This is a genomic window from Pedobacter sp. ok626, from assembly GCF_900100435.1.
In the GTDB taxonomy this organism is placed as follows: domain Bacteria; phylum Bacteroidota; class Bacteroidia; order Sphingobacteriales; family Sphingobacteriaceae; genus Pedobacter.
This window is the reverse complement of the sequence record NZ_FNEX01000008.1, coordinates 1-115,343: the sequence shown is the minus strand read 5'-3', so window position 1 is coordinate 115,343 and position 115,343 is coordinate 1. Positions and strand designations below refer to the sequence as shown.

Sequence of the window (115,343 nt, the reverse complement as noted above, 5' to 3'; positions counted from 1 at the left end):
TCTGGTTGCTGATGCGAACTGTGCCGAAATACCTTTGGCAATGGGTGGTCCCCAAGGACAAATTCAAATGGCTCCATGGGTATATTATCCGCTTTTGATGCCGGATACTGCCAATTCCCTGGTGAAAAATATCGACAACATTAGAAGTGAATTTATTAGTACAGTTGATACAATCGGTGTAAAAGGAGTAAGTAAGAAGGTGATTCTGCATACTTCGGCTTTTAACAAAGTGTTTAACGCACCTAAGATGCTTTCTTTACAGATGGTGGCCGAACAACCTGATCCGAGAGATTTTGCCAGTGTACCACAGTCGGTAGGGGTATTGCTGGAAGGCACTTTCTCTTCTGTGTTTTTGAATAGAGCTGTCCCTGCCGGGATTGAAGAGTCTTATGCTGCACCGGCATCCAGTAAACCAACTAAAATGATTGTGATTGGCGACGGGGATATTTTTAAAAATCAGGTGAGTAGCAAAGACGGATCTACTTTTCCGCTGGGCTTTGACCGATATACCCAGAGAAATTTTGGCAACAAGGCTTTGCTATTAAATATCGCTGATTACCTAGCTAATGATGATAATTTAATCGCCCTGCGCAATAAGGAGGTTAAAATAAGGTTATTAGATAAGGCGAAGTTACGTGCCGAAAAGTTGCAATGGCAGCTGATCAATGTGCTTGTGCCTCTATTATTGTTAATATCATTTGCAATTTTTCAACATTATTGCCGCAAACACAAGTATGCGAGGTAATTTTTATATTTTTGAGAACTGACTAGATCATAACTATGAGATTTATTGTATCCACATCAACGCTTTTAAAACATTTGCAAACAGTTAATGGTGCTTCGAGCAGCAGCACTGTGTTGCCTATATTGGAAAATTTCCTGTTTGAGATTAAGGACGGAAATTTAACAATATCTGCTACGGATTTGCAAACCAGCATGACGACTTCTTTACCTGTAGAATCTAAAGAGGGTGGGAAAGTTGCTGTGCCGGCAAGAATACTATTAGACACTTTAAAAACATTACCAGATCAACCAATTTCTTTCAATATTGATGACAGTACTTTCTCTATTGAGATTAGTGCAGGTGACGGTAAGTATAAATTAAGTGGTGAAAACGGTGACGATTTTCCGAAAATACCAGTTGTAGAAAATGCGTCTTCGGTAAATTTACCAGCTTCTGTTTTAACTGAAGCGATTACCAAAACTATTTTTGCCGTAAGTAATGATGAGCTTCGCCCGGCTATGACAGGTGTTTATTGTCAACTTTCTGATCAGCATATCACTTTTGTTGCTACTGATGCACATAAGTTGGTAAGATACAGACGTATGGATAGCAAAGCGGATAAGAGTTCTTCTTTTATCTTGCCTAAAAAAGCCTTAACTTTATTAAAAGCTGCTTTACCATCTACAGACATCAATGTATCTGTTGACTACAATGCAACTAGTGCGTTTTTTAAATTCGAAAATATCAACTTGGTTTGTCGTTTAATTGACGAGCGTTACCCTGATTACGAAGCTGTTATTCCTGCTAATAACCCAAATAAATTGGTTATCGACAGAGCTTTATTTTTAAATACATTACGTAGGGTAGTTATTTTTGCTAATAAAACTACGCATCAGGTAAGATTAAAAATCAATGGGAGTGAGTTAAACATCTCTTCTGAGGATCTTGATTTTGCAAATGAAGCACATGAGCGTTTAAGCTGCCAATATGAAGGTGAAGACCTTGAAATTGGTTTTAATGCACGGTTTTTGATTGAGATGTTAAATAACTTAAGCGGTGAAGAAGTAACATTAGAACTTTCTACACCAAATAGAGCTGGCTTATTAATTCCTCAAACTAACGATGAGAACGAAGACGTGTTGATGTTGGTAATGCCGGTGATGTTAAATAATTACAATTAGTACTTAAAAGAACACAGACAATGAAAAGATCTTCTTTATTATCATCAAAGACCAGGATGGCTTTCATGATTGCTTGTTCGAGCATTATGTTGTTCGCTTCATGTAGCAAGAAAAATGATATTCAACCAGAACCGGTTGGAGAGGCAAAAGTAAGGTATATAAATGCTTCTTACGGTGCATTAGCGCAAGACTTTTATATAAACGGAGTGAAAAAGAGCATAACTCCACTTGCCTACGGAAATACTTCTGAGTATTTTACCATTCTTTCGGGTGCAAATTCGTTTAATGTAAATGATGCGGGTACCACAACAGCGAATGCAAGTACTCAGGTACAAATTTCTATCGCAGATAAACTTTCGATTTTTTATTACAAAAATACGGATGGCAATCTTACTTTCGCATTTTTACCCGATGCGGCTAGTACACCTCCTGCTGGTAAGGCAAATGTGAGGTTTATTAATTTTAACAGCACTTTAAATGGTAATATGTCAATTACTAATGCTACGCTAGCTACTCAATTGATTCCTTCACTAGCCTATTTTGGGGTTTCGACTTTTTTCTCGGTTGATGCAGGTACCAAGTTTACTTTTTCTGCAAGTGGTTGGAATACTTCTGCTGCTTATGATGGTGCGCTCGTTGCCGGTAAAACTTATACCATATGGATTGATGGAAATACTAATCCGGCTAATAAAGATTTGTTAGGACATATCTTTGAGCAATTATAGTTTAGTTCAATTATGACATTTCTATTCTTAAAAATATCATGGTTATTGCCATGATATTTTTATTTTTGGACTTAATTTACAAGATTTGGAATTTTTCAGCTTTTTAATAGACTTCCTCCTGCACATCGATAAGCACCTGGAAGAGATCATCAGAGATTACAGTACCTGGACTTACGCTATCCTTTTTCTCATCATTTTTGCTGAAACTGGTTTTGTCGTTACACCATTCTTACCTGGGGATTCATTGCTTTTTGCAATGGGAGCCTTGATTGCTGGTGGTAACACTGGTTTAAGTATTTTGGTAATGATGCTATTGTTAATGGTAGCCGCAATTGCAGGAAATTCGTTAAATTATAAATTGGGTAGCTTCTTCGGAGTAAAGGTATTTAAGCCCGGAAACAAGATACTTAAACTCGAATATTATAACCAGTCGCATGAGTTTTTTGAAAAGCATGGTGGTAAAGCAATCATATTTAGTAGATTCTTGCCTATTTTTAGGACTATTGCTCCCTTTGTAGCTGGTGTGGCAAAAATGCCTTTTGGGAGATTCACCATATTTAATGTCATTGGTGGAGTCGCATGGATCGGCAGTTTGCTGCTAGCCGGATATCTCTTGGGACAAATTCCTGTCGTTAAAAGGAACTTTGATCTTGTCATCATTGTGATTGCGGTTGTTACTTTCTTCCCTGCGGTATTTGCGGCTTTAAAATCGAAATTTCAGAAGAAGAATGTAATTGAAGTGGTTGATGAGGCCCTTACAGAAGAAGAACAAAAGCTGAGCTAAGGCTTGCTTTCGTTTTAGAAATTTAAAGCTGGCTGCCCGGCATCAATCCAGGCAGAATACCAGAAAGATCCTATATATAATATGGCAGAGCGCATTTGTCGCTCTACCATATTTTCCATTCCATCATGATATGCCTTTGAATAGGCTAAAGAATACTGTTTAGTTACCTGATCCTTCCTTTCCGAAAAACTGTATTTTCTATGTGCGGGAAATCGAGCACTTAACTTCGCTTCGAAAGTGAGTACCGTGTCTACCATGGTATGCGTGTTTTTTACAATTTTCCAGGCTTCCTTTAAAGGGCTTTCTATGTACTTCGCAGTACCTACCACATAGTTGTACCGTTTCGCAAATAACTCAGGTAACCGGCTTTCCCAAAATGCATGGATCCCTACTTGGTTGGTTAGTTGTCCGTTGTGGTTCTGTGTTGTATGAAGGGGGACATGGGCATCGGCAATATAATGTCCGATGTAGGCCGAATAGATCAGTATTTTTCGCTCATTGCTCTCTTTAAAAGCATTTACGAGTTGGAAATAAGTTTTTTGGATTTGCCAGGGGAGAATACCATTTTGGTTTAATTTAACCAATCCGTATTTTTTTGCGGCATCTTCCCATTTGTATGGAATGCTGTCTATATGGTCTTCATACAATTCTACATCTAGATAATGTCTTGCTGCTTCGGCAGTGTCAGCATACCTTCTTTTATCAGGATCTACAGCGTGATCTGTAATGTATTTGATGTTATGCTTATAAAATCGATTGATGTTAGCAGGAAGCGTAAAAACTGCCAATCGATTGATTTGCATATGTGCGTAGAAGCCCCATGAGCTGCATAGGATAACAACAAAAAAAAGGCTTACAGTAAGAAATGTTCGTTTCATTACTGTAAACCTATATCAACAAGCCTATTGCCTGGTTATTTATTCGATACTTTTTCCCTTCATAGCCGAAGAAACAGCTACATCCATTACTCTTTCAGCAAAAGGGCGGGTAAATTCATTTAATTCGTCAGCCTTTTTAAGGATTTCGTCTTTCTCCGGTTTGGTTAAGGCGGTTCTTAAGGCTTCGATATATGTTTTTGTTTCTGTAATCTCGGTTTCCGTAAGGTATACGGCATGTTTTTCAATAAAACGTTCTGCTGTATAAACGAGCTGCTCGCCTTCACTGCGGGCTTCAATTAGCATACGCTGTTCAACATCACTTTTAGCATGGGTAATGCTGTCAACCAACATTTTTTCAACGGTATCATCGGTCAAGCCGTAACTTGGTTTGATGTCTATCTCTTGTTTTACACCAGAGCGTAATTCAATGGCTTGAACGGTAAGTATGCCGTCTGCATTTAGGATAAAGTTGATGTCGACCTTAGGCAAGCCTGCAGGCATAGCAGGGATTCCTTTTAGATCAAACTCTGCTAGTTTCCTGTTTTCTTGTACCAAGTCGCGCTCTCCCTGAAAAACAGAGATCTTCATATTTACTTGTCCATCGATAGAAGTGGTGTACTGGCGACCAGCTTTGGTTGGAACTTTAGCATTTCTTGGAATGATAACATCCATTAACCCACCCATCGTTTCGATGCCCAATGAAAGCGGGGTTACATCTAATAATAGGATGTCTGAACGGTTTCCAGCAAGGATATCAGCTTGTATAGCGGCACCAAGGGCCACTACCTCATCCGGGTTAATTTGATCATGAGGCTGACGGCCGAAGAAATCTTCTACTTGTTTTTTAACGTATGGTGTGCGGGTAGATCCACCAACCAATACCACTTCGTCAATTTCTGCTATCGTTAATTTTGCATCACTCAATGCTTGTTTGCAAGAGTTGATGGTTTCCGCAACTTTAGGCGCAATTAGTTGCTCGAATGTTTGTTTATCAATAGTACACCAGATGTCACCCATTTGTTCATTGAACAGGTTTTGGGTACTTAATGCTTTCTTTGCAGCCTCGGCTTTTAGCCTTAAAGTTTGCATTAAAGCAGGGTTTTCCGCCAGTTGAGCGGTGTCTATTTTATTTTTTTCTATCCAGTAATGTACAATGGCGCGGTCAAAATCATCGCCACCTAAAAAGGTGTTTCCATTGGTGGCCAGAACTTCGAATATGCCATTTTGAATGGATAGGATGGATACATCAAATGTTCCACCACCTAAATCGTATACGGCAATGGTTTTTTGCTGGGTAGGATCGAGGCCTATGCCATAAGCTAAACTAGCGGCAGTAGGTTCGTTAACTATTCTTAATACGTCTAAACCGGCTAAGCGACCCGCATCACGAGTAGCTTGACGCTGACTGTCATTGAAATACGCAGGAACTGTAATTACCGCACGATTTACTGGTGTTTTTAAAGCATGTTCAGCACGGGCTTTTAGTTCCTTTAAAATCTCGGCCGATAATTCAATTGGGGTATAGAATTTATCTGCGGCTTTGATTTTTACCAGCGAATCGTTTTCATCATCGATGATTTTGTAAGAAAATGTATCCTGATGACCGGCTACATCTTTATATGAACGGCCTAGTAGTCGTTTTACAGAAAAGATCGTGTTCTCTGGATCTGTTGTCAGAAATTCTTTGGCTTCATTACCTACAAGTGTATCGCCCGTTTTGTTGAAATGTACTATTGAAGGTACTAACAGACCTTTTCCAGTATCATTAATTACTTGTGGGTTTTTATCAGGATTGATGAAGGCGACTAAACTATTGGTTGTGCCTAAGTCAATTCCAACGATGATCTCTTCTTTTTGCAGTGAACCTGTCGCCAGGTTAATGGATATCTTTGCCATAGTCTGGCAAATTTAGGAATGTTTCGGGTTTATTTTGTTTTAAGGTTGTAATGTTTTGCTGTTCTACATAATTTAAAGCTGTTCCGATAAGAGCCTGCGCTTTTAAATGAGGTCGGTATTATATTTTGTGTCATGGTATTTGTGGGCAGGGAAAACGTCTTTTATTTTGCAAGCGTTAGTTGAAACTGCGTATTACGCTGAGTTTTGTTTAAGTGATGTTTGTGTATGATGATCATAGTATTTTTGCTAAGAAGTTAATTAACAATAGATGCGGGAAGAGACAAGCGTGATTGTGCAGCCAAAACCAAAACAAAAAGCTATGCGAAAGCCTGCCAGAAGAGATGATGAACTTTGGAAGGGGATTTTAGCAGATGTTTTTGAAGATTTTCTGAGGTTTTTCTTTCCTGATGCAGATGACCTGTTTGATTTTAAAAAGAAATTCGTTTTTCTTGACAAGGAGTTTAACAGACTATTTCCACCAGAAGAGGGATCTGCTGGAGTAAGATTTGTGGATAAACTGGTAAAAGTTTATTTGAAAGATGGAGGCTCTAAATTCATATTGATACATGTCGAAATACAGGGTAGTAAAGGTCACGAAGAGCTAAGCTCAAGGATGTTCCGCTATTTTTATAGAGCCAAGGATAAGCATAATGTCTCCATTACGGCGTTCGCTATTTTAATTGATGATGTGAAAAGTTATCATCCCAAAGTATACAATGAGGAGTATTTGGGGACCAAGCTAAATTATGAATTTAACACCTATAAGCTTTTAGACCAGGATGAAGAAAAACTACGGGCAAATCCTAATCCATTTGCTGTAGTAGCGCTTACTGTTTTAATGGCATTGAAAAATAAGAAAATTAACGATGAAGGTCTGAAGAACATAAAGATGGACCTAACACGTGAATTAATTAAAAGAAAGCTGACTAAAGTGAAACATGAAAAGATAATGGCTTTTCTTGCTTATTATGTGAATTTTGAAAACCCGGAAATGATGATTAAATTTGAAGAAGAAGTTCGAAAATTAACTGGAAAGACTGCACCTATGGGAGTCAAGGAGATATTACTGGAAAGGCGATTGAAGGAAGGGATTGAAAAAGGCCGCCAGTTAGAACGTGCTAAAGCTTTAGAGGAAAAAAAGGAAGAGAAAAAGGCTGTAGCCCGCAATTGCAAGAATGAAGGTGTTGATTTTAATGCTATCGTTAAAATCACTGGTCTCTCTTTAGAGGAAATCAAATCACTGTAGCCTAATTGTATTATTTATTGAGTTCTTTTTTGTGGATATTATACAGCCACAATACAATATCCTGATAACTATCGGTGCCTTTGGGCTGACTATTAAGCTTTAAAAACCTGTCGAAAGCCACATCCATATAAGCAAACATATCACTGTTGTACTTTTGCCAGAAATCTCTGTCGGCTTTTAAATCTCTTATAGTTACTGCGTTTAAGGTTTTATAAAGACGTTCGTAATCATCTGTTGATTTCATTCTGATTTCGAACAGGATATTTTTAAATACTTCATATACTGCTGAATATTGGAAATAAGGATCACTACTATTGGAAGCTACCAGATAACCAATTAGGTTGGCCTCATCCTCTCTTGCCACACCCAACTGATGAGCGATCTCATGGCAGGTTACAAATGGGAGAGAAGTAAGCGGTAAACGCATGTTTACATTGGCTTCGCCGGAGAGCGGACTGTAATACCCCTCAATGCCGATCTTAGTAATTACCCAACTGTTTAAAACGGGTTTTACTGCTGGCGATCTGTAAGTAAATAAGGCGTTTTTCTGTCGCATACCATCGTAAGCCAGCTTGGCTTTTTCTTGTAATTGAGGTATGGTATAACTTTGCTTTTTTACGTGTTGAAGGCTATTTAATCGTTCAATGAAATACTCGCCCAGAGAAACCAATTGTGGGGTAGTATATTTTTCATCGCTGATGGCGAGTTGTTTGGCAATTGGTAAACGCGAGTAATTAAGCCCCCATAATATTTTGAAGGCAAGGTACAGGATCAAGAAGAAGCTAAGGACCGGCAATGTAATGTTGAGCAAGTCGCTTCGCTTTACTCTCTTTTGTATTAGTTTTTTATAAAATAGGTATAGGCATCTGATGACATAAAGAATCAGAAACAGATAAAGAAAATCGCCCAGTGCAAAAGGAAGAAAACTACTAATGTAGCGTTGTACAACCGATATGACTTGGTAAGTCCCGCGAGCATACAAATGTTCTACCCATTGTTCTTTGAAACCAAAAGTATATACCACCGCCGAAAAGATAAACAGCAAGATGAATTGCTTCAATTTTGGCGGGTAGGTAGTGTTCATCAGCGATTAAAGCTCAGACGTTTTCCCGTTTCCTGGGTAGTGAATCTGCCTTTCTGATAAGCGAGGTTTCCTGACACAAAAGTGTGGGTAACTTCGGCCTGGAAAGTTTGCCCTTCAAATGGCGACCAACCACATTTGTACAGCACATTTGCTCTGGTTACTTTAAAAGGATCGTTTAGGTTTACCAATACTAAATCGGCCCAGTAGCCTTCTCTAATAAAACCTCTTTTATCGATATCAAAGCATATCGCTACATTGTGCGCGGTTTTTTCAGCTATTTGCGTTAAAGATATTTTATGCTGATGGTACATTTCGAAAAGTGCAGGCAAGGCATGTTGTACCAGTGGCCCACCTGATGGAGCCTGTAAATAAGGTTGCTCCTTTTCTGCAATCGTATGCGGGGCATGGTCGGTAGCGATAATGTCGATATAACCATCCAGTAAACCTTTTAAGATGCCCGCTTTATCTGCGGCAGTTTTAACAGCAGGGTTCCATTTTATCCAATTGCCTTTGGTTGCATAATCCTGATCGTCAAACCACAGGTGATGTACACAAGCTTCAGCCGTTATTCTTTTTTCTGCAAGCGGTGTTTTATTGTCAAATAAGCTTACTTCTTTTGCCGTAGAAATATGTAAAATATGCAGACGTGTCTGGTATCTTTTCGCCAATTCTACTGCCATTGACGATGATTTGTAACAAGCCTCTGCACTACGGATGAGCGGGTGCATATCGATTGTAATGTTCTCACCGTATTTTTCTTTGTATTCCGCAAGGTTACGTTGTATGGTCTGCTCGTCTTCACAATGTGTAGCCACCAACATTGGCGCTTCTTTAAAGATATTCTCTAATACTTTTTCATTGTCAACCAGCATATTTCCAGTAGATGAACCCATAAATACCTTGATGCCGCAGACGTTTTTAGGATCTGTTTTTAGTACGTCTTCCAGGTTGTTGTTGGAAGCTCCCATAAAAAAGGAGTAGTTGGCCAGCGACATTTCTGATGCAATAGCGTACTTGTCGGCCAGCAATTCTTGGGTTAGCGTATTGGGTACAGTGTTGGGCATCTCCATAAAAGAGGTGATACCTCCGGCTACTGCAGCCATGCTTTCCGAAAAGATATCAGCCTTGTGTGTTAAACCCGGTTCTCTGAAATGCACCTGATCATCAATCATTCCAGGGAAAAGGTGTAGGCCTTCTGCATTGATCTCCTGATCGGCAGGAACATCGATGTTTGGGGCGATCTTTTCTATAAGTCCGTTTTTGATGAGTAGGTCGGCAACAATAATTTGCCCTTCATTTACAATTGAAGCTGCTTTTATCAGAATGGTGTTCATATTGCCAAAATTAGAAAAAGTTAGGCAATTTAATCTATAATAGGATAAAAGGAATGAAATTGATTGTTCAGAATATAATAGGGATGAACTCAACAGAGCGTCCTGCCGCTACATTTAGAAAAGACTAGTAAATAAATTTTGTCTATTTTTGCAAAATGGCCAAGAAATTCGAGGATTTTAACCTCAACAGGCAAATACTAAACGCTGTAGCGGATGCAGGGTTTACTACTGCTACCCCAATACAGGAAAAAGCAATTGCACCAGTGTTATCCGGACAGGATATTTTTGGAATTGCTGAAACAGGAACCGGAAAAACAGCGGCTTATCTGTTACCTATTTTAATGCAGTTGAAGTATGCCCAAGGCGATTCAGCACGTGCATTGATTTTGGCACCAACCAGGGAACTGGCTATGCAAATCGCAGAACACGCAAAAATGTTTTCTACCTATACAGATTTACGTTCTGTTGTGGTATTTGGCGGTATCGGACCTAAAACTCAAATTGAACAAATCAAAGCTGGAGTAGATATTATCATCGCTACCCCAGGTAGGTTCCTTGATATTTATTTAGCTGGCCACATCAACACACAATACTTAAAATTCTTAGTATTGGATGAAGCGGATAAAATGATGGATATGGGCTTTATTGGCTCTATACATAGAATTTTGGAAATCGTTCCACGTCGTAGACAGAACTTATTGTTCTCTGCAACAATGAGTGATCTGGTACAGAAAATAGCTGGTGATTTCTTAAAAAATCCTACCATTATTGAGGTTGGTGCACAGGCTACACCTGCGGCTACGGTTACACAGGTATTGTTTGAAGTACCCAATTTTAAAACAAAAATCAATTTACTGCAACACTTATTGAAAAATGACGAGGAGTTTAAACGACTGATCATTTTCTGTAAAACCAAAACTGTTGCTGATAACATATTTAGTTTTATTACCCGTCGCTTTGGTGAAGAGGTCGTAAGAGTTATTCATGCTAACAAGGGGCAAAATACCAGGATCAACTCCATTAATGCTTTTAAAGAAGGTAATATAAGGGTATTGGTAGCCACGGATGTGGCTTCGAGAGGTATTGATGTAAGTGAAGTTAGTCATGTGATCAATTTTGATGTGCCCATCATTATTGAAGATTATGTACATCGGATTGGCAGAACGGGCAGAGCCTATGCCAAAGGTGATGCCTTGACTTTCTGTACTCCGGCGGAGAAATATTACATTGAGAAAATACAGAAATTGATCAGACAAGAGATTCCTGTTGTACCTTTGCCTGCCGAAGTTTTTGTGGAGGAAACTCCGTATGAAGAGAAACAGGCGATTGCGCGTGCTATTGATGACCAGAAAAGAAGGGATGATCCTGACTTTAAAGGTGCTTTCCATGAGAAAAAACATGCAGCGGCGATAGCCAATGCGGCAAGGAATAAGACCAATAAGCAGCCAAATTGGAAGAAAAAGAAGTTTAAAAGTAAGAAGTAAAAAAGATTGAAAGTAAAACTTACCCCGCTTAATATTGTTTCGGCTTTATGTCTGGTAATTGCTGTAATGGTGCTACTGAGTAAACAAGATAAGGGGCCTCAACATGTGGATGTTACCTGGCTACTTTCGGGGTTTTGCTTTTTAACTGCTATTATTGCTTTTGTATCTGATCAGATCTTCAGGAAATTTATTCCCAGCCTTAAAAAGCTATGGGTAATCGAAGGCGTGTTAATCGTCTTCATCGTCATTTTAATATTTATAATAAAAGTTAGTATAGTATAATGAAACAAGCAGAGATCAAAATCACAGTTCAACTGGATGACAATAATGTGCCGGATAATATCCTTTGGGAATCTACAGATGCCGAGACTAAAGAACAAGTACCCGTAAAATCTATGATGCTTGCACTTTGGGATCACAACTATAAAAACTCAATGCGTATTGATTTGTGGACTAAAGATATGCCTGTTGATGAGATGAAACGTTTTTTTTATGAGACGTTGCAAACTATGGGCGATAGCTTCTTAAAAGCTACTGGTGAGAATTTAATCGTAGAAGATTTGCGTGACTATTGTGCGCATTTTGCCGATAAAATGGGAATCAATACAAAAGGGTAATGATAAAAATTCAGGGGATTATAGGTGCCATAATTATGGCCATTGGTGGCATGTGTCCACTGGTACGCGTGCCTATTCTAGGAAACTGGAATTATTTTCAGGTAGACCAAACTTTGGCCATAACATTTTATGTTTTGGTTGTAATTGGCTTGATCGGTGCATTTAAAGAAAAAGCAGGTATAGTGAGATTTGCAGGCTGGGCAGTTATTGCTTTGGTGGTACTTTCTCTTGCCGGTATTCAATTTAAAACAATGGACGCATTTGGCTTCCTTCATTTCAAAAAGCTGGTTAGTTTTGCCGCGGGTTTAGTGAAATTTAAATGGGGCTGGTTTGTAATATTGGCTGGAGCTACGGTTATGATTACGGTTAGAAAAACAAAACTAGTTGGTTCGGAACAGATTAGTTTGGACAAAGTTAATTTAAATCGCTAAGCGATTTATGTCTTCTTTTCCGTTTATATTGAGTTTGTTTTAAGTTCTCGTTGCCACTAATGATGCTGATGTTTCCGTCGGCTTCCATAATGGCTAGCTTTACATCCTTATATTTTTCTATACCATGTTCTCTGATGGCTTCCCGAAGTTCTTCATTGGTGATCCCAAGCTTGCTCAGTTTTGCAAAATCGAGATTGCCATTATGAATTAGAATTTCAGGCTTTTCGGTGATCAGGTTTCTGAATCTTTCGTTCTTAAACATCAGCTTTTTTAGCAGATAATTTAAGGTAAATAATACTGCAGCAGCAACCAGTCCACCTAAAAGACTGGTGTTGCTGCCTACCATTGCATTTTGCACCGCATTACTGATGAGCAGGATTAAAACTACATCGGTAGTGTTTAACTGGGAAAGTTCTTTTTTGCCAGTTAAGCGAATCGCCACAAGCATAAAAACATATACTGCCAGACTTCTTAGTATAATGTCGAGATATTCGTTCATTTGTCTACAAATTAGCTATTAAAATCTTAAAGTCATTTGGCCTTGTTGACTGACCTCACGTTCATGATCCAGTAGCCATTTTTTCCGCCATAACTCCCCGGCATAGCCAACAAGTTTGCCGTTACTGCCAATTACACGGTGGCAAGGGATGATAATTGCCAAATCATTTTTTCCATTTGCGGCTGCTATAGCCCTTATGGCAAGCACATTGTTTAATTGGATAGAGAATTGCAGATAGGAAATCGTTGTTCCATATTTTATTGTAGTCAGCTCCTTCCATACCGATTGTTGAAAATCTGTTCCACTTTGGTTAATAGGTAGGTTGAAGGACTGACGCTTCCCCTCGAAATATTCGGCTAATTGTAAACCGGCAAGCTTAGTCACTTTGTTTTCCGTCAAACCTGAAGGATCCATCTTTTTAAAAGTGATCTTGTTTATAAAATCATCATCTGCAAAAATGCTGAGTTGGCCTATTGGGCTATCTACGATTGTACAATATTGATTTGCCATTATGATACAATAATATGAATATTTAGCTGACTATATATAAACTAAGAAAAGCTAACTTGATCAAATATTCGAATAATCAAATTATGAGACCAACCATTACAAAACAATTGAAAAAGCAGCTTTTTGGCGCTTGTACCTTTCTGCTAATTTTAATGTTAAGCAATCCTGCGGCCAGCTTTGCGAAGACGATTACTGTTGCTTCGTTAGCTGAATTACAAAAAGCAATTGATAATGCTGCCGCTGGAGATGTAATCTTATTGAACAACGGAGTTTATACTGCTACAGATAACATTGTTGTGAAAAGTAAAGGGACAGCCGCTAAGCCAATTACGATTGCTGCTGAAACAATTGGCGGGGCAGAAATAAATGGAACAGGTGGATTGAGTATTCAAAAACCAGCAACTTATGTGATTATACGTGGGTTTAAGTTTACAAATGCGTCTAATAAAAATGAGATAGCAGCTGGAAGCAGTTTTTGTCAATGGACGAGGAATATTTTTGAAACGGTAGGTGAGGGTAATTATCTATCAATCATTGGAAATGATCATCAGGTTGATTACAATACTTTTCAGAATAAAAATGCTTTAGGAAAGTTTATTGGGGTTAGGGGTGTAGGTAAACAGATTGCCGAGCGCTTGTGGATTCATCATAATTATTTCCATAATTTTTCTAAGCAAACTGGAAATGGTGCAGAGGCTGTACAGTTCGGTTTAAGTGGTTTTAGCCTTTCTTCGAGCAATAGTATTTTTGAGTATAACTTGTTTGAGAACTGTGAAGGGGAAAATGAACTGCTGTCTGTTAAATCCTGTGCAGTAACAATTAGGTACAATACGGTTCGTGATTGCAAGGCGCAAATGACTTTGAGACATGGTAATTTTGATAAAGTGTATGGCAACTATTTCACTAAAACACCTGGACTAAGGGTTTTTGGAGATGATCATATCATTTACAGCAATTATTTCGAGGATTGTGATGTCGCCATTAACATTGGTAATGGTGGTGCCGAAGTGGCTGATGGTGCTCCACTTACTTCTCACGATCGTCCGGATAGGATTTTAATTGCCTTTAACACGCTGGTAAATAATAAAAATAACATCACTTTAAATCCTAGAACACCAGTTGGTCTGGGTGCAACGGATGTTACCATTGCTTATAATTTAATTCAGGGCGGTGGAGATGCTGTTTCCATAAATGGTCCATTTGCCAATGCTAAATGGGAAGGCAATGTTATTTATAAGGTTAAAGGCCCGGGAAGTATTCCTGAAGGCGCTTATAAGATTTTGGATCCTAAATTGGTACGCAATGCAACGGGAACATTCCATCTGCAAGGAGCTAACCCTGCTTTAAATGTTTCAGGTGATTATCCCTTAATTACTGTTGATATGGATGGACAGGCTCGGAAACAGCCGCTACAAGTTGGTGCTGATCAGGTTTCTGCAGCTCCTGTTGTTGCGAGGATTTTGACACCGGAGTTAGTTGGATATAAAGCTAAATAGTATCTTTGCGGCTGAATGAATTTAGCAAGCCAGGTAAAACACTTAATTAAAAAAGAATTGCTACTGGAGTGGCGCTCAAAGTATACCCTAAACGGTGTGCTTTTGTATGTGGTTTCTACCGTATTTGTATGTTTTTTATCCTTCGTAAGTGTTGATAAAATTACCTGGAATGCGCTGTTCTGGATCATTATGCTTTTTGCATCTATAAATGCAGTTTCTAAAAGCTTTTTACAGGAAAGTAAAGGTCGACAGCTTTATATTTATACGATCGCTAGTCCAATAGCCTTGATTATTAGTAAAACGATCTATAATGTTTTGCTGATGACATTGCTTACCCTCATTGCGCTGGGTTTTTATATGCTTGTATTTGACCGTACTCCCGAAGATCTGCCGATGTATATCCTGGCTACCATTTTAGGCAGTTTAAGTTTCTCCACCATTTTTACTATGGTATCTGCGATTGCCTCTAAGGCTGGAAACGGCGGGATGCTGATGGCGATTCTTAGTTTTCCAATTATTATTCCGGTATTGATTGTGCTGATAAAGCTCACAAAAAATGCAATTGACGGGCTAGATCGAAGTGTAAGCTGGGATGAAGTAGGCATACTCCTGGTGATCAATGTCCTCGTTATGGCTGTGTCCTTATTACTTTTTCCTTATTTGTGGAGGGATTAAATGAACGAATATCTTTTCTCTTACGGTACGTTACAAAAAGATAAAGTCCAACTGGAGACCTTTGGTAGATTATTGAAAGGCTCCAAAGATACCCTCATTGGCTACAAGCTTTCGACAATCGTAATCGTGGACCAAGATGTACTTGCTAAAAGCGAACAGGAGATTCATCTTTTGGCAATACCATCTGAAATAGCAACTGATCATATTGATGGCGTTATTTTCGAAATTACACATGAAGAACTGCTGGCGGCAGATGGGTATGAGACTGATGCTTATCAAAGAGTCAAACTACAGTTCGAATCCGGGCGGGAAGCCTGGATTTATATTGCATCCTAATTTTATCTGGATAGTCTCTTGTAATGCGCTTAAAAAAATCACTTTTAAAAGATTTGAAATTTTAGAAATGCTGATTTAAATATGTAATATTGATGTTACTTTCTGATCATAATTAATGTCGCATAAGTTGCCCGAAAATGAAAATGAATTACTTGCCAAAGTTGCAAGTGGGGATACGCATGCCTTCGCCATTATTTATAACACCTATAGAAAACGAGTATATACAATTGCACTTCAGTATCTTCATGCTGAGATGCAAGCTGAAGATGCGGTACAGGAAATTTTCCTGAAGCTATGGCGTTTAGAGGACAATCTAACAAATATAAGGAATCTCGAAGCCTATCTGCTTCAGCTTACCAAGCACAAATGTTTGAATATGATGCGCCGACAGAATTTGGAGAATTTACATATTGAACCCTTGCATGAAGGATTTGAATACGCTGATTCTGATACAGAAGATCAGATTTTATTAAATGATACCAGAAAAATTGTAAATGAGGGTATTGCCATGCTGCCCCCTAAACAAAAACTTGTTTATCAACTTTGCCGCATGCAGGATCTTAAATATGAAAAAGTGGGAGAAAAGCTAAATATATCACCCGAAACCGTGCGCTCTCACCTCAAATTAGCACTCAAATCTTTGCGCGCACATGTCAGCATGCATACAGATTTGACCATTTTATTTATTTTATTCAAAATAATTTAGTTTTTCATTGCCCGCTTTACACATTTCAAGTGTCTCTATTATTAGAGGGCTGTTATTTTGATAACAGAAGGCTAAATAAATATATAGGGAATGAATCAAAATCGAATAAATTATCTGCACGACCGATACATTGCTGGCAAATTAAATGTCGGGGAAAGTGTCGAATGGCAGCAATTCGTCAACGATCCTGATTCTGAGGAACAAATACTTTTGCTGATAGAGGATTCATGGAAAAAGATCCCTGTCGATCTGCTGGATGATCTGGAGCCAGTGCGTTCAGATGAATTGCTGAATAGAATTGTTAAAGCGCCACAGTTGAGGAAGATGCATAGAAAATTGTGGTTAAGAATTTCGGGTGCTGCAGCAATTTTGCTTTTTGCGACTGCTGTAGTGTTTTGGTTTATTTCTACTAAAAAACTTCAACCGGCGGTTGCATTTAAAACAGATATCCATGCCGGAAAAATTGGTGCGACGCTCACTTTGGCAGATGGAAGACAAATTAAGTTGGATAATGCTGAAAATGGTAAGCTTGCTGAAGATGCAGGGCTGAAGATTTCTAAAACTAAGGCGGGAGAGCTGATCTATGAGGTCAAAGATAATCAGCATTCAGCAAATCAAATGAATACATTGGCTACCTCTCGTGGCGAGACTTATCAGGTTCGGTTGCCCGATGGTTCGCAAATTTGGTTAAATGCAGCTTCAAGTTTGACCTACTCAGCAAACCTGAAACAAGCAGGCAAGCGAAAAGTTTATTTGGACGGAGAAGCCTATTTTGAAGTCGCAAAAGATAAATCTGCTCCGTTTATAGTAGAAACCAACAACCAGTCGGTAGAGGTGCTGGGTACACATTTCAATATCAATAGCTATTTAAATGAACGCTCCTCAAATACAACATTGTTGGAAGGAAGTGTGAAGATCTCCACAAAAAGTGGTGTTAATGCAATCCTGAATCCGGGGGAACAAGGCGTAATTACAAGCGGAAAACTAAGTGTTGAAGCGGTTGACAGCCGGTTTTCTATCGCATGGAAAAATAATAAGTTTATGTTCGAGAGTGCATCTATACAGGAGGTAATGCGAATGATAGAGCGCTGGTATAATGTAGAAGTAATTTACGAAGGGGAAATTCCTGAAAATAAATTTGGAGGCTCAGTGTCGCGCTTTGATAACGTTTCAAAAGTGTTGCAGATATTGGCATCCACTAAAAAAGTCAACTTTAGAATCGAGGAAAGGAGGATTTACGTGACAAAATAATTATCCATAATTATCCAAACCCCGTGTATCACAGATCGCAGCCTGTGACACATCCGGAGCCGGAAATATTTGGCTTATGAAATTGAACTAAACAACTAACATGCAAAAACCTAACCGTCTGCAAAACATAAGGTTTCTTGCCCTAAACCAAACAAGTAAATGTATAAAAAATATACGAATAAACTTATCGTGCCCAATAGGCACGTCTCGAAAATACTGCTGATTATGCGATTAACCACCGTAATTTTGATAGCAACCTGTATGCAGGTTAGTGCTGTCGGATTTGCACAAAAGATAAATCTGACCAGATCAAATGTTTCATTAAAAACGGTCATTCGGGAACTGAGGATCCAGAGTGGGTACGATTTTGTGTATACCGACGACCAGCTGGCGAAGGCAAAATCTGTGACCATAGATGCGAACAATATGGCAATTGAAGAGGTGCTCAAACAGATCTTTAAAAATCAACCCTTAACGTATATCCTGGATACTAAAACAGTGATCATCAACGAAAAGAGAAACTCCCTGATAGAAAATATTATCAGCTCCTTTTTAAAATTTGATGTTCGGGGAACAGTGGAAGATGAGAGCGGACAGCCACTACCGGGTGCAAGCGTTCGTGTAAAAGGTACAGATAGATATGTGATGACCGATAAAAACGGGGTATTTAGTCTGGCAGGAGTAGATGAAAACGCTATACTACAAATCTCATACGTGGGCTATAAAATGATGGAGGTAAAAGCAGCCCGCAATATGGGCGTTATCCGCCTGGAACCTTTAACAGCGGGCCTGGATGAAGTTTTGGTTGTAGCTTTCGGTAAAACGACTAAAGAAGCTTTTACCGGCTCGGCTGGTGTTTTAAAATCGGAAGATCTGCAAAAAACGCAGGGCACGAACCCGCTTGGTGCTTTAGCAGGACGTGTGGCCGGGGTGCAGCTGAGCAGTGCTTCTGCGCAACCGGGTAGTTCACCTTCTATTACCATCAGGGGTTTGGGCTCCATTTCGTCGGATACCGAACCATTGATCGTTTTAGACGGTATGCCCTTTGAAGGTGATCTTAACCTGATTAATTCAGCAGACATTGAATCAATGACCGTATTAAAGGATGCAGCATCTAATGCTTTGTATGGTGCCCGTGGTGCAAATGGTGTAATCATGATCACCACCAAAAGAGGGAAAAGTGGTGAAGCACAAATTAATGTTGATGCCAAATTGGGGGCCAATTCTAACGGATTGGAGAACTATAAGGTGATGAATGCTCAGCAGTTCTATGAAACATATTATAAGATGCTGGCTAATTTTTACGTAACTGACAGGGGCGGGGCTATGACGCCAGGCGCTGCGCATACGCTGGCCAACCAGCACCTCAGCAATGCATCTAGCGGTGTGGGACCGGGTTATATGGTTTATACTGTTCCTGCAGGGCAGGAATTTATCCAGAGTGGCGGTAAAATGAATCCAAATGCAACCATGGGTACGCTTTATAGCTACAACAACAATCAATATTGGCTGCAAGCTGATGATTGGGAAAAAGAAGGCTTACAAACGGGCTTACGCCAGGAGTATAACGCCTCCATCTCCGGAGCATCCGATAAAATAAATTACTATACCTCATTGGGCTATCTGGATCAGGAAGGTATCCAGCTTGGATCTGGTCAGGACCGGCTAACTGCACGTCTTAAACTGGATTATCAGGCGAAAAAATGGCTAAAGGTTGGCGGAAATGCGAATTATAGCAAATACAACTATATGCAGACAGAGGAGGGGACCATCGGAACAGGAACCATCTGGAGTACGATAAAGTCGATTGCACCTATTTATCCGGTTTACTATCGTGACGCAAATAAGAACATCATGATCGATAAATGGGGCGAGCAGATGTATGACTTCGCAGACAACTATGATCTGAGTCGTGCCGGAGGTATTGGCGGAAATTCCATTTTCTCGAATAAATATAGAAGCGCAAAAACTACAGGTAATTCATTTACCATGAGTGGTTATGCTGATTTTGACTTAACCAAAGACTTGAAATTGACGGTTAACGGGAATGCCTATGATTATGATCGTAGGTTTACTTATGTCAATAGCCCCTTTGTTGATAATTATACAAACTCATCTGATAACGGCTATTTATCAAAAAGTGCTTCAAGGACCTTTACCTACAACAGTCAGCAATTGCTGAATTATACAAAAGGCTTTGGCAAACATAATGTGAGTGCTTTGTTAGGACATGAATATTACAATTATAGATTTGAATACCTGGATGCTTCAGGGAAGAATTTCGGCATTGATAACACGACTGAGCTTGCTACGGTATTGACTTTGAATGGCAATCCTAATTCCTATGCCAATGAGTATAACAATGAAGGTTATTTTTTTAGGGGAATGTATGATTATGATACCAAATATTTCGCTTCGGTCTCCTATCGCCGCGATGCTTCTTCGCGTTTTGCAACAGAAAACCGTTGGGGTAATTTCTGGTCAGTTGGTGGGGCATGGTTGATTTCAAAAGAAAACTTCTTTAAAGCACCATGGGTTAATTCATTAAAAATCAAAGCATCTGTAGGTTCTCAGGGGAATGACAATATTGGTAATTACCTGTTTGCAGATTCTTACAAAGTGGTGAACAACAACAACGAGGTTGCGTATCAATGGCGCCAAAAGGGATCTAATGACATTACCTGGGAAACCAATACCAATTGGAACTTAGGTACAGAATTCAATTTGTTTAATGGACGACTGAGCGGTAGTGCAGAGTATTTTTACCGCAAAACCAGTGATATGTTGTTTTCATTGAATACGCCACCGTCTGTTGGTTACACCAGCTATTATGTAAACCTGGGCGATATGCAGAATAAAGGCTTTGAACTGGTTTTAAATGCAAACCTGATCAATAAGAAAGCGCTTAAATGGGATGTTAATTTTAACATTTCCCATGTAAAAAATAAAGTGCTGAGTTTGCCTGATGATATCAAGAAAACAAAAGTTGAAGGGAATATCGGTTACGTGAACCTGGATAAGTCTTTTGTATCTAAATATAAATATTTCGTAGCAGAGGGGCTGCCGCTTTATACCTGGTACTTACCAAAATTTGCGGGGCTAGATCAGGAAACTGGTGAATCACTGTTTTACAAGGATACCGTGAAGGATGGAGAGGTAACGGGGCAAACCACTACGAAAGATCCAAGTCAGGCAACAGATTACCTGATCGGTGATGCACTTCCTGATTTTTACGGAGGTTTTGGTACAACGGTTAATTTCCACGGAATAGACCTTTCTGTGAACCTGAACTATCAGATTGGCGGTAAAGCATACGATTATAACTATCAGACTTTAATGCATACCGGTGGAACGACTGCTACAAACTGGCATGTTGACATGTTGAACGCATGGAGTCCCGAGAATAAAAACTCAGCTGTACCACGTCTTTTATTTTCTGAAATTAATTCGCAAAATGCACGTTCAGATCGTTTTATTACCAGTGCGAGCTATTTAAATATTCAGAATATCAATCTGGGTTATACACTGCCTGCTAAGTTGCTTGGAAAATTTAATGTTCAGAGACTGCGGGTTTATATGGCTGTCGAAAATCCATTCTATATATCGGCCCGTCAGGGATTTGATCCCCGCTATTCATTACAAGGATTTACCAATTCCGAAGTTTATTCTCCAATGCGTACATTTTCAGGAGGTCTTTCATTGACATTCTAAATATAATTAAGGAAAACATCATGAAAAAAAATCATATACTTTTCATTGCTACCGCTCTGCTGGGGCTGAGTGGCTGTATTAAAGAAACATTACCTACAGAGTTTGTACTGGATAAACAAATCCAGAATTCTCCTACAGCTTTAAAAGGATTGGTCAATTCTATTTATACCTCGATGGCGGGGTATGAGAATACCGATGGTGGAATCGAAATGATTTCATATAGCAGTATGCGCGGAATGCTGGAGCATGGAACTACGCAACTGGTATGTTCTGGAGCAAACGGCTTTAACACCATGGGTGCCTATGCAAATGGCTCCGTTAGCGCTACGGGATCCAACCGTGGGCTATACCCATCTTATGTGTATTATGCGTATATCAAAAGCGTAAACGATGTCATCAAACTGATCGATGCCAATAACCTGGATGAGGAGAAAAAAGCTTATCTGGGGATTAGCTATGCTTACCGTGCATTGTATTACATGGAATTGGTGCAGATTATGGAATACAAAAAACCTACGGATGCCAGATACGATTATGTACCGTCTGAAAATAATTTGGTAAACTTAGGTGTACCCATTGTTACTGAAAAAACAACATCTGAACAGGCCTCAAATAATCCCAGAGCAACTGTTGATGAGGTGTATAACCTGATTTTAAGCGATCTGAAAGCGGCAGAACTGTATCTGAATGGTTATGTGCGTACAGATAAGGTACAACCCAATCTTTCTGTAGTATATGGACTGTATGCACGCGCATATACCAATCTTGCTTCTCGTGTAAACACTTCGGCTACCTATAAAGATGAGGCTGCTTACTGGCAAAAAGTTGCTGAATATGCAGACAAAGCAATTTCCAGCTCCGGGGCGGCACCCTTGTCAGAGTCAGAGTGGACAGATCCTTCAAACGGTTTTAATAACCGCAATTCTCAGAATTCATGGATGTTGGCCACTTCTATTTCTGCAGGTAATATCAAAGCAGCATCTACAGGATCATTTGTTTTTTCTATGATCTTCGGAACAGAAGCAGATTTTTCAGTTTATGGATGGCGTGTAGGTCGTTCATTAGATCGTAAATGGTATGAGCGACTTTCCGACAAAGACTTTCGTAAGAAGTCCTGGTTAGCTCCAAACTTCTTTTATGAGTCAACCAACCAACAGGCAGGAGCGCCTTATCTGGTTGAAAGAGATTCCAAAGGTGCCCTAATTAACAATAAATGGTTAAATGGTAATAATGATCAGAGCACGCAACAGGAAGACTGGAAAAATGATTACTCAGGTTTTAATGCCGATAAGGAACAATATAAGCTGAACAGCAATCCTTCCTGGATACGTTCGCGCATCAATAAAGGAAACGGCTTTCAATCCTGGCCATGGCTTTATGTAAACATTAAGTTCCGGCCGGCCGGCGGTGATTACAGAACTTTCGAAGTTGGTGGTGCTACAGATTATCCGGCCATGCGTGTAGAGGAGATGCATTTCCTGAAAGCAGAAGCCGCACTGCATACCTCGGGGGTAGCTGCAGCAGCTACTGCATTGGAAAGTATTGTAAAAACACGTAACAGCACCTATACCTGCAGCGCATCTACTAAAGCCGCTTTTCTTGATGAATATGTGTTTCAGAAGGGTGTTGAGTTTTGGGGAGAAGGTATTAACTATTTTGATGCTAAACGTTTGGAAGTAGGTATTCATCGTGCATACCTAGGAAATAATAACGAGCGTTACCAGTATTGTATCAATATGGATGGGGTATTTGCAGGCTGGACTCCAGGTTGGAATCAGGCTGAATTGAATGCAAACCGTGCAATCTTCCATTATAACAATCCATACACCGCACCAGCAACTTATTACACTTACAAATCTAATGACGAATTCAGGCCATTTTATGGTACTAAAATTCAATAGTTTTTACCTTACTGTAAATGGAGAGGGCATCTAAAGATGCCCTCTTTTTTTATACAGCAAACCAGCAGTCCTTTGGTTTTCTATGGAATATTGGAAAGTATTTAGCGATAAGTGATCTTGCATGATGAAGTTTAAACGCTTTATTAAAAAAAATGCTGCCAACTAAGGGGTATGCACTGCTGCATCGTCTTGTATCAAAGGGGCATACTTTCCTAACCGGGAATGCCCCATAAACCAAATGGAGCAAAACCGACTCAAATATTTGCTGGAGCATTATTCCCTTGGGCAATGCGTATCTGCATACTCATTATTATTTGTAAAATAAAGTTTATTTTGGCACTCAAAACCAAGCTTAAATCGAGCACTTTCGTAAGTACTTTCATTTTTTTGCGTTAATTTAAGTTGAAGTTTCTTTATCAATCTATTCAAAACATGTCGTAATACCTAACATGTGGAAACCAGCATATTTAAAGATGGACTACTCTAGTCTTACCGAATTTGGAATCATTATGTTAGGAGCTCTAATCAATTACACTTTTGACTTTCTGAATAATGAAACAATAAGTCCGAAAGCAATGATCACATCTATGATATTCTAAATTTCTCTTCCTAATGCTATCTTAAAAAAGGCTGGAATAAAATAGCTAGAATAGCGAAAATCATTGTTTTATATTTAAATCCCTGTAAATTTGCTTGATAAGCTAGAGATACAAATACAATTAATGCCGTGAAGCTAACAATTTGATAATATTCATATGGCATTTTTAATAAACAAACTAGTAATAATACCGAAAGACCTATTTTAATAATTTTCTCCATTATCTAGATATTGATCTTCCACCAGATCCTAAGCCACCTAAACCTATAATAAACCCTATCCAATAAAATAATCCACTGTTATTGCTGGCGTATAAGTCATAATCCATTCCGAAAATCTTTGCTAAAATTGCAAAGGGAAAGAAAACAAAACCATGCATTATTCCGGAGAAAAAACCCGATTCTGAACTGGTGTATCCCGATGATGCGCAGGAACTAAAGAAGGCTATTACAATAAGTAATATTGTGAAATTTATTATTTTTTGATGTTTCATCGTTAATTTAAATTTATAAGTCGATTTATTACTTCAGTGAACTTACCTGCATGGCTGTATATTTCATCAACCTCTGTAATTTCGTGCTTAACCTCTTTCTTATTCTCATCAAGAATTACCAGGTACTTCTTATTGCCTAAATATAGCCTACAGATTGTTTTACGGTTATTGTCATCTAATAATATGGCGAAGTATGATTGCGCATCCCTATAGGTAATTCTTTTATGATCGATAGATTCACGAAGAATTGATTTTACAATAAAGAAGCCTTCAATCTCTTCATCGGTAGTTACGATGTTGCTCTCGGCCATTACAGGCTCCGCAGTCACCTTACCTTCCGTTTGATTGCTGTTCGCTTCTTCTTTACCTAAAGCTGTCTTTAAACGATCTGTAATAGCGTCATTTAAGACCTGGTTTGAAGAGCGTTTTACCAATTCAGTGAATTGCGTCAATATCTTTTCTGTTAGTTTACCATGGTATACCTGGTTTGCAAAGTGTTTTACGAAAACAGAGGAGGGGTTTCTTAGTTCGGAAGTGATCAGTGCTTTTATTTCATTGGTATATTTAAGATCTGAAGCGGTGTTTGATATGTTCTCTACATCAAAATAAGACTTATGGAACTTTTTAAGCTCTTCAATTTGTGCATCCTTTATCTCAGTGATATTGAATTCAAAGAAAGGCTTTTCGTCCATTTTATTTACATCATTCAGATCGGTGTAGAAACGGTAAATCAGTCCATTGGTTAACAGTCCGAATTTAGCAGAGCAAACATGGAAATATCTAAACAGTTGTGAGTTGTGTGGGTCAAGCTTTTCTAAATGATGTTTGCATTCTACTATGATAATAGGATCGCCATCTTTCATGATCGCATAGTCCACTTTTTCACCTTTTTTAATTCCGATATCAGCAACGAATTCAGGATTCACTTCAAAAGGATTAAATACATCATAGCCCAATATTTGTATAAAAGGCATCACGAGCGCATTTTTGGTAGCTTCCTCTGTTTGAATCTGTGGTGTCATTTTTTCAACACGCGCTGCTAGTTGAGCAATTTGATCTTTAAAGTCCATACGTTTTGGTTTAAATGGTTGGTAGTGGTAGCGTTATTACTGGAGTCCTTATATAGGATTCGAAAAGATTTTCATGATTGAGTAGCGTTTTATTTATCTGGTTATCTCAAAGTTTAAAATTTAAATCCATAATAACAATAGTTAATTTAAAATACTGATAATAAACTCATTTAGATGGTTTCGTTCATGAAATGTTTGTTTAGAGGATTTCTTTATCAATGGTAGCTTTAGATTTTCTGAATAATGAAACAATAAGTCCAAAAGCAACGACCACATCTATGATATTCCAAATTTCTCTTCCTAATGCAATCTTAAAGAAGGGCTGGAATAAAATAGCCAGGATAGTGAAAATGATTGTTTCGTATTTAAACCCTTGTAAATTTGCTTGATAAGCTAAGTATGCAAATCCAATTAATGCCACTAACCTTACAAACTGATAGTATCCATACGGCATTTTTAATAAACAAAGTAGTAACAATACTGAAAGTCCTATTTTAATAATTTTTTCCATTATTTTTTATATTTCATGATCTCGTTTAGGTTTGGTTTAAATGATTGAAATCCCTTTTAGGATGGAGTAGCATTAGGTTACCGTTCAATTTCACATAAAGTTTTTTCGCGCTCCTTTGCGCTAGCGATAGTTGTTGAAATAATTTCGCTTTTACAGTTGTTTAAACCATGACATTTATTACTCAGATGATATTTTTTTGCAAGCTTACTGGTACAGATGTAGGCAGTGGTATTTTTTTCAATATTAGCGTTGCGCATAGATAAGCCTACTCCTCCAATAATGGTGATTAACAAAACGATGATGTCAATTCCATACTTGGTTAACGGTACTCTTTTGGAAGTGTTTCCAAAAATTAGACTTGTAACCTCAGTTATTTCGTTTTCGAGTTTATCTTGTTCCAGCTTTTCTTTTACATCCTCAATTTTTTCTATATCAACGTGGCCCGTAGTAGATGAATAGTCTATCCTATAATCATATGGTCTTGGATTAAAACCTATAAGCCAGGCTAAAATTTCCACATTTCTCTCGTCCCTGACATCTGTTTCACCTGAAATAAAATTGTCTAATGGCTTGAATTTATCACGCTCAAATTTTCTTATGCAACTAGAATAGTCATTTGACTCATTACAATTATTGAAAAAATCTCTGATAATTTTCTCGTCCTTTTTAAGTGTTCTTGATTGTAAAGCGACAAGACATTCTTCTTTCAACCTTTTGCAGGTCGGACGTGACAAATTCGAAGAAAGTTGATCATTATCTTTCTTTTTATGGTAATCTGAAATCACCGCTTTTTTATAATCATCGAGCATTATCCTATGAATTGATAAGTAAATGTAACCGGAATTTTCGGAATCTTTTACGGTTTCCCGGAATTCCGGTGGATTTATCGGAATGATCGGAACCGCATGGTGCTCAGCGCTTTTGGTCGCCATACATTTGTTTTCGAAATCGGTTGGAGCTTCGATTAGCTATTGCGGCTCATGTACAGACAGATTTTAAACGAGAGGAAATTGCGGTAGGTAATGACCGGTTTGGGAAGCAGTTATTGCTGCCCGCAATGGAATCTCAATTCTTCCCAAAAATTTCAGAAGCGCTTCTGGAATGCCAATGTAGCAACCTCCGCGATAGGATTCGCGGAGGCCTACCAAGTATTTCAATTCTAAAATTTTTGAATCATGTATAGTATTATTTTCTATCTTTTAATGGGATTTATTTGTCCTTCGCATTCAACTACGCCATCAACTAATAACGATCAGGTTGTAACCACTAATGATATACCAGATTCGCCTGATGGTCCAGGCGGTGAAATGGGCAACAACCCACCCAGGTAATAATAAAGAATACGGGCATTTTTTGCCCGTATTTTTTTTACTTTAGGGAAATAATAAAAATCTTGAAAAGATATACAACGCCTCTTCTTTTATTTCTTTTATATTCTTGTCATCAGGATCGGATTACAGAGAAGGTTTCTAAGGAAAATCCATATTATGATCGGGCCTGGTATTTTTCTGATCATCATCTTCCAGATAGTAGTTTCCTATACTTTAATAAAGCTAAAGAGAAAGCCTTAAAAGACAACGATAGTGTTAAAGTTGCAAAATCGTTGATCAATATGGCTATCATTAGCGGTGACCGGGGTGATTTTTTTGGAAGTCAGGAAATTTCGCTCTCCGCGATAAAGTATCTGGATCCCAAGGTTGACGCTGAAAGGGAAATCTTGTCTTCCAATTATAACAATCTGGGAAAAATGGCCAGTCGGTTAAAACATGATCAGGAGTCTGCTGAGTTTCTGCTCAAGGCAATTGAGTTCTCGAATAAAGAAGCTTCCAGGAATATTTATCTAAATAATCTGGCTGCTAATTTAACTGACCAGCATAAGTACGATGAAGCACTTCAATATTTTAACAAGCTGATCGCAACCAAAAGTATACAAGATGATCCGATCACATTTTCGAGGATATTATCCAATATTTCAAAAACGAAATGGTTGCAAAACCCTCTATATAATCCGGTTCCCGATTTTTTAAAAGCTTTGCACATTCGCCAGAAAGAAAATGACCTATTTGGGCTGAACGCAAGTTTAGCTCACCTTACCGATTTTTATATGGCTAAAAAGCCAGATTCTGCAATTGTTTATGCACATAGGATGTATCTTTTGGCACAGCAGATAAAAAGCGCGGACGATCAGTTGTATGCGCTGGAAAGACTGATTAAACTAAGCCCGCATCAGCAATCAAAACAATATTTTGAAACGTACAAAAAATTACAAGATAGTCTAGAAACTGACCGCAATGCTGCTAAGAACCAGTTTGCTGTGATCCGGTATGAAACGGAGAAGAGTAAAGCGGATAACCTCAATTTGCAGAAGGACAATGTGGAAAAGAAGTATCAAATTACTAAACAGAAATTTTTACTGGCTGGGACGTTTGTGCTGATTGTAGCCAGCGTTGTTATTTTTGCGCTCTGGTATAAGAAAAGAAAGCAAAAGTTAGCTTTGGAGTCTAAAGCTGCCATTCGCGAGAATCAACTGAAAATTCATAAAAAGGTACATGATGTTGTTGCAAACGGGTTGTACAGGATGATGTCTGAAATTGAAAATCGGGAAGAGGTGGATAAAGAAAGTATTTTGGATGACATAGAAGTGCTTTATGAGAAGTCGCGTGACATTACCTATGAAGAGCACCCTGTTGCTGAGCATAATTTCCAGGAAAAAATTAATAGTTTAATGGCTTCATTTGGTGCCAACGACAGGAGAATCTCTTTTGTAGGCAATGATGACGCATTGTGGAACCAGGTGAGTCCAAAAGCAAAACATGAAATAGAGTATATCCTGCAGGAACTGATGGTGAATATGAAAAAGCATAGCGGCGCAAATAATGTGGTCGTTAGGTTTGAGCGAAGTGGGAACCAGGTAAATATTTATTATATGGATGATGGGGTAGGGATCAAAGGGAAGCCAAATTTTAAAAATGGGCTGACTAATACGGGAAACCGTATCTGCAGTATTGGTGGGGCAATTACTTTTGATACAGAAAAAGATAGGGGATTGAGTATTCACATTTCCTTTACAACTACCTAAAGATATATGATGTTCGAACGCGTATTAATTGCAGAGGATCAGGAAAGCACCAGTATTTCTGTCCGCAAAACTATAGAGGACCTGAAAATTGTAGCTTCGGATTATGTGTTTTACTGCGACGATGCTTTTGCCCGAATCCAAAAGGCAATCAAAACAGGTCAGCCTTTTGATCTGCTGATCACCGATCTTTCATTTGAGGAAGATCATCATGTTCAGAAAATTGTTGACGGAGCAGCGCTGATTAAGGCGGCTAAAGATGAGCAACCCGGGCTTAAAGTATTAGTATTTTCGGCAGAGGGGAAGTCTGCCGTGATTGACGTGCTGATTAAAGACCTGGGAATTGACGGCTATGTGCGTAAAGCCCGGCATGATGCGAAGGAGCTCAAATTGGCCCTTGAAGCGATTGCCGAAGGAAAGAAGTATTTTCCTGCTCAAATGAAGGTGCTCATGAAAGAAAGAAACACCTATGATTTTACAAGCTACGATACCACTATTATTGCTTTGCTTGCTGGTGGTGTAAAGCAAAAAGAGATCCCTAAACATCTGGACGACCAGAATATCAAGCCTTCTGGTTTGAGCAGCATTGAAAAACGCCTCAATCTGATTAGAGAGGTGATGAGTTTTTCGACCAATGAACAGCTGATTGCCTATTGTAAAGATTTCAAAATTATCTGATACTTTAATTTCTCGCTTTACGGTTTCCCGTAAGGAAAGCTTTGTTTGCATACCTACTTTCGAATCATAATTAGGAACTAAAATTTTAAATTATGAGAAAGTATTACGTAAACAAAAATGCACAACCAAATGGTGATCATGAAGTCCATAATGAAACTTGCCCGCGTTTACCCGAGGTAATTAATAGATTGCATTTGGGAGAGTTTACTTCATGCGCAAGCGCAGTTATAGTGGCAAAAAAAAGCTACTCAAAAGCCGATGGTTGTTATTACTGTTCGCCAACTTGTCATCATAGTTAATTGATTTGGGTTTTATCTGACTCTAAATCTGAAATAGAAAAGACGACCCCTGAATTTTTAGAATCACTTGCGCTCAATATGTATACCGTAAGATCTCTCAGGAGAATCTTAGTGAGGGCCTTCGGGTCCTCAGGTATCACAAACTTATTTGACATGGAAATATTAGATCAAGAACTGGAACAAGAAGTGCTCCACAACAACAGGGATATTTTTGCCCGTATTGTAAAGGAAATAGAAGGGGCAGAATTTGAAATCCTTGTTGCCAGCTCCTGGTTCACGGATGATGAATTATTTGAAATTATTGAGCGGAAATTATCTGCTGGTGTAATTGTACAACTTATCATTGGTGATAATCAGGAAAATAAAAAACTAAACTTTGAAGATTTAGTTACTAAAGGGGCTGTTGTTACAAAGGTTAAGAATATAGGTTATGGAATGATGCATCAGAAATTTTGCATCATCGATAAAAAAACTGCGCTACATGGATCCTATAACTGGTCATTAAATGCCAGGAAGAATAATCATGAAAGTATAATTGTAACCAATCATCCGGGAACTGTAGAGAGCTTAATGAATAACTTCCGGGATATACAGGAAAAAGCGCTATCGCTAAAAGGTGAATCGCTACCTGCTGATGATATAAAGGAGGAGGTTAATGCTGAGCGAAAAATTGAAAGTCATTCTGCTAAAAATCATGCGATTAATGATTTTACAAATGTATTAGATTCAATGATAGCTGCGGAAATCGGCAACTTTGATCGCGTATTGCTACGCCGTCAAGGGTACGACAGATCTAAATTCAATAATGGAGACCATCAGGTATTAATTAAAGCACTTGATACCGTGTATTCTGTTTTTATAAATGACATCGATGTAGTTGAAGATAAAAAGCGCAGGCTCCTGACAAAAATAGATGAGCAGGAGATAAAAAGTATAAATGCATTTGAAGAAAACCTAACCTTACAGTTAAATACTGCTGAGCTAGAGTCAGATCATGAAACGGCAAATGCAAAGGCTAAACTGATTTCTTTAAAATCCGATATTGATAAAAATAAATTAGAAATTGATGGGATAAAAAACATCAAAATAAAATCGGTTGAGGATGCTATTGTCACAATTGGTGAAAAAATAAAAACAGCACAGCGGGAATTTGTGGTCCCCAAATTTAAATGGTTTGAGTTCATCCCTGTTGTAGTTGCTAACATACTTTTGTTTTCTTACATCGTCATGTTCTATTCATCTGCTGCTTATATTTTGCTTTTTAGTGTCGCGGATGCGAAAGAAGCAATGAGAAATGGTGCCAGTGCTTTAGAACCGGAGATATTTAATGCGGATGCTTTGAAGTTGACCCTATCTAAAACAGGTTCGGGCATCTTATTTATTTTTCTTTTTGTTAGTATTCCGGTCTGCTGCTCATTGATTAAATTATTTACGACCAAAAATTGGATAATCATACTAATGTTTGTGATAGGTGTAATCTTTGTTGATGGTGCAATAGCTTACAAAGTTGCGGCTTCCATATATCAAATGAAATACCTTAGTGGAGACGAAACTAAATTATGGGAGTTTACTATGGCTTTCAAAGACCCCAATTTTTATCTGGTATTCTTGCTTGGTGGTTTCGGACTGTTTATGTTAAAATTTGCTTTTGAAAAACTCATTTCCATATTCGCAGAGAGAAATCCGGATGTAGCCAGATTAAAAAATGATTTATTAATCAAACATCTGCAGGAGGATATTCAGGCAGAAGAAATAAAAGTGCAGGGTTTAAGGGTGGAGGTTCAGTCGATTGAGAATTTAAACATTGAGCTTTCGTCCCAGTTTGCAATCACTGAAGCGCTGTTGTCATCTTTACCTTCAAAACTGAATCGCCTGCAAGAAATTAAAAAAACTGATTTAATATCTGGAAAGCAACATATACGGGATGCCGCCGCTATTTATAAAAGCCATGTTCAAAATGATCGCCTGCCGATCTCCGTCGATTCACTAAATGATAGAATCAATATATTTCTTGAAGGCTGGAATGACTATCTACATGAAGAATATGCGATAGTTAAGGCAACTGAGAAATCAAAAAATGCATTTGAGACAGCTGTAACATGGCAAATGGAAAAATTAAAATTAAGTCAAATTGATAAAAGGGTTAAATTATGATTCAGAGATATATTTTAGTTATTCTGTTGCTTTCAGGCAATTTTGCTCAGGCACAACGTCAGCAGGTGACACACTATAATATAATTTTCGCCCCGGACCTTTCTAATCGCTTAAATACTAAGCTTTACCCGAAACCTGTGTCAGATGCAAAGATTGTATCTAGCGTTTTAAGCAAGATATATCCGGATATACTTAGGATAAAAAGGTTAGACCGGCAGATGGATAAATTCTCAGTGGATTTTATAAACAGGGGATTGATAGGCATATATAAAATTAATACTGAGGTTTTGAATATAGATTTCGGACCCTTTCAAGATCGTCAACTTGAGAGGATTGACTATATCATGGGTAGGTCCAAAAGAAAATTGAGCAGTGATGTAACTTTATTTAACGCGGAATACGCCAGAATTAATGCTAAGGCTAGTTTAGCCAATCACGGGGCTGATATATGGACGTATTTTAATTCAGGAATCGATGGCAGCATTGTGAAGCCCGCATTTAAAAGGGGGAACAGTATTCAGGCCTATAGGAATATTCTTATCTTGATGACAGATGGTTATATCGAAGCGGGAATATATGGTAAAGGATATGATTTAAGTAAACAAAAAGTAGATGCCTTTAGAAAGGCTTATTTAAAATCCAGGGCATCTAATCTGGAGCATTTCCTTGGTTTAAATCCCCAATTTAAAATCAATCCTGTTAATAATCAATATCTAAAAAATCTCGAAGTACTTGTACTGGAAATGTATGACAGGTCGCTTTCAAAATCCGGAGCAGCGACTATTCATCCGACTGATATGGAGATTATGAAGGTGATTTGGTCAGACTGGCTACGGGAATCCGGCATTAAACACTTCGAACTTAAATCTATAATGGCCAATCAAACCGAAATTGACCATACTACTATTGGTTTTATTAAACAAACTACAACTCAATAATTTATTATGGGATTACTATACCGAAAATCATTAAAATTGGGGTTGCTGCGTATTAATTTTTCTAGGGGAGGTATCAGCTATTCTGCAGGAGTGAGAGGCGCGCGTATCAATACTGGCCCCAAAGGTACCTATGTTACGATCGGGACTAATGGTATTTATTACAGGCAGAAGATTGGAGGGGTTGTACAAAGTCCGGCATCGCCTATCATCGTGCAGAATCCTGGAATTCATACAATTACATCGGCACCCATTGATCAATTGACCGATGTGGATTCGAAAGATTTTGTAAATGAACTTAACGAAAAGACAGCGAAGATTTCATTGGTCAACTGGTTTGGTATATTTCCGTTGATCGCTTTTGTGTTTATTCTTTCTCAGTATTCACTAAGTAGCAGCGAAATTATTAAGCAGGAGGGTGGTTCAAGAAATATTGCCATTATTGATTCCCATGTCGGCTCGTACATACGTTCACTACCGAACGGTAATTCAAAAATACTTGGCGTTGCCAAAGATGATGAGGAATTTATACTACTGGATGCAACAAACAAAAAGTGGCTTAAAATTCATTTCAATGACACAGTAGGATATGTTGCTAAAAAACTGGCGCGACTTAGTGTTGTTGATATTTCTAAACAGAGCTCATCAGAGATCTATATAAATAACCCCTATTATCTTTGGATACTTGGAGGGGGAGTATGTTTTTTTGTAGTATTAATTCATTTTTTATTAAAGTTGGATAGGAAAAGATGTGAAATGGAACTTCATTATGAAATGGACGACCAGATGGCGGTAATATATAATAGGTTTGTTACACACTTTTCTGATTTTATTTCCACAAAGCGGAAATGGCAGTATTTGCATGGCCAGCAAAATAATGATTGGAAGCGTACCGGCGGTGCAGGAAGGTTGATCAATAGGGTGGCTATTTCTCAGGTTTATGCAAATAATGCACCCAGTAAGTACTTGAAAACAAATGTAAATATACCCCATATCAAGCTCAGGAACACCGAACTTTTCTTTTTGCCAGAACGGTTGCTAGTTAAGCGAGGCGGTAAATTTGCAGCGATTTTTTACAAGAACCTACATATTGAGAGTAGCACAACCCGGTTTATTGAGGATGAAAGCGTACCCGGTGATGCCAGAGTAGTTGATCATACATGGAGATACGTTAACCGGAACGGTGGGCCGGATAGACGGTTTAATAATAACCGGAAGCTTCCCATCTGCTTATATTCACAATATACATTTACTTCCGGAACAGGTATTTATGAAATTATCAGTACTTCAAGGATTGGGGCATTTGATGGGTTTAGTAATTATCTGGCAAAGATTGGTATTCTGCAGTCAAAGATGAATATTGGAAATCAGATTAATTGATCTTCTTTGATCGGGTTTTTAGAGACAGCTACTATCATTATTACTCTTCAAAGCTTGTTAATTATAATAGAAATTGTATTCTTTCGTCCTCTTTTCCAACTCTAGCTTCGGTCAATACGCTGAAACGGTAAGAAAAGCAGTAACCACTATGCTTAAAGCCAAAGAACAAAATGACTACTATGCATATGTCGACAATTTTTATCCAAGCGATATTAAGATGAGAAGAGGTAAAGCAGCATTTATCAAACAACTCCGGTCAATGAAAAAGAAGCAAAAATAATATAGTACTGGAGTATGGGGGCGGGGCTGTGGGAGCACAGTGTTTTCTGAAAGAGGGTGATTGAAATACTTTGAAAATGACATATATATCCTATCTTTAATAGTATGCGCCAACATTACAAATTTCCCCTCTTAGTGTGGTTGACAAGTGTGCTTGTCGGTCCTAAGCTTACGCTGATCCTGTTTAAATTTTCGGCAACGGGTGAATTCAGTGTCTCAACAGGCTATTGGAAATTGTATCTCCCCGCGGTATTGGTAGGAGGCGTTTTATCCGCGCCTTGCTTTTTTGTACTGTGGTTTTGTTATGATGTTTTGTTAAAGCGGAATGAGCCTGTTTGGTTGATAAGATTGGTGCTCTTATTGGTTAGTCTGCTTTGTTGTGTTAGCCTTTTTACACTGATGTCTTTGGCTGGCCTTACAAAATTCTGGTCTGGGGATACTTTTAGTCTAATTGGTGCATATTCCTTACCGCTGTTTGTTGGAGCGTTGTTGTTTAAAGTTGAGGAACAGCAGGTAATAATCTAAATGAGTTACGTTATTCTCTTTATACTTACAGGTCTCTATATGATCTATGGTGTTGGTCAAGTGGTAAGGAACAAGGCTTTGAATCCGATGACTAAATGTGCCTGGATCATTTTTGTGATTGCATTGCCTGTTTTGGGCACTGCAGGGTATTTGAGAACAAATTTTAAGGAAAGGCATGGGAGGTGGTGATACAAGAATTTGATATTGAAGATCCACTGTCAGAGATGAGGACACTGGGGAGTAGGATACTATAGGTTCTAACAAATGACAAGTTTACCAAGCTCGTTCCATTGATAGCCTGTGTCCGGAAAATCTACAGGTTCATTATTGTCTTTTTTCCTATTCCATTTCAAAACTAGTTCACCCCAACCAATAAGATAGGCCAAGAGGTTGTTGATACTCATCAACGAGCTATACGAAACTACTTGGTACGAAAAATGGACAATGGGCAGGATGATACAGTTCAATACAGCGTCCCCTTTTAATAATGCTCGTGGGAGAATACGTAGGTTTATTTTATCCGGCATTGACCATTGGGATTACTTTTGTACCGATCAGTTCTATCGCACTGAGCAGTTGCTGATGGGTCAGGCCGGCATTGTCCATCTGAAAGGTAAACCTATCGATTCCTCCAAGCGACCTACTATGTCTTAATAATTTTTCGGCAACCTCTTCCGGGCCTCCCACTACAAGTACACCTTTAGCACTGATCGCATGATTAAAACTGCCCCGGGTAACAGGAGGCCACCCACGTTGCTTTCCGGCTTCGGTCCAAAGTTTGGCATAGCCAGGATAATATTCTTCTATCGCATCAGCTGTACTTGCCGAAACATAACCTGGGGAATGGAGCCCGACCTTCAGCTGATCTGGTTCAAAGCCGGCATCTGCACCTGCCGAGCGATAGAGATCTACCAAAGGGCGGAATCGTTCGGTGTCGCCACCAATAACAGCAACCATCAGTGGTAGGCCAAGTGCGCCCGCCCTGACAAACGACTCTGGAGTACCGCCAACACCAAGCCAGATCGGCAGGTTCTGTTGTAATGCCCTTGGATACACGGCTAGGTTGTCCAATGGAGGCCTGAACTTTCCTGACCAGGTTACAAATTCCTGATCCCGGATTTTTAGAAGAAGATCCAGCTTCTCCCTAAAAAGGGCATCATAATCCTGTAGGTCAAAGCCAAAAAGGGGATAGGCATCTATTGCTGATCCTCTTCCGACCACCAGCTCCGTACGACCTTTTGAAATAAGGTCTAAAGTTGCAAACGATTGGTACACGCGTACCGGATCGGAGGTGCTAAGTACCGTGACCGCACTGGTGAGTCGTATCCGTTTGGTCATTGCCGCCGCCGCTGCAAGTATTACCGCCGGAGCCGAATCCAGGAATTCTTTTTTATGGTGTTCCCCAATTCCAAAAATATCCAGGCCTGCCTGATCGGCTACCCTGATTCTTTCCAACAACTGCTCCATGGCATCAACACTGCTCAACGCATTGGTGCCGTACATTGCCGAAGCGAAACTGTCAATTCCTATTTCCATGCTGTGTATAAATAATTGTTAAGTGAAGCTACAACAATTTGGTTTGTGCAACTATTAATTCTCTAAGAATGGATAGTCGGTGTATCCTTTTTCGCCACCACCATACATGGTTGCTAGGTCTGGTTGGTTCAATGCTGCATTCAGCTCAAATCTTTTTGGAAGATCGGGATTGGCAACAAATGGCGATCCATAGGATATTATTTTGGCAATACCCTTTTCCAGTTCTGCTTCGCCAGTTTCCCTGGTATACCCTGCATTTGCAATGACAAGGTGCCTGCTTACCTTACCGAAGGTTTCCATAGCGTCCTTAGGATAATGTGGCAGGTGATCCAACGGGAACATTCCATTCATCAAATGAAGATAGGCCAATGGCAACTCATTCAATGCTTCGATCAATGGCTTGAATTGTGCCTCAGGGTCACTGTTTTCGATATTGTTATAGTAGATCGTTGGCGAGATCTTGATTCCCACCTTATCGCTGCCAGCTGCATTGACCAATTCCTGCATCACCTCCAGTACAAAACGGTTTCGGTTTTCTACGCTTCCCCCATATTCGTCAGTTCTCTTGTTTGCACTTTCTGATAAAAATTGGTTAGGTAGGTAACCAAAAGCGGCATGAAGTTCAACGCCATCGAAGCCCGCCGCTACGGCATTTTTCGCTGCTTGACCGTAATCTTTTACAATCTTCTTGATTTCTTCGATAGATAGCTCCTGCGGCGTTTCATAATCTTGCATTCCCTGTGCGGTGTAATGCTGCTGTCCCTGTATGCCGATTGCAGAAGGGGCTACAGGTAGGTTTCCGTTTTTATCAATAGAATGACCAACCCTGCCGGTATGCCAAAGTTGGGCATAAATTACATCCCCGTCATCGTGAACGGACCTAGTTACCTTTTTCCAGGCTTCAATTTGCTCCTGGTTATAGATGCCCGGCGTGTACGGACTGCCGATTGCCTGCTCAGATATATTGATGCCCTCGGTAATGATCAGGCCTGCACTTGCCCGTTGTTTGTAGTACAATACGGTCAGTTCTTGTACGATGCCATCGGCGGTTGCACGGCTGCGTGTCATTGGTGCCATGGCAATGGCATTTTTTAAGGTCTGCTTTCCTAATGTTACTTTTTCTAATAATTTCATGTTTGTATATTTTATGAAAGGTGCTAAACACCAATTAAATTGATTCTATATTATAATTCAAAGCTTAGCTTTAGATCAGGCCACGATCATGACAGTAGTGTCTTACACTTTCCTCTACAGTTGGTAGTTCTCCGAAAAGTTCTTTCTGTCGTTGGGGGTTTTTGCTGATATAGATTCCGGTATCGATCCACTTGATCATTTCATACATGTCTTTTACGCTTTCATTGAACATTGCGATGAGGGGAATGATCGATTTTAAAATAATTGGAGGGATAATAGGCTTAACCTTGATCGGTTTTTTCAAAACGGTGGCAAAGGCTTGTGCCAGGATTTCTGCATTTACAGGCTTATCCCAACCGATATCAATTGGCTTGTTCAGTTCGGAGTCTGGCAGGACAACTGCAGCCATTGCAACATATTTTGCCAGTTCGGAGGTGTAGACCATTCCGAATGTTCCTGTTAGAAAGCTTGGGAATATTCCTTTTTCTATTTTCTTAGGGATATAGTCAGGAACCTGATCAAGGAATGCGCCTGGTCTTAAGGCGATGAAAGGCTGCTGCTTTTCTTCCAGGTATTTTTCTATCAGGTATTTATTGTAAAAATGTGGCACCGACTTGGCCTTGTCGGATTCAAGAATCGATATGACAACAAACCGGGGAATCCCAGCTGCTTTGGTTGCATCCACCAGATTTTGATAACCAACTGTATCTGTGATCGGGCTGTCGCCTTTTTTTCTTTTGGTATACCCAGCGGCACTTGCCACTATGGCATCAAACTCATGTTTGGGTGAAATGGCTTCGGTTAAAGAAGCTTTGTCCATCATGTCGCCCACAACGAAATGTTTCACGCCCATATCAATCAGCTGAGTTCTATCGCTGCTTGCCCTTACCATCGCTGTAACGTCGGCGTTGAGCTTTAGGAGTTCAGCTACGATTTTGTTTCCCAGGTATCCGGTAGCTCCGGCAACCAATATTTTTTTATTAGACATTGCTATATGTTTTAATTGTGATCTTAATCTTCATTTACAGTAAGGATAACCTTGCCATTAACACCTCCGGCAGTTAAAAAGTCCTGAGCCGCAGCAGCTTCTTTGAGTGCGAATACCCTGGATACCACTGGTTTTAATTTTCCAGTTTTTAAGAGTTCGATTCCATTCTTTAAGGTTTCCGAAGTAATGTTTGAGGCTACGAAAGCCGCGGTAACCTTATATTGTTCTGCCAAGGCTTGAGATGGAGGGATAACGATACTCAATAGCTTGCCTCCCGGTTTCAACACCGGAAATAAATTTTGCTGTGTTTCGCCGCCAGCGTTATCTGCCACCAGATCTATGTCCTTTACCAGACTGGTTACCTTCTGCAATTTGTAATCAATAACTTCATCTGCACCAAAGCTTTTTGCCAATTCCACACCTTGACCCGAAGCAGTTGCGATGACGTATGCCCCAGCAGCTTTTGCCATCTGGACCATGGCTCCACCAACTGCGCCAGCTCCACCCTGGATCAATACCCTTTGACCTTTTTCCAGTTTGCCTGCCGTGAATAATACCGATTGGGCTGTGCCAATATTTACAAAAACTGATGCAGCCTCCTCAAAAGTCAATCCTTGTGGTTTCAATAATACCGAGTTTTCGTCTGCGGTTACATACGCTGCATAGGCACTTGTCTTGGTGAGGGCAAGGACTTCATCGCCCACTTTAAATGTTGATACCCCATCTCCAACAGCAACAACTATTCCCGAGGCCTCACCACCGGGGATAAAGGGCATTTCTACAGGGCGGGCTGCCTTCATGAAACCCTTCCTGATCTTTATATCTATTGGATTTATACCTGCCGCCTTAACCTCGATCAAAACATCATTTTTATTTTGGATGGATGGAACTGGTACTTCGACCAGTTCGATGACATCTGAGCTTCCATAATCTTTGTATTGTATAGCTTTCATAATCTTCTAATGATAACAATACAAAGGTATTGGCTGTCTAATGGGTAAAATAACCCAAAAAGACATAAAAATAGTCGTATCCGACAGAAGGGGGGCGGCCAGCTAGGCTGTATAGGAGAATTTTTTTGGCGTGATGCCGTATTGTTTTTCAAATAGCCTGCTGAAGTGGCTGAGGTTGGAGAACCCCAGTTCATAGCCAACCTGGGAAACGGAATGCTTAGCCTGCTTCAGCAGGAAGGCAGCTTCTTCCATTCTCGCCCTTTGGTAATAGTTATAGATGGTATCACCAAATGTTTGTTTAAAAAGCTGCTTCAACTTGGTCTCGCTCATCGAGGCGATAGTTGCCAGCTCGCCAATAACCGGAGGGGTACTAAGATCACTCAATATTTCATTACGGATGACCAAAAGTCTTTCTGCATCATTACTGTTTATATTTTTAAAAGTAGTATTCTCCCTGAGTGAGAGCTTACTGAAAAGCAGGTACATCAATTCCTGAACCTTGATCTGGACATAGAAATTATTCATGGAATTGTTCATGTCAACAGATACTATATTTTTCAGCAGCAATTGCATTTCGGAATCCAAGCTTTCGAAAAAAAGAAACGAAGCGTTTTCGCCTGTGATCGTTTTGATGGTACTATTGGGGTTTTCTATCGAAAGAATAGCGCGTAGTCTATCAGCAGCAATTGCAACTACTACATACTGTATATTACTGCCAGCAGGAAAACGGATTTCGGTCTTCAGGTCATTGGTAGATAAAAGTATAGAAGCATCATTTTTTTTTGAGAATGGTATATGCTCTTCATTTTCATATTTAACTTCAAGATCCTGATTGGTATTATAAAAGAAAAAGGTTCTTACGCTACTGGTCTCTGGGGAAGGATTTCGCTTAATAATTAAATCATCCTTTAGTGTGTAATGATGGATGGTTAATTTAAAATCGTTCCCAAAGCCGACTTTACGCACATAACCTTCCCCCATCGTACTCGGGATTTCCATGAAATTATCTATAACAGTTGCATTGATATGCTTTGCGAAAAATTTAATAAAGTCGAATCCGGGTGCTGTTGTAAATTCAAAAATCATTGCTACAATAATTAGTAATGTGAGGTTACAATAAACTTTCTAAAGTTACATCTCTTTCTTCTAAACTGTCTTCCTCGACATTAGAAATGTAAATTAAATAGGTGAGGATCAATATTCGTTGAGCAATATCCTGGGCAGATCTAATCTCAGATTCCTGCTCTTTTTCAATCAAAGAGACACGGTCATAAAAAGGGATACCTAGAGACGTCAATAATATTTCAGTTTGGGTTTTTGATTTTAATGCACTCATCAATATCGATGGTTTGATCATGTTTGCTTTCAGGTACAATATACTATCTTTAATGCTAAAATCTTTTCAATTGAGAAAGTACATCATCTTATTGTTTTACTATTTGGTCATTTTGTCTTGTACAAATAGGGAAACCCCGGTAGAGAAATCTGTTAAGCAAAATCATCCCGGAAATGGAACCGGTAAATTAATTCCTATCAATTTTTATGATCGGAAGTATGAAGATGTTGATTTTAATGCTCATGATATAATAACTGCAGACGGTTGGAAAATTGAGTATCTGGTTAAAGATGATACCACAAGATATGACGATATCTATATTAAATGGTCGAAAGGTAGGACAGAAGGGGTTTACTGTGGCGGAAAGATGCTTGAATTTAGACGCCATTTTATACCCAGATTTAAGGGTGAAAACAAAACTCATTTATTTTTTACGCATGCCTGTGCTACGAGTTGTACCGCGTTGTTGACGTTATCCAAATCTGACAAACCAGTGGAAAGAACCTTTGTAAAAGTTACAGGTTTTGATATTAATCTGGGACAAGTGCTCCAAATTGGGGATTATGACAATATGCTAGAACGTTTTAATTTCGCATTAATTGATTTATCAAGGGGAATTGAGAAAGGTTTTTATTTTAAAAACAAGTGCTTCTCTACTGATGACACAGGCTGCATTGATAGTGTGCAGTTTAACGGTAACTCAGTTGAAGTATTTGCTACTTTAACTGATCGTAAAGATGAACAAAGGTCGGTTCAGGAAGTTTATACTGTTAAGCTGGAGAAATGAGGTTGTAATCTTGTTATAGGTTAGGATTATTCAATTCGGTGATCTTTGGCTAAATAGATTATTATATCTAATTGACTATTTTTAAGATAAATTCGGATTTGTGACTGACATACCTGAGCTGCTGAATCAACTCGCCACACCTCTTAAAAATGAGGATTCAGATTATTAGCGACCTTTTGCCAACCACATTTTAAATGGTTCAGCCTTGGGCGAGGGGATAGATTGGATTAAACGTAGTAATTGTTCCGTATCGGCAACTTCTGTTTCGCGCATCTTGCCATGTTCAGCTTTCATTTTCAACTGTACGATTTCTTCGTACCCTTCAACTTCTCTCAGCATGAAGTTTCTTTTTTAAATCACTCCAATATCGTCTTGGAACTGAGCTCCCCTCGAAACCTCAATTACATCAACGATAGAAAAATATCATAAGGTAGGTAGTGGGAAACTTAGAAATAAAGATAGAACTTTGGATGACTTTATGATTTTTGAAAACATCTCAAACCCTTTTAACATGATACAAAAAGTAAGTAGAACAGCTGAAATCTATGAAAGATTGGAACGTGAGGGAAAGGTTTCATATCTTGACCAACCTGAGCATATTGCAGCTATTGATGCAATGAGCGATCAAATGGAAGAAGTGAGACGAGAATATCAGGTAAAAGATCGAAACTCTCAAGTAGCTGCTGCATCTGTGATATTAATTGCATAGATTCTTGTAAAATTTTTCTAAAGTCAATGCCTTAAAAAATTATTATCTGATTGATGGTGTGGTTATTCCTAGGGATAATTCGTATTTTTGTAGCATGTCAGAAAAAGAAAGAAAGGAATTTTCCACAGCAATTAAGAAATATACCGAGAGGCTTTCTAAGAGTAAGAAAGAATCTAAGGAATTTTTGGTGCGTTCTGGTATTATCACGGAAAAAGGTAATTTTCGCGAACCTTACAAACATTTATGTATTCAACAAGACCAGGATTAATCCTCGGTTTTCACGGTTGTGATGAAAGTTTGGTTACTGATGTAGTCAGGGGGAAAGCCTCACTCCGTAACAGTACAAATAAATACGACTGGTTAGGCCATGGAGTTTACATGTGGGATAATAGTCCTTCCCGAGCCTTGGAATTTGCTAAATGGCTAAAATTAAACCCAGGAAAATCAAAAACTCCAATTAAAAATCCTGCTGTAATAGGCGCCGTTATCAACTTAGGCTTCTGTCTTGATTTACTGGATTATCAGAACTTATTCTTTTTAAAAGAAGCGCATACTTTGCTTGTTGCTACTTCAAACGCATTAGGAAAAGATATGCCTGTGAATAAAACGGTTGGCAGCAGTAGAGATCTTATATTACGTGAATTAGATTGTGCCGTAATTGAAACCCTTCATCAATTCAGAGAAGATAGTAGCATGCAAGCTTTTGATTCTGTTAGAGGTGTTTTCTCTGAAGGTGATGACTTATATACTAATGCCGGATTTAAAGAGAAAGATCACATACAAATATGCATTATGAACCCTAATTGTATAAAAGGGTACTTTCTTCCTAAAACGGAAAACAAGAAATTCAAAAAGGTATAAATAGGCGCGCAAAACGAAAATGAGCAACTGGATTTTATTTAATATCCTTGTTTTTTTTCTATTCCATTTCAATATATTGACCCGTATGGCAGTTCCAGTAAGTAAGCATGAGTTACAAATCGCAATCCAGACAAATTACAATACTCTTCTTAAAGAGATTATTTCTATTTCATCTGATAGCGCTATGCAAAAAGAATTAGAAGGCCATTCTAAAGGTACCATGATGAGTATCAACAACCTCTTGGCCTATCTTATTGGTTGGGGTGAACTAGTTTTGAAATGGAATAGGAAAAAAGACAATAATGAACCTGTAGATTTTCCGGACACAGGCTATAAATGGAACGAGCTTGGTAAACTTGCTATGAAGTTTTATAAAGATTATGAGCAAGATGATTTTATGACTTTACAAGAAAAGCTAGATAAAACAGTTCGTGAAATCTTAACCGTGATTGACAAAAAATCCAACAACGAGCTATACGAAACTACTTGGTACGAAAAATGGACAATGGGCAGGATGATACAGTTCAATACAGCTTCCCCTTATAATAATGCTCGCGGGAGAATACGTAAATGGAAGAAGCAAAAAGAATAAAACTAATTATATACACATCATTAAATATATCTCAGGATTTTCAAGAACATTGCATTGAAATCTTTAAAAGTAACTCGCCAATTTTTTTTGATCCTGAAGAGTTACAACTATTTGAATATTATTTGATTAGTGATGTTGAAAAACATCGCAACATACTGCTAGATCATATGAAAAGTTAGGATTTACCACGAACATATTATTACTGATGGTTTTGGAAAAGGCATTGACAAGTATTCAATGAAATTGGAAAATTAAAATGCGAGGCTTGTATCTGTGGTAGCAGAAATAACCCTCGGTCGCAAGTAGGTGGTGATTGTAACATTCGGTATTTTAAGTTATCTCATCTATACTTTAAATGTAATTAACGATAACGCTATATGTCAGCTTCTTTTAAAATAATGTTGCTCATTTTCATCTGCCTGTCCTTTAGTGTGTATTGCTTTGGACAATCGCTAGAAAGATATCGGACATTGAAAGACAGTTCTTTTGTTTCTAAAAATCTGGGATATAAAAAGCATGTTCAAATTACAGTACCTATAGAGTATCAGGAAACACTGCAACAAAGCTTTCCCCTAGTTGTAATTTTTGATATGCAAAATCAAAGGCAATATCAATACCTGTTAAAATCTATTGATTTCCTGACGGCTAACGAACAAATGCCATCGGCCGTTATTGTCGGCGTTGAATCGGGTGGTGGGGGTAACCGCTATCGTGAAACACAATTAAAGGTAAGTGATACGTTGGGCATAGGTGAAAAGAATGATGCATACATTTTTAAAGAATTGATTCCTTTATTAAGAAGCCGGTTTAAAGTCAGTGATTTCACGATGTTGATCGGGCATTCTCGGTATGGATTTTTTACAACGTATCTAATGGCTAAGCATCCAAAGGAATTGAATGCGGTAGTGTCTATTAGTCCATTTTTGCAACAACGTCAGTTTAATTTGACGACGATGCTTAAGCAGGAGATTAAAAAGAATAAACCAAAGCATATGGTTTACTATCGGTACGCTATGGGGAATGATAATCCTGAGGATTATAAAAGACTTACAAAGGCAATTAAAGGCGCGGATTTTAGAAGCAAGAATTTCAATGTTGAGGGGTGGTGGTTTCCTGAAGCTGATCACAATACCACGCCGGCGTTAACCATAATCAGGTCTTTGTACGAGGTATTTGAGTATTGGCATAGCTGCCAAAGTCAGTACCTTGTTGAAGGGAATAATGATCTTGGGGTTGTTGATGAACTCAAACAAAAAATAAAGCAGCATTACGGGACTTCGGTGCCTTTTTCTTTAGGTATACTAAATGGTAAAGGTTATGCTTTTTACAATAAAGCGGACTACGCTAATGCAATAGTAGCATGGCGGCAATTGGTGGCCCTGTATCCCAATTTTGCGCAGGGCTATCTCAACATTGCCAAATGTGAAAAGGCCTTAATGCAGCCAACAGATCAAACTATTCGTGAATTTAAAGTTAGTCTCTCCGAATCTTCGATATTTAATGCAGATCAGAGAGCTGATTTGTTAAAGGAAGCTGAAGGATTTTGAGTGGGTCTTTCGCCAGATTCGCCGAAATGCACAACTATGGTCTATTAGTAATTGTTTAGGTTAATAAAGGGCAATTTCCTAATCCTCATTCTATGCTAGCTGCTTGTTTTAAGGATATATATTTTAATACCAGCTTTTAAGTTTACCCGTCATTTTATCCTGTTCAGGTAATTCTATTTTACCGCATATCAGTTCATCACCCGCTAGGATTGTTATCCTCTTTTATATCCATTTTCCGTCCTGAAAATCGTTGTTAATCAGGTTATAGTCCATTGATTTCCATTATCAAGTCTTGCAAGGAAATCTATAAATGACGTTCCTACTTCAATATTACACGACTTATCTAGATCAATGAATGGAGAAAGCACAACTCGGTATTCCTGTAAATCAGTTAGCTCAATCGCTATGAATTCGCTTCCTCCATTGCTACCTATGCCTATTGTACTTGACAGGGCGGTAAGCCCATAAAAAGTATTCATTTCAACAATCTCATCAACGCCCCATAATTTGATATACTCATTACCAACGTGACTCTCGAAGCCCGCGTAATTATTCAAGAATAAAGTGTAATCAATAGGTAAAATAAAACCTACCATCGATTCAATATCTTTGATGAGTGTACTGGAGTCTCCATGTTGAACTGGCCAGTTGTACCTTTTAAGTATGTTTATAAGAACTTCCATTAAAGTTGATTATTACATATTGCGTTTTTCCGTTGGTCTGGAACATTGGCCAATTTAGTATTAATCTTTTCAAACATAGATGTATGGCATTTTCGAACAAATCGTTAATAGATTCATCTATGCTGCTGCTTGTTTTAAAGATATGATTTTGTAATCACTATCTGTATGCACATCATGTCCAAATAAGAATTGCCAGAAAGCGTATTCTTCCTTTTGGGTGACGAATAGCTGAAGTGCTATGTGGATTGAATAACGTTTTAATGTAAGCTACCTTGTGGCTATCTTTGCCCGGAGATGAAAAAGCAACACATTCAGGACATTTTTGGAAATATTGACATTTACTTATTTGACCAGATCCTTAAAGGCACTTACGACGATTGTGACATGATCTTAGATGCTGGTTGCGGAACAGGCAGAAACCTGCTGTACCTGTTGAAAAGCGGAGCAAATGTTTTTGGTGTAGATCAAAACCCGGAAGCTATTGCGCAGCTAAGAGCCCTTGCGGGCTCATTTTCGCAAGTTGATCCGCAAGAAAATTTTAAGGTAGCTTCAGTAGAGCAGCTACCGTTTGAAAATGAAACTTTTGATCTGATCATCAGTAGTGCTGTTTTACATTTTGCAGAAAACCTCAGTCATTTCGAAGCTATGCTGAATTCCATGTGGGACGTGCTTAAACCCGGAGGGTATTTTTTCTGCCGGCTCGCCTCAGAAATAGGGATCGAATCATTAGTCAGGTTTATTGGAAATGGTAGGTACATCCTTCCCGATGGATCGGAGCGCTTTCTGGTGAACCAGGAGATGCTGCTCAGACTCACCAAAAAAATCGGTGGAGAATTGCATGAGCCCATCAAAACCACTAATGTTCAAAACCTGAGAAGTATGACTACCTGGTGCGTGCGTAAAATGATATCATCCTGATTTGCTTGTATTCATTATTACTTAAATGGATGCGATTATGGAATTACTCATTCTGCATGTTGAAGTAGGCTACTGCCAACAGCATGGCAGGAACAACTCTGCCTCGGTCATATGGTCGCGAAGGTTTTGCCTTTCCAAGCCTTTTATATCTTTATGCGTCTTTACCGTTACACCAGCCCATTCCTGATGAATGATATTTGTTAACAAAGCAAACTCATCTCCTTTTTGTACTCCATGCTCCTGCCAGTAATCAGTTAACTTATTCCGGGTCTCTTGTCCAGACATACGCTGCTGAATCCACTTTTCACTTCGTCCAGCCTTCTGCCAATTTTCTCTAGCCCTATCCAGGCTCTGTTCCGGATCGGACATTTCCTGCATACGTTCATAGCCAACTTTTGCCAACCACATTTTAAATGGTTCAGCCTTGGGCGAGGGGATAGATTGGATTAAACGTAGTAATTGTTCAGTATCGGCAACATCTGTTTCGCGCATCTTGCCATCTTCAGCTTTCATTTTCAACTGTCCCAAGAATTGGGACAGTTCACTTCCTTCATCTCTCAACTTGGTTTTTAAGGCATTCCAGTACTTTCTTGGTCTAGGGCTCTCCGTCAAAATCTCAACTACATCAATGATAGAAAAATACCATTTCTGATCTGTTTCGCTCCATTCTGAACGAATTCGCTTGCTTTCAAACAATTTGATATCCATTTTATAAAGATTAAGAGCTAAGTTAATCAACTTTAAGTCCTATATCCACAGGTAATACATTATTCTTCTAATTTGGATCTCTCGATGTATATGTACCCCGGACTTGTGGCTATCTTTGCCAGAAGATGAAAAAGCAGCACATTCAGGACACTTTTGGAATATTGATATTTATCTGAACAGATGCTTAAAGATACTTATGATGAATGTCACATTTTCGCAAGTTGATCCGCAAGAAATTTTAAGGTAGCACTAAAACGGCTGAATCTGCGACTTTGTTCGTCACAGGCCATCCTTTAGCTAGGGAAAATAAGTTTTATTTAAAAGTTATAAAATTTTTATAAATTGGAATCTTAAATTAATTGCTATCAATATGATATTAATGTATGGTTTCGGAGGCATTGAACTTGTTGTTATATTATTGATTATAATAATTACAGCTTTAATTGGTTACAGAGCAGGATCAGAAAGAAAGATAGGAGGTCCTTTAGGGTTGTTGTTAACGTTATTCTTAAACTTTATTGGGCTAATTATTATTTGGTGTTCACCTAGGATTGATGAGGAAATGTATGTTGATGTACCAGACCAATTGAAAAAATTTAAAGACTTATTGGACAGTGGTGCAATTACAGAAGATGAATATAAATCTCAGAAGGATAGACTTCTGAAATTAAATCTACCCTAAAAACCGGCTAAGGTTTCTTCTGTAGGTAATGCCGACCGGGATTTTCTCGTTGTTCAAAATGATGTTATCCCGCTCAACCTGCGCTATTTTTCCAACTGCTACAATATATGATTTATGAACCCTGACAAAATGATCTTGTGGTAGCATGTTCTCCAGCTGATTGGTGGTGATGGAAGCAAGAAGGGATTTATCAGCCGTAAATATTTTTACATAATTCCCGTAACTCTGTGCGTATAGAATATCATTTACAGGAAGATCGATAACTACACTGTCTACCTTTACAGCAATACTCTTCCCGGCAGTTGTCTCTAGCTTTTCAACCGTATCCATAGCCAGAAAACGTTCTATTGATTTGACGAATCTTGGGTAATATATTGGTTTTAGTAAGTAATCTATAACTCCATACTCATAGCTCTCCAGTGCGAATTCAGAATAAGCAGTTGTAAGGATTGTTCGGGGGATATTTTTTAAAGTCTGCAATAATTCCAGCCCTGATATTTCCGGCATATCAATATCCAGAAACATGAGGTCTATTGTATTGCTACGGAGTATATTTAGTGCCTCAATAGCATTGTAACACTGATACGTAAGTTCCAGAAGCGGGTTTTGATTAATGTAATTAACCAGCACATAATGGGCCGCAGGTTCATCATCTACAATGATACATTTCTTTGGTATACTCATGAGGCCAGTTCAATTTTTAGGTTTACAACATATTCTTCTCCATTCGCAAAGCTTTCCAGCTGGTGTTTATGGGGATAGATAATTTTTAAACTTTCAATGGTATTTTTTAATCCGATTTTGGTAGAGACAACCTTTTTCTTTTTTGCAGGTATAGAATTGCGGATATGCATATGTAATGTCCCTTGAACTACATTGATATCAATATCAACGAAACATTTTTCAATTGAACATGCGCCGTGTTTAAACGCATTTTCAATAAAGGTGATCAGTAGCATAGGAGCTACTCTATAATTACCGTTGTCAGTATGATGAGTGTAATTAATTTCAGACCGGTAACCCACCCGCTCTTTCTCCAGTTCCACATAGCTCGAGATGAAATCAATCTCATCTTCTACAGGAATGAATTCTTTTGTGCTGTTTTCTACCTGGTAGCGCATGAGCTTGGAAACCTGCATAATCAGCTCAGATGATCGTTCGGGATATTGTAAGCTGACTCCATAAAGTGTATTGAAGGTATTGAACAGAAAATGGGGGTTGAGCTGTGCTCTTAAAACATTGAGTTGTGCCTGGTTGTGTAACAGTTCCTTATTGGTTTTCATTTTCTGCTCTCGGTAATGCTCCAGGATTTGGATGGAACCGAGGATACAGATCAGCGTTCCCGCTAGCGTTCCCAGCTGAAAGTGATAGGTTTTTTGATAGGAAGATTTATATAGGAAACAATTCTTGTACAGTAACTCGGTAGATACCTCGAATAAAAGAATGGAAAATACAAAAAGCAATGTCGTTGTCAACAGAAAATAGAGGTAAGGTTTATGTTCTTTCAGCAGGATGGGCAATATAAAAAAACGATTGATCTGCGCATGACTATAAAGAATGAAAAAGTAGACTGTACCTGTGAAAAAGCTCCTCCAGCTCGTGATAAAGATCCAGTCGTTTACGGTAAATAGTAGGAAAGAGAAAATCAATATGAAAATCTCCTGTAACCATTTGCTCTCTAATATACTTTTTGGACCCATCTCAACCTTAAAGGATACAAAGTAAGGATATAATCGTGTAACATAATTATATAAATGACGAATTCAATTGGTCATTTATAAGGTTCATTCATCATTTAAAGCAATTTATCCCCATTTTTCGACTTAGTTTTGGTCTAAACTAAAGAATCAGATGTTTAAAAACTGGCTTATTTTTCTCCTTTTATTATTTTCTTTTCACAGTTATTCGCAAACACTTACTTTAAAAGATGCTATTGAGCAGGGTATTTCCAATTACGGGACGATTAAAGCAAAAAGTAAATACCTGGCAGCTTCAAAAGAAGCGGTTAAACAGACTAAAACAGATTATCTTCCTAATGTAACGCTTTCTGCCCAGCAGGACTATGGAACGGTAAACGGACAAAATGGCCCCCTGTATGGCTTTGGCGGATATGGGGTGGCTTCATCAGGCTTGCCGCTGCCACAGCAAAACTGGAATGCGGCTTTTGGTGCGCTATATCTGGTGAATGTGAACTGGGAGGTGTTTTCTTTCGGCAGGATCAGAGAAAGAGTAAACCTTTCAAAGGCGGAATCGGAACGTTCCGCCAGAGATCTGGATCAGGAGACCTTCCAGCAAAAGATAAAAATTGCAGCAGCTTATCTGAACCTGCTGGCCAGTCAGCGATTAATTGTGTCACAGCAAAAAAATCTCGAACGGGCAACTGTGTTCCACAACATAGCAGCGACAAGGGTGAAAAACGGATTATTGGCCGGTGTAGATTCTACCCTGTCCTATGCGGAGGTTTCAAGGGCAGTGATTGCACTCAACCAGTTAAAGGACCGTGCCAAAGAGGAAAATAACAAGCTTGTTGCTTTGATGGGCGTAGGTATTGAAGATTTTGTACTAGACAGTGGCTTTGTAAGACGTGTCCCGAAAGCCATCTTATCTAATGCCCTTACCCTGAACCCGGTGCTTCAATATTATAAAAGCCGTGTGGATGCCGGAAAACAGTCGCTAAAATTATATAAAAAGGATTATTATCCAACAGTTAACCTGATCGGGATTTACCAGACCCGGGGTTCAGGCTTTAGTCCGGAGTATGCAACCAACCAACATGCCTTTTCGCAGAACTATTGGGATGGCATTAATCCCGACAGGCAGAATTACCTTTTTGGCATTGGCCTGACCTGGAATTTAACTTCAATCGCAAGAACAGGGAAGAGGGTAAGCGCTCAGCGGTATACGGTATCAGGATTGCAGGATGAATACGATGTAGTTGATCAGCAACTGAAGACACAACTGGATGCGGCAGAAGCTAAGATCAGATTTGCACTGGAAAACTATAATGAAGCACCAAAACAGGTGCGTGCCGCCCGTCAGGCTTATCTTCAGAAAACCACTTTATACAAAAATGGCTTGACAAACCTGGTGGATGTTACCCAAGCCTTGTATACATTGAACCGTGCGGAAATTGATAGCGATATCATTTATACCAATGTATGGCAGTCATTGCTGATGAAAGCTGCTGCCTCCGGAGATTTCGACTTGTTTATTAATGAATTTTAATGCTGTAGCTCAATGAATTTAATACGTTTTGCCCTTCGTAAACCCATTTCCATCCTCGTGCTCGTTGCCGGACTTTTTTTCTTCGGAATCGGTGCTGTCAGGACTATAAAAGTCGATATCCTGCCGAAGATGAACCTTCCGGTGATTTACCTGGCCCATCCTTTCGGTGGATATACACCGAACCAGATGGAGTCATACTTTGCTAAAAACTATGTAAACATTCTCCTTTTCGCCAATGGCGTAAAATCTATCGAATCAAAGAATATCCAGGGCTTGACCTTGATGAAGATCAGCTATTACGAGGATACCAATATGGCACAGGCCGCTGCGGAACTGAGTGCCCTGGCGAATCGTATGCAGGCTGCATTTCCTCCAGGTTCGCAACCGCCGTTTATCATTCGTTTTGACGCTTCCTCGCTGCCTGTAGGACAGCTCGTGTTGAGCAGTAAAACGAAGAGTAATAACGAACTGCAGGATCTGGCCAATGTTTATGTGCGGGCTTCCTTTACTTCTGTGCCAGGTTTACTTTCTCCACCTCCTTTTGGGGGAAGTCCGAGAACAATAGAGATCAATGTTGATCCTGTAACCTTGCGTACGCATAATTTAACTCCCGACCAGATTGTTGAAGCGATCAGGATCAATAACCAGACAGCACCTTCCGGAAATGTGAGGATCGGTGATAAAAACTACATTACCCCAACCAACAATACGATAAAACAGGTAAAAGATTTTGAAAAGATCCCTTTGTTTAAAGGAGGCGTGCAAAACCTTTACCTCGGGGATGTGGCGACCGTTAAAGACGGGGCGGACGTAACTGCCGGCTATGCACTCGTAAATGGGAAACGCTCGGTTTATGTGAGTATCGCCAAAGCAGGTGATGCTTCTACCTGGGAGGTGGTGCAGAACCTAAAGGCGAAACTGCCGGTGATACAGAGTACCTTGCCAGATGATGTACAGCTTTCTTATGAATTTGACCAGTCGGTATATGTGATCAATTCTGTAAAAAGTTTGGTGACCGAGGGTGCGATAGGGGCTGTGTTGACAGGCTTAATGGTTCTGTTGTTTCTGGGCGACAGAAGGGCGGCTTTGATTGTCATCCTCACGATCCCTATTTCTATAATTTCTTCGGTATTGCTGTTAAAGTTGTTTGGCCAGACCATTAACCTCATGACCTTAAGTGGCCTTGCACTGGCTATCGGGATTCTGGTCGATGAAAGTACGGTAACCATAGAAAATATACACCAGCACCTGGATATGGGGAAACCCAAGGCCCTGGCCATCTGGGATGCCTGTAAGGAAATCGCCTTACCGAAGTTATTAATCCTGTTGTGTATCCTGGCTGTTTTTGCCCCGGCATTTGTAATGTCTGGTATACCTGGTGCCTTGTTTTTACCTTTAGCACTGGCCATAGGCTGTGCGATGCTCGTGTCTTTTTTGTTATCGCAGACTTTTGTGCCGATTATGGCCAACTGGCTAATGAAAGTACACCCAAAAGTAAAACATCCGGCAGGTATTACCGATGATGAGGCTGAGTTTAATGCTTCGGGACTGACACCTGAATCTGAAAAAGATATCATTGCCCAAAAGGAAATACTGGTGCGTGAGGACCTGAACAATAATGGAAAGATCAGTGCTTTCGAAAGGTTTAGAATGAAGTTTGTCGCAATGATCGACAGGCTGTTTAATTTCAAAAAGCCTGTTACACTGTTTTATCTCCTTGGAATTTCGGCCATAGCTATTGTACTGCTAAATGTTATCGGACAGGATGTTTTTCCGAAGGTAAATTCCAGTCAGTTTCAAATGAGATTGAGGGCTGCGGATGGAACAAGGTTGGAAAGGACGGAAGATCAGGCGAAACTGGTACTTCAGGACCTGGAGAAGATGGTCGGAAAAGAACACCTCGCTATCTCTTCAGTTTACATCGGCCAGCACCCCGCACAGTTTTCTGTATCTCCGATATATCTGTTTACTGCCGGACCGCATGAAGCTGTTTTTCAGATTGCACTGAAAGATTACCATACCGATATGGATACTTTTAAGGATGAGCTGAGAAAGCGGATCAAGAAGCTATTGCCCGATACCAAGGTGTCATTTGAGCCAATTGAGTTGACGGATAAAGTGTTAAGCCAGGGTTCACCAACACCCATCGAAATCAGGATTGCCGGAAAGAATAAGAAATTAAATGAGGAATACGCCAACAAGATCATCGGGAAGTTAAACAAGGTGGATTATTTCAGAGATGTTCAGATTGCACAGCCCATTCATTATCCTTCACTGGACATCAATATTGACAGGGTGCGTGCCGCCCAGCTGGGTGTGGATATGAGTGATATTTCCCGATCGCTGATTGCTTCGACATCATCGTCCAGATATACGGAAAAAAATACATGGATAGATGAAAAGGCGGGTCTGTCTTATAATGTGCAGGTACAGGTGCCGCTGGAAAAGATGATGACCGAAAATGATATGGGGGCAATACCGTTATTGAAAAATAATTCCCGACCGGTGCTGAGTGATGTCGCTGAAATTGTTCCTTCTGTGACTTACGGCGAAAATGACAACATCGGTGCAATGCCATACCTTTCGGTAACGGCCAATATTGACCATACGGATTTGGGAACTGCCGCTAAACAGGTAGGAAAAGCCATTGAAGATTTAGGGACCTTACCAAGGGGACTATTTATTGAGCCGATCGGATTGAGTACAGTACTGGCGGATACAATGGCCAGCCTTGAATCGGGCTTACTGGTTGCAGTGGTGGTGATCTTCCTGATGCTGTCCGCCAATTTCCAGTCTTTCAAAATCTCTTTTGTCATCCTTACTACAGTGCCGGCAGTTGTATTGGGTTCGTTGATTCTCTTGTTGCTGACAGGTTCAACCCTGAACCTGCAATCGTATATGGGGATTATCATGTCCGTAGGGGTTTCTATAGCCAATGCGGTACTCCTGATCACCAATGCCGAACAGCTGAGGAAGCACAATGGGAATGCTGTATTGTCTGCCAGGGAAGCAGTTTCTTTAAGGTTGCGCCCGATCATCATGACCAGTATCGCCATGATTGCCGGGATGCTGCCGATGGCGATTGGCCATGGCGAAGGCGGCGAGCAGGTTTCTCCATTAGGAAGGGCCGTAATCGGAGGATTATTATTCTCTACATTTACGGTTTTGATTATCCTGCCCATGATTTTCGCCTGGGTAATGGGCAAATCGACTACGGAGTCGGTATCTCTTGATCCTGAAGACGAGGAAAGTAAACATTATATATCCACTTTACCACATTCATAAAATACATTACACAGATGAAACCTATATATATCACCACAACTATTTTAAGCACAGTTCTTTTGCTATCCAGCTGTGCCGAGAAGCCAAAGGAAAGTGCTGCTGTTGAAGAAACTCCGAAAATGGAGACCTTCGAAGTCAAAAAAGAAAAATTATCTACAGAGCTGACCATGCCTGCGGAACTCGTAGGTTTTCAACAGGTCGACCTGTACGCCAAGGTAGCCAGCTTTGTGAAGGAACTAAAAGTAGATATCGGCGCCCAGGTTAAAAAAGGGCAGTTGCTCCTTGTGCTGGATGCCCCGGAAACCAGTTCGCAGGTAAGTGCCGCGGAATCCCGTCTGCACGCTCAGCAATCGGTATACACAGCGAGCAACAGCACTTACAAAAGATTACTGGAAACGAGTAAGGTAGAAGGTACTGTATCATCGAATGATCTGGAGCAGGCGGAGGCAAGGAGAAATGCTGACTTCTCGCAGTTGCAGGCAGCGAAAGCAGCTTACAGGGAAGTGCAGACCATGCTGAGTTATCTTCAGATCCGTGCACCCTTTGATGGGGTTGTGGCGGCTCGGAATGTTAATCTGGGTGCTTATGTAGGCCCTTCCGGTAAAGGCTCGGAACTGCCTTTGTTTACGATTCAGGAACAGCGTAAATTACGTTTAGCAGTAGCTGTACCGGAACAGTATGCTGGATACCTTAGTGTGGGCGATGAAATGCACTTTACGGTGAGGTCTGTATTGGGACAGACTTTCAGTGCTAAAATAGCCCGTAAATCGGGTGCACTCGATACTAAACTCCGTTCAGAAAAGGTAGAGATGGATGTGAACAATACAGGTAATAAGCTATTGCCGGGCATGGTTGCTGAAGTGATATTGCCGCTTAACGCGAAAGACAGTACCTATGTAGTGCCTAAATCGGCAGTGGTGACCTCTAGTGAAGGTGTTTTTGTTGTGGCAGTGGAAAATAACAGGACAGCGAGGACAAAAGTGCAGAAAGGAAGGGAGTTTAAGGATAAAATTGAGATTTTTGGTCCGTTTACCAATAAGTCGGTGTTGATAAAGTCGGCATCTGAAGAAATAAAAGACGGGACTGAGCTGAAATAGCGGGAAATTCGTCTCCTGGTGGATGGAATTCCTCTTCAATTTAGTTTCCGATGTTTGGTGCTTCTAATCTTTGAGATTCTTTTGGAAGGCTTTGATTTGTTTTTTCACTAATTTAATCCCAACCAGTTCATAACCGCGCGGACTATTAAAATGATTGCAAATAAAATAATTCCCCAAAATGGAGTACGGGTATACCAGGGTTTACTACTTGTTGGTAATGTGTCGAGTTTTCTGAGGTCGTTTGAATCCATGCGACGAATATAACATTTTTAATTTGGTGTAGTTTGTTGAAATCACCATCAAAATCTGATTTACATCTTTATGATAAAAATACAGGGGGGCTTTATTACCTTTGTCCGAACTAAACATATATAATGTATAAGAATTGGTGGAAAATATTAGGCGCATTGTTAGTGACTTATTCAACAATTGCGGGGTTTTTATCAACAGTACCCGAATTACCTATTTTGCATGAAAGTATAAGAAACCTGTATTTCCACGTACCGATGTGGTTTGGAATGATTGTATTATTCAGTGTATCTGTTTACCACAGCATTAAATATCTAAGTAGTAGCAACCAGGAGCATGACCTTAAAGCTGTCGAAAGCGTTAATGTTGGTGTGGTTTACGGTATCCTCGGAATTACCACCGGTGCGATATGGGCTAAGTTTACCTGGGGACAAGCCTGGAGCTTTGATGTGAAACAAAACTTTGCGGCAATAGCCCTCTTGTTGTACTTTGCTTACCTGGTATTGCGTAATGCGATTGACGAAGAGCAAAAGCGAGCAAAAATATCTGCTATTTATAACATATTTGCCTTCCCGATGATGGTGGTATTACTGTTTGTATTGCCACGTTTATCCGATTCTTTACACCCTGGAAATGGAGGCAATCCAGGCTTTAATTCTTACGATTTAGATAGCCGCATGCGCGCTGTATTTTATCCTGCTTGTTTGGGTTGGATACTGATCGGATATTGGATCTATACCATTTTATACAGAGTACGTTCATTAGAAAAAAACAACACCCTATAGTCATGAAGAAAATTTCAGTAACCTTTTTAATGTTGATGTTTGCAATGCAATTATTTGCACAAAATGGAGATTCATCAATTACTGAAAGCGTATATGCTTCAGGTAAAATATATGTTGTTGTCGCTTGCATTGTCTTAATTCTGTTCGGCTTGATTTTTTTTCTATTCTCGATCGAAAAAAGATTAAAAAAATTAGAACAAAAATCTTCTGCCAAAAACTAATTTTAAACTGTTTAAACGCTGTTTTTGCCTGTAATTTGACGTGGTGTGTCGCTTACACTAAGTGATTATTCATTTGCATTAATCGTTTTTTTTAGTGCAATTTTGCATTACTAACTGAGAACTTATTTCAAATTCATAAAAAACAAATAATGGCTAATACAGCAAATGAGACAAAATTCTTTGCAGATGTCTGCAAGAATTTTGACAGTGCCGCGCAATTTACCGCCCACCCGGAAGGTTTATTAACTCAAATTAAAGCTTGTAACAGTGTGTACCGTTTCCAGTTTCCGATTCGTAGAGGTAATGGATTCGAGGTTATTGATGCCTGGCGTGTAGAACACTCCCAGCATATGAACCCTACAAAGGGTGGTATCCGTTACAGCGATATGGTGAATGAGGATGAGGTAATGGCACTTGCAGCACTAATGACTTACAAATGTGCTATTGTAAATGTACCATTTGGCGGTGCAAAGGGAGGTATATGTATAAATCCTAAGAATTATACAATCGGTGAGTTGGAGAATATTACCCGCCGTTATACTACAGAATTAATTAAAAAGAATTTCATTGGTCCTGGTATCGATGTTCCTGCTCCTGATTATGGAACTGGCGAACGTGAGATGAGCTGGATTGCGGATACGTATATGACCATGAACCCAGGTCAGCTTGATGCTTTGGGTTGTGTTACTGGTAAGCCAATTGCATTACATGGTATCCGTGGGCGTAAAGAAGCTACTGGTCGTGGTGTTGCTTACGCAGTCAGAGAATGCGTAAATGTAGCGGAAGATATGGCGAAAATTGGCCTTACAGCTGGTTTAGGCGATAAGCGCGTAATTGTACAAGGTTTAGGTAATGTGGGTTACCACGCTGCTAAGTTTTTGGCCGAGTTTGGTGCAACTATCGTAGGTCTTTGCGAGTTTGAAGGTGCTATTTACAATGCAAATGGTTTCAATATTGATGAAGTATTTGCGCACCGTAAATTAACTGGATCTATTTTAGGTTTCCCAGGTGCGACTGAGTTTAAAAATTCTATGGAAGGTTTAGAGCAGCCATGCGATATCCTGGTTCCTGCTGCACTTGAAAACCAAATCACCGAAGAGAACATCAGAAACATCAAAGCAAAAATTATTGCTGAAGGTGCTAACGGTCCATGTACTCCAGAAGCAGAAGAAATCTTTACCGAAATGGGTGGTATCATCATCCCTGATATGTATTGCAATGCTGGTGGTGTTACCGTTTCTTATTTTGAGTGGTTGAAAAACCTTTCACACGTAGCGTTTGGCCGTATGGAAAATCGTTATGCGGAGAATTCTAACAGAAACTTAATTAATACACTGGAAAGCTTAACTGGTAAAAGTATTCCTGCTGAGCATCGCATGATGATCGTTAAAGGTGCTTCTGAATTGGAATTGGTTAACTCTGGTTTGGAAGATACCATGATTCATTCCTACCATGAAATCAGAGAAACGTTAATGAACAAACCAGCGATTAAAACATTGAGAACTGCAGCCTTTGTAGGTTCAATTGATAAGATTGCGATTTCTTATATGAACCTTGGTGTTTGGCCATAAGGTGATTATATAATCAATTTGATCCGCGATAATTTAATTGTCGCGGATTTTTTTTGCGCATTTGTCAGAGAACTATCAATAAACAGTCATCAAAGCGTTTTGAATAGCTACGTCGGTCTTTGGGTACTTATATTTTTTATCTTTGTGAAGTTTCTTTTAAAAATTTATTACGTCCATGAGGCCATTATGATTTTACAGCATTCAAATAAATAGGATTTGAAAATCATGATAGCCTCATTACAATTGAAAACATAAATAAAAAAAATGAGAAAAAGTGCAATTATTGGTTTAATAACGATAGCATTATGTGTAGGTTTTTTAGTAAGCCTTAATGCGGATACAAACACCTATTCTACCTTTAGTGAAGCTGCAAAAGATCCAAAAGAATTCCATGTAATGGGCTATTGGGAGAAAGCAAAAGGCATGCACTATGATGCAATGAAGGATGCAAACCGCTTTGAATTTCATATGAAAGACGAAAAGGGAAGAGTTAATAAAGTAATTTATGCGGGAACAAAACCGCAGGATTTTGAACGTTCAGAGAAACTGGTATTGATCGGTAAGATGGATAAAGATACTTTTTACGCCTCTAAGATACTCATGAAATGTCCATCTAAATATAACAACGACCTGGTAGAGGTTAAGCAAGATGGTACTGTACAAAAACAGGATGGTACTGCAGTAGAGCAGGACGGTAACGTAGAAAAATACAATTAATTTTAATGGATATACAATTTATTGGAGAGAACCTCCTACCCGGTAAGATCGGCCAATTTTTTATTGTTTTGGCGTTTGCCGCTTCTTTACTCTCAACTATAGCTTATTTCTTTGCTACACGAAATAAAGAAATCGGAGATCATTCATGGACACGTATAGGTCGTATATCATTTTTAATAAATTGGGCCAGTATCGTAGGAATCGGGGCAACCTTGTTCTTCCTTATTTTAAATCATTATAACGAGTATTATTATGTTTACTCACACTCCTCTAAAGAACTTCCTGTATATTATATAGTATCGGCTTTTTGGGAAGGACAGGAGGGGAGTTTCTGGCTGTGGGCATTCTGGCAATCTTTGCTGGGAGCTATACTGATCTGGAAAGCTAAGTCCTGGGAAAATGGTGTGATGACGGTAGTAGCCTTCTCACAGGTGTTTTTAACCTCTATGCTGTTGGGCGTACAAATTTTTGGCGAACGCCTAGGTAGTTCTCCATTTATCTTACTTAGAGATGCGGTAAATTTAAAAGAAATGGCTCCAGTGGTTTTCGCTGATCCTGAAAATTTTAAAAACTACCTTAAATTTATTACTGATGGAAGAGGGTTAAATCCACTTCTTCAGAATTACTGGATGGTGATACACCCGCCAACCTTGTTCCTTGGTTTTGCCAGTATGATTGTTCCTTTTGCTTATGCTGTTGCTGGATTATGGCAAAAACGCTATAAGGAATGGGTTAAGCCTGCTATGCCATGGGCATTGTTCGCTGTAATGATATTGGGTACAGGGATTATCATGGGCTCTTTCTGGGCGTACGAAGCGTTAAACTTTGGTGGTTTCTGGGCATGGGATCCAGTAGAAAATGCTTCTATCATTCCCTGGTTAACCTTAATTGCTGGTGTTCACGTAATGATTGCCTTTAAGAATACAGGCCATGCTTTCTTTACGGCAATTGTATTGATCTTCATTAGTTTTGTATTGGTGCTATACGCATCGTTCTTAACCAGAAGTGGTGTATTGGGCGAAACATCTGTGCATTCATTCACAGACTTGGGTATGTTCTGGCACCTTATTTTATATAACGTTGTATTCCTGGCCATTCCTACCGTATTGTTAATTTGCAGATGGAAAGAATTGCCTATTACCAATAAAGACGAAGAAACTTATTCAAGAGAATTTTGGATGTTTATTGGCGCATTGGTAATTACGGTAGCTTGTATCCAGGTGATATTTTCTACTTCCGTTCCGGTATTTAACCAGGCTTTCGGAACCAAGTTTGCTCCTCCAATTGATGCTATAAAATATTATAACCAATGGCAGGCTCCTTTTGCTATTCTGGTTACCATTATATCGGGCTTTGCACAGTTCATGAAATATAAAAGAACGGATGTCCGTAAATTTTATAGCAGTCTGATCGCTTCCCTTGTATTTTCTATTGTGATCACAGCAGGATTTGTTTACATCACTGATGTTTACCATAACCTGATGTATATTCTGTTAACCTTTAGCTGCATCTTCGCTATTTTGTCGAATGCAAGGATATTGGGACAAGCCTTTGGTGGAAAACGTAAACTGGTAGGTGCGGCTGTAGCACACATTGGTTTTGCCTTATTGCTTTTAGGTGCGCTTGTAGCTGCTGCTACAAACAAACCGATCTCCCTTAATGTATCTAACTTTATTCCGGTAAAGGATTTTGAGAAGGTTGAAAAGCCAGGTCAGAACATTGTGTTGTATAAGAATGAGCCTAAAAAGATGGGTAGATATACAGTAACTTATACAAGTGATACTACAGTTGCTCCGAATACTTTTTACAAGCTCAACTTTAAAGTTATTGATGAGAAAACAGGTAAGGTAAAAGAGGATTTCGATTTGAATCCCCACGTACAGGTGAATGAAAAGATGGGCTTAATTGCCTCTCCTGATACCAAACATTACCTTACTTACGATATCTATACCCACATTACCAGTGCACCTGAGAAAAAGGATGATCATGCTGACCATGAAGGGCATACTGAAGAGGAAAACTATAAAGCGCCAAGGATCGTAAATGTAGCTGTAGGCGATACTATACACACCAGCAGCGGTATCATCACCGTTAAAGCTTTAAACAACCAGCCTAAGGCTAAAAGTTTAATACTTGCGCCAGGCGATCTTGCTGTAGGTTTGCCACTTGAAATTGATTTGAATGGTAAGATTTATAAAGCTGAACCTATATTCCTGATCAAAGGAAACAATACTTTCGATTTTGCACGTAACATTGACGACCTGGGCTTAAGAGTTCGGTTTACTAAAGTGTTGCCAGAGCAAAAGAAAGTTGAATTGCAGGTTTATGAAAAACCACAACAGGCAAAAGACTGGGTTGTATTTAAATCAATCGAGTTCCCTTACATTAATCTTTATTGGGTAGGTACTATTGTAATGGTTATTGGTTTTCTTATTTCTATCTTTAGAAGACAAAAAGAAGCAAAAACTGTCTAGTAATACTAGGCTAAAAATGCTTTGTAACCTTTAACGATTAATGATGTCCCTATGAAGATTGTTTGTATTGGTTCTGGTAATGTAGCTACGCACATGGCTAAGGCCTTTGAAGAGAATGGCGCCGATATTGTTCAGGTATGGAGCCGGGAATTGGTAAATGCGCAAGCCTTAGCCCATGAAATCGGTGCTCATGCTATTTCTGATTTGAAATTGGTAGATCCGAATGCTGATTTATATCTTATCGCTGTTAAGGATGATGTGATCGAGAAAGTGGCTAAAGGGCTAAAGGGGATAAACGGTATAGTAGTTCATACATCTGGGGCGACTGAAATGGCGGTGTTGGCAGGATTTAAGAATTATGGTGTCTTTTATCCATTACAAACTTTCTCTAAGCATCAACCCATAGACTTTATTCATGTTCCATTATGTTTGGAAGCAAATACGGAAGAGAACATGAGCGCTTTACAGATGATGGCGATGAAACTTAGCCCTCTAATCTATGAAGTAGATACCAAAAAAAGGGAAATATTACATGTTGCAGGCGTTTTTGCCAATAATTTTGTAAACCATCTTTACCAATTGAGCCATCAGATTTTAAAAAGGCATCACCTTGATTTTGAGCTGTTGAGGCCATTGATTATGGAGACTGCTGTAAAAGTTCAGGAGGCACTTCCAGAGGATGTGCAGACAGGGCCGGCAATTCGTAATGATAAAAAGACAATATTAAAACACGAAGAGCTCCTGAAAAGAACGCCACACTTGCAGGAGATCTATAAAAATTTAAGTAATAGCATTAAAAAATCCAATTCATAAGGTAATTGCGGTTTTTGGTGCTTATTTTTGAACCAGATTATGAGTATTTTTAAGTTAAAGATAAATTTTGAAGAGCAGGGGAAAGAAACAGTTGAACTACCTATTGCCGGCGGAGAGTCTGTTTTGGATGTCTGCCATGACCATGGAATAGATTTGCAGCATAACTGCGGTGGTGTATGCGGTTGTAGTACATGTCATGTTTATGTGAATAAAGGAATGGATAATATCCAGGAAATTTCAGATAAAGAAGAAGATTTTATCGATAGAGCAGTTCGTCCTAGAATCACTTCACGTTTAGGTTGCCAGTGCGTAGTGATCAATGGTGATATCGAAGTGACCATCCCAGATCAGTCTGAGTTTTTAGGCCATTAATAATAAAATTAAACAGAGAAACATGCAAGATAAGTTTGCCCTCCCAATATATTGGAACGACCATGAGGATATCGCTCAGGAATTATATGAGAAATTTGGTGATGATTTTAACGAAGCCAAAATTTATCGTATCCGTTTCACCGAGTTGCTAGAATGGATATTGTCCTTACCTAATTTTAAAGGTACAAAAGAAGAAAGTAACGAAGGACACCTGGAGCAAATCCAGTCGGCCTGGGTTTACGAATGGAGAGATAACCAGAAATAAACTGATGTTTCTTGAGCAACTAAAGCATATTACAACATTCATCTTTGATATTGATGGGGTATTAACTAACGGTGATATCATCGCGTCCGATTCGGGCGAGTTTTTACGGACATTTAATATCAAAGATGGTTATGCGCTTCAGCTTGCTGTAAAAAAAGGTTATCACGTTTGTATCATATCTGGTGGTAAAGGAGAGGCCATGCGGAAACGATTTGAAGGACTGGGGATAAACAATATCTTTTTAGGTGTTTCTGATAAGGTTGCAGTCTACAACAGTCTCTGCACTGCTTACAACCTTAATGCTACCGAAGTGCTTTACATGGGGGATGATATCCCGGATTTTAAAATTATGGAGTTGGTAGGAATTGCAACCTGTCCGGCTGATGCTGTTCCGGAGATTAAAGCGATCTCACAATATATTTCTCCATATACAGGCGGTAAGACTGCCGTAAGAGACATCATCGAAAAGGTACTTAGGGTACAAAACAAGTGGTTTGATGAAAACCCATCCGCTGCCGATTCAGGCAAATAATCATTATTTTTCATTGCAACAATTATGTTACATAAAGAGGTTAAACCTATTTAGGCTTTGCTGTCTCTAACCATTGAGCTTGCAATAGCTTATTACCATTAACAAAAATATAAAACTGATGAAAAAAGTATTGATTATCTGCGGACTGTTATTTAGCGTAATGACGTTTGCAAAAGCACAAGATGGCGAGCGTAAAATGCCAACTCCTGAAGAAAGAGCCGAAAGAGGAGCTACTCAGTTAACTAAAAAATTAAACCTTACTGAAGATCAAACCACGAAAGTGAAAGCTATTCTTCTAGATCAAGCAAAAGCTACAACTAAAATTCGCGAAGAAAACAAAGGTGATCGCGAAGGAATGATGGCTAAAATGAAAGCTGCGATGGAAGAAAATGATTTAAAAATCAATGCCCTATTAAATGATGATCAGAAAAAAGCTTACGTTGCTTATAAAGAGGAGCGAATGAAAAATATGAAGGGTATGGGTATGGGTAAAGGTAAAGGTCAAGGTGGCGGCGGCGCCGGTGGTCAGTAATCTTTAAAAATATTATAAATAATAAAGGCGACTTAGGGTCGCTTTTATTATTTTCGCCCAAATGTAATGGACCTTACCGTTACTGAATAAAAAAAAAGCATTATGTTTCAGCAAAAACTTCCTATCATTTTAGCCTCAAAATCACCTCGTCGTCAGGAATTGCTCAAGGCAATGGGATTAGACTTTAAAGTGGTGTTGAAGGATGTGGATGAAAGCTATCCGGAAAGTATGAGTCCTGCCGAGATCGCTGTTTATATTGCCGAAAAGAAAGCCGCTGCCTTTACAGACATTAGTGCAGATAGCATTGTGATTACTGCGGATACTATTGTGGCTTATGGGGGCGAGATTTTAGGTAAACCGGCCGACAAAACTGAAGCTATTGCTGTACTGAATAAACTTTCAGGATCCGTACATCAGGTATATACAGGGGTAAGTTTAAGCTACGCCGGTAAAATGCATTCCTTTTACGATTTGACGGAAGTTGTTTTTAATACGCTGTCTGCCGACCAGATTGAATATTATGTAAGTAACCACAACCCTTATGATAAGGCAGGTTCTTACGGTATTCAGGAATGGATTGGACTGGTTGCTGTCGAAAAGATCATCGGTTCTTATACCAATGTAATGGGATTACCTACAGAAAAACTCTACAAAGCCTTATCTGCGCTTTGATTGGTTAATTTTTAATAGATTTTTTTCCTAATTTTTAAAACAACAAGTAACCTGTTATGTTTTGAACCTGAAATAGTTATACGGTATACTATTAATTTCAAAAACTAATTAGAATCAGATGAAAAAGTTGTTAATTGTTTGCGGATTGTTGTTTAGTATAATAACAATAGCACAGGCGCAAAGTGGTGGCCAAAAGAAAATGGCGACTCCTGAAGAAAGGGCTAAAATGAGTGCTGAAAAATTGGCCAAAAAGCTTGATTTAAATCAGGATCAGAAAAAAAGAATAGAGGATATCTATTTAGAAGAGTCGAAGGCGATGGCTAAGGAACATAAAGAGGGAATGGGAGATAAAGAAGCAAAAAAAGCTGAAATGATGAAAATTCATGATGACGCGGATACTAAGATTGCTGCAGAGTTAACAGAACCTCAAAAACAGAAATACGAAGCCTGGAAAATGGAGAACAAAGAACACATGAAAAAACACATGAAAAAAGGCATGAAAGAAAAAAGGCCGGTTACTCCACCACCGGTTACTACGCCTCCAGTTATGTAAAACAACAAAAAGCGACCATTCAGTCGCTTTTTGTTGTTTTTATCCTTTTATCTTAGCTGAAGAAGCCAGTTCGTATAAAACGCCCATCTTTAAATCATAAGTAGAAAGGCTTATGGTTTTGATCCCACAACTAGCGATTACATAATTGCTAATTAAAGCTGCGATGACAATCATATCTACCCGTAGTGCAATTAGATTAGGCATAACCTCTCGTTCCGCATGAGTTGAGGCAATTAGTGTAGCAGCAAGCTTTTGATACTGATTCAGATCAATAGGAGCCGATTTAATCGTGTTTAAATCAATGCTGGGGTCAATCATCCCGGTGAAGCTTTCGAAGGCGCCTGCGGAGCCTACAAGATGTTGTGGCTTATACAAGGCACAAGCTGCTCCCAGCTCTTGTAAGGTCTCTTTTAAATGAGTTAGAATTGCAGATTGATCTGCCTGACTAATCGGGTCGGAATGGAAATAGGCCTGAGTTAAACGTGCAGCACCAATATTGTAACTTGCTTTCCAAAGTATCTCATCAGCATTTGCTATAATAAACTCAGTGCTTCCACCACCAATATCCATAATCAATGAGGTTGCCTGTATGGCTCCAGTAGCTTTAACCCCCTTAAAAATGTAAGCGGCTTCCTGATCCCCACTGATCACCTCGATGTCGATTCCGGCATTCTTTTTAGCTGCATTTACAAATTCTGTCCCATTGGCTGCGCTACGTACCGCCGAAGTCGCAGTCGCTTTAACCACATCAACCTGGTGTTTTATGATTTCCTGTTTAAAAGCCTTGAGCGTGGCAATGCCTCTTTCAAAAGCTTCGGGGACAATAATGTTTTCATTAATGCGTCCCTGACCCAATCTAACAGGTTCATTTGTTTTAAATAAGACTTTTACTTCAGTCGCAGATATTTCGGCGATGATAAGGTGAAAGGTATTGGTGCCAAGATCAATAACAGCTGCAATCATATTTAAATTCTAGGGTGTAAAAAAGGCCGCTTTAAGCGGCCTTTCATTATTCAAAATATTCTTTCATTTTTTCAAAGAAACTCTTGTCGTTCTTACCTGGTTGAGGTTTGAAGTTTGGAGACTCTCTTAGTTTTTCTAAAATGTTTCTTTCCTCTGCACTTAAGATTTTAGGAGTCCAGATATTTACATGGATGATTTCATCACCGCGATGGTAAGAGTTGATTTCAGGAATACCTTTTCCTTTTAGGCGCAATAGTTTTCCACTTTGTGTACCTGGCTCAATTTTGATTTTGGCTTTGCCATCAATAGTCGGTACTTCGGCGCTGTAACCTAAAGCAGCATCAACAATAGATACATGCAAATCATAAACCACATTGTTTCCTTCGCGTTTCAGACTTTCGTGAGGGATTTCTTCAATTAATATGATCAGATCGCCCGGAATACCACCATTAGGCGCTGCATTTCCTTTTCCACTCATGCTCAATTGCATGCCATCGCTTACCCCAGCAGGGATGTTGATGTTAATGGTCTCTTCACCTCTTACAATACCTTCGCCATGGCAAGAACCGCATTTTGCAGTAATTTGAGACCCACTACCGTTACAGGTAGGGCAGGTAGAAGTAGTTTGCATTTGTCCCAAAATAGTATTGGTTACTCTGCGTACAGCACCACTACCACCACAGGTTTTACAGGTACTTACCGACGAACGGTCTTTGGCACCACTACCATCACAGGTTTTGCAGACAATCTGTTTATTTACTTTTATCTTTTTCTCGGTGCCATTGGCAATCTCTTCGAGCGTAAGTTTTACTTTAATACGAAGGTTGGTACCTTTTGATACACGTCGGCCACTGCGCGACTGCTGACCACCTCCAAAGAAGCTTTCAAAAGGACTACCACCGCCAGCGCCTGAACCGAATATATCACCAAACTGGCTGAAGATATCTTCCATGTTCATTCCGCCGCCGCCATATCCGCCACCGCCAGAAGCACCACCTACGCCGGCATGACCATAATGATCATAACGTTGTTTTTTTTCAGGGTTGCTTAAAATCTCATAAGCTTCAGCAGCCTCTTTAAATTTTTCTTCGGCAGATTTATCATCCGGGTTTTTGTCCGGGTGAAACTTGATGGCTAGTTTACGGTAAGCCTTTTTAATCTCTTCAGCGGATGTGTTTCTGGATACGCCAAGCACATCATAATAATCTCTCTTGCTCATAAAATATTAACTACCTACTACAACTTTTGCAAAGCGAATAACTTTGTCATTTAAGGTATATCCTTTTTCAAGTTCATCCATTACTTTTCCTTTCATCTCTTCATTAGGAGCAGGGATTTTAGTAATGGCTTCATGATGATCTGTATTAAATGGAGTATTGATACTTTCCATTTCTTTAAGACCTTTTTGGGCCAATGTATTTTTTAATTTGGTATGCACAAGATTTACACCTTCACGGATGGCAGTGATATCAGTAGCACTTTCCATCGCTTTATTTGCTCTGTCAAAATCATCCAATAAAGGCAATAACGAAACAATTACATCTTTACCTGCTGTTTGTAACAGCTCCACACGTTCTTTTTGTGTGCGACGTTTATAGTTGTCAAACTCTGCAAATAAACGTAGGTATTTATCATTTAAAGCAGTATTCTCTTGTTGCAGTTTTTCTTCAGCAGTCAGTTCAGGAACGATCTCTTCAGTTGCTTCTTGGCCTTCAGTAGCCTCAGTAGTCGCTTCTTTAATATCATTTATCAATTGATCTTCAGCATGATTTTCTGCTGCAGGGTCTTGATTTTGCATAGTTGTATCTTTATTATCGTGTTTTTTCTTCTTGCTAAACATAGTGTAGTAGAATTTTTGGAGATAAACTCAAAAGGTTTGCCAATGGGAAATATCCGTCATGCTGTCAGCTTTAATTGAAAAACTTGGAACAGAATGTCCGAATAAGAAAAATTTGTCAGAAAATTGTATTAAACAATCTGGGCGTCTTCATGAATAACACCACTCTCACATTTTATAATCCTTGAAGGGAATGTTCTGATGATGTGGTAATCATGGGTAGCCATTAAAACCGCAGTTCCACTCTGACTGATCTGCTTCAAAAGCATTACAATTTCTTCAGAGGTATCCGGATCTAAGTTTCCTGTTGGTTCATCCGCCAGAATAATTTCAGGATTGTTTAACAATGCGCGTGCAATAACTACGCGTTGTTGCTCACCGCCCGAAAGCTCATGCGGCATTTTTTTAATTTTAGAACGCAAGCCAACCTTTTCAAGCACATCTTTAATCCGCTCACTAATCAGGTTTTTATCAGTCCAACCCGTAGCTTTTAGTACAAACTCAAGGTTCTTTTCAACAGTTCTGTCGCTTAACAACTGGAAATCCTGAAACACAATACCCAGTTTTCTACGTAAAAAAGGTACTTCCTTGTTGCCTAATTTTTTTAAATCGAAACCGGCTATTTGTCCATCTCCATTACCAATGTGAAGGTCGCCATAAATGATTTTTAGCAAACTGCTCTTACCAGAACCTGTCTGGCCAATTAAAAAAACGAATTCACCTTTGTCGATATTTAAGTTTACGTTCGACAAAACCAGATGCTTTTGCTGAAAAACATCTACATTTTTTAAATTTATAACCGTGTTCTCTGTCATGTTTAGATATCTAATTTAGCAATTTGTCCGAAAGGCAAATCATTTACAAAATTCATAATGTATGGAAGTTTATCACCTAAACCAAGTTTCTCTAGTGATTTATCGGGCCTGTCGACTCTAAAATAGGCCAATAAGGTAAATTTATCGTCCCTTAACTGCACATAATCCGGAATCTTGGCAATGCCTTTTACTTTAATAACATACATCGCTCAAAAATAGTATTTCAAAATGAGAATTAAGGCATCTGAACTATTTATCTAATGACCATTAATGATCCGGTTAGCGGTTTTAGTCCGGGTTCTAAATAGATCATATAATAATAAACACCTGCGGGGACGTCCTGATTTTCGTGTTTTCCATCCCAGGGTTTCCCATAACCATCACTTTGAAACATCAACTGTCCATAACGATTCATAATTTTTACTTTCGGATTGGCGTAGGTATCGATGGCTATAATGTTCCAAATGTCATTAACTCCATCGCCATTTGGACTAAAGGAGTTGGGGACAATGAGCTTTTCATATACCTTCACAAAAACCTCGTCGGTACTACTCGTACAGCCTGCACTCGAAAGGACATTTAAGGTATAAGTGGTACTAACAGGAGGTTTTGCTATAGGGTTTAACTTAAATGGATCATCCAGGTAATCAGCTGGAGTCCAAAATATCTGACCTATGTTATCGCCCCTTACCGTCCCTTTAATATCCACTTTGTTTCCTTTGATGATTTTTATATCTGGACCCGCAGTAACCACCAGGTCTTTAAAAACTTCGACTGTAATTTGAGCGCTTGATTCACAAGAACCATTGGACGCATACACCGTATAAGTGGTAGTTTTTGCTGGGCTCGCTTCTGGATTTGGAATGTCTGTTGCTGATAAACCGTTAGCTGGGACCCAGCGATAGGTGTTGCCACCACTGGCGTTTAAAGTTACGGCTGAACCCTTACAGATCGGAACAACGGGATCTATTATAGCTACAGGTCTTGTTACTACGGTTACAGTGGTCGAAGTGCTTGCTTCGCATCCGGCATCATTGGTTACAGTAACGGTATAGGTCCCCGCCATGTTGGCTGTAGCATTATTAATTATGGGTGATTGTTGATCAGAGTTACTCCCATCAGGGAAGGTCCATTTATAAGAGCTGGCATTGCTGACAGATAATTGAATAGGATCACCAACGCAAACTATCCTCGGTTCGTTTGCTATAGGTATTGCGGGTAGAGGGCTTACATTCAGCTCAAACGTGGGTGAGTTCGCCCGACAATTGGGCGAGTTGATATTTCCGTTTTCTGCTACCAAAAGTCTGTATTTATAGCTGCCTACCGCTGCGTTTACAAAGGGTCTAGTGTACTTGTTTGTCGTTTCTGTGGGCATATCCTGCCATACGCCACTCGCATCCATTTCCTGCCACAGGTATTGAGGATTTGTATAAACTCCTGGGGTTGGTTCTGCTGATAAGTCAACGTTTCTGGTTTCACCAATGCATAAGCTTTTATTTGGTGTAACTATTCCATCAATGGAAGGAATGATTGTCGGACCACAAATGCTAAAAGTGATATCGTCTAGGGCGAAATCATTTCCACCGCCACCCAGACCGTTGTTCATTATTTTTACAACGACTTCATCGATATTTGCGCCAGTAGTAAATGTGGTCGAGTATCGTTTCCAATCGGTACTGCTGCCTTCTGGAATTGGATTTGTATCAAATTGCTTAATAGGAGCTCCGGAGGTGGTTTCAATGATAAATCTAACATTAGGTCGGATACCAGGTTTCGCCATAACGTTAATTATCCATGCCCCAAAATCGTATGTAGTACCTGGGCAGAGGCCGGTTATTGTTTCCTGGTAGAATAAACCTGCCTCAAACTCATCGGCGTTGATCAGCATCATGTAACCGTCCGGATCGTTAGGGGTATGATTGTTAACTGCTAACCAGTTTCTTTGGGTAACGTGGCTCATACCAGCTGTAGTCTTTATAATTGCGTACTGACCATCATTGGGCACGTCCACGTTATCGTACTCATAATTTGTTTTATCCGGAATAGCAGGTCCGCGATCACTTGGGCCTCTGCCAAAATCATAACTTTTAACCGGATCTCCTATAGAACCGGCACAAGTTTGCGAATTGGCATTACCTGCTACTATCATCAATAGTAGCAGCAAAAAAACGTTAGTTTTAGAGATCAATTTTTTGATTTAAAACTAAAGATAATGCTATTTAATTAATTGTATTTAAAAAATCTATCGTATTCACATTATCAGCATAATCCCAAAGTTTTGGTGTCTGACTTTGTCCAAAGCCCAATACTGCGGTATCCAGCTTTAATGCCGCATTGCTTACAATACATTGAATATCCTCAGCTCTATTTCTTAGCAGCTCTTCCAGTTGTTCAATATTTGTATAAGTTTCATAATATAAAACAGCCAGGGGTGATGAAAGACTTTCGCCTTCGGTTAACAATAAAAAGCCGTTATCATAATGATGTTTTAGGTTTACCAGGTAAATAGACTTGTTGTAATCATAGTTGTTGTTGTATTTAAAATGATTGATAATGTCTTTAAAACCTTCTATAGGCTCAAAAAAGTTTTTGATGTCATAACCTTCTGGGATATACAGCTTAGAAACATTTCGGCAACCTAAACCAAAGTAATCGAAAATATCATGTCCCAAAAGGGCTAATTCTTCTTTACTTTCATTTCCGGTGATTACGGCAACACTATTCCTGTTTTTTCTGATGATGTTTGGGCCTTTGCCAAAATAAAACTCAAAATACCTTGATGTATTGTTACTGCCAGTTGCAATTACGGCGTCAAAATCCTTCAGACGATCCACATAAACAATGTGATCTTTCAGTAAAGGCTCAATCTTAACCAGCTCAGCAAGAAGGGCTGGAAGCAGTTTGTCATCGGCTGATGATAGTTTGATTAAAGCGATATTGCCTGTGGCAAGTACAGAAATCACATCGTGAAAGCCTACCATTGGAATATTTCCAGCTAAAATTAAACCAACCTTTTTAGGTGTATCGCTTACCCGAATGTCTTTAAACCAGGTTTCAAGGTCTTGCTGATTTAGCATCTGATGTAACGAATTTAAAGCCCTTTCTACCTCTGCCTCAGTAAACCATGCATTGTGATTAGAGGCGGAAAAGATCAGGTTTTTGAAAGCTTCGCTGGGCTCTGCAATGAAGTCGCTAAGTTTTTTAAATGCAATAATTAATTTTTCGCTACTAAGGATTGGCATAATTCCAATGATTTTAAAGTTTATGTGTTATATTTGCTGGTGCAAAGTTAAACTTAGCAATAGATATAGACGAAGACATGGCTATTAAAATAACAGACGAATGCATTAACTGCGGAGCATGTGAGCCTGAATGCCCAAATAATGCAATTTACGATGCAGGCACAGCCTGGAGATTTTCAGATGGTACCAATTTAAATGGTATTATTGATTTTGGAGGTAAAGAAATGGACGCAGAGAGTGCTCAAGATGCACTATCTGACGAAGTTTACTATATCGTTTCCGATAAATGTACAGAATGCAAAGGCTTTCATGATGAGCCTCAGTGCGCAGCGGTATGCCCTGTAGACTGTTGTGTTGATGATGAAGATGTTCGTGAGACTGAAGAAGAACTTTTGGCTAAAAAAGCCTGGTTACATCAGGAAAACTAAGCCATAAAGCTATAACAAAAGGGCCAACTCCTATAAAGGGTTGGCCTTTTGCATATATTGAAATGTTGTTTTAGGGCTTTTATGCCTTTTCTTCGTATTTATTTGGGATGATCAGAACGGGACAGGCAGATTTTCTGGCCACGTGCTCCGCAACGCTTCCCATCAGGAAATGGTATAGACCTGTACGGCCGTAAGTTCCAATTACAATCAGGTCAGAGCCCCAATCATCAGATTGCTTAATAATCCCATGTGCAGCATTGTCGATCACACTAAAATAAGTGGTTGATACGCCATGACCGAACTTTCGTTCTATTTCTTGTAATAAGACATGACTATTCTCTTCACTGTTGTCGTAAGTTTCTAAAAATACAGGAGCGAGTGTCAGGTCTGGGTTAATATTGGCCGGTATAGGTTCAATAATGTTGACCAGTGCAACCTCCGCATCAAAGGTTTTTGCCAATTCATAACCCGTCTTGGCTGCTTTTTCTGAGCAGGTGCTATTATCTACGGCAATTAAAATCTTTTTGAGGTTCATGGTGTTTATCTTAAAAGGTTAATATTAGGACATCATTTTCATCAATCATTTCAATAAAAAGTAAATGATGCTCGTTAAAATAACAAATTAACCTTATAAAAGTTTAAATTTATGCCATTGATTTTATGATTATGGAACAAGAGTTTGGGATTTGCAGAGTAGCTGTCGCACCTTTAAGAGCAGGACAATCGGATAAAGCCGAGATTGCATCTCAGCTATTGTTTGGCGACCATGTAGAAATACTTGAAAAAACGGATAAATGGTGGTTAGTGCGCAATGGCTATGATGGCTACGAAGGTTGGATGGACTATAAACAACTTGGTAGCCTTAATCATGAGCAGTTTGTTAAAAATCAACGCTGTGATCATCTGGTACCTGCACAGTTTGCAAATGCGCTTATCGCTGCAGATGGTAGTAAGTATTATCTTTCTGCAGGTAGTAATTTACCGGCTTATGCAGATGGATGTTGCTACCTGGGAGATGAGAAATTCGAAATTTCCTTTTCACCAAAGTTGATAAAAGCCGATACTTCTGTTGATGAACTTGTAGCTACAGCGAAGTTTTTTCAAAATGCGCCATATTTATGGGGCGGTCGGACCATATTTGGGATAGATTGCTCAGGTTTTGTTCAAAACGTATTTAAGCTAAACGGTATCAAATTGTTGCGCGATGCATCGCAACAAGCTGAGCAGGGTGCAGTAGTAGATTTTCTGCCAGAAGCAAAAACCGGAGATTTAGCTTTTTTCGACAATAGCGAGGGACGTATCATACATGTGGGGATGATGCTAAATTCGAACGAAATTATCCATTCTTCAGGGAAAGTCAGGATAGATCCGATAGATAATCAGGGGATTTACAATGCCGAATTGGGCAGATATACCCACAATTTAAGAATTATAAAGCGTTTTATTTAGGCCATTTTAAATTTAAATTAACTTTGATGAGATAGAATTGCTAATTTAATTGTATTAGTTTTATGGAATTAACGCTTTGTTGCATCCATATTACAAATACCTTATTATATGAAGCATCTTTTACGCTCTGCCTTACTGATCATCTGTGCCACAACATCTCTTTTTGCGCAGAAGAAATTGACCAATAGCCGTACTGCCGGTTCTTATACTTATATCTACAAATTAACGGATAAAGAAGCTTTTTCTATCGCTTCGACTACTAAGATGGCTCTTAATGATGGGTTTTTACACACGCTCGTTGATTCATTTTATAATGTTAAAAATAGTAATTACCTCAAAAAGCTGCCTTATGGTAATTATTTAGAGGTTAAAGCCGTTAAGAATGCACTTGTTTATAAGTTGTTTGCCAAAAATAACGTAAACCTTCAATTTATTAACAACAGAAAGGATTTTCAATTCACGGTCACAGATTTGAAAGGCAACGAAATACCCAATGCTTCAGTAAAAACAGGGAAGAGGAAGAAGGTAAAATACAATCGGCAGGCTAAGTTATATGTGAAGTCTTCAGTAGCGAAAAATACCGTAATCACGGTAAATCATGATGGGATAAATAACTATTTTAATGCTGAGGAACGTGATGAGTACAGGCCTTATCGACCTAGCAAAAAGGCTTCATTTTTTAAGAGGATATTTAGTCCTGAAGGAAAAAGATCCGTTAAATCGGTTAAGCAAAAGTATACTGGGTATATGGTTTTTAATAAACCGATGTACAAACCATTAGATACTGTCAAATTTAAGGCTTACCTGGCAAACGCAAATGGGAAAACCCTGCGAAATAAGCCGCTTAGAGTAGAATTACAAAAAGGAGGAAATGATGGAGGTTTGGTGTTAACGACATTGATGCCTTATAATGAAGGGGGCTATGAATATAGTTTTGTTTTGGCCGATAGTTTACAGCTGACATTAGATCGGAGTTACAACATTGTCTTAAAAGAGGCCGGTAAAAAGGATTGGACTACTATTTTTAGGGGATATTTTCGTTACGAGGATTACGAGCTTAAATCGGTAAACTTCGCTGTAAGAACAGATCGGGAAGAGCATAGTCCAGGTAGTCCAGTTACTGTATTTTTGAAAGCTACTGACGAGAACGACTTAGCCGTTCCGGATGGTCGGGTAGAGGTGTTTGTAAGGGCTAATTCACCAATTAAGTATTATAGCTCGCATGTTTTTGTAAAAGATACCTTGTGGAAAACATCAGTGATACTTGACCCTGTCGGGGAAACGAAAATGGTTTTGCCAGATAGCATTTTCCCGAAAGCTGATCTCAATTTTTCTATGTCTTTTAGCTTTTTAAATAGCAATAATGAACATAAAACAGCATATAAATCATTGAAATATGTATTGAAAGATAAAGAGATTAAAACTGAATTTATTAAGGATAGTCTGAAAATTGATTACCTCATTAAAGGGAAATCCACTAAACAAAAAGCTGTAATAAAGCTGAGCTATCCTTTTGGAGATGACGAGGATTCTGTGACTGTTGAGCTACCGGCAAAAATTAAGATGCACTATAAAGGAGACGCTTATGAGGTGAAAACAGCTGACGGCTATGTGGATCATATTTATCTTGAAGATTTGCAGCCGGAATTGAGTGTTGCCGCTAAACAAAATAAAGATTCATTAACAATTGCGGTAAGCAATGTACACAAGATCCCTTTTTGGTATACGGTTTTTTCTGGTGATGAAGTCTTTTTAAAGGGGTATACAACTAGTTTGGATACTGTAATCAGGCATAAGGGTACAAAAGCGGCACATATAAAATTGAATTATGTATGGGCTGAAAAGGACCTGAGTGCGGAGGCCAGTGCTTTTTACGCATCAAATTCATTAAATGTAAAATTGCTGGCACCTGATCTGGTTTATCCGGGACAAACCGTAAATATGGCGGTAAAGGTGACAGATGCGAACAACCAGCCTGTAGCGGGAACTGATGTTACGGCCTATGCCTATACCACTAAATTTAAAAATTCGCATCCTGTTAGCCCACCTTATTTCGGAAAACCTTTTTTTGCGCGTACACTCAAGTCGGCCTTCGAAGCTGAAATATTAAGCTTGTCGGGCGAAATGAAACTTACATGGGATAGATGGGGGAAAGAATTAAACCTAGATACCATTGAATACTACAGATTTACACAGGCAAAAGAATTATATGCCATAAATGAGGATACGAATGAACCAGATACTGCAATTGTGGCTCCTTTTGTGATTAAAAACGGCGCGATAGAACCAGTTCATGTCATTTATATTGATGGAGTTCCTGTGTATTTTAGTCAGACCAATCAGCTTCAGCGTTATGCATTCAGGCTTTCTCCAGGCGAACATGATATTCGCATGCGGACTGCCGGTTATACCATACACTTACCTGGTTATCACCTGATGAAAGGTAAAAAGACGATTATAAGTGTAGTTGCTGATGTATCGAACACAAAAGCAAATGTGAGTATTGCGCCCAACGAGCTCAGTCTGGCTGAATCTGATTTTTTAACCAAATACATGATGCGCATTGAAAATAATTTCAATGGGAATAAAGCAACAATAAAGGCGGGTAACAATACGCAATTATTAGACCTTCCGGTTTTGGGCCAGGGTTTTACTGGATTTGCTGCTCGGGCTAATGCTGGAACAAGCTTATTAATTGGGCCTTTCGCTGAGAATTTTCTTGAATTTAAATCGGGGGAGATTCAACAAAATTTTATTAAGGAACCGGGGTATTCCTACACTTTTTTACCGGGTTTATTAAAACAGAAATCTTATTCCACAGCCTATGGTTTTAATAGAATATTAATTAATTCAGGTAGTACAGATGATTATAAACAGTATCCCTTTAAAAGCGGGGAGACGGATAGTATCTGGAATGAATACCTGGATTTAAGAAGCCGTACAACCCAGCTGTTTAACATGAGTTATCGCTCTGGCAAAAATTATGGAAAGCTGATAATGACACTAGATACCAGCATTTCTAAACATATGCCATATTTGAAAAATATTATCATTTATAAGTATGATGAACCTGATTTTGTACAGATTTACCATGGAAATACGTCTTACTTTAGTGACTTAGAATCAAATGAGTATCGCATTATTTATTTGTTTAAGGATAACCGTTATTTTGTTGCTGAAAGGGTGGTTATTAAACCAGCAGGCGTAAACTACTTTGAATGGAAAGGGATGCGAATAAACCCTGCTGACAATATGAGCCAGAAGATCGACGAACAGATCAAATCTGTCCGTACAGGTTCAAATAATACCCTCGCAGATGTGCAGCGCAATGTTCTTGAAAAGATCAATGATAAATATTTTGATCCTGCCATATTAACGGGTAAAATGACCGGTCGGGTTATTGATGCTGAAAGTAAAGAGGCCCTGCCTGGAGTTAGTGTGAAATTGAAAGGAGCCAGCTACGCGACATTTACGGGCGCTGATGGTCATTTCAGTCTTAAAGTACCTCATCTAGGAAAACTTATCATTGCTTATATCGGTTACGATTCAAAAGAGATTGTTATAAAAAATGGGGATGTAGGTGATATTAAATTGGATGCTGCTACGTCTTCTTTAAATGAAGTAGTAGTTGTTGGCTATGGTACACAGAAAAAGTCAGTTCTTACAGGCTCAGTTCAATCAGTTTCGGTTGATGCTTTAGCTGGTAGAGTTGCTGGAGTGAGTGTTAATGGTGATCCAAGTGGAGATTTGAAGGTCATGATAAGAGGTACGAATTCACTTACCGGAGATAATAAACCTTTAATAATTGTAGATGGATTACCTTATAATGGCGATGTAGGTAAATTAGATGCTAACTCAATTGTATCTATGGATATCTTAAAAGGGAGCGATGCCTCTGCTATTTATGGTGCAAGAGGTGCCAATGGAGTGATTGTTATTAAAACTAAAGGAGGTAATACTTCGTTATTGGCCAGTGGCGAGCTGGCACAACGGCAGGAAACATTCAGGACTAATTTCTCCGATTATGCCATCTGGCAGCCTAAACTATTAACAGATGCTGAGGGGAAGGCTACTTTTACTGTGAAATTCCCGGATGATATTACCAATTGGAATACGCAATTAATAGCCATGAATGGTCGTAAACAAAGTGGAGTTGGACAAACAAATATCAAGTCGTTTAAAACATTAAGCGCCAATTTTGTCTCTCCATCATTTGCCTTAGCGGGTGACAGCATTAATGTAATTGGGAAATTGATGAATTACAACAATATCGATGAAACAGTAACCAGGAAGTTCAGTTATAATGGGGCAGCGTTGTTAAATAGTTCGGTAACGTTTAAAAATGCAAAGATTGATACGGTTGGAATTGTTGCTAAAGGCGGGGGCTTTAAAGTCCACGCAGATCATGTGAATGTTGTAGATAGTTTGAAGTTTGAATACACCATGAAACAGGATAATGGTTATTTCGATGGCGAGATCCGTAAGATTCCATTGCTACAGGCTGGTGTAATAGAAACTAAAGGCTATTTTAACGCGCTTACCCGAGATACTACTGTTAGTTATAACTTCGATGCTGCCTTAGGAAAAGTTACGCTCAGGGCAGAAGCTTCTCTGTTTCCCACGCTACTGGATGAAATTGATAAACTGCGTACTTACGAATACTTGTGCAATGAGCAGCTGGCTTCTAAACTAAAAGCGTTGCTGCTGGAAAAATCCGTTAGAAAGTACCTGAGTGAACCATTTAAGGAGGAAAAGAACATCAAAGAAATCCTTAAAAAATTGCAGAACAACAGACGTCCGGAAGGTACCTGGGGCTGGTGGCGAAACAGTAATGAGGAACTGTGGATTAGTCTGCATATTGTCGAAGCCTTGTTGGAAGCCCAAAAGCAAGGTTATCCTGTGGTATTGGATAAGGATAAATTATACCGTTACCTGACCAGTAAAATGGCATCTGATAAGTACTTTGATCAGATTTATGGCATTCGCCTATTGAGTTTACTGAATGAAAAATATTATGCGAATGACTGGATCATAGCTATTGAAAAGCAAAGAACTGAACTGGAAGAAAAGAACGTTCGGGAAAGAAAAGCGAATTCAGACGTTCCAAAATTAGCTGCGCAACCACTATACGAAAAACTTCAATTGATGCAATTGAAACAGAAAGCCGGCATGCCGATAGATCTGAAATGGCTGTTGGGCTTAAAAAATGAAACGATGTTTGGCAATAGCTATTGGGGGGAAGAAGGACGGTATTTCTGGGACAATAGCATTCAGAATACTTTGTTAGCCTACCAGATTTTAAAAGCTAATGGTAATTACAGAGACGAGTTAGATCGCATTACACGTTACTTTTTGGAGCAGAGAAAGAGCGGGCAATGGCGCAATACTTTTGAATCATCTTTAATATTAGAAACGATATTGCCAGAGTTAATGAATACTTCGGGTAAAAAGCCTCAACCAGCGACTTTGGTATTCAATCAAACGGAGCAGGTTAGCATTTTTCCCTTCAATAAGGTGATTGATCCGGGAGCATTAAAATTGAATAAAAAAGGCGATGCTCCGGTTTATTTTACCGCCTATCAGCAATTCAATAATCCTAAGCCAGAAAAGGTAAGTAAAGATTTTACGGTGAGAACATCCTTTGAGCAAAATAGGTCGCCTGTTCAAAAACTAAAGCCAGGTACTTTAGCAACGCTAAGGGTTGATGTTGATGTTCGTGCCGATGCAGATTATGTAATGATTGAAATTCCTATTCCTGCTGGTTGTTCTTACGAGAATAAAATACAAAGCTTTTGGGGAATAGAAACACACAGGGAATACTTTAAACACAAGACTTCGATTTTTTGTACCAAATTGAAAAAGGGTACTTATACTTTTACCGTACAGTTGATGCCAAGGTATGCTGGTAATTATATCTTAAATCCTGCTAAAGCCGAAATGATGTACTTTCCTGTATTTTACGGAAGAGAAGGGATGAAAAGGGTGGCTATAAAGTAAGTTCCCATATCATAACCTGACGGTCATCTCCCGTCGAAATCAGGTATTTGCCATCGGTACTCCAGATCATTTTATTTATAGAATGGAAATGACCTGGGGTATCTTTTTCTAAACTGAGTATCTTATACAGTTTAAAAGTCTGGCTATCCCATAATTTAATACTTTTGTCCTGACTGCAGGTAGCAAAATAGGGTAGCGTAGGGTGGAAAATTATAGAGTAAATGCTAAACATGTGTGCCGGGACACTATTGCTAAGTGAATAATCAGGCAAGCTCCATATCTTCAATTGAGCATCTCTGCTACCCGAAATCAGGTAACTGCCATTAGGTGCGTACTGTAAAGCAGTTACTGCAAATTTGTGGCCATCAAGCGCTTTAATGAGTGAATAATCATCAGAGTTGTATATTCTGATAATGCCGTCTTTGCAGCCTAATGCTACTTCTTTTGCATCATTGCTCAAGGCAATTGTCCGCACTGTATTTTGCAGTACCGGGAAATTGTATAGCAGTGTAAAGTCGTTTAAAGACCAAACAGCCACAGTTCCATCTTCTCCAGTACTTATAATTTCGTTTTTATGGGCTATGGTTTTTACATCAAAAACACCTTTTTGGTGGTAGCTTAATGTGGCTATCACTTTTTGCTCATTTAGATCGAATACCTGAATTAATCCACTTCTTTGGGCAACAAAGAGTAAGTCTTGATAGGTATGTAAAGCATAAACTGAGCTTTGAACCGGCAAGATCACTTTTACAAAAGACATGGTATTTAATGACCATTCTACCACACCCTTATCGTTGCCAGCACTAAAGAAAGTATCTTTCTGATTAGAGTTGGCCAATGCATAAATTGGATTCTGGTGTCCGCTAAGGGTGTGGAGATGTGTGATCATTAATCTTATTTTTTGTGTCTACCTTCTAAGTTTAAACCAATATCTGCAAGGGTTTTTCCTTTTTCTCTTAGCAATACCAATAGGTGGAAAATCAGATCAGAGCTTTCGTTTACAAAATCAACATCAGTCTCATTTAAGGCTGCAATCACTGTTTCTACACCTTCTTCGCCAACTTTCTGTGCTATCTTATTTAAACCTTTCTTACGTAGCGTATTTACATAAGATTCAGCTGAAGGGTTTTCGTATCTGTCTTTAATGATCTGCTCCAGTTCAAAAATAAAGTTCTGGTTATAATTAGTTTTAAAGCAGCTGCGGGAGCCAGTATGACAAGTAGGGCCAACTGGTGTAGCTTTAATCAATATCGTATCATTATCGCAATCAATATGCGTTTCCTTTACAAAAAGGAAGTTTCCGCTTTCTTCACCTTTAGTCCACAAGCGATTTTTGCTGCGTGAGAAGAAGGTAACCTTACCCTCGGCCTGGGTTTTATCCCATGCCTCCTGGTTCATATAACCTAGCATTAAAACCTCCAGGGTTTGCTCGTCCTGTATGATTACAGGTACCAAACCCTGTGTTTTGTCGAAATCTATCTTCATAACCTTACCGGTATGTTGTGTTTTTTTAATTCTTCTTTTAAAAATGGGATAGGGATTTCACCGAAGTGAAAAACTGAGGCCGCCAGTGCTGCATCTACGCCGGTTTGTAAAAATACCTCTGTAAAATGTTCAACCTTTCCGGCACCACCAGAGGCGATAACAGGGATGTTGATAGCGCGAGCTACTTTATCCAGCAGCAAGCAATCAAAGCCGTTCTTTGTACCATCATGATCCATTGAAGTCAGTAATATTTCACCTGCGCCCAAGCTTTCAGCTTTAAGGATCCAGTCTTCAGTTTCCAATTCGGTAATTAATCGTCCACCATTTAAATGGACCATGTTACGACCATCAACCAACTTGGTATCCACCGCAAGCACTACAAACTGTACGCCAAAGGCTTTTGCTAAATCCTCAATTAACTGCGGATTTCTAACTGCAGCAGAGTTGATGCTGATTTTATCAGCCCCTGAATTTAGCAGGGCTTCTGCATCAGCAACCGAGGTAATCCCCCCACCAATGGTAAAAGGGATGTTCAATTGTCTGGCCACAGATTTTACCATTTCGATGGTTGTTCCTCTGCGTTCGTGGGTAGCAGTAATGTCCAGGAAAACCAGTTCGTCGGCACCTTGCTGTGCGTATTGCCAAGCCAGTTCTACTGGGTCGCCAGCATCTTTTAGGTCAACAAAGTTTACTCCCTTAACCGTTCGCCCGTCTTTTACATCCAGGCACGGAATAATACGTTTACTCAGCATCGGGTTATAAAGAGGTCATTTGCTTTAAATTCCAGTCTTTAATCTCTTCGATGGTGATCCTTTTTTCATAAATAGCTTTACCTACAACTACTGAACGAATATCAAGTGTAGCCAATTCCTCAATGTCAGCCATCGAGCTTACACCACCAGAAGCGATTAGTTTAATGAAAGGAGAGTGATCTAATAGTTTTCTATATAAGTCCATTGCTGCACCACCTAGTTTACCATCTTTATTGATGTCGGTACATAAGAAGCGGAAAAAGCCTAACTGCAGACATTTATCAACATAGTCCATCAGTTTTATCGGCGAACTTTCCATCCATCCCGAATATTTGATCACCTCATCAAGTACGTCAATCGCGATAACAATGCGGTTTGCATAATCGTATTTCTTACCAACTTCAGTACTCAGTTCTTGTAGAAAGTCAGGGTTGGTAATGGCCTGAGTACCTACAATTACACGGTGAATGCCAGCGTCCAATAAATCGGTCACCTGTTTAATGGTGCGGATACCGCCACCATATTGCACACGCATATCGGTTTTTTGGATCACCTCAAATAAGGCAGCCTGGTTGCTAAAGTCACCTTTGGCACCATTTAAATCAATGATATGTATAAATTCTGTACCATTAGACCGGTAGGTCTCTATCATTTCAGCGATGGAAACATCGTAAACTGTTTTCTGATTATAGTCGCCTTCTGTTAGTCGGACAACCTTTCCATCTAAAATATCAATTGCAGGAATAATGTACATTTTATTGTTTTAAGTTTGAAAAATTCTTTAGTAAACGTTCTCCGGCGATACCAGATTTCTCTGGGTGGAACTGAACGCCGTAGAAATTATTTTTTTGTATTGCTGCCGAAAATGGCATTCCATAGTCAGCAGTTGCGATGTCAAAAGTAGCGTTATATTCAATAAAGTACGAATGCACAAAATAAAATTGTGTGCCACTTTCAACACCTTCAAATAGCAAATTGTTTTGATGACTGATATTATTCCAGCCCATATGTGGGATTTTAATCCCCTGATGCTTATCGAATAACCTCGTTTGTATAGGTACGATGCCCATTAAGTCGGCATTTCCTTCTTCCGAATGCTCGGTTAAAAGTTGCATACCCACACAGATACCTAACACTGGTTTTTTTAGCGCTTTAATGGGGCTAACTAATCCGGTTTGTTCCAGCTTTTTCATGGCTGCACCGGCATGTCCTACACCGGGAATGATGATATGGGTATACAGTTCCAAGTCGGCTTCTGTGTTCACCATTCCATAGGGAATGCTTAATCGCTCTAACGCTGATGTCAGCGAAAAGATATTACCAGCCCCATAATTTACAATTCCAATCATTATAATATCCCCTTTGTGCTTGGTAAGACTAACTTATCCGGGTCACGTTTAATTGCTACTTTTATTGCTTTTGCAAAAGCTTTAAATATAGCTTCAATTTTATGATGTTCGTTATCACCCTCGGCTTTAATGTTCAAGTTGCATTTGGCAGCGTCGCTAAACGATTTGAAAAAGTGATAGAACATTTCTGTTGGCATATCGCCTACTTTTTCACGTTTAAAATCAGCATCCCAAACTATCCAGGCGCGACCGCCAAAATCGATGGCTGCCTGTGCCAGACAATCGTCCATCGGTAAGCAGAAGCCATAACGCTCTAAGCCCAGTTTGTTGCCGATGGCTTTCGCAAAAGCCTCGCCTAAAGCAATTCCTGTATCTTCGATGGTATGGTGCTCATCAATGTGTAAATCGCCTACTGTTTTGATTTTTAAGTCAATACTGCCATGGCGGGCAATCTGATCCAGCATATGGTCAAAGAAGTTCAATCCTGTATGGATATCAGCCTTGCCAGTTCCATCCAGATCAATATTGATGCTGATCTTGGTCTCATTGGTATTGCGTTCATGTAATACCACACGACTTCCAGCTCTTAAAAAAGTATAAATATCTACCCAGTCTTGTGTTTGCAAAGCAATCACATCGGCTAAGGTCTCAGCTTTGTCCAGTATTTCATTGGCACCTAGCAAATCATTGTTGCGGATCCAGATGGCTTTAGCCCCTAAATTTTTGGCTAGAATCACATCATTGATGCGGTCGCCGATTACAAAAGAGTTTTTAAGGTCGTAGCCTTCCGTCAAGAAATGTTGTAGCAAGCCGGTGTTCGGCTTACGGGTAGGTGCATTTTCATGTGCAAAAGTCTTGTCAATAATCACCTCATTAAACTCAACACCCTCACTGGCAAAAGTTTTCAAAACGAAGTTGTGAACAGGCCAGAAGTTTTCTTCAGGATGCGAATCTGTTCCAAGGCCATCTTGATTGGTGACCATTACCAGGTCGTAATCCAGCTCCTTTGCGATTTTTGCAAGGTACTGAATGGCCTTAGGGTAAAACTCGAGTTTGGCAAAGGAGTCTATCTGCTCATCCTCTGGTTCAGTAATCAGGGTTCCGTCTCTATCTATAAATAATACTTTCTTCATGATTTAGGTTTGGTTGAATTATTGGGTGTTTTTAAGCGCTGCTAAGAGTGTTTTGTTTTCTTCCTGGGTTCCGATCGTTATACGTAGACATCCTTCGCACAACGTCACCTTAGAGCGGTCTCTGATGATGATGCCTTCAGCTACCAAGGCATTGTAAGTACTTAACGCATTCTCCACTTCAATTAGTATAAAATTAGCGTCCGAAGGATACACCTTTTTAACAATCGCAAGTGCGGCCAATTCCTTACTTAGATTTTCTCTTTCGGCAACAGTAATTTTGATCCATTCGTTTACCTGTTCGATATTTTGCAAAGCCTTTAAAGCAATGTCCTGCGTAGCCTGGTTGATGTTGTAGGGAGGCTTTACCTTGTTCAATACATCAATTACCGGGCGGGCAGCAAAGGCCATTCCTAAACGAAGTGCAGCTAGTCCCCATGCTTTTGAAAAAGTTTGCAACACAACCAGATTGGGGTATTCAGTTAGCTCTTTAATAAAAGTTCGCTGTTTGGCGTAATTGATGTAAGCTTCGTCGATCACCACTAGACCTTTGAAATTAGCCAATACGGTTTCAATATCAGTGCGTACAATTGAATTTCCAGTAGGGTTGTTTGGCGAGCAGATGAAGATGAGTTTTGTGTTTTCATCAACAGCTTCAGCAATGCCATCCAGGTCTAACTGAAAGTTTGGAAGCAGGTTTACCTTGCGTATTTCAACGTTGTTGATGCCTGCCGAAACCTCGTACATGCCATAGGTTGGCGGCAGAATAACTACATTGTCTTGCTTAGGTTCACAGAAAGCTCTGAACAAAAGATCGATGGCTTCATCGCTTCCGTTTCCAAGGAAGGTGTTTTCAATTGGTACGCCCTTTATTTTGCTAATCGCGTCCTTTAAATCCAATTGTAGTGGATCAGGGTAACGGTTGTAATTTTCTTCTAATGGCGAACCGTAACTGTTCTCATTGGCATCCAGAAATATGCTGGCTTGCCCTTTATATTCATCCCTCGCGGTGGAGTAGGGGCGAAGGTTTTTGATGTTTTCTCTTTGTAATTTATTGATATCCATTTTAAAGCAATTTTAAACGAATGCTCACCGCATTCTTGTGTGCAATTAGTCCTTCAGCTTCAGCAAGAACTTCCACGGTATTTCCAATGTTTCTTAATCCCCTCGGGCTAATGTGCTGGAAGGTGATCTTTTTTACAAAAGAATCCAGCGATACGCCTGAGTAGGCCTTTGCGAAGCCACTCGTAGGCAAGGTATGATTAGTCCCGGAGGCGTAATCACCAGCACTCTCAGGGGTTAAGTTTCCAAGGAAAACGGAGCCTGCATTGCTGATTAGAGGGATGAGCTGTTCAAACCGATCTGTAGAAAGAATCAAATGCTCAGGTGCGTAGCTATTGCTAAATTCAATGCCTTCTTCAAGGTTGTCAACCAGTACTGCATAGGAATTGGCGATGGCCTGGGCAGCTATATCTTGCCTTGGTAATTCCTTTAATTGCAATTCAATCTGTGCTAGTGTATCAGTTATGATTTTACTTGACGTAGCTACCAGAATAGTCTGACTATCAGTCCCATGCTCAGCCTGTGCAAGTAGGTCGGAAGCGATGTATGACGAATTGGCAGTCTCGTCTGCGAGTACTAAAACCTCTGATGGACCGGCCGGCATATCTATAGCTGTGCCAGCTATAGATTGCACCAGTTGCTTAGCCTGAGTTACATAGCGGTTGCCCGGTCCAAAGATCTTGTAAACCTTCGGTACGCTTTCCGTTCCGTAAGCCATAGCTGCAACAGCTTGGGCGCCGCCTACAAGGTATATCTTTTCGATACCCAGCAATACAGCGACGTAGGCTAGATAGCAATTGGTTTTGCCATCTTTTTGTGGCGGAGAACAAACTACTATTTCCTTACAGCCGGCAAGGATTGCAGGTATACCGAGCATTAAAAAAGTACTTGGTAATACTGCTGTTCCACCGGGGATATAAAGTCCTACACGTTCTATTGCTCTGGTTTCGCGCCAGCAGGTAACCCCAGGCATGGTCTCTATTTTATCTTCCCTGTAGGATTGCGAAGCATGAAAAGCTTTGATATTTCTGTAAGCCGTATCTATTGCTGTTTTAGCTTCGGTAGGTATAGTAGAGGCAATGCGGTTGATCTCTTCCTTTTCTATAAAAAGCTGTTGAAGCTGCACCTTGTCGAAAGCCAGTGCATAATCAAACAAGGCTTGGTCTCCCTCTGTTTTAACCCGGTCAACAATGCCTTCAACCCTTTCAAGGATGGTAACATCATCTTCCAGCTGTCGCAAACAGATAGATTCAACTTCTTGTTTAGTTAAATCTTTATAACTATAGATTTTCAATGTTTTATGTTTTTGGTTTAACTATTAGTTAACGCTTGTTTTAAGCTTTTTTTGCGATTAAGCAATGATTTTCTCGATAGGCATCACTACAATCCCCTCGGCACCGGCGGCTTTCAGGCTATTGATCTTTTCCCAGAAATCGTGTTCTGCAATTACCGAATGTACAGCAACCCAATCTTCATCAAACAAGGGAACAACGGTTGGACTTTTTACACCTGGCAATAAATCCACTACTTTTTTAAGGTTGGTTTTTGCTACGTTAAGTACCACATATTTGGTCTCTTTTGCACGGAGTACTGACCGGATTCTTTGGAGCAATTCCTGAACTTCAGGTAGCAAATCTGATCCTGCTTTTCCAATTAAAATCGCTTCAGATTTCATCACTTCCGAGAAAGGTTTTAGTCCATTGCTTTTTAAAGTTCCGCCTGTAGAAACGATGTCGCAAATGGCATCACTCAATCCAAGTCCCGGGCCAATTTCTACTGATCCGGAAATTGTCCGAACCTCTGCATTTACATGATTTTCTTTTAGGTATTTTTCAAGGATTACCGGGTAAGATGTTGCGATGGCTTTGCCACTTAATTGTGCAATTTCGGTAATCTGGCTTTCATTAGGAATGGCGATTTTTAAAGTACATTTACCAAAACCTAGTTTTTGCAGATAGGTAACTTCAGCGCCGGCTTCAACAATTACGTTTTCACCCACAATACCCAGGTCTGCAATTCCATCCTGTACATATTCAGGAATGTCATCATCTCTCAGAAAAAGAATCTCTAAAGGGAAGTTTGTAACGGTTGATATTAATGAACTCTTGTAGTTCTCGAAAGATAAACCACAATTTTTAAGAATCTCTACTGATTTTTCGTTTAATCTACCCGATTTCTGGATAGCTATTTTAAGTGTTTTCACTGTATGCTTTTAGAATTATTGATTGAACAAGAAAATATTTCGGAAACAAGTTTTGAAGTACAAAACATTACATATACATCGCCAATTGGCGATGGTGCAAATGTAAATGATGGTTCAAAAGGTGTTTCATATAATATCTTAAGTTCCTTATCAACAATGGCTAGCATTATGAGGAGCTGCAAATATAGGGATTGAAATGGCAAATGCAAATTAATTATACAATTTTAGTAGATAAAGCCAAGCATTCACTTTGAATATACTTAATGGCAACTTAATTCACTGCATATTAACGGATGTTAACCGGACATTACTCGGCTCCACCCGGGTAGTGTCCGGGTAATGTCCGGGTAACGTCCGGGAATAGGCCGGCTATTCAGGGTTAACTGTAGGGAAACTGATCGCTGGTAATCTGTCCGCTCTTTAAATAGTTATCCTTATTCAATATTTATTTTACAGGACCTGTCGGAATTTTTGTACTTTGCATTGAATTTATCTCTTTCAAATGATCACTAGAATAAAATTAACAGCTCTAATCTTTTCTCTGTCCCTTGGTATATTAGAAGTTAGCGCACAGGATAGTCCAATTAAGGTTTCATCCAAAGTAAATACGGATAGAAGTGTCGATATATCCTTTGAAAAACAAGATCCTGGTACCTATACCGTTCTTGTTAATTTTGGGGATCTGACCAATGCTGAGGGTTCAAATGAGCAGGATGTTACCATCAAGGGGTATTCCGGAAATTTACTTACCCTGAAGCCTCAAAATGCAGAACGAGGTATTGGTTATTCCTACACGACTACTTATATCAGAGGGAAGTTTGAGCCAAAATATGATGCGAATTTTATTTATGTCTTGCCTTATAAATCGGGGACTAAGATTAGGATTGCTGAGGCGGAGTTTGTAGGTGCTAAATATTTTGGAAATACGACACCCGCAGATTGGAAGGTTTATAATTTTTACAGTAAACTTCAGGATACAGTTACTGCAGTAAGAAAGGGGATTGTGGTTGATATCAAAGATTCGTATGAAACTGAAATTGCTAATGATGTTGCTTACAGTAGTAGAACTAACAGTGTGATCATAGAGCATGCCGATGGTACGCTTGCTACTTACAAAGGATTTAAAAAAGGTAGTTTTATGGTCGAAGTGGGGCAGACTGTTTTTCCAGGCAGCACGCTTGGGCTGAATACTAAAACCAATCCAAAGAGTGATTTCCATATTTCATTAATGCTGAGCTATCTGAAATCAAAAGAAATTGATCGGACCAGGACCCTTCAAAATTCCAAAAGTTTATATGGTTTCATTACCCCACGTTTTTCTACATTAGAAGACCCAAATGTTATTTTGGAAGCTAGAAAGACATATACTGCTTCATTGCCAGTTGAAGTGCAGAAAAAGGAATTGACTAAAAAGGAACTGAAAAAGCAGGGCATTAAGTAGCTTAATTGGATTAATGGCATTGTAATTGTAAATAAACATTATTTTTGCAGTCAATATCACTATTTTGAAGAAAGCCCTATTTTTACTGATCCCTATTTGTTTATTGCTGAATGCTTGTAACTGGTTTAAGGACATTCCGGAAGTCGGTTTGGTTTTGGCCAAGCATTTTGACAATAAACTCTATAAGAAATTTGATACTGCCGAATATAACGTCATTTTTAAAAGACATTTAGATTCTTTGCAGGGCAATTTCTCTAATCCGAATACAATTAAAACGTATTATCTCCGCAATAACACTGAGCCACGCTTGGTTACTAAGTATTTTGTGAATGGTGCATTAGATTCCCTTAAAAATTACATAAGCAGAAGCGAACAACACGGCTTTAATCCTGAAGTATTTGGGTATAAGAAATTAAAAACGCTACTTGAAGTACTAACCGACAATAAATTCAAATCCATTGCTGAGGTGTATCCTGTAGTTGCAGATTTGGAACTGAACGCGGCCGAGAGTCTGATTAAGTACAATAATTTTGTTTACTATGGTAGTGTAAACCCGCGTAAGTTATTATCGCGCTATTATGTGCCAGTAAAAAGACCTGATAGTGCAGGTATGACGGCTGTGCTGGGTACTGAAGACCTGCCAAAATTACTTATTTCCATTCAACCCAGTTCTGAGAAATATCGTGAACTCCAGGAAGCAATGTTGAAGCTCGAGAAAAAGGGGAATAAGGATAATCAGGCTTTAAAAACCATCCAGGTGAATATGGAAAGATTGAGGTGGAAATTACCCGATCTTGGAGAGGAGTATGTTGAAGTAAATATTCCTGATTTTTCTTTAACCTGGTTTGACAAACAAGATACCTTAAGCCATATGAAAGTATGTGTGGGTGCTCCACGTGAAAAGGATTATGCTGAAAAAATAAAGCTGTACGCTAAAACGGGTAACCTGGACGATAAGCCGAAAAATCATGAAACACCAATATTGTACAGTAAACTAAACTCTATTCAGGTAAATCCAATATGGAATATCCCGGTAAGTATTGCTAGAAATGAAATCTACTGGCAGGCAGTCAGAGATCCATATTATCTGTCCAATAACAACATTAAGGTTTATTATAAAGGGAAGCAGGTTAACGATCCAGATACAATTCAATGGAGTAAGTATCCAAGAGAAAAACTACCTTATCAGTTTAAGCAAGGTTCTGGTGAAGGGAATGCGCTGGGTAAATTTAAATTTATATTCGACAATGGGTCGAGCATTTACTTACACGATACCAATAACAAAAGTGGATTTGCTCGTGGCAATAGAGCCATTAGTCATGGTTGTGTACGGGTAGAAAAACCTTTAGAGTTTGCGCAAATGATGGTGAAAGATAAGTATCAGTATGATCAGCTAAGGATGGAAGTAAACCTGCCGCCAATTGATACCACAAAAATGGAGGTTTTCAATAAAAAGATGGCAAAGAAAGCCGATACACTAAACACATTCAAGTTAAAACCTAAATGGTTCGGGGCCAAAAAGCGAGTGCCATTGATTATCAATTACATCACCGCATGGCCTCAAAATGGGGTAATACAATTTAGGGAAGATGTTTATGGTTTAGACGAAACTTTATACGCAGCTATGAAGAAATTCATGTAAAAGTATTAACTTTGTTTTTTAATGAATTTCCTATACCCAGGTTTTCTTTTAGCACTACTGGCAATAGCCATCCCTATTGTAATTCATTTATTCAATTTCCGGAAATTTAAAAAGATCTACTTTAGTAACGTTCAGTTTCTTACGGCTGTTCAGGAGCAAAATTCGTCTAAAGAAAAGCTGAAGAATTTGCTGGTATTGCTATGCAGAGTCTTGGCGATTATTTTCCTGGTATTGGCTTTTGCCAGACCTTTTATCCCTTCATCCAATCAACCTCATAAAAATGCAGCGGGTAATCTGATCAGCATTTATATAGATAATTCTTACAGTATGGAAAGCCTGAATAAGGAAGGAAATTTACTGGAAGAAGCAAAGCGCAAAGCCAAAGAAATTGCAAAGGCTTACGCTATGACCGATCAGTTTAAGCTCCTGACTAATGATTTCGAGGGTAAACACCAGCGGGCCGTAAATAAGGAGGAATTTATGAGTTTGCTGGATGGTATAAAGATTTCGGCAGCGAGTAGATCTTTAGCCCAGGTGATCAATCGTTTGGAGACTGATAATGCCACAAATAAAAATGAACAGGCTTATTTGCTCTCAGATTTTCAAAAGAACTTTGTGGGCACACAAGCCCTTAAGACGAATAAGGACATCAGCTATTCATTTATAAAGTTAAATGCGAATAGTTTGCCTAACATATCTGCAGATAGCATTTGGAGTATATCGCCAGTTCATTTGCCCAATCAAACAGAACAGTTTGTGGTGCAGTTGCACAATTATGGCGATGAGGATGCAGTAGATGTACCTTTAAAATTAACCATCAATAAGCAGCAAAAGGCAATTGACAACGTGAATATCCCAGCTGGGAAGACTCTAAAAGACACGCTGTCTTTTAGCGGCCTAAAAGGTGGATGGCAAGAAGGATTGTTAAGTATAAAGGATTTTCCACTCAGCTTTGATGATGAATTGAATTTTACCTTCAAGGTAGCGCAAGATCTGAGGGTGTTGAGCATTAGTGGTAAGCCTACAGAAAGATATATTCGTTCACTTTTTTCGGCTGATGCTTATTTTAAGCTTACAGAAATGCCGGAGTCGAACATTAGGTATTCAGACTTTCCCGAATATAGTCTGATTATACTGGATGGATTGAAAGAGCCTTCTTCTGGATTGGCTCAGCAGTTAAAGCGCTATGTAGAAAATGGTGGGTCAGTTATTGTCTTTCCTGATTTGGATGCGAATGCTGCGGTTTACACTCCATTTTTGACGGGCTTGTCTTTGCCCGCTGTGCAGCAGTTAAATGTTGGTCCGGCGATAGCCAGTACAATCGATCTAAAGAATTCGGTATTTAAAGATGTATTTGAACAGGTTCCTGATAATATTGACTTACCGGTTGTGACTAGATATTTTAGTTACGCAGAGCAAAATACCAGCAATAAAGAGAATATCTTTAAACTGCCACTTAACAAGTTCCTTTTTGCAAGGTATAATCTCGGTGCAGGCAAAGTGTATTTGTCGGCAAGTTCTTTAGATGCGAAGGATGGCAATATAGCCAGACATCCGGTTTTTGTCCCGTTGATGTTTAAGATCGCTTTTGCCAGCAATAGGGAACAGCCATTTTATTACGTAACTGGAAAAAGCAATGTGCTGGAAAGTGCAAAGATCAACTTAACAGGTAATCAATCTCTAAAATTGGTTTCTGCAGGCTTTGAAGTCATACCAGAGCTTAGACAAACACCAGGAAAAACGCTTTTATATGTGGCCGATCAGGTAAAGAAATCGGGTTTTTATGAGTTGAAGAAGGCTGATTCTGTATTGTCAGTTGTGGCATTTAATGATGATAGAACAGAGTCAGACATGCATTATGCTACTGAAAATGATATTAAAACCTTATTTAACAAACAAAATATAACATTTTACAATTCTAAGAAAGACGCCTTATCTATGAATATGGAGTTGAAAAATAACAGCAGCGAGTTATGGAAACTTTGCCTAATTTTGGCTGTTGTTTTCTTAGCCATTGAAATCCTATTGATCAGATTTTTTAATCCTACAAAAAATATACAAACAACATGAATCTTCTCATCACAGGCGTAACGATTGCCGATCCCAACAGTAAGTTTAACCAGCAGAAATGTGATGTACGTGTAGAACATGGCAAAATCACTGCTATTGAAAGCAAATTGGGTACCTTGACTGCAACGAAGTCTGAAACCATTTTTGATGGTTCAGGCTCGGTACTTTCACCGGGTTTCTTTGATCTGAATTGTGCTATCGGAGATCCTGGGATTGAAACCAAGGAAGACATCTATACGGCAACAGCTGCTGCGGCTGCTGGAGGTTTTACAGGATTAGCTGTTTTGCCACATACACAACCGGTGGTTCAGTCTAAAGGCGAAATCGCGTATATCATTAATAAGGCAAAAGGTAATTTAGTAGATGTATTTCCTGTGGGGGCAGTAAGCCAAAATTTGGAAGGCAAGGAACTTGCTGAAATGTACGACATGAAACAGGCAGGTGCTATTGCATTTTCGGATGGAACAAAAGCAATCGCTGATGATGGTTTCATGAGTCGTGCACTACAATATGCAAAAGGACTAAATGGTTTACTGATGGTTTATCCTGAAAATAAATCTATAGCTGGTAAATCGCAAATCAACGAAAGCAAGAACAGTGTGTTGCTGGGCATGAAAGGTCTTCCTGGATTGGCAGAAGAGATGCACATCAGCAGAGATATATTTTTAGCAACTTATCACGATGCACCAGTGCACATCAGCAACATTTCTACTGCCGGTTCGGTGGCACTCATTAAGAAGGCTAAAAAAGACGGAGTTAAAATTACCTGCGATGTGGCAGCACATCATCTGGTGTTTACAGAAGAACTGCTAAACGATTTTGATAGTAACTATAAGGTGAAACCTCCTTTGCGTGCTAAAACTGACGTTAAAGCCTTAATAAGTGGTTTAAAAGACGGAACTATTGATGCGGTAAGCTCCCAACACCGTCCGCATGAAATTGAATTTAAAGATGTAGAGTTTGAAATCGCCGCTTATGGCATTATTGCTTTGCAGACCGTGTTGCCACTAATGTTGAAAGCTGGGTTGGATGCGGGACAGATTGCAGAGAAGCTTTCGGTAAATCCACGCAGATTGCTGGGCTTAGCTGTTCCAGTGATTGAAAAAGATGCCGAAGCTAATTTCACCATCTATAGTACTACTGAGGAGTGGTTGTACAATACGGAGAACAATTTTTCTAAATCGGCAAATTCGCCATTACTTAATAAAAAATTAACCGGTAAAGTAAAGCTGGTATACAATAACAAACAATTACAATCTTATGGATAATTATGTAAAAGCAGCGCTGATCGCATCACTGGATAAGTTTTCGGCAGCCTCAGGAAAAGATTCAGCTAAGCTAAAAGCGGATTTAATTGAAGTGTTTAGCAAGGATCTTGGGTTTTTGGAGAAGGTAGGTGAGTTTGATGCTGCTGTTGATGAGCATCCTGCTTTTGATGAATTGAGAGAAGTTTTCTTTGATTTGTTAATGATTAATTTCTTTGCTAATGATGTGAAGAAACTGGAAGAAGATTATTTGGATTCGGAAGAATGGGCAGATATTGAAGAAGAAACTATTGATAGGGGGACAGAGTTGTTAAACCTGTTGTTGTATATCAATGAGTGTCATGACGAAAAAATTAAGCCTGAGCTGGATGACTTCCTTAAAGAGTTTTTACTTGTAGAGGAAGATGAGTTCCAGGATGAGTTTCATATTTATGAAGACCTGATTACCAATCAGCAATTGGCAGAAAGCAGTGTGGAAGATATCTGCAGTCATGCTGGTATGATCGAGTTGGGCGAGGAAATGGAAGAGTTATTTGTACCATTCATGGTTTTCTTCCATCAGCCAAAAGCGAACGAAGAGGTAATTAAAGAACTGGAGACCTATAGTGCCAATAAGGAATTTGACATTGCAGTTTATTCATTGATTGCTGCGTTTAACGACTAATTATTTTTGAACTGAAATTATGGTAGAGCATACAAAGACTTTAGAAAATTTAAAACCTGAAGCAGTAAAGAATGGAATCGGACTAGGTTTAATTGCGTTAGTATTAGGCATACTGTCCGCTTATCTTTTAGTAGGTGCTAAATCTATGATGGCGATTTTTCTTATTCCCATAGGAGTAGGCTTAATAATTCCTCTTGTTGTGGCGGTGCTTTTTTGCTTAGACCTTAGGAAAAAGATCGGGGGATTCTGGAACTTAAGACAGGCGACATCCGGTATTTTCATTATGTTTTTAGTTACATATGCCATATCCAATGTAGGAAATGTAATTTTCAATAAATTTATTGAAAAGGATATGACGGAAAGGATTCAGAATACTGTAGTTGGAGCTACATCTTCATTGATGAAGAATCAAGGTGTTGATGAAGAGCAGGTTGATAAAAAAGTAGCAGAAATGAATGCTGATTTCGAACGAAAAAATCAAGGTACCATTATGCAAACCATACAAGGACATGTTATCGGAGTGATTATCGTATTTGTGATTGCCTTGCTTTTTGGTGCAGTTCTTAAGAAAGAACAAATCATTTATATCAACGAATAATTATTGAATAATAACGTTATTAGCCCTCTTTCTTTAAACAGAAAGAGGGCTTTTTATTGCGTTAAGCTTTTGGATAAGGAATAAAAAAACTGAACGTAGTGCCAACACCAAGCTCGCTTTTTACGCTGATTTTTCCTTTCTGCATTTCTACCAGTTGTTTACAGATGTATAAGCCTAGTCCAGTACCTATCTGGCCTTTTGCGGAGTTGGTTTGATAATATTGAGAGAAAAGGTTAGCTTGTTGATCGGGGCTAATGCCCATTCCAGTATCTATGATATCAACCTGTAGTCGGGTGTCGTCAGGCAGCAATTCTGCATTGATGGTCACCTTTCCTTCGTTGGTATACTTGATCGCATTGCTTACAAGGTTGACCATGATTTGTTTTAATCTAAAAGCATCACCTAGCACTATTGCTTCCGTATCGCCTTTAAAGTTGTAACTGAGTTCCAGTTTCTTTTTTGTGGCGCTATAGCTCATGCTTTCGATTACCTGGTTTATGGTGAAATTTGGATTAAAAGGATCGCTTTCTATTTTTAATTCGCTGGTTTCCATTTTAGCGGCATCCAAGGTATCATTTAATGTGCGTAACAACATGTCTGAAGAGCCCTTTATGGATTCGAGCATGTCCGTCTGACGCTGCGTAAGTGTAGTTTTTGCGAATATGTAAAGGAAGCCCTTTATAGTCGTCAATGGGTTTCTGATCTCATGTGTCATGTGGGTGAGTAGTTCCATTTTTTGTCGCGCAATATTTACTGACCTTTCGTTTTCCTTTAGCAACTGCAATTCCGATTTGTTCAGTTGAAAGATGAAAATGATCAATAATGCAGCAAATAACAGCACGAGGAATAAAGCAGCCAGGTAAAATTTATTGAGCAACGATGTTGTTTCCTGGTAGTTTTTAAAAGCCATACCTTTCAACTCATCCGCCATTTTGTAGTTAATGTCTTTTAAATCATTTACAATGCGTTCCAGCTCATTGGTGATATTCGCATTGAGGGAGATGAGTTCCCTTTGCATGCTTAGCATTTTAACATTATGTTGTTGCAGCTCTTGTAGCTTTCTTGCATTGTCAACCTTGTTGCGGGCAATAATTTTTTGTGTAGCCAGCTCTGCGGTATTTGTGTTGTGATTAATTTCTACCACACCAGTAGCTGTACCTTGTTTATTCGATATCGCATCTTTTAACCTTCCAAAAAGCCCTTTTTTCTCTACAGAAATAGCCTTTCTTATCGTATCTGTTTTGGTGTTGAACTTCTTTTTACTGGTTTTTAAGTTCGTGCTGATTTCAGTTAAGTTAGGCTGACCATTAAACTGAGCATAAACAGTTAGCAGCGAATCGAAATTGTGTTTAAGTTCAAAGAGTCGGTTCGAAAGTTCCAGTTTTTTCTTGTACCACACTTTTACCTGGTTGCCTTGTGCTGCGGTTAGCTGAGTGGTATCTGTTTGAGTGTTTAATAAGGTGTCTATTTTATTGAAAGCCAGCGTTAGCTTAACCTTATAGTCGTTGCTTTTGGGTCCATTGATATCCAGTAGTGATTCTTGAAAGTCATCTTCCGCTTGATGGAGTAATAAAAGTGCCTGTTCCGGTTTAAGCCGGTGTTCAATATTGCTGGCCAATTTAGAGATATCCTCTAGTTTTTTAGTAATAGCATTACGCACAAAAAGGGCTGCTACGGCAAGAATAATAACAAATACAAGAAATGTTAGTAATGTTTTTCGGGCGAGAGTTTTGGTGTAAGTAACTTTCATTCAGGTGCAAAAGTAAGGATAAAAATAAGTATTCTCTTCGGAGCCTGGCATCTTTTGCTGAAAAAGCAAAAGCGCCTGAGGTCTCCTCTGAGAAACTGATTTTTATTTCAGCATGGAGCAAATACAAAATTAATATTTATGATTACTAGTCGAATTGACTAATTTTAGGCCGGAAGATTTATGATTGCCTATACAGAGCTAAAAGACAGTGAACTGGCTGCCATGTTAAGAGATGGGGATGATGGCGTGTATAAGGAGATTTATAATAGGTATTGGGATAAATTATATTACATAGCGCATAGGATATTAAAATCGCAGGAGGCCACGGAAGAGGTTGTACAGGATGTTTTTGTACTGCTTTGGAAAAAGCGTTTAACATTAGATATTCAGTCTTTGCCTGTTTACCTGGCTGCGATGGTTAGGTATGAGGTTTATCGTTATGTGGCCAGAGATAAGAAGGATAAGGTGAATGAAGTGGCTTATCAGACCACGTTGACGGATTATACTTCCTTTGATACTGATTTAGAAAATAAGTTGTTACTTGAGATTGTTGAAAGCCTCTCTAATCAGCTTCCTGAGAAATGCCGCCTGGTATTTCAATATGTAAAACTGCAGGACAGAGCATTGTCTGATGTTGCAGAAGAATTAAATATTTCGCAGAAAACAGCTGAAGCACATTTAACGAAGGCGCTAAAAGTCATTAGGAACAATGTGGGTAATTCGATGCATTTGCTTTTTTAAAGCATTTTAAAAATATTTTCATTTTGCACTAAGGGTAAATTGCCTGGCGCATACTCTATACATTCAAACGCCCAAATTTATGAATAGAGAGGAAGCAAAAGGTTTAGCAAAAAAGTTTTTGGCAGGCAAAGCAACTGCCGAAGAGAAGAATGATTTGCATAGCTGGTCTGCATTAAATATAGATAATGAAGCTGAAGTTGTATTTACATCAAAGCCCGAAAATGCGGATGATGTTAAGTCGAGGTTGTTTGATCGCATACAGTCTAAAATTAATACAGAAAATCAACTGGTATATCGTGGCCCTATAAGAACTAAGTTATGGTACCGTATGGTAGCTGCCGCAGCGGTACTCTTGATTGCCGGGACTTCGGTGTATTTATATAAAACTGATGCAGGTGGTTTTTTTAAGGATAATTTGGCTGATGCGAAGCACATAGCTGTAGGTAAAAATACAGCAATTTTGACCTTGTCGAATGGTAAGCAGATTAACTTGTCGGATGCAATAAATGGCCAAGTGGCCGATGAATCTGGAATTAGTATTAGCAAAACTTCGAATGGGCAATTGGTTTATGAACTGAAAGGTGGATCAACTAAAGCGGGGAATGAGAATCGTTTAAATAAGATAAGTACCCCGAAAGGTGGGCAATATCAGGTTGTATTGCCTGATGGAAGTAGGGTATGGTTAAATGCGGCTTCGAGTATCAAATTTCCAGCTGATTTTGTGGGGCTTAATCAACGTAGGGTTCAGTTAATGGGCGAAGCATATTTTGAAGTAGCAAAAGATAAGTCCCATCCATTTATCGTGGAAACAGATAAACAGGATGTTGAAGTACTTGGTACGCACTTTAATATCAATGCCTATGCTGACGAAGAGCTAACTAAAACTACCTTGTTGGAAGGTAGCGTGCGCGTTAGTCTTGCAGGTTATAGCCCCCTAAGGCATGCCACCGATGCTTTTGTGATTTTAAAACCTGGTCAGCAGGCGTTGTTGGCAGATGGACCTATAAAGATTAACCCGGCTGATACTGAAGAAGCGGTAGCCTGGAAGAACGGGTATTTTAAGTTCAAGAGCGAATCGCTTTCTTCTATTATGCGCAAGTTATCGCGATGGTATGATGTGGAAGTAGTGTATAAAGGAGAAATCAGTAAAGATCGTTTTGGGGGCACCATTAGCCGGTATAAAAATGTGGCTGATGTACTCGAAATGCTGGAATCAACAAAATTGGTGAAATTTAAAGTTGAAGGGAGGCGGATCATAGTGATATAAAATTTACCTGAATCGGCGAGAGCCAAAAAAGAAGAACAAAAAAACCAGAGGCGGTGAGAGGCCCCTGGCTTTGTGTTCGGGAAACGGTTATCAGAATTGCGACTAAACAATAATTATCAACACAACCCAAACTAAACAAATTTATGAATTTTTATGATCTAACCCGTCATAGGTTTAAAACCTATCGTACGGGCCAATTACTACGTATTATGAGGTTAACCATCATCATAATGACTGCCTTTTTTATACAGGTGAGCGCTAAAACTGTTGCGCAGAAAGTTACAATATCGGCAAAGAATGCTCCATTGTTACAGTTGTTTGATGAATTGCGATTACAGACTGGTTATGATTTTCTCTATTCAGATGAAATGCTGAAAATGGCAAAGCCAGTAACGATAAATGCAAAACAGCAGCAATTGGAAACGGTTTTGAAACAGATGTTTAATAATCAGCGACTGGTTTATATCTTAAAAAATAAGGCAGTAATTGTTGCAATGAAAGAAGAATCCTTATTGGATATCGTGAATTCCTATTTTGCAAGAATTGATGTTCGCGGGAAAGTAAGTGATGAACAGGGGAGGGCTTTACCAGGTGCAACTGTAAAAGTTAAAAATGCAGATAGGGTAGCGATTACTGACGTTAACGGTAATTTTGTATTGACAGGAATTGATGAAAAAGCGGTAATCGTAATTTCTTATTTAGGCTATAAGACTAAAGAGGTGCCTGTAAAAGCTGTAATGAATATTAGTATTGAGTCTGTCAATGCAAATCTAGAAGAGGTAGGGGTGATCAGTACAGGTTACCAGAAAATCAAAAAGGATCAGCTAACAGGTGCGGCGAGTACAATTGGCGAGAAGGATTATAACCAACGTACCGCGGTAACAGGTAATTTTCTGGAGAACTTAGAAGGAAAGATTCCTGGTCTTGTTTACAATAGCATTTCTGGTGCGATCTCTATTCGTGGGGTAAGTACTTTTGATGCAGTAAAAAGACCATTGATTGTGGTGGATGGATTCCCTACAGAGATAGATTTGAGTACCATCAACCCAAATGATATCGTTTCTGTATCGGTGCTTAGAGATGCGGCTGCCGCTTCAATATATGGTGTTCAGGCTTCCAATGGGGTAATTGTTGTGGAAACCCGTCGTGGAAAAGTGGGGAAACCTGTTTTTAATTTGCGTAGTACTTTTGGTTTTGAGTCCAAGCCTGATTTTGGGTACCTGAATTATATAGATTCAGAAGAAATGATTCAGATTCATAAAGGTTATGTGAGTTCAGGTAACGACGCTCGTTATTACTATCAGGATCACAATCCTATAGATCCGGTAAGATCTGTATTGTTTGATCTGGATGACAAATTGATAACTCAGGGGCAGGCTGATGCAAAAATTGCAGCAATTGGGTCATATAATAACCTTAAGGATTATACCAATCTCTTCTATCAAAACAGGTTAACGAAACAGGTTAATTTTGATGTAAGTGGTGGTAATGAGAAAAGTACTTATTTATTGGGTTTGAATTACGTTACAGAAAAACCTAAGGAAAGAGCATCTCAAAATGACCGAATTATTTTAAATGCAGCCAACACTTACCAGTTGACAAATTTATTCTCGTTGGATTTTAGAGCAAGTTACACGAATAACCAGAGAAAAAATGGTAAGATAGCACCATACGAAGATCTTTTGCCCTATGATCGTTTGGTTGATGGCGATGGTAATGCTTTGCCGGCAACTTTTGGAGAAGGTAGAGATAATTTTTACGCAATTAACAAAGAGTATAATGAAGCTGCGAAAGCAAAGGGACTTTACGATATGTTGTATTATCCTTATGCTGAACTCAATGCCAATTCAAATAAAACCACACTTAATTCTTTTCGTGCCCAGGGTCGTTTAAATAGTAAAATTACCAATTGGTTGAGCTTGGATTTAGGCGGTGCCTATGAGAACGAGCAAGGGATTAATGATTACTTGAGAACAGATAAGACTTATAGGGTTCGGTATATTGTGAACATAAAGGCAAAGAAAGATCCGGTAACGGGAACACCTTTGTTTACAGATTTACCACAAGGTGATTTTTTAAGCAAACAGACCATAAGAAATGTGGCTTATACTTTACGCGGACAATTTAATGCGAACTATTACTCAAAAGACAAGAAACACAATATTTCTGGAATTTTGGGGATTGAACAGCGAAGAACACAGGCTGACGCTTATAAAACTACTTTTTTTGGTTATGATGGGCAGTCACTGGTTAATAAGCCGGTAAATTTGCAGGTGCTGAATACGAGTACGCCACCAGTTTTCTCTGAATTAGGTACCTATGATGGTACGAGGTTTAGAAGTACAGACTATTTTTCTGAATCGTCTAACGATAGAAGGTTCCGTTCATTTTATGGACAGGGAACTTACGTATACGACCGTCGTTATGTAGCAACAGGAAGTTTGCGTATAGATCAGTCAAACCTATTTGGAGTTGACCCTAAGTATAAAAATACACCATTATGGTCTGCAGGTCTGAACTGGGTGCTAGGGGAAGAGGACTTTATCAAACCACTTACCTGGATCAGCACTTTACAACTTAGAGCTGCGACTGGCTTCAATGGAAATGTGCCAAGTAGTGTTAACGGTCCCTTTCTGCTACTCAATTCTGGTTTAAACACCGTATTTAATACTTCTCAATTGTATTATGATGTGGCCTCACCAGAGAACCAGTCTATTCGCTGGGAAACCACGCAGAGTTACAACCTCGGTTTAGATTATGGATTGCTGGAAGGGAAAATTTCTGGCTCTGTTGACCTTTATTATAAAAAAACAAAGGATGTATTTGGAACCATGTCTGCTGATCCAACACTAGGCTTCAATCAATACAATGCCAATACCGCAGCTATAGAAAATAAAGGCCTTGAACTGATGATCAATAGTTTGAATTTCAACTCAACAGGTTTCAGCTGGCGTACAGGAATAACCGCGTCCTTTAATAAGAATAAAGTTCTCGCTGTTCAAACAAAAGACAAAACTTCCTCTTATGATATAGTTTATGGTACAAACCTTCAGAAAGGTTATCCAATGGATGCCCTGTTTAGTTATAAGTACGCCGGCTTAAATGACAAAGGTCAGCCAGGCGTATATGATAGAAATGGAAATGTCAAAATTATGAATACCTATGGTGATGCCATTGTAGATGTTGATTTTGAAGACCTGAAATATAGTGGAACAACCACGCCAAAGTATGTAATTGGCTTAAATAACCAGTTTTCCGCTGGAGCGTTTGATTTCTCATTCTTGTTTATGTATTATGGTGGACACGTGATGCGTGTGCAACAGCCAAATCCTGACGACATAAATTATGGTTATGCCTTAAAAGGATCTGCGAATTACTGGAAACAAAAAGGAGACGAGCTGTATACCACTATTCCTGGGTTTCCGGAATATGGTACGCCGGGAGATTATAGCTTTGCAGCGAAATATGGTTACACATATGGTGATCGTTTTGTGAGGAAAGCGGATTACATTAGGTTAAGGGATATTATCCTGACTTATAACCTAAAAAGTGAGAGGCTTAAGAAAGCGGGTATTACTAATACGCAAATCCGTTTTCAGGCGCAAAATCCTTTCAAATATACTTTTAGTGGAAACGACATAGACGCAGAATCAATTGACAGAAGAAGCGGAGTCCGGTCTTTGCCGCAACAGGCATTCTATAGTTTAACACTATCTACTAATTTCTAATAAACCCAATTGATATGAAAAAGATATTATCCTACATATTTAGCGCGTTAATGTTGCTGGGTATAGCTTCCTGTAAAGACTTTTTAGAGGTTAAGCCCAAAGGAGTGATACTTCCTGAAAAGCTCTCGGATTACGAAAATATGTTAAACTCGCCAACGATGACGCAAACATTTCCGTCGGCATTGATGTATTGCACAGATGATTATTATGGTGAGTATTCACCTGTAATTCCTGGTACTGTTGCGAATATGTACTTTTGGCGTAGAGAAATTGACATCAATGACCAGGTGAGCCCTATCATATGGGGGCAGTTGTATCGCGTTATTTATGATGCCAATGTGATCATTAAAAATGCAATGCAAGCTAAGGAAGCCGCTGTCGAAAAGAAGAAGCAGGTATTGGGCGAGGCCTTATTGGTGCGTGCAGAGGCCTATTTTACCTTGCTGACAGTGTTTGCTAAAGCTTATGATCCTGCAACTGCAGCAACAGATCCTGGTCTTCCATTGGTAACTTCCAGTGATGTAACCGAATCTACACCTCCGCGTTCCAAGCTTCTCGCAACTCTGGATACTATCGTTAATAATACCGTACTGGCTGCAGAATACTTGCCAACAAGTAACCTTAACAGGTACCGTGGTACTCAGGCTGCTGCTTATGGTTTATTATCCAGAATATATTTGTACATGGCTGATTATCCAAATTCAGCAAAGTATGCTGAGCTAGGCCTTAAGGCCACTCACCAGTTATTGAACTATAATAATTATACTTCCAGTAGGGGCATGCCTGTTACCGATTTAAACCCGGAAATTTTATGGCAGCGTGCAAGTGAGTATTATGGTGTTCCTACCTTTTTATTATACTCAGACGAACTGAAAACTTATTTTAATGCGGCTGATCTTCGCTACGCTTTACTTACGGGTACCAATGCTAAAGGGGTATATCGAGGGGCGCCTCCTGGAAGGGCAAATTTTGGAATTACCTTTCAGGAGCTTTATCTAAATGTTGCCGAAGCGGCCGCAAGGGATAATAATGTGACGAAAGCAATGGAAATGGTTAATAAAATCAGAAAGACAAGGATTAAAACTGCGGACTATCAAGATTTGACTGCTGCTAATCCAGGAGCTGCACTGGTAAGTGTGCTTGCCGAACGCAGACGTGAACTTGCTTATAGCGGACAGCGCTGGATGGATATGAAGCGACTGGACAAAGAGGGGCGCATGACTGAAGTGATTCGTCTCAATAAGAAAACCGGAGATGTATTGTCGACTTTAAAGCCTCATAGCAAAGAGTACACCTTCCAGATACCTATACGGGTAAGACGCTTTAATCCTCAAATGGAAATCAATTAATTATTCTACAATAAAATATAAATATGAAATCAATAATTGTAACGACTATACTAACCGCTGCATCGCTTTTTAGTTTTGCACAGAATAAAAAGGAATTAACGGACGACTTATTAAAGGATAAGGAAAAGGTTCTGGCAAAGTACATACCCATGGCCAATGGTGAATATTTGAATAAAGCGTTTCAGTTTCCGCTTGACTCATTGCTCAATAGGGTCGATGCATTTAAAGCAGATTATGATAAACAAATCAGTAAAGAAAAAAGTGCTGAACTTAGGGAGCTTAAGAAAAAGGATGCTTTGTTTTATAGTCATGCCTTGTTGTATAGGTACCAGATTTATTACGGTACAGATTCAGCCGCAATGGAGAGAATGTATCGTGTGATGGAAGAAAAGAGGTCTGCTCCTAACTTTTATCAGCTAATCGATTCTGCTCGATTACTTGCTTTTCCGAAAAGACTTAGTAGTGAGGATAGGGAACGTATTGAAACAATAATCGGAAGTGGCAATAGTGTGAATGAGGGTGCATTGTTTAAAACTTCAAGAGCATACAGGATATGGTTAAATGATTATCTTAAAAGTGTGCAACGTAAAAAGTATCCAGCCAATACGGCTCTTGGTTACGGGGGTGACAATGTAGCGATGCTTAAAGTTGTAAGTACAGAGATCAGTGATCCTTTTATTAAAGAATACCTACTTTATACCACTACTGGGACAGTGATTAAATCTGTAAAAAATGCTGAGGCTAAAGAAAATGCTTACAAAGATTTTATGGCAGTTGTGAGCAATCCTGTTTATAAAAAGGAGATAGAAGAGACCTATACCAATTATAAAAATATGTCATCCAATGTCGCTTCACCTGATTTTAATTATACGGATGTAGACGGCAAGCAGATTTCTTTAAAATCCTTACGTGGCAAATATGTTTACATTGATGTATGGGCTACCTGGTGTGGACCCTGCAAAGCGGAAATCCCATTCTTAACTAAGGTAGAAAATGATTACCATGGCAAAAATATCCATTTTGTAAGTCTGTCGGTTGATCGTATGGCTGATAAAGCCAAATGGATCAGTTATGTAAAGGATAATAAATTGCAAGGTATTCAATTGATGGCCGATAAGGATTTTAGTTCTGATTTTGTGAAGAAGTATAACATCAATTCTATTCCAAGGTTTATTCTGATTGATCCGGCGGGGAAAATTGTTTCTGGTGATGCGAAGAGACCATCTGATCCTGAATTGCGGAGACAGTTCGATATGCTACTAAAGTAGCCTCCAAATATATTTTAGTTTTAAATATTAAACAGATGCCGGCTTTCAATTGAAGGCCGGCATCTGTTTATCAGATAAAATTTTCTCCGGATTTAATGGAAGGACATTTTATTTCTCTAAGTTTGCATTTTGTTTTTAGCGTTTATAAGCACACATGGATATTTCTGTAGTCATCCCATTATATAATGAAGACGAGTCTCTTCCCGAATTAACAGCCTGGATAGCCAAGGTAATGCGGGAAAATAACTTTTCTTATGAGATTCTTTTTGTAGACGACGGAAGTACAGATTCGTCATGGGCGGTTATTGAAGAGTTGAAAACGGAGTTCGATGCTGTAAAAGCCATTAAATTCAGAAGGAATTATGGGAAATCAGCAGCTTTAAATGTAGCCTTTGCTGCAGCCGAAGGAAATGTGATCATTACCATGGATGCCGATTTGCAGGATAGTCCAGATGAAATACCAGAACTTTATCGTCGTATAAACGAAGAGAAACTGGATATCATTTCGGGTTGGAAGAAGAAACGCTACGATCCGATTACAAAGACAATCCCGACTAAACTATTTAATGCGGCAACTCGTCGGATGTCGGGCATAAAATTAAACGATTTCAATTGCGGTTTAAAAGCATATCGTAAGGATGTGGTGAAAACCATTGAAGTTTACGGAGAGATGCACCGTTATATTCCTGTTATTGCTAAATGGGCAGGATTTAAAAAGATAGGAGAGCAGGTTGTAGAACATAGGGCACGTAAGTATGGTGTAACTAAATTCGGACTTAGCCGTTTTATCAACGGATTTTTGGATCTGTTGTCTATCTTCTTTGTCGGTAAGTTTGGTAAAAGACCAATGCACTTTTTTGGGTCCCTGGGCGTATTAAGCTTTCTTTTAGGAACATTTATGGCGATCTGGCTGATTGGTGTTAAATTATATCACATTTGGATGAGTACCCCTTACAAAAGGGATGTAACCGACCAGCCTTTATTTTATATAGCGCTTGTGGCCATTATCCTGGGCTCGCAGTTGTTTTTAACAGGCTTTGTGGCCGAGCTGGTGACCAGAAATGCGACCGAACGTAACCATTATTTGATTGAAAAAGAGATCATATAATCCATGTTTTTTTCAATAATCATTCCGCTCTATAATCGTCCTCAAGAAATTGACGAATTGCTGAATACCTTGACTAAGCAAACTTATTTGCAGTTTGAGGTTCTGGTGATAGAAGACGGATCTGTAAATGATGCAAAGGCCATTGTAGAGAAGTATGCCAACAAGCTGGATGTAAAGTATTTTTTTAAACCCAACGAGGGCCAAGGTTTTGCAAGGAATTATGGTTTTGAGCGTGCCAAAGGCGATTATTTTGTAGTCTTTGATTCCGACTGTCTGATACCTGCGGATTATTTGGAGACCGTTAAGGATTATCTATTTGAGCATAAGTTGGATGCATATGGTGGGCCGGATGCCGCGCATAAAAGCTTTACTTCAATACAAAAGGCTATCAGTTATGCCATGACTTCCCCATTTACTACTGGCGGAATCAGGGGCAATAAAAAACATATGGGACAGTTTCATCCCCGTAGTTTTAACATGGGTGTATCGCGCGAGGTTTGGGAAAAAGTTGGCGGTTTTATTTTAACCAGGTTAGGGGAGGATATCGAGTACAGCATTCGAATTCATGCTAATGGATTTAAGATCGGATTGATCCCGGGGGCTGTAGTGTACCATAAACGACGTACAAGTTTTGCACAGTTTTATAAACAATTGCACTTTTTTGGACGGGCAAGGATAAATATTTATAAACATTTTCCGGCAGAGTTGAAGCTTGTGCACTTCTTTCCGGCAGTATTTACCTGCGGCGTGATATTTACAGTGCTGATGAATATATTTTATCAGCCTTTAGCGTATTTGTGTAACTTTATATTGTTGTTATACCTGATGTTGATATTTTTTCACTCATGGCGGGTTAATAAATCGTTAAAGGTTGCATTTTTGAGTATTATTGCTGCGTTTATTCAACTGACAGCCTATGGCTTAGGTTTTATGCAGGATTTTTTTAAAAGAATAGTATTAAAACAACAATGATAGAGTTTTTAAAGGAAAGTACATTTGCTACAAATGAAGTAATCAGCAAGGCTTGGACGGTGACCAAGAAGAATTACTTTTCCATCGCTACACTTTGCTTTTTAATGTTCATTACCTCCAATGCCTCTGGCTTAATGGCATTCTTTTTAAAGGATGTTAACATGGGATTGAGCATATTGATGGCATTTTTCTTCATTATGTTTTATTTTACCATTAACCTTTCACTGTTCAAATACATCTTTCATCTTTTGGACGACGATTTAAACGTGAGCATTGTAAGCACAATTCCTACCCGTAAACAAATCATCAGATTTCTGGTTGCCATGTTATACTTTATGCTATGTATCATTGGTGTTTACTCGCTAGTGATATTAATCGCATTCCCTTTTATTTACCTCGGAATTAATATGGACGTCATTACCAATATTGCCATTTCGGTGGGTATAATCGCCATATTTATTACCTGGATACGAATTTCTTTCTTCCCTTTCTTTATCATTGATAAGAATCTGCCTCCTTTTTCGTCTATCAAATTTAGTCTAGCCATTACTAAAGGGAATTTTACCAAAATCTTATTGCTATTATTGGTACTGGGCGGTTTTCATTTGCTGTACTTGTTTGTTAGTTATTTACAGTGGCCTGTCATTGCATTTTTTATTAATGTTTTGAGTTCGTTTATCATTGTTCCATTATCAAGTGTGGCATTAACAATTGCCTACAGAAAAATGATCAGCGAGTACAAAGGTGAGGGTGAACCCGATATTATTCATAATATAGTTTAATCAATATTTATGGGATTAAAAGCGGCATTAAGTAAGCCATTTGCTGCCTTTGTAGTAAAAGGTATTAATAAATGGAAAAAAAATGCAGTAAGGGCTCAGGAGGATACGCTTAAGCAGCTTGTGGCTGCGGCTAAGGGTACTTCTTTTGGAAAAGACCATCATTTCGCATCGATAAAAACATACGCGGACTTTAAAAAGCATGTTCCTATACGTGATTACGAAGAGCTAAGGCCTTATATAGATCGAGTAGTTGCGGGAGAAAAGAATGTGATGTGGAAGGGTAAGCCACAATATTTCGCAAAAACATCCGGAACAACATCAGGTGTAAAATATATTCCTATTTCTGCGGCTTCTATGCCCGAGCATATTAAGGCTGCCCGTAATGCCTTATTGACTTATGTTCATGAAACAGGGAATGTGCGTTTTATTGACGGCAAGATGATTTTTTTGCAGGGGAGTCCTGTGATGAGCAAAAAGAATGGCATTCATGTAGGTCGTTTATCGGGTATTGTGGCCAATTTGGTTCCTGCTTATTTGCAGAAGAACCGCCTGCCTTCTTATCAAACAAATTGTATCGAGGATTGGGAAGAAAAGGTTGATGCTATTGTGGCAGAAACAATAGATCAGGATATGACCCTGATTTCGGGGATACCACCCTGGGTACAAATGTATTTCGATAAACTGACAGAAAAGTCGGGCGGTAAAAAGATCAAAGACATCTTTCCTAACTTCGAATTGTTTGTTTACGGTGGAGTGAATTACGAACCTTATCGGTCGAAAATTGAAGCCAGCATTGGCCGAAAGATTGATTCTATAGAGACTTATCCTGCATCAGAAGGTTTTATTGCCTATCAGGATAGTCAGCAAGATAAAGGCTTATTGCTACTGGCGAATGCCGGAATGTTTTATGAATTTATCCCAACGGATGAGTTTTACAATGATAATCCTACCCGCTTAAGTTTGGGCGAAGTAGAATTGGATACTAATTATGCACTGGTTTTAAATACTAATGCCGGCCTTTGGGGATATGTGATTGGTGATACCGTGAAATTTGTGTCAAAGGATCCATATAAAATTATGGTGACTGGCAGGATTAAACATTTTATATCTGCCTTTGGTGAGCACGTGATTGGCGAAGAGGTAGAACATGCTATATTGTCGGTTGCCAATGAAGAAGGAGTTGGGATTACCGAATTTACAGTTGCGCCGCAGGTGAGTACGCCAGCAGGTGAATTGCCTTATCATGAGTGGTTTGTAGAGTTTTCTAGTCCACCTGCAGACATGGTTTCCTTTAGTAAAAAGGTGGACGAGGCTTTGCAAAAGAAGAATATTTACTATTTTGACCTTATTGAGGGTAAAATATTGCAACCTTTGATCATTCGTTCTTTACAAAAAGATGCGTTTGTAAGCTATATGAGGACACAGGGAAAGTTGGGGGGACAAAATAAAGTTCCACGGCTTGCCAACGACAGGAAGATAGCGGATGATTTAAGTAGTTTTATAATTCGTCATAGTGACGAAGAACAGAGGGGAGTTTAATTGAAAAATATATCCATTTTAGGTGCTACAGGGTCTATAGGTACCCAGGCTTTAAATGTTATTGAAGGGAAAGCTGATTTATATCGGGTTTCTGCCTTAACGGGGAACGGAAATGCCGCATTGTTAATTGAGCAGGCTTTAAAGTTTAAACCGGAACTGGTTGTAATTACGGATGAAAGTAAATATCAAACCGTAAAAACGGCTTTGGCAGGGACAGATATTAAAGTTCTGGCCGGAGAAGAAGCTTTGTGCGAAGCTGCAGTTTTGGATGGGGTAGATATCGTGCTTACTGCAATCGTTGGATCGGTAGGATTAAAACCTACTATCGCTGCAATAAAGGCTGGTAAAGATATTGCATTGGCCAATAAAGAGACGCTTGTTGTTGCTGGAGACCTGATTACACGATTAGCAAGAGAAAATGGGGTGGAAATTATTCCAGTCGACTCTGAGCATTCGGCGATTTTTCAATGTTTGGTTGGTGAGTCTACAAATTCAATTGAAAAGATTTACCTTACAGCTTCGGGTGGACCTTTTAGAGGTAAGGATCGTTCTTTTCTTAAAGGGGTTACAAAGGCTGAAGCTTTAAAGCATCCAAATTGGGTTATGGGGGCAAAGATCACCATAGATTCGGCTTCGTTGATGAATAAGGGACTTGAAGTGATTGAGGCTAAATGGTTATTTGATTTGCAAGCAGATCAGATCGACGTGATCGTACACCCTCAATCTATTGTACATTCGCTTGTACAGTTTAATGATGGATCAATGAAAGCGCAAATGGGTTTGCCGGATATGAATTTGCCGATTCATTATGCTTTGGCGTACCCAGATAGAATATTTAGTGATTTTAAACGTTTCAATTTTATTGACTATCCAGAGCTTAATTTTTATAAGGCGGATTTGGAGACGTTTAGAAATCTTGATTTGGCTTATACCGCTTTGCATAAAGGGGGGAATATGCCTTGTATCATCAATGCAGCTAATGAGGTGGTGGTAGAAGCCTTTTTGCAAGACAAGATTGGTTTCTTACAAATGAGTGATGTGATTGAGGCTTGTATGGAGGGGATAGGCTTTATCGAACAGCCTAGTCTGAGTAATTATTTAGAAACAGACCTGCATACACGTATATTTGCGGGTCAACTGGTAACAAAAAAGAATTTTTAAGATCAAAATAGAATATTAAAAGAAAAATATGAGTGGATTGATTATGGCGGCCCAGCTATTGTTGGGATTATCGTTCTTGGTAATTTTACATGAGCTAGGACATTTTTTAGCGGCACGTGCCTTCGGAATTAAAATTGAAAAGTTTTATTTGTTTTTTGATGCCTGGGGACTGAAACTGTTTAGTATAAAAGTAGGAGATTGTGAGTACGGAATAGGTTGGTTACCTCTTGGTGGTTATGTTAAAATTGCAGGTATGATAGATGAATCTATGGATACAGAGCAAATGGCACAACCGGTACAGCCATGGGAATTTAGGTCAAAACCAGCATGGCAGCGTTTAATTGTTATGCTTGGCGGTGTAGTAGTGAATATCCTCGTTGGTATTATTATTTTCTGGGTCATGACTTTTGCTTATGGCGAGACCTATATTGCGAATAGTTCGGCGATTAATGGTGTTAATCCTGGAGTTGTTGGTAAGGAGCTTGGCTTGCAAAAAGGGGATAGAATTATTGCTGTGAATGGGAATAAGGTAATTCGTTTTGATGAATTGACTAGTTCTGAAGTTTTGATGGGCAACAGTAATTTAACTATTGTACGTGGCGATAAAACCATCGATATTAAAGTCCCTGACAATATCTTAAATAAGATAGCTGATTCTGGAGTAGAAGGATTTATTAGCAGAATGCCACTTTTAACTACAACGCTTGACAGCATCGTGCCTGGAAAATCAGCGGATAAAGCAGGTCTTAAAAAGGGTGATCGTATTGTTGCTGTAAATTCGATTCCAGTTAAATATGATGCAGATGTAAGAGAATTGATTCCTAAGTTTAAAGGCAAAACCCTAACTTTTGAGGTGAATCGTGGAACTGAGCATTTAACTTATGCAGTTCCCGTAGATACAATGGGTACAATTGGAATTAACTTTAATTATAAAGAGCTTAAGGAAGAGACCCTTAAATATAGCCTATTGGGCGCATTACCAGTTGGTATAAAACAAGCCTGGACAACTTTTAGCGACAATGCTAAAGGGATCTGGAAAGTTTTAAAGGGTGATATTAAAGCGAATAAGGCTTTTTCTGGTCCTGTTGAGATCGCACGTAAGGTTTATGGCGGCGAGTGGATCTGGACTAAGTTCTGGCTTTCTACAGGCTTTATTTCAATTGCGCTGGCATTTATGAACTTGTTACCAATTCCTGCATTGGATGGTGGACATGTTGTTTTCTTAGTTATTGAAATGATTAAAGGAAAACCTCTGGGCGATAAATTTATGGAGCGTTCTCAGCTTGTTGGTTTTGTAATGTTGTTGTCGTTAATGGTATTTGTATTGGGCAACGATATTTTTAAAGCTTTCTTTAAACATTAAAGGACATGACTGATTATTTTGGTTTTTACGGTCTGCCGATTAGTTTTAATCCTGATGCAGCAGCCGTAAAACAACAGTTCTATGCTTTGAGTAAAAAGTATCATCCTGATTTTTACATCAACGAATCTGAAAAAAAGCAGGCTGAGGTGCTAGAAATGAGTACGTTGAATAATAAGGCTTACCAGGTTTTAAGTGATCCTCAAAAACGTTTGCACTATATTTTAGAATTAAAGGGGCAATTAACGGAAGCTGAAAACTACGTGCTTCCACAGTCGTTTTTAATGGATATGATGGATGTGAATGAAGCTTTGATGGATTTGCAGTTCGATCCTGATGAAGCTCGTTTAGCAGCGCTTAAAGATGAAGTAGCCTTGATTGAAAAGAGTATTGCAGATGAAATTTTAAAATTAACGACTTCTTTTGATCGTCAGGATGCAGCTGAACAAGCTGCTGCTCTGGTATCAATTAAGGATCTATATTATCGCAATAAGTATTTATTGCGCATACGTGAAAGTATAAACAAAGCAACGGCTAGTCTGTAGTAGTTGTTAAGACAGTGTAAAAAAGCATTTACAAGCTTTTTTACACTGTTTATTTGAGGTAATTTCGGCTTCAAACCAATTGTTAGATGAATACATTATCAATTTTTAGAAAAGTAGCTATAGCTGAAGGTGTTTCTTACATTCTGCTGATTTTTATTGCCATGCCATTGAAGTATTGGGCAGAGATGCCTTTGGCTGTTAAATACACAGGATGGGCTCATGGCTTGCTGTTTGTGCTTTACATCATGTTTTTAATTATGGCATGGGTGGAGTATAAATGGAGTTTCAAAAAATCTGCATTGATAGGAGTGGCTTCATTGCTTCCTTTTGCCCCTTTTTTGGTAGATAGAAAGCTTAAAGAAGAAAATTAAAATATATTTTGCAAATATGAAATCAATTCATACATTTGCAACCCGCTGAATAAGCAAATGCCCAGCTGGCGGAATTGGTAGACGCGCTGGTCTCAAACACCTGTGGGAAACCGTGCCGGTTCGACTCCGGCGCTGGGTACATTGACTAAAGCCTTAGAGAAATCTAAGGCTTTTTTTATGTGCGCCCGGCACGGGCGCAAACTCTAGGGTGGAAGTCCCGAACGCACCTTGATAGTGGGAAGCGTTAACTTAAGGCAAGGGTGTCCTCCGCGAGGAGGAATCTGAAGGAAGCCGGCGGTAAATCTCTGGCCTGACGAACAGGAAGCGAATTAGGCAGTTGGATGTGGGTGAGTTTGCATAACAAAACAAAGCCCTAAACTATCCGAAACATCCTGCTGTACATTCGACAGGTATATGGAGAGAAAGTTTGCGTTCTTACCCGGGGAGGTCTGCCGAGTAGTTGCCGGAGGGGGATGCGCCTCCCGAAGGAACAAGGTTATGTAGTGATACATAACTGCCACCGCAGAAGTCAGCAGAGGCCATAGTACTTTTTTTTTTTTTAGAAGGAAGGGCTGAACATTAAATGTCCGAGTAGTACTACCGGAAATGGGACTATCGTAAAGAAAGCAGAAAACTCCGAATGGAGAGCTGCTCTGTAAGGAATATGCTGGAAGCAGAAAGGTAGCAGGGAGCGCTGAGCGATATCTTGAAAGAAAGCAGGAAACAAGGAAACAGAGAAAAAAAAA

At 39.2% G+C, this 115,343-nt stretch carries 111 protein-coding genes, 1 tRNA gene and 1 pseudogene (1 of these 113 running past the window's edge); 70 read left to right on the top strand and 43 right to left on the bottom strand.

Annotated elements, in window-relative coordinates:
* The 4 genes from gldG to BLS35_RS13100 form a co-directional block, all read left to right on the top strand.
* On the top strand, positions 1-745 hold the end of the coding sequence (gene gldG / locus BLS35_RS13115) for a gliding motility-associated ABC transporter substrate-binding protein GldG (RefSeq protein WP_090781673.1). The gene continues 929 nt to the left of window position 1, outside the view; the window shows 745 of its 1,674 coding nt (coding positions 930-1,674); its start codon lies beyond the left edge, outside the window; its stop codon occupies positions 743-745.
* 35 nt (positions 746-780) lie between these two features.
* Complete coding sequence (dnaN, locus tag BLS35_RS13110) at positions 781-1,905, top strand: DNA polymerase III subunit beta (protein WP_090781671.1); 1,125 nt, start codon at positions 781-783, stop codon at positions 1,903-1,905.
* A gap of 20 nt (positions 1,906-1,925) precedes the next feature.
* Positions 1,926-2,630, top strand: coding sequence for a DUF4397 domain-containing protein (locus BLS35_RS13105; protein ID WP_090781669.1), 705 nt, complete (start codon positions 1,926-1,928; stop codon positions 2,628-2,630).
* An 85-nt stretch (positions 2,631-2,715) separates the two neighbouring features.
* The gene (locus BLS35_RS13100) at positions 2,716-3,414 is read left to right on the top strand and encodes a DedA family protein (protein WP_090781668.1); all 699 of its coding nucleotides are present in this window, start codon (positions 2,716-2,718) and stop codon (positions 3,412-3,414) included.
* A gap of 14 nt (positions 3,415-3,428) precedes the next feature.
* On the opposite strand, the gene BLS35_RS13095 is transcribed toward BLS35_RS13100, so the two are convergent.
* Together BLS35_RS13095 and hscA are read right to left on the bottom strand one after the other, a co-directional pair.
* Positions 3,429-4,292 carry a zinc dependent phospholipase C family protein gene (locus BLS35_RS13095; protein ID WP_090781666.1) on the bottom strand — a complete coding sequence of 288 codons (864 nt, stop codon included), beginning with the start codon at positions 4,290-4,292 and terminating at the stop codon, positions 3,429-3,431.
* Positions 4,293-4,331: 39 nt separating this feature from the next.
* Entirely contained in the window at positions 4,332-6,188 is a 1,857-nt protein-coding gene (gene hscA, locus BLS35_RS13090; protein WP_090781664.1) for a Fe-S protein assembly chaperone HscA, read from the bottom strand.
* Positions 6,189-6,456: 268 nt separating this feature from the next.
* On the opposite strand from hscA, the gene BLS35_RS13085 reads away from it, so the two are divergent.
* On the top strand, positions 6,457-7,434 hold the full coding sequence (locus BLS35_RS13085; RefSeq protein ID WP_254778863.1) for an RpnC/YadD family protein: 978 nt from the start codon (positions 6,457-6,459) through the stop codon (positions 7,432-7,434).
* Between the two features lie 10 nt (positions 7,435-7,444).
* Here the strand turns inward: BLS35_RS13085 and BLS35_RS13080 are convergent, their stop codons facing one another.
* A complete protein-coding gene (locus BLS35_RS13080; RefSeq protein WP_090781662.1) occupies positions 7,445-8,518 on the bottom strand; it encodes a DUF3810 domain-containing protein in 1,074 nt (357 codons plus the stop codon).
* Positions 8,518-9,852: a dihydroorotase gene (locus BLS35_RS13075; protein ID WP_090781660.1), complete on the bottom strand. Its 1,335-nt coding sequence runs from the start codon at positions 9,850-9,852 to the stop codon at positions 8,518-8,520. The genes BLS35_RS13080 and BLS35_RS13075 overlap by 1 nt, the downstream gene beginning before the upstream one ends.
* 155 nt (positions 9,853-10,007) lie before the next feature.
* Here BLS35_RS13075 and BLS35_RS13070 point away from each other — a divergent pair, with 155 nt between their 5' ends.
* The 3 genes from BLS35_RS13070 to BLS35_RS13055 all read left to right on the top strand — a co-directional run bounded on the left by BLS35_RS13070 (position 10,008) and on the right by BLS35_RS13055 (position 12,384).
* Positions 10,008-11,336 carry a DEAD/DEAH box helicase gene (locus BLS35_RS13070; protein WP_090781658.1) on the top strand — a complete coding sequence of 443 codons (1,329 nt, stop codon included), beginning with the start codon at positions 10,008-10,010 and terminating at the stop codon, positions 11,334-11,336.
* A 281-nt stretch (positions 11,337-11,617) separates the two neighbouring features.
* On the top strand, positions 11,618-11,953 hold the full coding sequence (gene gldC, locus BLS35_RS13060) for a gliding motility protein GldC (RefSeq protein WP_084289924.1): 336 nt from the start codon (positions 11,618-11,620) through the stop codon (positions 11,951-11,953).
* Positions 11,953-12,384 (top strand): hypothetical protein, encoded by a 432-nt coding sequence (locus BLS35_RS13055; protein ID WP_254778861.1) that lies wholly within the window; start codon positions 11,953-11,955, stop codon positions 12,382-12,384. Before gldC ends, BLS35_RS13055 begins: the two co-directional genes overlap by 1 nt.
* Here BLS35_RS13055 and BLS35_RS13050 read toward each other — a convergent pair.
* Together BLS35_RS13050 and BLS35_RS13045 are read right to left on the bottom strand one after the other, a co-directional pair.
* A complete protein-coding gene (locus BLS35_RS13050; RefSeq protein ID WP_090781655.1) occupies positions 12,368-12,883 on the bottom strand; it encodes a DUF421 domain-containing protein in 516 nt (171 codons plus the stop codon). The genes BLS35_RS13055 and BLS35_RS13050 overlap by 17 nt on opposite strands.
* Before the next feature lie 18 nt (positions 12,884-12,901).
* Positions 12,902-13,393: a methylated-DNA--[protein]-cysteine S-methyltransferase gene (locus tag BLS35_RS13045; protein ID WP_090781653.1), complete on the bottom strand. Its 492-nt coding sequence runs from the start codon at positions 13,391-13,393 to the stop codon at positions 12,902-12,904.
* A gap of 83 nt (positions 13,394-13,476) precedes the next feature.
* On the opposite strand from BLS35_RS13045, the gene BLS35_RS13040 reads away from it, so the two are divergent.
* The 7 genes from BLS35_RS13040 to BLS35_RS13010 all read left to right on the top strand — a co-directional run bounded on the left by BLS35_RS13040 (position 13,477) and on the right by BLS35_RS13010 (position 23,469).
* A complete protein-coding gene (locus BLS35_RS13040) occupies positions 13,477-14,889 on the top strand; it encodes a polysaccharide lyase 6 family protein (protein ID WP_165973305.1) in 1,413 nt (470 codons plus the stop codon).
* Between the two features lie 15 nt (positions 14,890-14,904).
* Positions 14,905-15,564, top strand: coding sequence for a heme exporter protein CcmB (locus BLS35_RS13035; protein ID WP_090781651.1), 660 nt, complete (start codon positions 14,905-14,907; stop codon positions 15,562-15,564).
* Complete coding sequence (locus BLS35_RS13030; RefSeq protein WP_090781648.1) at positions 15,565-15,900, top strand: gamma-glutamylcyclotransferase family protein; 336 nt, start codon at positions 15,565-15,567, stop codon at positions 15,898-15,900.
* Between the two features lie 115 nt (positions 15,901-16,015).
* A complete protein-coding gene (locus BLS35_RS13025; protein WP_090781646.1) occupies positions 16,016-16,606 on the top strand; it encodes an RNA polymerase sigma factor in 591 nt (196 codons plus the stop codon).
* A 90-nt stretch (positions 16,607-16,696) separates the two neighbouring features.
* Positions 16,697-17,857, top strand: a complete 1,161-nt coding sequence (locus BLS35_RS13020; protein ID WP_090781644.1) for a FecR family protein — start codon at positions 16,697-16,699, stop codon at positions 17,855-17,857.
* Between the two features lie 159 nt (positions 17,858-18,016).
* A complete protein-coding gene (locus BLS35_RS13015; RefSeq protein ID WP_132225990.1) occupies positions 18,017-21,568 on the top strand; it encodes a TonB-dependent receptor in 3,552 nt (1,183 codons plus the stop codon).
* Between the two features lie 20 nt (positions 21,569-21,588).
* On the top strand, positions 21,589-23,469 hold the full coding sequence (locus tag BLS35_RS13010; RefSeq protein WP_090781642.1) for a RagB/SusD family nutrient uptake outer membrane protein: 1,881 nt from the start codon (positions 21,589-21,591) through the stop codon (positions 23,467-23,469).
* Between the two features lie 615 nt (positions 23,470-24,084).
* Here the strand turns inward: BLS35_RS13010 and BLS35_RS28375 are convergent.
* The 5 genes from BLS35_RS28375 to BLS35_RS12985 all read right to left on the bottom strand — a co-directional run bounded on the left by BLS35_RS28375 (position 24,085) and on the right by BLS35_RS12985 (position 27,073).
* A complete protein-coding gene (locus tag BLS35_RS28375; protein WP_371328246.1) occupies positions 24,085-24,288 on the bottom strand; it encodes a DUF6804 family protein in 204 nt (67 codons plus the stop codon).
* Positions 24,288-24,560: a hypothetical protein gene (locus BLS35_RS13000; protein ID WP_090781640.1), complete on the bottom strand. Its 273-nt coding sequence runs from the start codon at positions 24,558-24,560 to the stop codon at positions 24,288-24,290. Before BLS35_RS13000 ends, BLS35_RS28375 begins: the two co-directional genes overlap by 1 nt.
* 2 nt (positions 24,561-24,562) lie before the next feature.
* Positions 24,563-25,630, bottom strand: coding sequence for a type I restriction endonuclease (locus tag BLS35_RS12995; protein WP_090781638.1), 1,068 nt, complete (start codon positions 25,628-25,630; stop codon positions 24,563-24,565).
* Positions 25,631-25,829: 199 nt separating this feature from the next.
* Positions 25,830-26,141: a DUF6804 family protein gene (locus BLS35_RS12990; RefSeq protein ID WP_090781636.1), complete on the bottom strand. Its 312-nt coding sequence runs from the start codon at positions 26,139-26,141 to the stop codon at positions 25,830-25,832.
* A 77-nt stretch (positions 26,142-26,218) separates the two neighbouring features.
* Positions 26,219-27,073, bottom strand: coding sequence for a hypothetical protein (locus tag BLS35_RS12985; protein ID WP_090781634.1), 855 nt, complete (start codon positions 27,071-27,073; stop codon positions 26,219-26,221).
* A gap of 243 nt (positions 27,074-27,316) precedes the next feature.
* Between BLS35_RS12985 and BLS35_RS27810 the strand changes: the two genes are divergently transcribed.
* The 8 genes from BLS35_RS27810 (at position 27,317) to BLS35_RS12935 (ending at position 35,656) form a co-directional block, all read left to right on the top strand.
* A complete protein-coding gene (locus BLS35_RS27810) occupies positions 27,317-27,472 on the top strand; it encodes a hypothetical protein (protein ID WP_165973306.1) in 156 nt (51 codons plus the stop codon).
* Positions 27,473-27,534: 62 nt separating this feature from the next.
* Positions 27,535-29,220 (top strand): tetratricopeptide repeat-containing sensor histidine kinase, encoded by a 1,686-nt coding sequence (locus BLS35_RS12975; protein WP_090781630.1) that lies wholly within the window; start codon positions 27,535-27,537, stop codon positions 29,218-29,220.
* Positions 29,221-29,226: 6 nt separating this feature from the next.
* Positions 29,227-29,895 (top strand): response regulator, encoded by a 669-nt coding sequence (locus tag BLS35_RS12970; protein WP_371328245.1) that lies wholly within the window; start codon positions 29,227-29,229, stop codon positions 29,893-29,895.
* A gap of 452 nt (positions 29,896-30,347) precedes the next feature.
* Positions 30,348-32,348 carry a phospholipase D-like domain-containing protein gene (locus tag BLS35_RS12960; RefSeq protein ID WP_165973307.1) on the top strand — a complete coding sequence of 667 codons (2,001 nt, stop codon included), beginning with the start codon at positions 30,348-30,350 and terminating at the stop codon, positions 32,346-32,348.
* Positions 32,345-33,286: a hypothetical protein gene (locus tag BLS35_RS12955; protein ID WP_090781623.1), complete on the top strand. Its 942-nt coding sequence runs from the start codon at positions 32,345-32,347 to the stop codon at positions 33,284-33,286. The genes BLS35_RS12960 and BLS35_RS12955 overlap by 4 nt, the downstream gene beginning before the upstream one ends.
* A 6-nt stretch (positions 33,287-33,292) precedes the next feature.
* Positions 33,293-34,663 carry a DUF4236 domain-containing protein gene (locus BLS35_RS12950; protein WP_090781621.1) on the top strand — a complete coding sequence of 457 codons (1,371 nt, stop codon included), beginning with the start codon at positions 33,293-33,295 and terminating at the stop codon, positions 34,661-34,663.
* 384 nt (positions 34,664-35,047) lie between these two features.
* Complete coding sequence (locus BLS35_RS12940; protein WP_090781617.1) at positions 35,048-35,467, top strand: hypothetical protein; 420 nt, start codon at positions 35,048-35,050, stop codon at positions 35,465-35,467.
* Complete coding sequence (locus BLS35_RS12935; RefSeq protein WP_090781611.1) at positions 35,468-35,656, top strand: PLDc N-terminal domain-containing protein; 189 nt, start codon at positions 35,468-35,470, stop codon at positions 35,654-35,656.
* Positions 35,657-35,724: 68 nt separating this feature from the next.
* On the opposite strand, the gene BLS35_RS27805 is transcribed toward BLS35_RS12935, so the two are convergent.
* Positions 35,725-35,871, bottom strand: a complete 147-nt coding sequence (locus BLS35_RS27805) for a ClbS/DfsB family four-helix bundle protein (protein WP_207909110.1) — start codon at positions 35,869-35,871, stop codon at positions 35,725-35,727.
* On the opposite strand from BLS35_RS27805, the pseudogene BLS35_RS27800 reads away from it, so the two are divergent.
* A pseudogene (locus tag BLS35_RS27800) lies at positions 35,858-35,968 on the top strand (ClbS/DfsB family four-helix bundle protein); the annotation flags it as partial. The gene BLS35_RS27805 and the pseudogene BLS35_RS27800 overlap by 14 nt on opposite strands.
* Positions 35,969-35,983: 15 nt before the next feature.
* Here the strand turns inward: BLS35_RS27800 and BLS35_RS12925 are convergent.
* From BLS35_RS12925 to BLS35_RS12900, 6 genes are all read right to left on the bottom strand, one after another.
* Complete coding sequence (locus BLS35_RS12925) at positions 35,984-37,003, bottom strand: Atu2307/SP_0267 family LLM class monooxygenase (protein ID WP_090781609.1); 1,020 nt, start codon at positions 37,001-37,003, stop codon at positions 35,984-35,986.
* Positions 37,004-37,057: 54 nt separating this feature from the next.
* Complete coding sequence (locus BLS35_RS12920) at positions 37,058-38,137, bottom strand: alkene reductase (protein WP_090781607.1); 1,080 nt, start codon at positions 38,135-38,137, stop codon at positions 37,058-37,060.
* Between the two features lie 70 nt (positions 38,138-38,207).
* Positions 38,208-39,125, bottom strand: a complete 918-nt coding sequence (locus BLS35_RS12915) for an NmrA family NAD(P)-binding protein (RefSeq protein WP_090781605.1) — start codon at positions 39,123-39,125, stop codon at positions 38,208-38,210.
* Between the two features lie 23 nt (positions 39,126-39,148).
* Entirely contained in the window at positions 39,149-40,078 is a 930-nt protein-coding gene (locus tag BLS35_RS12910; RefSeq protein ID WP_090781603.1) for an NADP-dependent oxidoreductase, read from the bottom strand.
* A 102-nt stretch (positions 40,079-40,180) separates the two neighbouring features.
* Entirely contained in the window at positions 40,181-41,164 is a 984-nt protein-coding gene (locus tag BLS35_RS12905; protein WP_090781601.1) for a helix-turn-helix domain-containing protein, read from the bottom strand.
* A 25-nt stretch (positions 41,165-41,189) separates the two neighbouring features.
* Positions 41,190-41,414: a DUF4272 domain-containing protein gene (locus tag BLS35_RS12900; protein WP_165973308.1), complete on the bottom strand. Its 225-nt coding sequence runs from the start codon at positions 41,412-41,414 to the stop codon at positions 41,190-41,192.
* 52 nt (positions 41,415-41,466) lie between these two features.
* Between BLS35_RS12900 and BLS35_RS12895 the strand changes: the two genes are divergently transcribed.
* Positions 41,467-42,201: a hypothetical protein gene (locus BLS35_RS12895; protein ID WP_132225994.1), complete on the top strand. Its 735-nt coding sequence runs from the start codon at positions 41,467-41,469 to the stop codon at positions 42,199-42,201.
* 165 nt (positions 42,202-42,366) lie between these two features.
* On the opposite strand, the gene BLS35_RS12890 is transcribed toward BLS35_RS12895, so the two are convergent.
* Positions 42,367-42,540 (bottom strand): BRO family protein, encoded by a 174-nt coding sequence (locus BLS35_RS12890; protein ID WP_207909111.1) that lies wholly within the window; start codon positions 42,538-42,540, stop codon positions 42,367-42,369.
* Positions 42,541-42,712: 172 nt separating this feature from the next.
* Here BLS35_RS12890 and BLS35_RS12885 point away from each other — a divergent pair, with 172 nt between their 5' ends.
* From BLS35_RS12885 to BLS35_RS12865, 5 genes are all read left to right on the top strand, one after another.
* The gene (locus BLS35_RS12885) at positions 42,713-42,910 is read left to right on the top strand and encodes a hypothetical protein (protein WP_090781886.1); all 198 of its coding nucleotides are present in this window, start codon (positions 42,713-42,715) and stop codon (positions 42,908-42,910) included.
* A gap of 94 nt (positions 42,911-43,004) precedes the next feature.
* A complete protein-coding gene (locus tag BLS35_RS27795; protein ID WP_175459600.1) occupies positions 43,005-43,178 on the top strand; it encodes a hypothetical protein in 174 nt (57 codons plus the stop codon).
* The gene (locus tag BLS35_RS12880) at positions 43,154-43,771 is read left to right on the top strand and encodes a hypothetical protein (protein ID WP_090781594.1); all 618 of its coding nucleotides are present in this window, start codon (positions 43,154-43,156) and stop codon (positions 43,769-43,771) included. Before BLS35_RS27795 ends, BLS35_RS12880 begins: the two co-directional genes overlap by 25 nt.
* Before the next feature lie 85 nt (positions 43,772-43,856).
* Positions 43,857-44,363: a ClbS/DfsB family four-helix bundle protein gene (locus BLS35_RS12875; RefSeq protein WP_090781592.1), complete on the top strand. Its 507-nt coding sequence runs from the start codon at positions 43,857-43,859 to the stop codon at positions 44,361-44,363.
* A 377-nt stretch (positions 44,364-44,740) separates the two neighbouring features.
* A complete protein-coding gene (locus BLS35_RS12865) occupies positions 44,741-45,910 on the top strand; it encodes an alpha/beta hydrolase-fold protein (RefSeq protein ID WP_090781587.1) in 1,170 nt (389 codons plus the stop codon).
* 257 nt (positions 45,911-46,167) lie between these two features.
* On the opposite strand, the gene BLS35_RS12860 is transcribed toward BLS35_RS12865, so the two are convergent.
* Complete coding sequence (locus BLS35_RS12860) at positions 46,168-46,593, bottom strand: SMI1/KNR4 family protein (protein ID WP_090781583.1); 426 nt, start codon at positions 46,591-46,593, stop codon at positions 46,168-46,170.
* 294 nt (positions 46,594-46,887) lie between these two features.
* Here BLS35_RS12860 and BLS35_RS12855 point away from each other — a divergent pair, with 294 nt between their 5' ends.
* Complete coding sequence (locus BLS35_RS12855) at positions 46,888-47,511, top strand: class I SAM-dependent methyltransferase (protein WP_090781581.1); 624 nt, start codon at positions 46,888-46,890, stop codon at positions 47,509-47,511.
* A gap of 69 nt (positions 47,512-47,580) precedes the next feature.
* Here the strand turns inward: BLS35_RS12855 and BLS35_RS12850 are convergent, their stop codons facing one another.
* A complete protein-coding gene (locus BLS35_RS12850; RefSeq protein WP_090781579.1) occupies positions 47,581-48,219 on the bottom strand; it encodes a BRO-N domain-containing protein in 639 nt (212 codons plus the stop codon).
* Positions 48,220-48,589: 370 nt separating this feature from the next.
* On the opposite strand from BLS35_RS12850, the gene BLS35_RS28075 reads away from it, so the two are divergent.
* Positions 48,590-48,901: an SHOCT domain-containing protein gene (locus BLS35_RS28075; protein WP_090781577.1), complete on the top strand. Its 312-nt coding sequence runs from the start codon at positions 48,590-48,592 to the stop codon at positions 48,899-48,901.
* On the opposite strand, the gene BLS35_RS12840 is transcribed toward BLS35_RS28075, so the two are convergent.
* The gene (locus tag BLS35_RS12840) at positions 48,893-49,585 is read right to left on the bottom strand and encodes a LytR/AlgR family response regulator transcription factor (RefSeq protein WP_090781574.1); all 693 of its coding nucleotides are present in this window, start codon (positions 49,583-49,585) and stop codon (positions 48,893-48,895) included. The two genes, BLS35_RS28075 and BLS35_RS12840, sit on opposite strands and share 9 nt — an antisense overlap.
* Positions 49,582-50,601: a sensor histidine kinase gene (locus BLS35_RS12835; protein WP_090781572.1), complete on the bottom strand. Its 1,020-nt coding sequence runs from the start codon at positions 50,599-50,601 to the stop codon at positions 49,582-49,584. The genes BLS35_RS12840 and BLS35_RS12835 overlap by 4 nt, the downstream gene beginning before the upstream one ends.
* Before the next feature lie 151 nt (positions 50,602-50,752).
* Here BLS35_RS12835 and BLS35_RS12830 point away from each other — a divergent pair, with 151 nt between their 5' ends.
* From BLS35_RS12830 to BLS35_RS12760, 15 genes are all read left to right on the top strand, one after another.
* Positions 50,753-52,126, top strand: a complete 1,374-nt coding sequence (locus tag BLS35_RS12830) for a TolC family protein (protein ID WP_090781570.1) — start codon at positions 50,753-50,755, stop codon at positions 52,124-52,126.
* 12 nt (positions 52,127-52,138) lie between these two features.
* Positions 52,139-55,411 (top strand): efflux RND transporter permease subunit, encoded by a 3,273-nt coding sequence (locus BLS35_RS12825; RefSeq protein ID WP_090781568.1) that lies wholly within the window; start codon positions 52,139-52,141, stop codon positions 55,409-55,411.
* A gap of 14 nt (positions 55,412-55,425) precedes the next feature.
* Positions 55,426-56,508, top strand: a complete 1,083-nt coding sequence (locus BLS35_RS12820) for an efflux RND transporter periplasmic adaptor subunit (protein ID WP_090781566.1) — start codon at positions 55,426-55,428, stop codon at positions 56,506-56,508.
* Between the two features lie 374 nt (positions 56,509-56,882).
* Complete coding sequence (gene ccsA / locus BLS35_RS12815) at positions 56,883-57,542, top strand: cytochrome c biogenesis protein (protein WP_090781563.1); 660 nt, start codon at positions 56,883-56,885, stop codon at positions 57,540-57,542.
* 2 nt (positions 57,543-57,544) lie between these two features.
* Positions 57,545-57,763, top strand: coding sequence for a CcmD family protein (locus BLS35_RS12810; protein ID WP_254778859.1), 219 nt, complete (start codon positions 57,545-57,547; stop codon positions 57,761-57,763).
* A 149-nt stretch (positions 57,764-57,912) separates the two neighbouring features.
* Positions 57,913-59,334 carry a Glu/Leu/Phe/Val family dehydrogenase gene (locus BLS35_RS12805; protein WP_090781559.1) on the top strand — a complete coding sequence of 474 codons (1,422 nt, stop codon included), beginning with the start codon at positions 57,913-57,915 and terminating at the stop codon, positions 59,332-59,334.
* A gap of 264 nt (positions 59,335-59,598) precedes the next feature.
* A complete protein-coding gene (locus BLS35_RS12800; RefSeq protein ID WP_090781557.1) occupies positions 59,599-60,051 on the top strand; it encodes a cytochrome c maturation protein CcmE domain-containing protein in 453 nt (150 codons plus the stop codon).
* Between the two features lie 5 nt (positions 60,052-60,056).
* Complete coding sequence (locus BLS35_RS12795) at positions 60,057-62,525, top strand: heme lyase CcmF/NrfE family subunit (protein WP_090781554.1); 2,469 nt, start codon at positions 60,057-60,059, stop codon at positions 62,523-62,525.
* A gap of 51 nt (positions 62,526-62,576) precedes the next feature.
* A complete protein-coding gene (locus BLS35_RS12790; RefSeq protein ID WP_090781551.1) occupies positions 62,577-63,338 on the top strand; it encodes a Rossmann-like and DUF2520 domain-containing protein in 762 nt (253 codons plus the stop codon).
* A 39-nt stretch (positions 63,339-63,377) separates the two neighbouring features.
* A complete protein-coding gene (locus tag BLS35_RS12785; RefSeq protein WP_090781549.1) occupies positions 63,378-63,710 on the top strand; it encodes a 2Fe-2S iron-sulfur cluster-binding protein in 333 nt (110 codons plus the stop codon).
* 22 nt (positions 63,711-63,732) lie between these two features.
* Positions 63,733-63,975 carry a Fe-S cluster assembly protein IscX gene (gene iscX, locus BLS35_RS12780; protein ID WP_090781548.1) on the top strand — a complete coding sequence of 81 codons (243 nt, stop codon included), beginning with the start codon at positions 63,733-63,735 and terminating at the stop codon, positions 63,973-63,975.
* 4 nt (positions 63,976-63,979) lie between these two features.
* A complete protein-coding gene (locus BLS35_RS12775; protein ID WP_090781546.1) occupies positions 63,980-64,507 on the top strand; it encodes a KdsC family phosphatase in 528 nt (175 codons plus the stop codon).
* A 118-nt stretch (positions 64,508-64,625) separates the two neighbouring features.
* Positions 64,626-65,039, top strand: coding sequence for a hypothetical protein (locus tag BLS35_RS12770; RefSeq protein ID WP_090781543.1), 414 nt, complete (start codon positions 64,626-64,628; stop codon positions 65,037-65,039).
* Between the two features lie 102 nt (positions 65,040-65,141).
* Complete coding sequence (locus BLS35_RS12765; RefSeq protein ID WP_090781542.1) at positions 65,142-65,711, top strand: Maf family nucleotide pyrophosphatase; 570 nt, start codon at positions 65,142-65,144, stop codon at positions 65,709-65,711.
* Between the two features lie 118 nt (positions 65,712-65,829).
* Positions 65,830-66,264 carry a hypothetical protein gene (locus BLS35_RS12760; RefSeq protein WP_090781540.1) on the top strand — a complete coding sequence of 145 codons (435 nt, stop codon included), beginning with the start codon at positions 65,830-65,832 and terminating at the stop codon, positions 66,262-66,264.
* 39 nt (positions 66,265-66,303) lie between these two features.
* Here BLS35_RS12760 and BLS35_RS12755 read toward each other — a convergent pair whose 3' ends face one another.
* From BLS35_RS12755 to BLS35_RS12725, 7 genes are all read right to left on the bottom strand, one after another.
* Complete coding sequence (locus BLS35_RS12755; RefSeq protein WP_090781538.1) at positions 66,304-67,227, bottom strand: Ppx/GppA phosphatase family protein; 924 nt, start codon at positions 67,225-67,227, stop codon at positions 66,304-66,306.
* Between the two features lie 46 nt (positions 67,228-67,273).
* Positions 67,274-68,446 carry a molecular chaperone DnaJ gene (gene dnaJ / locus BLS35_RS12750; protein WP_090781536.1) on the bottom strand — a complete coding sequence of 391 codons (1,173 nt, stop codon included), beginning with the start codon at positions 68,444-68,446 and terminating at the stop codon, positions 67,274-67,276.
* A gap of 6 nt (positions 68,447-68,452) precedes the next feature.
* Positions 68,453-69,025 carry a nucleotide exchange factor GrpE gene (locus BLS35_RS12745; protein WP_090781882.1) on the bottom strand — a complete coding sequence of 191 codons (573 nt, stop codon included), beginning with the start codon at positions 69,023-69,025 and terminating at the stop codon, positions 68,453-68,455.
* A 170-nt stretch (positions 69,026-69,195) separates the two neighbouring features.
* Positions 69,196-69,879 (bottom strand): cell division ATP-binding protein FtsE, encoded by a 684-nt coding sequence (locus BLS35_RS12740; RefSeq protein ID WP_090781534.1) that lies wholly within the window; start codon positions 69,877-69,879, stop codon positions 69,196-69,198.
* 2 nt (positions 69,880-69,881) lie between these two features.
* Positions 69,882-70,085, bottom strand: a complete 204-nt coding sequence (locus BLS35_RS12735; RefSeq protein ID WP_062547218.1) for a hypothetical protein — start codon at positions 70,083-70,085, stop codon at positions 69,882-69,884.
* 47 nt (positions 70,086-70,132) lie between these two features.
* Positions 70,133-72,028, bottom strand: a complete 1,896-nt coding sequence (locus BLS35_RS12730; protein WP_090781531.1) for a T9SS type B sorting domain-containing protein — start codon at positions 72,026-72,028, stop codon at positions 70,133-70,135.
* A gap of 70 nt (positions 72,029-72,098) precedes the next feature.
* Positions 72,099-73,121, bottom strand: a complete 1,023-nt coding sequence (locus tag BLS35_RS12725) for an acyl-CoA reductase (protein ID WP_090781529.1) — start codon at positions 73,119-73,121, stop codon at positions 72,099-72,101.
* 77 nt (positions 73,122-73,198) lie between these two features.
* Between BLS35_RS12725 and BLS35_RS12720 the strand changes: the two genes are divergently transcribed.
* Complete coding sequence (locus BLS35_RS12720; protein WP_090781527.1) at positions 73,199-73,549, top strand: 4Fe-4S dicluster domain-containing protein; 351 nt, start codon at positions 73,199-73,201, stop codon at positions 73,547-73,549.
* A 79-nt stretch (positions 73,550-73,628) separates the two neighbouring features.
* Here BLS35_RS12720 and BLS35_RS12715 read toward each other — a convergent pair whose 3' ends face one another.
* Positions 73,629-74,084, bottom strand: coding sequence for a universal stress protein (locus BLS35_RS12715; RefSeq protein ID WP_090781525.1), 456 nt, complete (start codon positions 74,082-74,084; stop codon positions 73,629-73,631).
* A gap of 131 nt (positions 74,085-74,215) precedes the next feature.
* Here BLS35_RS12715 and BLS35_RS12710 point away from each other — a divergent pair, with 131 nt between their 5' ends.
* Positions 74,216-74,998 carry a C40 family peptidase gene (locus BLS35_RS12710; RefSeq protein WP_090781523.1) on the top strand — a complete coding sequence of 261 codons (783 nt, stop codon included), beginning with the start codon at positions 74,216-74,218 and terminating at the stop codon, positions 74,996-74,998.
* 108 nt (positions 74,999-75,106) lie between these two features.
* Positions 75,107-80,995 (top strand): carboxypeptidase-like regulatory domain-containing protein, encoded by a 5,889-nt coding sequence (locus BLS35_RS12705; protein WP_090781521.1) that lies wholly within the window; start codon positions 75,107-75,109, stop codon positions 80,993-80,995.
* Here BLS35_RS12705 and BLS35_RS12700 read toward each other — a convergent pair.
* From BLS35_RS12700 to hisG, 9 genes are read right to left on the bottom strand one after another with little or no spacing between them, the layout of a single operon-like run.
* Positions 80,985-81,884, bottom strand: a complete 900-nt coding sequence (locus BLS35_RS12700) for a WD40 repeat domain-containing protein (protein ID WP_090781519.1) — start codon at positions 81,882-81,884, stop codon at positions 80,985-80,987. The genes BLS35_RS12705 and BLS35_RS12700 overlap by 11 nt on opposite strands.
* Before the next feature lie 5 nt (positions 81,885-81,889).
* Entirely contained in the window at positions 81,890-82,480 is a 591-nt protein-coding gene (gene hisIE, locus BLS35_RS12695; protein WP_090781517.1) for a bifunctional phosphoribosyl-AMP cyclohydrolase/phosphoribosyl-ATP diphosphatase HisIE, read from the bottom strand.
* The gene (hisF, locus tag BLS35_RS12690) at positions 82,477-83,232 is read right to left on the bottom strand and encodes an imidazole glycerol phosphate synthase subunit HisF (protein ID WP_090781515.1); all 756 of its coding nucleotides are present in this window, start codon (positions 83,230-83,232) and stop codon (positions 82,477-82,479) included. Before hisF ends, hisIE begins: the two co-directional genes overlap by 4 nt.
* Before the next feature lie 4 nt (positions 83,233-83,236).
* Positions 83,237-83,986 (bottom strand): 1-(5-phosphoribosyl)-5-[(5-phosphoribosylamino)methylideneamino]imidazole-4-carboxamide isomerase, encoded by a 750-nt coding sequence (gene hisA / locus BLS35_RS12685; RefSeq protein ID WP_090781513.1) that lies wholly within the window; start codon positions 83,984-83,986, stop codon positions 83,237-83,239.
* 1 nt (position 83,987) lies between these two features.
* Positions 83,988-84,581, bottom strand: coding sequence for an imidazole glycerol phosphate synthase subunit HisH (gene hisH / locus BLS35_RS12680; RefSeq protein ID WP_090781511.1), 594 nt, complete (start codon positions 84,579-84,581; stop codon positions 83,988-83,990).
* Positions 84,581-85,714 (bottom strand): bifunctional histidinol-phosphatase/imidazoleglycerol-phosphate dehydratase HisB, encoded by a 1,134-nt coding sequence (gene hisB, locus BLS35_RS12675; protein WP_090781509.1) that lies wholly within the window; start codon positions 85,712-85,714, stop codon positions 84,581-84,583. The genes hisH and hisB overlap by 1 nt, the downstream gene beginning before the upstream one ends.
* 18 nt (positions 85,715-85,732) lie before the next feature.
* Entirely contained in the window at positions 85,733-86,776 is a 1,044-nt protein-coding gene (gene hisC / locus BLS35_RS12670) for a histidinol-phosphate transaminase (RefSeq protein WP_090781507.1), read from the bottom strand.
* A 1-nt stretch (position 86,777) separates the two neighbouring features.
* Positions 86,778-88,067 (bottom strand): histidinol dehydrogenase, encoded by a 1,290-nt coding sequence (hisD, locus tag BLS35_RS12665; RefSeq protein ID WP_090781505.1) that lies wholly within the window; start codon positions 88,065-88,067, stop codon positions 86,778-86,780.
* 57 nt (positions 88,068-88,124) lie between these two features.
* A complete protein-coding gene (hisG, locus tag BLS35_RS12660; protein WP_090781503.1) occupies positions 88,125-88,976 on the bottom strand; it encodes an ATP phosphoribosyltransferase in 852 nt (283 codons plus the stop codon).
* Positions 88,977-89,478: 502 nt separating this feature from the next.
* Here hisG and BLS35_RS12650 point away from each other — a divergent pair.
* The 6 genes from BLS35_RS12650 (at position 89,479) to BLS35_RS12625 (ending at position 96,656) form a co-directional block, all read left to right on the top strand.
* Positions 89,479-90,417, top strand: coding sequence for a peptidoglycan DD-metalloendopeptidase family protein (locus BLS35_RS12650; protein ID WP_090781499.1), 939 nt, complete (start codon positions 89,479-89,481; stop codon positions 90,415-90,417).
* A gap of 64 nt (positions 90,418-90,481) precedes the next feature.
* Positions 90,482-92,059 carry a L,D-transpeptidase family protein gene (locus BLS35_RS12645; RefSeq protein WP_254778857.1) on the top strand — a complete coding sequence of 526 codons (1,578 nt, stop codon included), beginning with the start codon at positions 90,482-90,484 and terminating at the stop codon, positions 92,057-92,059.
* Positions 92,060-92,080: 21 nt separating this feature from the next.
* Complete coding sequence (locus tag BLS35_RS12640) at positions 92,081-94,129, top strand: BatA domain-containing protein (RefSeq protein WP_090781497.1); 2,049 nt, start codon at positions 92,081-92,083, stop codon at positions 94,127-94,129.
* Complete coding sequence (locus BLS35_RS12635; RefSeq protein WP_090781495.1) at positions 94,126-95,397, top strand: dihydroorotase; 1,272 nt, start codon at positions 94,126-94,128, stop codon at positions 95,395-95,397. The genes BLS35_RS12640 and BLS35_RS12635 overlap by 4 nt, the downstream gene beginning before the upstream one ends.
* Positions 95,390-96,058, top strand: coding sequence for a hypothetical protein (locus BLS35_RS12630; protein ID WP_090781493.1), 669 nt, complete (start codon positions 95,390-95,392; stop codon positions 96,056-96,058). The genes BLS35_RS12635 and BLS35_RS12630 overlap by 8 nt, the downstream gene beginning before the upstream one ends.
* Positions 96,059-96,077: 19 nt before the next feature.
* Positions 96,078-96,656, top strand: coding sequence for a DUF4199 domain-containing protein (locus BLS35_RS12625; protein ID WP_090781491.1), 579 nt, complete (start codon positions 96,078-96,080; stop codon positions 96,654-96,656).
* Positions 96,657-96,717: 61 nt separating this feature from the next.
* On the opposite strand, the gene BLS35_RS12620 is transcribed toward BLS35_RS12625, so the two are convergent.
* Positions 96,718-98,406 carry a sensor histidine kinase gene (locus tag BLS35_RS12620; protein WP_090781489.1) on the bottom strand — a complete coding sequence of 563 codons (1,689 nt, stop codon included), beginning with the start codon at positions 98,404-98,406 and terminating at the stop codon, positions 96,718-96,720.
* 180 nt (positions 98,407-98,586) lie between these two features.
* On the opposite strand from BLS35_RS12620, the gene BLS35_RS12615 reads away from it, so the two are divergent.
* The 14 genes from BLS35_RS12615 (at position 98,587) to BLS35_RS12550 (ending at position 114,736) form a co-directional block, all read left to right on the top strand.
* On the top strand, positions 98,587-99,147 hold the full coding sequence (locus BLS35_RS12615) for an RNA polymerase sigma factor (RefSeq protein ID WP_090781487.1): 561 nt from the start codon (positions 98,587-98,589) through the stop codon (positions 99,145-99,147).
* 79 nt (positions 99,148-99,226) lie between these two features.
* Complete coding sequence (locus BLS35_RS12610) at positions 99,227-100,414, top strand: FecR family protein (protein ID WP_090781485.1); 1,188 nt, start codon at positions 99,227-99,229, stop codon at positions 100,412-100,414.
* Positions 100,415-100,557: 143 nt separating this feature from the next.
* On the top strand, positions 100,558-104,142 hold the full coding sequence (locus BLS35_RS12605; protein WP_090781483.1) for a SusC/RagA family TonB-linked outer membrane protein: 3,585 nt from the start codon (positions 100,558-100,560) through the stop codon (positions 104,140-104,142).
* A gap of 14 nt (positions 104,143-104,156) precedes the next feature.
* Positions 104,157-105,491: a RagB/SusD family nutrient uptake outer membrane protein gene (locus tag BLS35_RS12600; RefSeq protein ID WP_090781481.1), complete on the top strand. Its 1,335-nt coding sequence runs from the start codon at positions 104,157-104,159 to the stop codon at positions 105,489-105,491.
* A gap of 23 nt (positions 105,492-105,514) precedes the next feature.
* The gene (locus tag BLS35_RS12595) at positions 105,515-106,759 is read left to right on the top strand and encodes a TlpA family protein disulfide reductase (RefSeq protein ID WP_207909112.1); all 1,245 of its coding nucleotides are present in this window, start codon (positions 105,515-105,517) and stop codon (positions 106,757-106,759) included.
* A 154-nt stretch (positions 106,760-106,913) separates the two neighbouring features.
* On the top strand, positions 106,914-107,867 hold the full coding sequence (locus tag BLS35_RS12590; protein WP_090781479.1) for a glycosyltransferase family 2 protein: 954 nt from the start codon (positions 106,914-106,916) through the stop codon (positions 107,865-107,867).
* 3 nt (positions 107,868-107,870) lie between these two features.
* Positions 107,871-108,839 (top strand): glycosyltransferase family 2 protein, encoded by a 969-nt coding sequence (locus BLS35_RS12585; protein ID WP_090781477.1) that lies wholly within the window; start codon positions 107,871-107,873, stop codon positions 108,837-108,839.
* Complete coding sequence (locus BLS35_RS12580) at positions 108,836-109,621, top strand: hypothetical protein (RefSeq protein WP_090781475.1); 786 nt, start codon at positions 108,836-108,838, stop codon at positions 109,619-109,621. Before BLS35_RS12585 ends, BLS35_RS12580 begins: the two co-directional genes overlap by 4 nt.
* Positions 109,622-109,630: 9 nt before the next feature.
* Positions 109,631-111,160, top strand: a complete 1,530-nt coding sequence (locus BLS35_RS12575; RefSeq protein WP_090781473.1) for a GH3 auxin-responsive promoter family protein — start codon at positions 109,631-109,633, stop codon at positions 111,158-111,160.
* On the top strand, positions 111,161-112,321 hold the full coding sequence (locus BLS35_RS12570) for a 1-deoxy-D-xylulose-5-phosphate reductoisomerase (RefSeq protein ID WP_090781471.1): 1,161 nt from the start codon (positions 111,161-111,163) through the stop codon (positions 112,319-112,321).
* 28 nt (positions 112,322-112,349) lie between these two features.
* A complete protein-coding gene (rseP, locus tag BLS35_RS12565) occupies positions 112,350-113,684 on the top strand; it encodes an RIP metalloprotease RseP (RefSeq protein ID WP_090781469.1) in 1,335 nt (444 codons plus the stop codon).
* A 5-nt stretch (positions 113,685-113,689) separates the two neighbouring features.
* The gene (hscB, locus tag BLS35_RS12560) at positions 113,690-114,226 is read left to right on the top strand and encodes a Fe-S protein assembly co-chaperone HscB (protein WP_090781467.1); all 537 of its coding nucleotides are present in this window, start codon (positions 113,690-113,692) and stop codon (positions 114,224-114,226) included.
* A gap of 86 nt (positions 114,227-114,312) precedes the next feature.
* The gene (locus tag BLS35_RS12555) at positions 114,313-114,597 is read left to right on the top strand and encodes a DUF3817 domain-containing protein (RefSeq protein ID WP_090781465.1); all 285 of its coding nucleotides are present in this window, start codon (positions 114,313-114,315) and stop codon (positions 114,595-114,597) included.
* 59 nt (positions 114,598-114,656) lie between these two features.
* Positions 114,657-114,736 (top strand) — tRNA-Leu (locus BLS35_RS12550).
* Between the two features lie 190 nt (positions 114,737-114,926).
* Here BLS35_RS12550 and BLS35_RS27520 read toward each other — a convergent pair.
* Positions 114,927-115,109, bottom strand: a complete 183-nt coding sequence (locus BLS35_RS27520) for a hypothetical protein (protein WP_139205885.1) — start codon at positions 115,107-115,109, stop codon at positions 114,927-114,929.
* Between the two features lie 47 nt (positions 115,110-115,156).
* Positions 115,157-115,343 (bottom strand): hypothetical protein (locus tag BLS35_RS28070; protein ID WP_217634947.1); only part of this gene is annotated, 187 nt, incomplete at its 5' end.

What these genes read in the sequence shown, in the direction of transcription:
- BLS35_RS12640 (WP_090781497.1), top strand. Translation starts at nt 92,081, where the DNA reads ATGAATTTCCTATACCCAGGTTTTCTTTTAGCACTACTGGCAATAGCC.
- BLS35_RS12865 (WP_090781587.1), top strand. Translation starts at nt 44,741, where the DNA reads ATGTCAGCTTCTTTTAAAATAATGTTGCTCATTTTCATCTGCCTGTCC.
- hscA (WP_090781664.1), bottom strand. Translation starts at nt 6,188, where the DNA reads ATGGCAAAGATATCCATTAACCTGGCGACAGGTTCACTGCAAAAAGAA.
- dnaJ (WP_090781536.1), bottom strand. Translation starts at nt 68,446, where the DNA reads ATGAGCAAGAGAGATTATTATGATGTGCTTGGCGTATCCAGAAACACA.
- gldC (WP_084289924.1), top strand. Translation starts at nt 11,618, where the DNA reads ATGAAACAAGCAGAGATCAAAATCACAGTTCAACTGGATGACAATAAT.
- hisH (WP_090781511.1), bottom strand. Translation starts at nt 84,581, where the DNA reads ATGATTGGAATTGTAAATTATGGGGCTGGTAATATCTTTTCGCTGACA.
- BLS35_RS12905 (WP_090781601.1), bottom strand. Translation starts at nt 41,164, where the DNA reads ATGATTTTTGAATTTACAACAGCACCCGGATTCGACTTTATTAAATTT.
- BLS35_RS13030 (WP_090781648.1), top strand. Translation starts at nt 15,565, where the DNA reads ATGAACGAATATCTTTTCTCTTACGGTACGTTACAAAAAGATAAAGTC.
- BLS35_RS12595 (WP_207909112.1), top strand. Translation starts at nt 105,515, where the DNA reads ATGAAATCAATAATTGTAACGACTATACTAACCGCTGCATCGCTTTTT.
- BLS35_RS27795 (WP_175459600.1), top strand. Translation starts at nt 43,005, where the DNA reads ATGTCAGAAAAAGAAAGAAAGGAATTTTCCACAGCAATTAAGAAATAT.
- BLS35_RS12705 (WP_090781521.1), top strand. Translation starts at nt 75,107, where the DNA reads ATGAAGCATCTTTTACGCTCTGCCTTACTGATCATCTGTGCCACAACA.
- BLS35_RS12805 (WP_090781559.1), top strand. Translation starts at nt 57,913, where the DNA reads ATGGCTAATACAGCAAATGAGACAAAATTCTTTGCAGATGTCTGCAAG.
- ccsA (WP_090781563.1), top strand. Translation starts at nt 56,883, where the DNA reads ATGTATAAGAATTGGTGGAAAATATTAGGCGCATTGTTAGTGACTTAT.
- BLS35_RS27810 (WP_165973306.1), top strand. Translation starts at nt 27,317, where the DNA reads ATGTATAGTATTATTTTCTATCTTTTAATGGGATTTATTTGTCCTTCG.
- BLS35_RS12810 (WP_254778859.1), top strand. Translation starts at nt 57,545, where the DNA reads ATGAAGAAAATTTCAGTAACCTTTTTAATGTTGATGTTTGCAATGCAA.
- BLS35_RS13035 (WP_090781651.1), top strand. Translation starts at nt 14,905, where the DNA reads ATGAATTTAGCAAGCCAGGTAAAACACTTAATTAAAAAAGAATTGCTA.
- BLS35_RS12960 (WP_165973307.1), top strand. Translation starts at nt 30,348, where the DNA reads ATGGAAATATTAGATCAAGAACTGGAACAAGAAGTGCTCCACAACAAC.
- hisIE (WP_090781517.1), bottom strand. Translation starts at nt 82,480, where the DNA reads ATGAAGATAGATTTCGACAAAACACAGGGTTTGGTACCTGTAATCATA.
- BLS35_RS13010 (WP_090781642.1), top strand. Translation starts at nt 21,589, where the DNA reads ATGAAAAAAAATCATATACTTTTCATTGCTACCGCTCTGCTGGGGCTG.
- BLS35_RS12625 (WP_090781491.1), top strand. Translation starts at nt 96,078, where the DNA reads ATGGTAGAGCATACAAAGACTTTAGAAAATTTAAAACCTGAAGCAGTA.
- BLS35_RS12620 (WP_090781489.1), bottom strand. Translation starts at nt 98,406, where the DNA reads ATGAAAGTTACTTACACCAAAACTCTCGCCCGAAAAACATTACTAACA.
- BLS35_RS13040 (WP_165973305.1), top strand. Translation starts at nt 13,477, where the DNA reads ATGAGACCAACCATTACAAAACAATTGAAAAAGCAGCTTTTTGGCGCT.
- BLS35_RS28375 (WP_371328246.1), bottom strand. Translation starts at nt 24,288, where the DNA reads ATGGAGAAAATTATTAAAATAGGTCTTTCGGTATTATTACTAGTTTGT.
- BLS35_RS12955 (WP_090781623.1), top strand. Translation starts at nt 32,345, where the DNA reads ATGATTCAGAGATATATTTTAGTTATTCTGTTGCTTTCAGGCAATTTT.
- BLS35_RS28075 (WP_090781577.1), top strand. Translation starts at nt 48,590, where the DNA reads ATGATATTAATGTATGGTTTCGGAGGCATTGAACTTGTTGTTATATTA.
- BLS35_RS12710 (WP_090781523.1), top strand. Translation starts at nt 74,216, where the DNA reads ATGGAACAAGAGTTTGGGATTTGCAGAGTAGCTGTCGCACCTTTAAGA.
- BLS35_RS12635 (WP_090781495.1), top strand. Translation starts at nt 94,126, where the DNA reads ATGAATCTTCTCATCACAGGCGTAACGATTGCCGATCCCAACAGTAAG.
- BLS35_RS12985 (WP_090781634.1), bottom strand. Translation starts at nt 27,073, where the DNA reads ATGGCGACCAAAAGCGCTGAGCACCATGCGGTTCCGATCATTCCGATA.
- BLS35_RS12855 (WP_090781581.1), top strand. Translation starts at nt 46,888, where the DNA reads ATGAAAAAGCAACACATTCAGGACATTTTTGGAAATATTGACATTTAC.
- BLS35_RS13000 (WP_090781640.1), bottom strand. Translation starts at nt 24,560, where the DNA reads ATGAAACATCAAAAAATAATAAATTTCACAATATTACTTATTGTAATA.
- BLS35_RS12755 (WP_090781538.1), bottom strand. Translation starts at nt 67,227, where the DNA reads ATGATTGCAGCTGTTATTGATCTTGGCACCAATACCTTTCACCTTATC.
- BLS35_RS12880 (WP_090781594.1), top strand. Translation starts at nt 43,154, where the DNA reads ATGTATTCAACAAGACCAGGATTAATCCTCGGTTTTCACGGTTGTGAT.
- BLS35_RS12825 (WP_090781568.1), top strand. Translation starts at nt 52,139, where the DNA reads ATGAATTTAATACGTTTTGCCCTTCGTAAACCCATTTCCATCCTCGTG.
- BLS35_RS12935 (WP_090781611.1), top strand. Translation starts at nt 35,468, where the DNA reads ATGAGTTACGTTATTCTCTTTATACTTACAGGTCTCTATATGATCTAT.
- BLS35_RS12745 (WP_090781882.1), bottom strand. Translation starts at nt 69,025, where the DNA reads ATGCAAAATCAAGACCCTGCAGCAGAAAATCATGCTGAAGATCAATTG.
- BLS35_RS12715 (WP_090781525.1), bottom strand. Translation starts at nt 74,084, where the DNA reads ATGAACCTCAAAAAGATTTTAATTGCCGTAGATAATAGCACCTGCTCA.
- BLS35_RS13020 (WP_090781644.1), top strand. Translation starts at nt 16,697, where the DNA reads ATGAATCAAAATCGAATAAATTATCTGCACGACCGATACATTGCTGGC.
- BLS35_RS27520 (WP_139205885.1), bottom strand. Translation starts at nt 115,109, where the DNA reads ATGTATCACTACATAACCTTGTTCCTTCGGGAGGCGCATCCCCCTCCG.
- BLS35_RS12835 (WP_090781572.1), bottom strand. Translation starts at nt 50,601, where the DNA reads ATGGGTCCAAAAAGTATATTAGAGAGCAAATGGTTACAGGAGATTTTC.
- BLS35_RS12840 (WP_090781574.1), bottom strand. Translation starts at nt 49,585, where the DNA reads ATGAGTATACCAAAGAAATGTATCATTGTAGATGATGAACCTGCGGCC.
- BLS35_RS12580 (WP_090781475.1), top strand. Translation starts at nt 108,836, where the DNA reads ATGATAGAGTTTTTAAAGGAAAGTACATTTGCTACAAATGAAGTAATC.
- BLS35_RS12970 (WP_371328245.1), top strand. Translation starts at nt 29,227, where the DNA reads ATGATGTTCGAACGCGTATTAATTGCAGAGGATCAGGAAAGCACCAGT.
- hisB (WP_090781509.1), bottom strand. Translation starts at nt 85,714, where the DNA reads ATGAAGAAAGTATTATTTATAGATAGAGACGGAACCCTGATTACTGAA.
- BLS35_RS12910 (WP_090781603.1), bottom strand. Translation starts at nt 40,078, where the DNA reads ATGAAAGCTATACAATACAAAGATTATGGAAGCTCAGATGTCATCGAA.
- BLS35_RS12900 (WP_165973308.1), bottom strand. Translation starts at nt 41,414, where the DNA reads ATGAGTGCATTAAAATCAAAAACCCAAACTGAAATATTATTGACGTCT.
- hisA (WP_090781513.1), bottom strand. Translation starts at nt 83,986, where the DNA reads ATGTACATTATTCCTGCAATTGATATTTTAGATGGAAAGGTTGTCCGA.
- BLS35_RS12915 (WP_090781605.1), bottom strand. Translation starts at nt 39,125, where the DNA reads ATGTCTAATAAAAAAATATTGGTTGCCGGAGCTACCGGATACCTGGGA.
- BLS35_RS12575 (WP_090781473.1), top strand. Translation starts at nt 109,631, where the DNA reads ATGGGATTAAAAGCGGCATTAAGTAAGCCATTTGCTGCCTTTGTAGTA.
- BLS35_RS12555 (WP_090781465.1), top strand. Translation starts at nt 114,313, where the DNA reads ATGAATACATTATCAATTTTTAGAAAAGTAGCTATAGCTGAAGGTGTT.
- BLS35_RS12700 (WP_090781519.1), bottom strand. Translation starts at nt 81,884, where the DNA reads ATGATCACACATCTCCACACCCTTAGCGGACACCAGAATCCAATTTAT.
- BLS35_RS12950 (WP_090781621.1), top strand. Translation starts at nt 33,293, where the DNA reads ATGGGATTACTATACCGAAAATCATTAAAATTGGGGTTGCTGCGTATT.
- BLS35_RS12940 (WP_090781617.1), top strand. Translation starts at nt 35,048, where the DNA reads ATGCGCCAACATTACAAATTTCCCCTCTTAGTGTGGTTGACAAGTGTG.
- BLS35_RS12735 (WP_062547218.1), bottom strand. Translation starts at nt 70,085, where the DNA reads ATGTATGTTATTAAAGTAAAAGGCATTGCCAAGATTCCGGATTATGTG.
- hisC (WP_090781507.1), bottom strand. Translation starts at nt 86,776, where the DNA reads ATGGATATCAATAAATTACAAAGAGAAAACATCAAAAACCTTCGCCCC.
- BLS35_RS12875 (WP_090781592.1), top strand. Translation starts at nt 43,857, where the DNA reads ATGGCAGTTCCAGTAAGTAAGCATGAGTTACAAATCGCAATCCAGACA.
- BLS35_RS12610 (WP_090781485.1), top strand. Translation starts at nt 99,227, where the DNA reads ATGAATAGAGAGGAAGCAAAAGGTTTAGCAAAAAAGTTTTTGGCAGGC.
- BLS35_RS12605 (WP_090781483.1), top strand. Translation starts at nt 100,558, where the DNA reads ATGAATTTTTATGATCTAACCCGTCATAGGTTTAAAACCTATCGTACG.
- BLS35_RS12990 (WP_090781636.1), bottom strand. Translation starts at nt 26,141, where the DNA reads ATGGAAAAAATTATTAAAATAGGACTTTCAGTATTGTTACTACTTTGT.
- BLS35_RS12785 (WP_090781549.1), top strand. Translation starts at nt 63,378, where the DNA reads ATGAGTATTTTTAAGTTAAAGATAAATTTTGAAGAGCAGGGGAAAGAA.
- BLS35_RS12770 (WP_090781543.1), top strand. Translation starts at nt 64,626, where the DNA reads ATGAAAAAAGTATTGATTATCTGCGGACTGTTATTTAGCGTAATGACG.
- BLS35_RS13075 (WP_090781660.1), bottom strand. Translation starts at nt 9,852, where the DNA reads ATGAACACCATTCTGATAAAAGCAGCTTCAATTGTAAATGAAGGGCAA.
- BLS35_RS13070 (WP_090781658.1), top strand. Translation starts at nt 10,008, where the DNA reads ATGGCCAAGAAATTCGAGGATTTTAACCTCAACAGGCAAATACTAAAC.
- dnaN (WP_090781671.1), top strand. Translation starts at nt 781, where the DNA reads ATGAGATTTATTGTATCCACATCAACGCTTTTAAAACATTTGCAAACA.
- BLS35_RS12925 (WP_090781609.1), bottom strand. Translation starts at nt 37,003, where the DNA reads ATGGAAATAGGAATTGACAGTTTCGCTTCGGCAATGTACGGCACCAAT.
- BLS35_RS12765 (WP_090781542.1), top strand. Translation starts at nt 65,142, where the DNA reads ATGTTTCAGCAAAAACTTCCTATCATTTTAGCCTCAAAATCACCTCGT.
- BLS35_RS12830 (WP_090781570.1), top strand. Translation starts at nt 50,753, where the DNA reads ATGTTTAAAAACTGGCTTATTTTTCTCCTTTTATTATTTTCTTTTCAC.
- BLS35_RS12920 (WP_090781607.1), bottom strand. Translation starts at nt 38,137, where the DNA reads ATGAAATTATTAGAAAAAGTAACATTAGGAAAGCAGACCTTAAAAAAT.
- BLS35_RS12800 (WP_090781557.1), top strand. Translation starts at nt 59,599, where the DNA reads ATGAGAAAAAGTGCAATTATTGGTTTAATAACGATAGCATTATGTGTA.
- BLS35_RS13095 (WP_090781666.1), bottom strand. Translation starts at nt 4,292, where the DNA reads ATGAAACGAACATTTCTTACTGTAAGCCTTTTTTTTGTTGTTATCCTA.
- BLS35_RS12590 (WP_090781479.1), top strand. Translation starts at nt 106,914, where the DNA reads ATGGATATTTCTGTAGTCATCCCATTATATAATGAAGACGAGTCTCTT.
- BLS35_RS27805 (WP_207909110.1), bottom strand. Translation starts at nt 35,871, where the DNA reads ATGAGTATCAACAACCTCTTGGCCTATCTTATTGGTTGGGGTGAACTA.
- hisF (WP_090781515.1), bottom strand. Translation starts at nt 83,232, where the DNA reads ATGCTGAGTAAACGTATTATTCCGTGCCTGGATGTAAAAGACGGGCGA.
- BLS35_RS13080 (WP_090781662.1), bottom strand. Translation starts at nt 8,518, where the DNA reads ATGAACACTACCTACCCGCCAAAATTGAAGCAATTCATCTTGCTGTTT.
- BLS35_RS12650 (WP_090781499.1), top strand. Translation starts at nt 89,479, where the DNA reads ATGATCACTAGAATAAAATTAACAGCTCTAATCTTTTCTCTGTCCCTT.
- BLS35_RS12615 (WP_090781487.1), top strand. Translation starts at nt 98,587, where the DNA reads ATGATTGCCTATACAGAGCTAAAAGACAGTGAACTGGCTGCCATGTTA.
- BLS35_RS13105 (WP_090781669.1), top strand. Translation starts at nt 1,926, where the DNA reads ATGAAAAGATCTTCTTTATTATCATCAAAGACCAGGATGGCTTTCATG.
- BLS35_RS12725 (WP_090781529.1), bottom strand. Translation starts at nt 73,121, where the DNA reads ATGCCAATCCTTAGTAGCGAAAAATTAATTATTGCATTTAAAAAACTT.
- BLS35_RS13050 (WP_090781655.1), bottom strand. Translation starts at nt 12,883, where the DNA reads ATGAACGAATATCTCGACATTATACTAAGAAGTCTGGCAGTATATGTT.
- BLS35_RS12995 (WP_090781638.1), bottom strand. Translation starts at nt 25,630, where the DNA reads ATGGACTTTAAAGATCAAATTGCTCAACTAGCAGCGCGTGTTGAAAAA.
- BLS35_RS12790 (WP_090781551.1), top strand. Translation starts at nt 62,577, where the DNA reads ATGAAGATTGTTTGTATTGGTTCTGGTAATGTAGCTACGCACATGGCT.
- BLS35_RS12820 (WP_090781566.1), top strand. Translation starts at nt 55,426, where the DNA reads ATGAAACCTATATATATCACCACAACTATTTTAAGCACAGTTCTTTTG.
- BLS35_RS12740 (WP_090781534.1), bottom strand. Translation starts at nt 69,879, where the DNA reads ATGACAGAGAACACGGTTATAAATTTAAAAAATGTAGATGTTTTTCAG.
- BLS35_RS12850 (WP_090781579.1), bottom strand. Translation starts at nt 48,219, where the DNA reads ATGGATATCAAATTGTTTGAAAGCAAGCGAATTCGTTCAGAATGGAGC.
- BLS35_RS13015 (WP_132225990.1), top strand. Translation starts at nt 18,017, where the DNA reads ATGTATAAAAAATATACGAATAAACTTATCGTGCCCAATAGGCACGTC.
- BLS35_RS12630 (WP_090781493.1), top strand. Translation starts at nt 95,390, where the DNA reads ATGGATAATTATGTAAAAGCAGCGCTGATCGCATCACTGGATAAGTTT.
- BLS35_RS12730 (WP_090781531.1), bottom strand. Translation starts at nt 72,028, where the DNA reads ATGATAGTAGCAGGTAATGCCAATTCGCAAACTTGTGCCGGTTCTATA.
- BLS35_RS12585 (WP_090781477.1), top strand. Translation starts at nt 107,871, where the DNA reads ATGTTTTTTTCAATAATCATTCCGCTCTATAATCGTCCTCAAGAAATT.
- BLS35_RS13045 (WP_090781653.1), bottom strand. Translation starts at nt 13,393, where the DNA reads ATGGCAAATCAATATTGTACAATCGTAGATAGCCCAATAGGCCAACTC.
- hscB (WP_090781467.1), top strand. Translation starts at nt 113,690, where the DNA reads ATGACTGATTATTTTGGTTTTTACGGTCTGCCGATTAGTTTTAATCCT.
- BLS35_RS12760 (WP_090781540.1), top strand. Translation starts at nt 65,830, where the DNA reads ATGAAAAAGTTGTTAATTGTTTGCGGATTGTTGTTTAGTATAATAACA.
- BLS35_RS12885 (WP_090781886.1), top strand. Translation starts at nt 42,713, where the DNA reads ATGATACAAAAAGTAAGTAGAACAGCTGAAATCTATGAAAGATTGGAA.
- BLS35_RS12795 (WP_090781554.1), top strand. Translation starts at nt 60,057, where the DNA reads ATGGATATACAATTTATTGGAGAGAACCTCCTACCCGGTAAGATCGGC.
- BLS35_RS12720 (WP_090781527.1), top strand. Translation starts at nt 73,199, where the DNA reads ATGGCTATTAAAATAACAGACGAATGCATTAACTGCGGAGCATGTGAG.
- BLS35_RS12775 (WP_090781546.1), top strand. Translation starts at nt 63,980, where the DNA reads ATGTTTCTTGAGCAACTAAAGCATATTACAACATTCATCTTTGATATT.
- BLS35_RS12600 (WP_090781481.1), top strand. Translation starts at nt 104,157, where the DNA reads ATGAAAAAGATATTATCCTACATATTTAGCGCGTTAATGTTGCTGGGT.
- BLS35_RS12860 (WP_090781583.1), bottom strand. Translation starts at nt 46,593, where the DNA reads ATGGAAGTTCTTATAAACATACTTAAAAGGTACAACTGGCCAGTTCAA.
- BLS35_RS12895 (WP_132225994.1), top strand. Translation starts at nt 41,467, where the DNA reads ATGCTAAAATCTTTTCAATTGAGAAAGTACATCATCTTATTGTTTTAC.
- rseP (WP_090781469.1), top strand. Translation starts at nt 112,350, where the DNA reads ATGAGTGGATTGATTATGGCGGCCCAGCTATTGTTGGGATTATCGTTC.
- BLS35_RS13085 (WP_254778863.1), top strand. Translation starts at nt 6,457, where the DNA reads ATGCGGGAAGAGACAAGCGTGATTGTGCAGCCAAAACCAAAACAAAAA.
- BLS35_RS13055 (WP_254778861.1), top strand. Translation starts at nt 11,953, where the DNA reads ATGATAAAAATTCAGGGGATTATAGGTGCCATAATTATGGCCATTGGT.
- iscX (WP_090781548.1), top strand. Translation starts at nt 63,733, where the DNA reads ATGCAAGATAAGTTTGCCCTCCCAATATATTGGAACGACCATGAGGAT.
- BLS35_RS12890 (WP_207909111.1), bottom strand. Translation starts at nt 42,540, where the DNA reads ATGCTGAGAGAAGTTGAAGGGTACGAAGAAATCGTACAGTTGAAAATG.
- BLS35_RS13025 (WP_090781646.1), top strand. Translation starts at nt 16,016, where the DNA reads ATGTCGCATAAGTTGCCCGAAAATGAAAATGAATTACTTGCCAAAGTT.